Origin of the sequence: Pantoea sp. DY-17 (genome assembly GCF_019795975.1) — a bacterium.
Taxonomy (GTDB): domain Bacteria; phylum Pseudomonadota; class Gammaproteobacteria; order Enterobacterales; family Enterobacteriaceae; genus Pantoea; species Pantoea leporis.
In genome coordinates this window covers 856,892-970,804 of the sequence record NZ_JAIMIG010000001.1, presented here as the reverse complement: position 1 = coordinate 970,804, position 113,913 = coordinate 856,892, and the positions used below count along the sequence as shown (strand labels likewise).

Annotated in this window: 108 protein-coding genes (1 of these 108 running past the window's edge); 51 read left to right on the top strand and 57 right to left on the bottom strand. The window is 56.1% G+C overall.

The genetic code is table 11. The features are described from left to right. Both tsaB and K5Y33_RS04650 read right to left on the bottom strand, forming a co-directional pair. Positions 1-361, bottom strand: the 5' portion of a protein-coding gene (gene tsaB / locus K5Y33_RS04655) for a tRNA (adenosine(37)-N6)-threonylcarbamoyltransferase complex dimerization subunit type 1 TsaB (RefSeq protein ID WP_101764196.1). The gene continues 338 nt to the left of window position 1, outside the view; only the first 361 of its 699 coding nucleotides appear in the window; the start codon lies at positions 359-361; the stop codon falls past the left edge of the window. A 51-nt stretch (positions 362-412) separates the two neighbouring features. After that, positions 413-2,323: an ATP-dependent DNA helicase gene (locus K5Y33_RS04650; RefSeq protein ID WP_176970030.1), complete on the bottom strand. Its 1,911-nt coding sequence runs from the start codon at positions 2,321-2,323 to the stop codon at positions 413-415. 124 nt (positions 2,324-2,447) lie between these two features. On the opposite strand from K5Y33_RS04650, the gene K5Y33_RS04645 reads away from it, so the two are divergent. Continuing rightward, positions 2,448-2,792, top strand: coding sequence for a RidA family protein (locus K5Y33_RS04645; RefSeq protein ID WP_101764194.1), 345 nt, complete (start codon positions 2,448-2,450; stop codon positions 2,790-2,792). 14 nt (positions 2,793-2,806) lie between these two features. Here the strand turns inward: K5Y33_RS04645 and K5Y33_RS04640 are convergent, their stop codons facing one another. Continuing rightward, positions 2,807-3,004, bottom strand: a complete 198-nt coding sequence (locus K5Y33_RS04640; protein WP_008110398.1) for a YoaH family protein — start codon at positions 3,002-3,004, stop codon at positions 2,807-2,809. Between the two features lie 110 nt (positions 3,005-3,114). On the opposite strand from K5Y33_RS04640, the gene pabB reads away from it, so the two are divergent. The 4 genes from pabB (at position 3,115) to K5Y33_RS04620 (ending at position 8,927) form a co-directional block, all read left to right on the top strand. Further along, entirely contained in the window at positions 3,115-4,473 is a 1,359-nt protein-coding gene (pabB, locus tag K5Y33_RS04635) for an aminodeoxychorismate synthase component 1 (RefSeq protein ID WP_222233339.1), read from the top strand. Position 4,474: 1 nt separating this feature from the next. Beyond that, positions 4,475-5,044: a CoA pyrophosphatase gene (locus K5Y33_RS04630; RefSeq protein WP_222233338.1), complete on the top strand. Its 570-nt coding sequence runs from the start codon at positions 4,475-4,477 to the stop codon at positions 5,042-5,044. Between the two features lie 736 nt (positions 5,045-5,780). Further along, positions 5,781-7,145 (top strand): L-serine ammonia-lyase, encoded by a 1,365-nt coding sequence (locus K5Y33_RS04625; protein ID WP_101764191.1) that lies wholly within the window; start codon positions 5,781-5,783, stop codon positions 7,143-7,145. 219 nt (positions 7,146-7,364) lie between these two features. Continuing rightward, positions 7,365-8,927 (top strand): EAL domain-containing protein, encoded by a 1,563-nt coding sequence (locus K5Y33_RS04620; RefSeq protein WP_192234061.1) that lies wholly within the window; start codon positions 7,365-7,367, stop codon positions 8,925-8,927. A gap of 54 nt (positions 8,928-8,981) precedes the next feature. Here the strand turns inward: K5Y33_RS04620 and K5Y33_RS04615 are convergent, their stop codons facing one another. Then, positions 8,982-10,547 (bottom strand): TerC family protein, encoded by a 1,566-nt coding sequence (locus K5Y33_RS04615; protein ID WP_101764189.1) that lies wholly within the window; start codon positions 10,545-10,547, stop codon positions 8,982-8,984. A 511-nt stretch (positions 10,548-11,058) separates the two neighbouring features. Between K5Y33_RS04615 and manX the strand changes: the two genes are divergently transcribed. The 4 genes from manX (at position 11,059) to K5Y33_RS04595 (ending at position 14,300) form a co-directional block, all read left to right on the top strand. After that, a complete protein-coding gene (gene manX / locus K5Y33_RS04610; RefSeq protein WP_192234065.1) occupies positions 11,059-12,030 on the top strand; it encodes a PTS mannose transporter subunit IIAB in 972 nt (323 codons plus the stop codon). Positions 12,031-12,088: 58 nt separating this feature from the next. Continuing rightward, positions 12,089-12,889, top strand: a complete 801-nt coding sequence (locus K5Y33_RS04605) for a PTS mannose/fructose/sorbose transporter subunit IIC (protein WP_064738889.1) — start codon at positions 12,089-12,091, stop codon at positions 12,887-12,889. Positions 12,890-12,903: 14 nt separating this feature from the next. Then, complete coding sequence (locus K5Y33_RS04600) at positions 12,904-13,749, top strand: PTS mannose transporter subunit IID (protein WP_008110411.1); 846 nt, start codon at positions 12,904-12,906, stop codon at positions 13,747-13,749. A gap of 92 nt (positions 13,750-13,841) precedes the next feature. Then, positions 13,842-14,300: a DUF986 family protein gene (locus K5Y33_RS04595; RefSeq protein WP_222233337.1), complete on the top strand. Its 459-nt coding sequence runs from the start codon at positions 13,842-13,844 to the stop codon at positions 14,298-14,300. On the opposite strand, the gene rlmA is transcribed toward K5Y33_RS04595, so the two are convergent. The 4 genes from rlmA to K5Y33_RS04575 all read right to left on the bottom strand — a co-directional run bounded on the left by rlmA (position 14,297) and on the right by K5Y33_RS04575 (position 16,571). After that, positions 14,297-15,103, bottom strand: coding sequence for a 23S rRNA (guanine(745)-N(1))-methyltransferase (gene rlmA / locus K5Y33_RS04590; RefSeq protein ID WP_222233336.1), 807 nt, complete (start codon positions 15,101-15,103; stop codon positions 14,297-14,299). The genes K5Y33_RS04595 and rlmA overlap by 4 nt on opposite strands. A gap of 141 nt (positions 15,104-15,244) precedes the next feature. Further along, complete coding sequence (cspE, locus tag K5Y33_RS04585) at positions 15,245-15,454, bottom strand: transcription antiterminator/RNA stability regulator CspE (protein ID WP_008110414.1); 210 nt, start codon at positions 15,452-15,454, stop codon at positions 15,245-15,247. Positions 15,455-15,537: 83 nt separating this feature from the next. Further along, positions 15,538-15,612 carry a DUF2627 domain-containing protein gene (locus tag K5Y33_RS04580; RefSeq protein WP_110866451.1) on the bottom strand — a complete coding sequence of 25 codons (75 nt, stop codon included), beginning with the start codon at positions 15,610-15,612 and terminating at the stop codon, positions 15,538-15,540. 683 nt (positions 15,613-16,295) lie between these two features. Next, the gene (locus tag K5Y33_RS04575; RefSeq protein ID WP_008110415.1) at positions 16,296-16,571 is read right to left on the bottom strand and encodes a YebO family protein; all 276 of its coding nucleotides are present in this window, start codon (positions 16,569-16,571) and stop codon (positions 16,296-16,298) included. Between the two features lie 216 nt (positions 16,572-16,787). On the opposite strand from K5Y33_RS04575, the gene K5Y33_RS04570 reads away from it, so the two are divergent. Beyond that, positions 16,788-17,024 (top strand): YobH family protein, encoded by a 237-nt coding sequence (locus tag K5Y33_RS04570; RefSeq protein WP_008110416.1) that lies wholly within the window; start codon positions 16,788-16,790, stop codon positions 17,022-17,024. A gap of 36 nt (positions 17,025-17,060) precedes the next feature. On the opposite strand, the gene kdgR is transcribed toward K5Y33_RS04570, so the two are convergent. Beyond that, a complete protein-coding gene (kdgR, locus tag K5Y33_RS04565; protein ID WP_101764185.1) occupies positions 17,061-17,852 on the bottom strand; it encodes a DNA-binding transcriptional regulator KdgR in 792 nt (263 codons plus the stop codon). Positions 17,853-18,044: 192 nt separating this feature from the next. On the opposite strand from kdgR, the gene K5Y33_RS04560 reads away from it, so the two are divergent. Further along, a complete protein-coding gene (locus K5Y33_RS04560; RefSeq protein ID WP_222233335.1) occupies positions 18,045-19,427 on the top strand; it encodes an MFS transporter in 1,383 nt (460 codons plus the stop codon). Between the two features lie 47 nt (positions 19,428-19,474). Here K5Y33_RS04560 and htpX read toward each other — a convergent pair whose 3' ends face one another. The 4 genes from htpX to K5Y33_RS04540 form a co-directional block, all read right to left on the bottom strand. Then, positions 19,475-20,356: a protease HtpX gene (htpX, locus tag K5Y33_RS04555; protein WP_101764183.1), complete on the bottom strand. Its 882-nt coding sequence runs from the start codon at positions 20,354-20,356 to the stop codon at positions 19,475-19,477. 220 nt (positions 20,357-20,576) lie between these two features. Then, on the bottom strand, positions 20,577-22,616 hold the full coding sequence (gene prc, locus K5Y33_RS04550) for a carboxy terminal-processing peptidase (protein ID WP_110866293.1): 2,040 nt from the start codon (positions 22,614-22,616) through the stop codon (positions 20,577-20,579). A 19-nt stretch (positions 22,617-22,635) separates the two neighbouring features. After that, positions 22,636-23,316 carry an RNA chaperone ProQ gene (gene proQ, locus K5Y33_RS04545; RefSeq protein ID WP_110866294.1) on the bottom strand — a complete coding sequence of 227 codons (681 nt, stop codon included), beginning with the start codon at positions 23,314-23,316 and terminating at the stop codon, positions 22,636-22,638. Positions 23,317-23,412: 96 nt separating this feature from the next. After that, the gene (locus K5Y33_RS04540) at positions 23,413-23,913 is read right to left on the bottom strand and encodes a GAF domain-containing protein (RefSeq protein WP_101764180.1); all 501 of its coding nucleotides are present in this window, start codon (positions 23,911-23,913) and stop codon (positions 23,413-23,415) included. A gap of 217 nt (positions 23,914-24,130) precedes the next feature. Between K5Y33_RS04540 and yebS the strand changes: the two genes are divergently transcribed. From yebS to rsmF, 3 genes are all read left to right on the top strand, one after another. Beyond that, complete coding sequence (gene yebS, locus K5Y33_RS04535) at positions 24,131-25,375, top strand: membrane integrity lipid transport subunit YebS (RefSeq protein ID WP_222233334.1); 1,245 nt, start codon at positions 24,131-24,133, stop codon at positions 25,373-25,375. Then, entirely contained in the window at positions 25,344-27,977 is a 2,634-nt protein-coding gene (locus tag K5Y33_RS04530) for a PqiB family protein (protein WP_110866296.1), read from the top strand. The genes yebS and K5Y33_RS04530 overlap by 32 nt, the downstream gene beginning before the upstream one ends. Before the next feature lie 78 nt (positions 27,978-28,055). After that, complete coding sequence (gene rsmF, locus K5Y33_RS04525; protein WP_222233333.1) at positions 28,056-29,480, top strand: 16S rRNA (cytosine(1407)-C(5))-methyltransferase RsmF; 1,425 nt, start codon at positions 28,056-28,058, stop codon at positions 29,478-29,480. A 3-nt stretch (positions 29,481-29,483) separates the two neighbouring features. On the opposite strand, the gene K5Y33_RS04520 is transcribed toward rsmF, so the two are convergent. Beyond that, a complete protein-coding gene (locus K5Y33_RS04520; protein WP_222233332.1) occupies positions 29,484-30,131 on the bottom strand; it encodes a metallophosphoesterase in 648 nt (215 codons plus the stop codon). A 255-nt stretch (positions 30,132-30,386) separates the two neighbouring features. Here K5Y33_RS04520 and K5Y33_RS04515 point away from each other — a divergent pair, with 255 nt between their 5' ends. Together K5Y33_RS04515 and K5Y33_RS04510 are read left to right on the top strand one after the other, a co-directional pair. After that, positions 30,387-31,118, top strand: coding sequence for a trans-aconitate 2-methyltransferase (locus K5Y33_RS04515; RefSeq protein ID WP_222233331.1), 732 nt, complete (start codon positions 30,387-30,389; stop codon positions 31,116-31,118). A gap of 114 nt (positions 31,119-31,232) precedes the next feature. After that, complete coding sequence (locus K5Y33_RS04510) at positions 31,233-32,006, top strand: hypothetical protein (protein ID WP_222233330.1); 774 nt, start codon at positions 31,233-31,235, stop codon at positions 32,004-32,006. Between the two features lie 36 nt (positions 32,007-32,042). Here K5Y33_RS04510 and K5Y33_RS04505 read toward each other — a convergent pair whose 3' ends face one another. The 7 genes from K5Y33_RS04505 to copC all read right to left on the bottom strand — a co-directional run bounded on the left by K5Y33_RS04505 (position 32,043) and on the right by copC (position 35,572). Further along, entirely contained in the window at positions 32,043-32,210 is a 168-nt protein-coding gene (locus tag K5Y33_RS04505; RefSeq protein ID WP_167391209.1) for a hypothetical protein, read from the bottom strand. 120 nt (positions 32,211-32,330) lie between these two features. Next, complete coding sequence (locus K5Y33_RS04500) at positions 32,331-32,651, bottom strand: hypothetical protein (protein ID WP_222233329.1); 321 nt, start codon at positions 32,649-32,651, stop codon at positions 32,331-32,333. Positions 32,652-32,853: 202 nt separating this feature from the next. Beyond that, a complete protein-coding gene (locus K5Y33_RS23630) occupies positions 32,854-32,997 on the bottom strand; it encodes a cold-shock protein (RefSeq protein WP_101764610.1) in 144 nt (47 codons plus the stop codon). Between the two features lie 2 nt (positions 32,998-32,999). Next, complete coding sequence (locus K5Y33_RS04495; RefSeq protein WP_007889586.1) at positions 33,000-33,212, bottom strand: cold-shock protein; 213 nt, start codon at positions 33,210-33,212, stop codon at positions 33,000-33,002. A 719-nt stretch (positions 33,213-33,931) separates the two neighbouring features. After that, a complete protein-coding gene (locus K5Y33_RS04490) occupies positions 33,932-34,279 on the bottom strand; it encodes a YebY family protein (protein WP_061718597.1) in 348 nt (115 codons plus the stop codon). A 33-nt stretch (positions 34,280-34,312) separates the two neighbouring features. Next, positions 34,313-35,191, bottom strand: coding sequence for a copper homeostasis membrane protein CopD (gene copD / locus K5Y33_RS04485; RefSeq protein ID WP_222233328.1), 879 nt, complete (start codon positions 35,189-35,191; stop codon positions 34,313-34,315). A gap of 3 nt (positions 35,192-35,194) precedes the next feature. After that, entirely contained in the window at positions 35,195-35,572 is a 378-nt protein-coding gene (gene copC, locus K5Y33_RS04480) for a copper homeostasis periplasmic binding protein CopC (RefSeq protein ID WP_222233327.1), read from the bottom strand. Positions 35,573-35,725: 153 nt separating this feature from the next. Between copC and K5Y33_RS04475 the strand changes: the two genes are divergently transcribed. Together K5Y33_RS04475 and exoX are read left to right on the top strand one after the other, a co-directional pair. Then, positions 35,726-35,956, top strand: coding sequence for a DNA polymerase III subunit theta (locus K5Y33_RS04475; RefSeq protein WP_008110458.1), 231 nt, complete (start codon positions 35,726-35,728; stop codon positions 35,954-35,956). A gap of 3 nt (positions 35,957-35,959) precedes the next feature. Beyond that, positions 35,960-36,628 (top strand): exodeoxyribonuclease X, encoded by a 669-nt coding sequence (exoX, locus tag K5Y33_RS04470; protein WP_101764169.1) that lies wholly within the window; start codon positions 35,960-35,962, stop codon positions 36,626-36,628. Here exoX and K5Y33_RS04465 read toward each other — a convergent pair. Then, entirely contained in the window at positions 36,622-38,685 is a 2,064-nt protein-coding gene (locus tag K5Y33_RS04465) for a prolyl oligopeptidase family serine peptidase (protein ID WP_101764168.1), read from the bottom strand. The genes exoX and K5Y33_RS04465 overlap by 7 nt on opposite strands. Positions 38,686-38,824: 139 nt before the next feature. After that, the gene (locus K5Y33_RS04460; protein WP_137385935.1) at positions 38,825-39,466 is read right to left on the bottom strand and encodes a tellurite resistance TerB family protein; all 642 of its coding nucleotides are present in this window, start codon (positions 39,464-39,466) and stop codon (positions 38,825-38,827) included. Positions 39,467-39,627: 161 nt separating this feature from the next. On the opposite strand from K5Y33_RS04460, the gene purT reads away from it, so the two are divergent. Next, complete coding sequence (purT, locus tag K5Y33_RS04455; RefSeq protein ID WP_222233326.1) at positions 39,628-40,806, top strand: formate-dependent phosphoribosylglycinamide formyltransferase; 1,179 nt, start codon at positions 39,628-39,630, stop codon at positions 40,804-40,806. A gap of 43 nt (positions 40,807-40,849) precedes the next feature. Here the strand turns inward: purT and K5Y33_RS04450 are convergent, their stop codons facing one another. Together K5Y33_RS04450 and zwf are read right to left on the bottom strand one after the other, a co-directional pair. Further along, positions 40,850-41,491: a bifunctional 4-hydroxy-2-oxoglutarate aldolase/2-dehydro-3-deoxy-phosphogluconate aldolase gene (locus K5Y33_RS04450; RefSeq protein WP_008110463.1), complete on the bottom strand. Its 642-nt coding sequence runs from the start codon at positions 41,489-41,491 to the stop codon at positions 40,850-40,852. A 187-nt stretch (positions 41,492-41,678) separates the two neighbouring features. Beyond that, positions 41,679-43,154, bottom strand: a complete 1,476-nt coding sequence (gene zwf / locus K5Y33_RS04445; protein WP_222233325.1) for a glucose-6-phosphate dehydrogenase — start codon at positions 43,152-43,154, stop codon at positions 41,679-41,681. Between the two features lie 372 nt (positions 43,155-43,526). Between zwf and K5Y33_RS04440 the strand changes: the two genes are divergently transcribed. From K5Y33_RS04440 to K5Y33_RS04430, 3 genes are all read left to right on the top strand, one after another. After that, a complete protein-coding gene (locus tag K5Y33_RS04440) occupies positions 43,527-44,381 on the top strand; it encodes a MurR/RpiR family transcriptional regulator (protein WP_222233324.1) in 855 nt (284 codons plus the stop codon). Between the two features lie 107 nt (positions 44,382-44,488). After that, positions 44,489-45,931, top strand: coding sequence for a pyruvate kinase (gene pyk, locus K5Y33_RS04435; protein ID WP_101764163.1), 1,443 nt, complete (start codon positions 44,489-44,491; stop codon positions 45,929-45,931). Between the two features lie 86 nt (positions 45,932-46,017). Further along, the gene (locus K5Y33_RS04430) at positions 46,018-47,253 is read left to right on the top strand and encodes an MFS transporter (RefSeq protein ID WP_192234108.1); all 1,236 of its coding nucleotides are present in this window, start codon (positions 46,018-46,020) and stop codon (positions 47,251-47,253) included. A gap of 24 nt (positions 47,254-47,277) precedes the next feature. Here K5Y33_RS04430 and lpxM read toward each other — a convergent pair whose 3' ends face one another. The 3 genes from lpxM to znuA all read right to left on the bottom strand — a co-directional run bounded on the left by lpxM (position 47,278) and on the right by znuA (position 50,695). Next, positions 47,278-48,255 carry a lauroyl-Kdo(2)-lipid IV(A) myristoyltransferase gene (gene lpxM, locus K5Y33_RS04425; RefSeq protein WP_101764161.1) on the bottom strand — a complete coding sequence of 326 codons (978 nt, stop codon included), beginning with the start codon at positions 48,253-48,255 and terminating at the stop codon, positions 47,278-47,280. 126 nt (positions 48,256-48,381) lie between these two features. Then, positions 48,382-49,710, bottom strand: coding sequence for a murein DD-endopeptidase MepM (mepM, locus tag K5Y33_RS04420; RefSeq protein ID WP_101764160.1), 1,329 nt, complete (start codon positions 49,708-49,710; stop codon positions 48,382-48,384). Positions 49,711-49,723: 13 nt separating this feature from the next. Beyond that, positions 49,724-50,695, bottom strand: a complete 972-nt coding sequence (znuA, locus tag K5Y33_RS04415) for a zinc ABC transporter substrate-binding protein ZnuA (protein ID WP_101764159.1) — start codon at positions 50,693-50,695, stop codon at positions 49,724-49,726. A gap of 77 nt (positions 50,696-50,772) precedes the next feature. Here znuA and znuC point away from each other — a divergent pair, with 77 nt between their 5' ends. Beyond that, on the top strand, positions 50,773-51,528 hold the full coding sequence (gene znuC, locus K5Y33_RS04410; protein ID WP_101764609.1) for a zinc ABC transporter ATP-binding protein ZnuC: 756 nt from the start codon (positions 50,773-50,775) through the stop codon (positions 51,526-51,528). Further along, positions 51,525-52,310, top strand: coding sequence for a zinc ABC transporter permease subunit ZnuB (gene znuB / locus K5Y33_RS04405; RefSeq protein WP_101764158.1), 786 nt, complete (start codon positions 51,525-51,527; stop codon positions 52,308-52,310). The genes znuC and znuB overlap by 4 nt, the downstream gene beginning before the upstream one ends. A 7-nt stretch (positions 52,311-52,317) precedes the next feature. Here the strand turns inward: znuB and ruvB are convergent, their stop codons facing one another. From ruvB to aspS, 6 genes are all read right to left on the bottom strand, one after another. Next, positions 52,318-53,322 carry a Holliday junction branch migration DNA helicase RuvB gene (gene ruvB / locus K5Y33_RS04400; RefSeq protein WP_007889560.1) on the bottom strand — a complete coding sequence of 335 codons (1,005 nt, stop codon included), beginning with the start codon at positions 53,320-53,322 and terminating at the stop codon, positions 52,318-52,320. Between the two features lie 8 nt (positions 53,323-53,330). Then, a complete protein-coding gene (gene ruvA, locus K5Y33_RS04395) occupies positions 53,331-53,945 on the bottom strand; it encodes a Holliday junction branch migration protein RuvA (protein WP_007889559.1) in 615 nt (204 codons plus the stop codon). A gap of 92 nt (positions 53,946-54,037) precedes the next feature. Next, positions 54,038-54,565, bottom strand: coding sequence for a crossover junction endodeoxyribonuclease RuvC (ruvC, locus tag K5Y33_RS04390; protein ID WP_008110486.1), 528 nt, complete (start codon positions 54,563-54,565; stop codon positions 54,038-54,040). Between the two features lie 37 nt (positions 54,566-54,602). Next, the gene (locus K5Y33_RS04385; RefSeq protein WP_222182537.1) at positions 54,603-55,346 is read right to left on the bottom strand and encodes a YebC/PmpR family DNA-binding transcriptional regulator; all 744 of its coding nucleotides are present in this window, start codon (positions 55,344-55,346) and stop codon (positions 54,603-54,605) included. Between the two features lie 241 nt (positions 55,347-55,587). Beyond that, complete coding sequence (nudB, locus tag K5Y33_RS04380; protein ID WP_008110490.1) at positions 55,588-56,019, bottom strand: dihydroneopterin triphosphate diphosphatase; 432 nt, start codon at positions 56,017-56,019, stop codon at positions 55,588-55,590. Next, positions 56,019-57,800 carry an aspartate--tRNA ligase gene (gene aspS / locus K5Y33_RS04375; RefSeq protein WP_101764156.1) on the bottom strand — a complete coding sequence of 594 codons (1,782 nt, stop codon included), beginning with the start codon at positions 57,798-57,800 and terminating at the stop codon, positions 56,019-56,021. The genes nudB and aspS overlap by 1 nt, the downstream gene beginning before the upstream one ends. A gap of 231 nt (positions 57,801-58,031) precedes the next feature. Between aspS and K5Y33_RS04370 the strand changes: the two genes are divergently transcribed. The 3 genes from K5Y33_RS04370 (at position 58,032) to cmoB (ending at position 60,626) form a co-directional block, all read left to right on the top strand. Further along, a complete protein-coding gene (locus K5Y33_RS04370) occupies positions 58,032-58,853 on the top strand; it encodes a DUF72 domain-containing protein (RefSeq protein WP_222233323.1) in 822 nt (273 codons plus the stop codon). A 79-nt stretch (positions 58,854-58,932) separates the two neighbouring features. Beyond that, positions 58,933-59,661, top strand: coding sequence for a carboxy-S-adenosyl-L-methionine synthase CmoA (cmoA, locus tag K5Y33_RS04365; RefSeq protein WP_097097065.1), 729 nt, complete (start codon positions 58,933-58,935; stop codon positions 59,659-59,661). Beyond that, on the top strand, positions 59,658-60,626 hold the full coding sequence (gene cmoB / locus K5Y33_RS04360) for a tRNA 5-methoxyuridine(34)/uridine 5-oxyacetic acid(34) synthase CmoB (protein WP_110866314.1): 969 nt from the start codon (positions 59,658-59,660) through the stop codon (positions 60,624-60,626). The genes cmoA and cmoB overlap by 4 nt, the downstream gene beginning before the upstream one ends. A gap of 3 nt (positions 60,627-60,629) precedes the next feature. Here the strand turns inward: cmoB and K5Y33_RS04355 are convergent, their stop codons facing one another. The 3 genes from K5Y33_RS04355 to cutC all read right to left on the bottom strand — a co-directional run bounded on the left by K5Y33_RS04355 (position 60,630) and on the right by cutC (position 63,204). After that, a complete protein-coding gene (locus K5Y33_RS04355) occupies positions 60,630-61,250 on the bottom strand; it encodes a LysE family translocator (protein WP_192234118.1) in 621 nt (206 codons plus the stop codon). A gap of 174 nt (positions 61,251-61,424) precedes the next feature. Then, a complete protein-coding gene (locus tag K5Y33_RS04350; protein ID WP_255610265.1) occupies positions 61,425-62,255 on the bottom strand; it encodes a hypothetical protein in 831 nt (276 codons plus the stop codon). Between the two features lie 196 nt (positions 62,256-62,451). Next, positions 62,452-63,204, bottom strand: a complete 753-nt coding sequence (gene cutC, locus K5Y33_RS04345) for a copper homeostasis protein CutC (protein WP_101764150.1) — start codon at positions 63,202-63,204, stop codon at positions 62,452-62,454. 85 nt (positions 63,205-63,289) lie between these two features. Between cutC and K5Y33_RS04340 the strand changes: the two genes are divergently transcribed. Continuing rightward, the gene (locus K5Y33_RS04340; RefSeq protein ID WP_210080786.1) at positions 63,290-64,429 is read left to right on the top strand and encodes a MalY/PatB family protein; all 1,140 of its coding nucleotides are present in this window, start codon (positions 63,290-63,292) and stop codon (positions 64,427-64,429) included. On the opposite strand, the gene K5Y33_RS04335 is transcribed toward K5Y33_RS04340, so the two are convergent. Further along, a complete protein-coding gene (locus K5Y33_RS04335; RefSeq protein ID WP_222233321.1) occupies positions 64,426-64,986 on the bottom strand; it encodes a VOC family protein in 561 nt (186 codons plus the stop codon). The genes K5Y33_RS04340 and K5Y33_RS04335 overlap by 4 nt on opposite strands. 311 nt (positions 64,987-65,297) lie before the next feature. Here K5Y33_RS04335 and K5Y33_RS23625 point away from each other — a divergent pair, with 311 nt between their 5' ends. The 6 genes from K5Y33_RS23625 to aroQ all read left to right on the top strand — a co-directional run bounded on the left by K5Y33_RS23625 (position 65,298) and on the right by aroQ (position 71,648). Further along, on the top strand, positions 65,298-65,420 hold the full coding sequence (locus K5Y33_RS23625) for a hypothetical protein (protein ID WP_007889544.1): 123 nt from the start codon (positions 65,298-65,300) through the stop codon (positions 65,418-65,420). A gap of 170 nt (positions 65,421-65,590) precedes the next feature. Continuing rightward, complete coding sequence (argS, locus tag K5Y33_RS04330) at positions 65,591-67,321, top strand: arginine--tRNA ligase (RefSeq protein ID WP_101764148.1); 1,731 nt, start codon at positions 65,591-65,593, stop codon at positions 67,319-67,321. A gap of 402 nt (positions 67,322-67,723) precedes the next feature. Continuing rightward, entirely contained in the window at positions 67,724-69,103 is a 1,380-nt protein-coding gene (locus K5Y33_RS04325) for an aromatic acid/H+ symport family MFS transporter (RefSeq protein WP_110866319.1), read from the top strand. Positions 69,104-69,121: 18 nt separating this feature from the next. Next, the gene (locus K5Y33_RS04320; protein WP_137385951.1) at positions 69,122-70,381 is read left to right on the top strand and encodes a gallate dioxygenase; all 1,260 of its coding nucleotides are present in this window, start codon (positions 69,122-69,124) and stop codon (positions 70,379-70,381) included. Continuing rightward, positions 70,381-71,220 carry an amidohydrolase gene (locus K5Y33_RS04315; RefSeq protein WP_222233320.1) on the top strand — a complete coding sequence of 280 codons (840 nt, stop codon included), beginning with the start codon at positions 70,381-70,383 and terminating at the stop codon, positions 71,218-71,220. The genes K5Y33_RS04320 and K5Y33_RS04315 overlap by 1 nt, the downstream gene beginning before the upstream one ends. Further along, complete coding sequence (gene aroQ, locus K5Y33_RS04310; protein ID WP_137385953.1) at positions 71,217-71,648, top strand: type II 3-dehydroquinate dehydratase; 432 nt, start codon at positions 71,217-71,219, stop codon at positions 71,646-71,648. The genes K5Y33_RS04315 and aroQ overlap by 4 nt, the downstream gene beginning before the upstream one ends. Here the strand turns inward: aroQ and K5Y33_RS04305 are convergent, their stop codons facing one another. Continuing rightward, a complete protein-coding gene (locus K5Y33_RS04305) occupies positions 71,649-72,875 on the bottom strand; it encodes a LysR family transcriptional regulator (protein ID WP_222233319.1) in 1,227 nt (408 codons plus the stop codon). A 130-nt stretch (positions 72,876-73,005) separates the two neighbouring features. Between K5Y33_RS04305 and galB the strand changes: the two genes are divergently transcribed. From galB to K5Y33_RS04265, 8 genes are all read left to right on the top strand, one after another. Then, complete coding sequence (galB, locus tag K5Y33_RS04300; RefSeq protein ID WP_222233318.1) at positions 73,006-73,746, top strand: 4-oxalmesaconate hydratase; 741 nt, start codon at positions 73,006-73,008, stop codon at positions 73,744-73,746. Next, positions 73,743-74,456, top strand: coding sequence for a 4-carboxy-4-hydroxy-2-oxoadipate aldolase/oxaloacetate decarboxylase (locus K5Y33_RS04295; RefSeq protein ID WP_222233317.1), 714 nt, complete (start codon positions 73,743-73,745; stop codon positions 74,454-74,456). The genes galB and K5Y33_RS04295 overlap by 4 nt, the downstream gene beginning before the upstream one ends. A gap of 3 nt (positions 74,457-74,459) precedes the next feature. Next, positions 74,460-75,548: a 4-oxalomesaconate tautomerase gene (locus K5Y33_RS04290; RefSeq protein WP_222233316.1), complete on the top strand. Its 1,089-nt coding sequence runs from the start codon at positions 74,460-74,462 to the stop codon at positions 75,546-75,548. Between the two features lie 3 nt (positions 75,549-75,551). Further along, positions 75,552-76,436: an NAD(P)-dependent oxidoreductase gene (locus K5Y33_RS04285; protein WP_222233315.1), complete on the top strand. Its 885-nt coding sequence runs from the start codon at positions 75,552-75,554 to the stop codon at positions 76,434-76,436. Positions 76,437-76,552: 116 nt separating this feature from the next. Next, the gene (locus K5Y33_RS04280) at positions 76,553-77,008 is read left to right on the top strand and encodes a heme-binding protein (RefSeq protein WP_101764138.1); all 456 of its coding nucleotides are present in this window, start codon (positions 76,553-76,555) and stop codon (positions 77,006-77,008) included. A 15-nt stretch (positions 77,009-77,023) separates the two neighbouring features. Beyond that, positions 77,024-77,551 (top strand): sugar dehydrogenase complex small subunit, encoded by a 528-nt coding sequence (locus K5Y33_RS04275; protein WP_110866329.1) that lies wholly within the window; start codon positions 77,024-77,026, stop codon positions 77,549-77,551. Then, positions 77,544-79,145 (top strand): GMC family oxidoreductase, encoded by a 1,602-nt coding sequence (locus tag K5Y33_RS04270; protein ID WP_222233314.1) that lies wholly within the window; start codon positions 77,544-77,546, stop codon positions 79,143-79,145. The genes K5Y33_RS04275 and K5Y33_RS04270 overlap by 8 nt, the downstream gene beginning before the upstream one ends. Before the next feature lie 10 nt (positions 79,146-79,155). Then, entirely contained in the window at positions 79,156-80,469 is a 1,314-nt protein-coding gene (locus K5Y33_RS04265) for a cytochrome c (RefSeq protein ID WP_222233313.1), read from the top strand. A 45-nt stretch (positions 80,470-80,514) separates the two neighbouring features. On the opposite strand, the gene K5Y33_RS04260 is transcribed toward K5Y33_RS04265, so the two are convergent. From K5Y33_RS04260 to K5Y33_RS04215, 10 genes are all read right to left on the bottom strand, one after another. After that, on the bottom strand, positions 80,515-80,922 hold the full coding sequence (locus K5Y33_RS04260; protein WP_101764134.1) for a flagellar protein FlhE: 408 nt from the start codon (positions 80,920-80,922) through the stop codon (positions 80,515-80,517). Next, on the bottom strand, positions 80,922-83,009 hold the full coding sequence (flhA, locus tag K5Y33_RS04255) for a flagellar biosynthesis protein FlhA (RefSeq protein ID WP_101764133.1): 2,088 nt from the start codon (positions 83,007-83,009) through the stop codon (positions 80,922-80,924). Before flhA ends, K5Y33_RS04260 begins: the two co-directional genes overlap by 1 nt. Beyond that, a complete protein-coding gene (flhB, locus tag K5Y33_RS04250) occupies positions 83,002-84,153 on the bottom strand; it encodes a flagellar biosynthesis protein FlhB (RefSeq protein WP_101764132.1) in 1,152 nt (383 codons plus the stop codon). The genes flhA and flhB overlap by 8 nt, the downstream gene beginning before the upstream one ends. 87 nt (positions 84,154-84,240) lie before the next feature. Next, positions 84,241-85,104 (bottom strand): uroporphyrinogen-III C-methyltransferase, encoded by an 864-nt coding sequence (gene cobA, locus K5Y33_RS04245; RefSeq protein ID WP_137385963.1) that lies wholly within the window; start codon positions 85,102-85,104, stop codon positions 84,241-84,243. Between the two features lie 11 nt (positions 85,105-85,115). Next, entirely contained in the window at positions 85,116-87,719 is a 2,604-nt protein-coding gene (locus K5Y33_RS04240; RefSeq protein WP_222233312.1) for a nitrate reductase, read from the bottom strand. Continuing rightward, complete coding sequence (nirB, locus tag K5Y33_RS04235; protein ID WP_222233311.1) at positions 87,716-91,783, bottom strand: nitrite reductase large subunit NirB; 4,068 nt, start codon at positions 91,781-91,783, stop codon at positions 87,716-87,718. Before nirB ends, K5Y33_RS04240 begins: the two co-directional genes overlap by 4 nt. A gap of 10 nt (positions 91,784-91,793) precedes the next feature. Beyond that, positions 91,794-92,582, bottom strand: a complete 789-nt coding sequence (locus K5Y33_RS04230; protein ID WP_217547516.1) for an ABC transporter ATP-binding protein — start codon at positions 92,580-92,582, stop codon at positions 91,794-91,796. Between the two features lie 10 nt (positions 92,583-92,592). Further along, positions 92,593-93,465, bottom strand: a complete 873-nt coding sequence (gene ntrB / locus K5Y33_RS04225) for a nitrate ABC transporter permease (protein WP_222233853.1) — start codon at positions 93,463-93,465, stop codon at positions 92,593-92,595. Between the two features lie 11 nt (positions 93,466-93,476). After that, positions 93,477-94,730, bottom strand: a complete 1,254-nt coding sequence (locus K5Y33_RS04220; protein WP_110866338.1) for a CmpA/NrtA family ABC transporter substrate-binding protein — start codon at positions 94,728-94,730, stop codon at positions 93,477-93,479. A gap of 264 nt (positions 94,731-94,994) precedes the next feature. Beyond that, positions 94,995-96,215 carry a nitrate regulatory protein gene (locus K5Y33_RS04215; RefSeq protein ID WP_101764125.1) on the bottom strand — a complete coding sequence of 407 codons (1,221 nt, stop codon included), beginning with the start codon at positions 96,213-96,215 and terminating at the stop codon, positions 94,995-94,997. A 484-nt stretch (positions 96,216-96,699) separates the two neighbouring features. Here K5Y33_RS04215 and K5Y33_RS04210 point away from each other — a divergent pair, with 484 nt between their 5' ends. From K5Y33_RS04210 to K5Y33_RS04175, 8 genes are all read left to right on the top strand, one after another. Beyond that, positions 96,700-97,194, top strand: a complete 495-nt coding sequence (locus K5Y33_RS04210) for an SH3 domain-containing protein (RefSeq protein WP_222233310.1) — start codon at positions 96,700-96,702, stop codon at positions 97,192-97,194. 84 nt (positions 97,195-97,278) lie between these two features. Next, positions 97,279-98,493 (top strand): type IVB secretion system protein IcmH/DotU, encoded by a 1,215-nt coding sequence (icmH, locus tag K5Y33_RS04205; RefSeq protein WP_101764124.1) that lies wholly within the window; start codon positions 97,279-97,281, stop codon positions 98,491-98,493. Beyond that, positions 98,493-100,607 (top strand): type VI secretion system membrane subunit TssM, encoded by a 2,115-nt coding sequence (tssM, locus tag K5Y33_RS04200; protein WP_101764123.1) that lies wholly within the window; start codon positions 98,493-98,495, stop codon positions 100,605-100,607. The genes icmH and tssM overlap by 1 nt, the downstream gene beginning before the upstream one ends. Positions 100,608-100,620: 13 nt before the next feature. After that, on the top strand, positions 100,621-101,319 hold the full coding sequence (tagF, locus tag K5Y33_RS04195) for a type VI secretion system-associated protein TagF (RefSeq protein WP_110866339.1): 699 nt from the start codon (positions 100,621-100,623) through the stop codon (positions 101,317-101,319). 33 nt (positions 101,320-101,352) lie between these two features. Continuing rightward, complete coding sequence (gene tagH, locus K5Y33_RS04190; RefSeq protein ID WP_217546375.1) at positions 101,353-102,465, top strand: type VI secretion system-associated FHA domain protein TagH; 1,113 nt, start codon at positions 101,353-101,355, stop codon at positions 102,463-102,465. Then, a complete protein-coding gene (locus tag K5Y33_RS04185; protein ID WP_137385968.1) occupies positions 102,462-103,238 on the top strand; it encodes a PP2C family serine/threonine-protein phosphatase in 777 nt (258 codons plus the stop codon). The genes tagH and K5Y33_RS04185 overlap by 4 nt, the downstream gene beginning before the upstream one ends. Before the next feature lie 13 nt (positions 103,239-103,251). Beyond that, positions 103,252-104,202 carry a hypothetical protein gene (locus K5Y33_RS04180; RefSeq protein WP_110866342.1) on the top strand — a complete coding sequence of 317 codons (951 nt, stop codon included), beginning with the start codon at positions 103,252-103,254 and terminating at the stop codon, positions 104,200-104,202. Between the two features lie 66 nt (positions 104,203-104,268). Then, complete coding sequence (locus K5Y33_RS04175) at positions 104,269-105,687, top strand: serine/threonine-protein kinase (protein ID WP_222233309.1); 1,419 nt, start codon at positions 104,269-104,271, stop codon at positions 105,685-105,687. 6 nt (positions 105,688-105,693) lie between these two features. On the opposite strand, the gene K5Y33_RS04170 is transcribed toward K5Y33_RS04175, so the two are convergent. Beyond that, positions 105,694-106,365 carry a gamma-glutamylcyclotransferase gene (locus tag K5Y33_RS04170; protein ID WP_168197458.1) on the bottom strand — a complete coding sequence of 224 codons (672 nt, stop codon included), beginning with the start codon at positions 106,363-106,365 and terminating at the stop codon, positions 105,694-105,696. Between the two features lie 237 nt (positions 106,366-106,602). Then, entirely contained in the window at positions 106,603-106,833 is a 231-nt protein-coding gene (gene chaB, locus K5Y33_RS04165) for a putative cation transport regulator ChaB (RefSeq protein WP_101764116.1), read from the bottom strand. Between the two features lie 367 nt (positions 106,834-107,200). Here chaB and chaA point away from each other — a divergent pair, with 367 nt between their 5' ends. Further along, complete coding sequence (gene chaA, locus K5Y33_RS04160) at positions 107,201-108,286, top strand: sodium-potassium/proton antiporter ChaA (RefSeq protein WP_110866345.1); 1,086 nt, start codon at positions 107,201-107,203, stop codon at positions 108,284-108,286. A gap of 119 nt (positions 108,287-108,405) precedes the next feature. Here the strand turns inward: chaA and kdsA are convergent, their stop codons facing one another. From kdsA to hemA, 6 genes are read right to left on the bottom strand one after another with little or no spacing between them, the layout of a single operon-like run. Then, complete coding sequence (gene kdsA, locus K5Y33_RS04155; protein WP_101764114.1) at positions 108,406-109,260, bottom strand: 3-deoxy-8-phosphooctulonate synthase; 855 nt, start codon at positions 109,258-109,260, stop codon at positions 108,406-108,408. A gap of 30 nt (positions 109,261-109,290) precedes the next feature. After that, positions 109,291-110,100 carry an invasion regulator SirB1 gene (gene sirB1, locus K5Y33_RS04150; protein ID WP_101764113.1) on the bottom strand — a complete coding sequence of 270 codons (810 nt, stop codon included), beginning with the start codon at positions 110,098-110,100 and terminating at the stop codon, positions 109,291-109,293. Then, positions 110,097-110,495 carry a SirB2 family protein gene (locus K5Y33_RS04145; protein WP_222233308.1) on the bottom strand — a complete coding sequence of 133 codons (399 nt, stop codon included), beginning with the start codon at positions 110,493-110,495 and terminating at the stop codon, positions 110,097-110,099. Before K5Y33_RS04145 ends, sirB1 begins: the two co-directional genes overlap by 4 nt. Positions 110,496-110,497: 2 nt before the next feature. Next, complete coding sequence (prmC, locus tag K5Y33_RS04140) at positions 110,498-111,337, bottom strand: peptide chain release factor N(5)-glutamine methyltransferase (protein WP_222233307.1); 840 nt, start codon at positions 111,335-111,337, stop codon at positions 110,498-110,500. Next, positions 111,337-112,419: a peptide chain release factor 1 gene (gene prfA, locus K5Y33_RS04135; RefSeq protein ID WP_210080803.1), complete on the bottom strand. Its 1,083-nt coding sequence runs from the start codon at positions 112,417-112,419 to the stop codon at positions 111,337-111,339. Before prfA ends, prmC begins: the two co-directional genes overlap by 1 nt. Positions 112,420-112,460: 41 nt before the next feature. Further along, positions 112,461-113,717 carry a glutamyl-tRNA reductase gene (hemA, locus tag K5Y33_RS04130; protein ID WP_061718543.1) on the bottom strand — a complete coding sequence of 419 codons (1,257 nt, stop codon included), beginning with the start codon at positions 113,715-113,717 and terminating at the stop codon, positions 112,461-112,463. Positions 113,718-113,913 lie beyond the last annotated feature (196 nt).

The window sequence follows — 113,913 nt, the reverse complement described above, 5'->3', positions numbered from 1 at the left end:
TGCGCGCGTCGATTGCGGCCAGCACGCGCGTCGCGCCGGTCAAACGCCACGCGCCCTGCGCCATGGTCGCTAACGAGGAGACGCCAATCATCGGCAGATTCGCGCCAAGCGCCAGCCCTTGAGCAATGCCAATGCCGATACGCACACCGGTAAAACTGCCCGGTCCACGGCCAAACGCCAGCACGTCAAGCGCGGTCAGCTCCAGCTGCTGCGCCTGCAACAGCTCCTGAACCAGCGGCAGAATACGTTGGGTGTGATCGCGCGGGGCGATTTCAAAGCGGGCATCAATCTGCTGCAGATTTTGCAGCGCGGCAGAACAGGCTTCTGTCGCCGTGTCCAGGGCTAAAATTCGGGCGGACATAACAACCTCAGAGAGTCAAAATGGCGCGCATCTTATCACAGCCTGGCACAATTAGTGATCCACTGGCTGACGGACAAATTCGATGGCACGCGCAATATCGCGGGTGCGCGGCGTGGGTGGCAAACTGTTCAGGAACAGGCCGCCGTAGGGGCGAGAAACCAGGCGCTGATCGCAAATCACCAGTACGCCGCGATCTTCGGTATCACGAATTAAACGCCCCACGCCCTGTTTCAGGGTGATTACCGCATCAGGCAGTTGCACATCATTGAAGGGATCGCCGCCGCGCAGGCGACAATCTTCCATGCGGGCTTTGAGCAGCGGATCTTCCGGCGAGGTAAATGGCAGCTTGTCGATGATTACCAGCGACAGCGCATCGCCGCGTACGTCAACACCTTCCCAGAAGCTGCTGGTGGCGACCAACAGTGCGTTACCGGCTTCCAGGAACTGCTTTAGCAGCTGTCCTTTACTGGTTTCACCTTGCAGCAATACCGGCAACGTCATGGAAGCACGAAACTCAATGGCTAACTCGCGCATCATCTTGTGCGAGGTGCAGAGGAAGAAGCAGCGCCCTTTGTTGGCATCAATCAGCGGCTTCATCATGCGCGCCAGCTGGCGCGCGCCGCCGGGATGATTGGGTTCCGGCATGTTGCGTGGCACACACAGCAGCGCTTGCTGGGTGTAATCGAACGGGCTGTCGAGGATCATCGTAGTAGCGTTATCCACGCCAAGGCGGCTGGAGAAATGGCTCATCTGCTCATTCACCGCCAGCGTGGCTGACGTGAAAATCCACGCAGCTTTGCGGTTATCCATCACTTCCCGGAAGCGTTCCGCCACCGACAGCGGCGTCAGCGCCAGCGTGAAATGGCGGCTATTGCACTCATACCAATAGCTGAAGCCGGGCTCGTCAATGGCGCGCAGCCGTTTCAGGCGCGTGCGATACAACGCCGCGCGCTCAAAGGCGGCGTCCAGCAGCGCAGAGCGCCCCAGCGACAGTTTGATCACGTCGTAACAGAGTTCGAGCGCATCATCCAGCAAGGTAAACATGCGCATGATGTTGTTATCGCTCAGCAGATCGCGCAGGTTGCCGCGAAAACCCGGTTCGCCGAGCGTCAAACGAAAATCCTGCGCGCACTGCGCCAGACGATCGGCAGATTTCTGCAGCTGCTGCACATCCCGCACTTCGGTGCGATAGGCGATGATGATGTCTTTGGCGAGGTCCTGCAGTTGACGGCTCGACAGCTGCTGACCGAAATACTGGCTGGCGATATCGGGGAGCTGATGCGCTTCATCGAAGATCATCACATCGGCCTCCGGGATCAGTTCGCCAAAGCCGCCCTCTTTCACCACCAGATCGGCAAGAAACAGATGATGGTTCACCACCACCACATCGGCGTCCATGGCTTTTTTGCGCGCTTTGACCACGAAGCAATCTTTATACAGCGGGCAATCGCTGCCGAGGCAGTTATCGTTGGTGCTGGTGACGAACGGCCAGATCGGGCTGTCTTCGGCCACGCCGTTGCAGTTGCTGACGTCGCCATCGGTGGTTTCTGACGACCAGCCGCGCACGCTGATCAAATCGCCCAGCGCCTGAACGCTGAGATCGCCGCCGGTTTGATTCTGCTGCTCAAGACGTTCGAGGCATAAATAGTTGGAGCGTCCTTTAAGCAGCGCAGTTTTGCCGCTGAACTTAAGGGCACGCGCGATGGTAGGCAGATCGCGATTATAGAGCTGATCCTGCAACGCTTTGGATCCGGTGGAAACAATGACTTTTTTCTTTGCCCGCAATGCCGGCGCCAGATAGGCATAGGTTTTACCGGTTCCGGTGCCCGCTTCTACTACCAGCTCGCCGCCTGTTTTCACCGCCTCGGTTACCGCTTTGGCCATTTGGCGCTGTGCTTCACGCGGTTTAAAGCCCGGAATTGCCTGCGCCAGTGCGCCATCAGCTGCAAAATCGTCTGCCACACTTCCTCACATCAAAAATTATAACCACTGTAATTATGTCAGGATTCCCGGCGAGCAACCACAACAGATGACATGCGCCCCTGGGATATGGCAGGCTAGCGCAGCAAAATTAAAGGAGAACAGCATGACCATTACGCGTATTGATCCAGAGCACCGTATGTCCGAAGCCGTGGTGCATAACCAAACCGTCTATTACACCAGCGTACCGGAAAACCTGGATGAAGATGCGGAAGCGCAAACCGCCAATGCGTTGGCGGTGATTGACGCCCTTCTGACGCGCGTGGGATCGGATAAGAGCAAGATCCTCGACGCCACCATTTTTCTGGTGGAGAAAAGCGATTTTCCGGCGATGAATCGCGCCTGGGATGCGTGGGTTTCGCCAGGCAATGCGCCGGTGCGTTGCACCGTGCAGGCCGGTTTGATGAACCCAAAGTATAAAGTCGAAATTAAAATCATCGCCGCGCTGTAAAATCCGTTCGGGCGTTATTCGTTGTCGTCTTCTTCATCCTCGTCGTCTTCGAACATCGCCCGAATGGCTTCACCTTTATAGGTTTGACGAATCTCCTGCGCCACCTGCGCAATCGCCTGTCCGCTCGACATACCGCCCGCCATCAATTCCTGGATGCGTTCAACCGCTTGCTGCTGTTGCTCATGGGATAACGCTGGAAGACCTGTAAACATAATTCACTCCTGGTGCATGGGGGACGCATTATTACCACGTGGAACAAACGGGTGCCAGCAACAAAAAAATATGTCAGGCTAGCGACCTGCTTGCTGAAGTGATTTGTCCCATGATGGTAAAAAGCCTCGTTCTGAAGTATACGCCCGAAACGCTGTTACACCTTTTTGCTCCGCTAGCCCACCAACGCTGGGCGATGTTGCTGACCTCCGGCCAGGCCGATCATGCGGATAACCGCTTTGATATCCTCACCGCCGATCCGCGCGCGACGCTGACTACACGCGGTGCCAGCACTGAAATTATCTGCGGTGATGACGTCATTCACTCCGCCGCCGACCCGCTGTTGCTGGTGCAACAACAATGTGCCGCGCTGGGTGTCACGCCGGCTTTTGATGCCGGGTTACCGTTTCAGGGCGGCGCCCTTGGCCTGTTCGGTTACGATTTAGGACGACGCTTTGAAGACCTGCCGCAGCGCGCGCTGCAGGATCTCACCACGCCGGATATGGCGGTGGGCATTTATGACTGGGCGCTAATCGCCGATCACCATCTGCAACAACTGACGCTGGTTTCGCTCACCGATGCCGAGCAGCGTTGGCACTGGCTGCAAACACAAACCGCGCCGCCTGCCGAGCCTTTCGCCTTGACCAGCGAGTGGCAATCCAACCTCAGTTATGACCAGTATGCGCAGCGGTTCCACGCGGTGCAGGCCTATATTCAAGCCGGTGATTGCTATCAGGTGAATCTGGCGCAGCGTTTTCAGGCGGGCTATCGCGGTGATGAGTGGCAGGCATTTTTGCGTCTGACGCAGGCGAATCGCGCGCCGTTCAGCGCCTTCCTGCGTTTGCCGGACAGCGCGCTGCTGAGTTTATCGCCAGAGCGCTTCCTCGCTTTACAGCAGCAGGAGATTGAAACGCGTCCGATTAAAGGCACTTTGCCGCGTCTTGCTGATGCCGAGGCCGACCGTTTGCAGGCAGAGAAGCTCGCCAACTCGCAGAAAGATCGCGCTGAGAACCTGATGATTGTCGATCTGCTGCGCAATGATATTGGCCGCGTGGCCGTGCCCGGCAGCGTCAGCGTACCGGAACTGTTCGTGGTTGAACCTTTCCCGGCGGTGCATCATCTGGTCAGCACCGTGCGTGCACGTTTGCCTGAGGCGCTGAGCGCAACCGATTTGCTGCGTGCTTGCTTCCCCGGCGGTTCTATCACCGGCGCACCGAAGATCCGCGCGATGGAGATCATCGAAGAGTTAGAGCCGCATCGCCGCAATGCGTGGTGTGGCAGCATCGGCTACATCAGCCTGTGTGGCCGTATGGATACCAGCATCACCATTCGCACGCTGATTGCGGAAAACCATCAGCTTTACTGCGCCGCCGGTGGCGGATTAGTGGCAGACAGCGATCTTGATGCCGAATATCAGGAAACCTTCCATAAGGTGAACCGTATTTTGCCCAGCCTGCGTGATGGGACCTGAAATGAATTTAACCCTTGAGCAGTTCCTCAGCCGCTTTGTCCTGCAACCGCCGCTGCATGCGCCGAAAAGTGCCATCAGCGGACGCCGTGCGGCGGTACTGGTGCCGGTGATCGACGGCGCAGAACCTGGCTTGCTGCTCACGCGTCGCTCATCGCACCTGCGTAAACACGCCGGGCAAGTCGCCTTTCCCGGCGGCATGCAGGATGCCACAGACACCTCGCTGATCCACACCGCACTGCGTGAAGCGCAGGAAGAAGTGGGAATTCAGCCGGAACAGGTGCTGGTCATCGGCGTTCTGCCGCCGGTGACCAGCAGCACCGGTTTCGCTGTGACGCCGGTAGTGGGCATTATTCCGGCTGATTTTGCTTTGCAGCTCAACCCGGACGAAGTGGAAAGCGCCTTTGCCATGCCGCTGTCGGAAGCATTGCGTTTGAGCCGCTACAGCGATCTCACCTTGCGCCGTGGTCATCGCCAACATCAGGTTTGGTTATCCTGGTATGAGGATTATTTTATCTGGGGCATGACCGCCGGGATTATTCGTGCGCTCGGTCAACAAATCGCCCTGCCGTAAATCACCTAATGCTTGCCAGTTAAACTGTCTTTTTGCTTCAGATCTGGTGCGGGCTCTGACACATCTGCTGCGTCACGGGCCGTCCTCGCGCCGCTAGCGCGGTGCCTTCGGCTTCCACGTCGTGCCGACGGACCGTTCGCGGATCGGCCATCCTGGCCGGCCCCGAACTGCCTCACGCATCCATGCGTGAGGCTCCTGGCCCAACGTAAAAGCCTCAGCGCTGCGAATGGCCCTTTTGCCACAGCAGACGCGCCAGCGCCTTTAGCAAATGAGCCCCTTTCATCAACATACACTGAAGCTTCAGAGCAGGCCGGGGCCGCTTTTGGGCAGGCATTCCGCAGCGCTGAACGAAGCGAGGAAGCCAGGAGAGCCCGCAGGACGCGGGCGAAAGGTGGAACCGGGACAAGGAAGTCCCGTCTCCGCCGGTCCGTCAGGCAGACGAGCGAAGTGAAGGTACCGCGTTAGCGGCGCGAGGACCGCCGGACCAAAAGTGGCCCCGGCCAGCTCACTCTTCGTTTGCTGACCAAACAAACAATGTGCCGTAAAACCCCGTTTCGTTAGCCTTTCGCCGGGAAAACAGATCCGCTTCACAACTGTACAAACGGATAACTATTTCTGTGGTTTATAATTAGTTTATTTCATGCGAAAAGCTGCTCGTTATACGGCATGGGCGATTACTATTAGCCGCATAAACGGCTTATGCCGTGCAGAATAAGATTTGTGAGGAGTGTCACCGGTGATTAGTGTTTTTGACATGTTTAAAGTGGGCATCGGCCCATCCAGTTCACATACCGTCGGCCCGATGAAAGCGGGCAAGCAGTTTGTTGATCTGCTGGCCGAACAAGGCAAATTGCAGGACGTGACGCGCGTGGCGGTTGACGTCTATGGTTCGCTGTCGCTCACGGGCAAAGGTCACCACACTGATATCGCGATTATCATGGGCCTGGCGGGCTTCGAACCGGCCACCGTCGATATCGATGGCATTCCCGCGTTCATCAAAGATGTGGAGCAGCGCGAACGCTTGCTGTTAGCCAACGGCGCGCGCGAAGTGGATTTCCCGCGTGAAGGCGGCATGGTGTTCCGCAGCGAAAACCTGTCGCTGCATGAAAACGGCATGACGGTATTTGCCTTCGCGGGCGATCTGCTGATTCTGAGTAAAACCTACTACTCCATCGGCGGCGGTTTCATCGTCGATGAAGAGCATTTCGGCCAACCGGTGTTGAACGAAGTTTCCGTGCCGTGGCCTTTCCACTCTGCTAAAGAGCTGCTCAGCCACTGTCGCGAAAGTGGGCTGTCGCTGTCCGGTTTGGTGATGAAAAACGAACTGGCGCTGCATACTCGCGACGAGATTTACGCCTATTTTGGCAACGTGTGGCAAACCATGCAGGCCTGTATCGACCGTGGTCTGAATACCGAAGGCGTACTGCCGGGACCGTTGCGCGTACCTCGTCGTGCGGCTTCACTGCGCCGTTTGCTGGTGTCATCCTCAAAGCACTCGAAAGATCCGATGGATGTGATCGACTGGGTGAATATGTTTGCGCTGGCAGTGAATGAAGAGAACGCGGCCGGCGGTCGTGTGGTGACGGCACCTACTAACGGTGCCTGCGGCATCGTGCCAGCGGTGCTGGCCTATTACGATCACTTTATCGAACCCGTTACGCCCGATATCTTCATCCGCTACTTCCTCTCTTCTGGTGCGATTGGCGTGCTGTATAAAATGAACGCCTCTATTTCGGGTGCCGAAGTGGGCTGTCAGGGCGAGGTGGGCGTGGCGTGTTCCATGGCAGCCGCCGGTCTGGCGGAACTGCTGGGCGGCAGCCCGGAACAGGTGTGCGTGGCGGCGGAAATCGGCATGGAACACAATCTGGGATTAACCTGCGATCCAGTCGCCGGCCAGGTTCAGGTGCCGTGCATTGAGCGTAACGCCATCGCTTCCGTAAAGGCCATTAACTCCGCGCGCATGGCGCTGCGCCGTACCAGCGAACCACGTGTGTCGCTGGATAAAGTGATTGAGACCATGTACGAAACCGGTAAGGACATGAACGCTAAATACCGTGAAACCTCTCGCGGCGGATTAGCGATTAAGGTCCAGTGCGATTAACGCTTCGCTGGTGATTTAAACAACAGTTGGCTATTTTTATTCATCTGTAGCTACCTCCAACTGAGTAAAACAGATACATTGATTTCGAGCGCGGCCCTTTGTGGCCGCGCTTTTTTTAGTGCCGTATTTTTTATTCAGCCGCGCTAAACCTGGCCGCCTCAATGCCGATAACCTACACGTTAATTTGGCTTCAATCTTTGTTTTGCAAGGTGGTTACTGATGCTCATTCCCCAGCAATTTGTGGGTCAATTTCGCCGTAAGCGACTGCTTATTGCGTTAGTGATCGCCTCGCTGGTTCTGGTCCTGACGCTAACTTTTCGTTATATCGAAGAGAAATCGCGCATTGAGCAGCAGTCGCTGAATTTCGCCACCCGCGCGATTGAACGCTTTGATCGTATGTTCTCGCCGCTGGATGTTTCCGCCAACAACACGCTCGGTTTGGTTGGCGTACCTTGTGCGCAAGTGCGTTATCCGCTGATTGAGAAAATTGCCGCGCTGCAAACCGTGCGCACCGTGCTGCTGGTTAAGGACGACGCGCTCTACTGCTCCAGCATTTTCGGCCCGCAAAACCTCTCCTTCAGCCAAACCTATCCTGAATTAGCTATCAATAATCAGCGCATGATGTTGGCCACGGACAGTGATCTGTTGAAAGGATCGCCGGTGCTGCTGCTGTGGACGCCAAAATCGCTGGATAATCGCGAAGGTCTGCTGCAAGTCATTAATATTGAATTGATGACCAATTATCTGCTGGAGCCGCAGTTGCCGTGGGTTGAGCGCGCCATTTTCAACGTGGGTGGTCAGAGCCTTGAATACGGTAATCCGCTGATTGAACAAACTGAACCGTCTGAAGATGAAGTGGCGTACGATCAGGCATCACTGCGTTATCCGTTTAGCATCACCTTGTACGGCCCTTCTCCCGCCCGGCTGGCGCTTAACACGCTGCCTTCACAGCTGCCGCTGGCGCTAATGCTCAGCCTGCTAATGGGGTACATCGTCTGGCTGGCGACCGCCAATCGCATGAGCCTCAGTTGGCAGATCAGTTATGGCATCACCGCTAACGAATTTATGGTTTATTGCCAGCCGCTGATTAACGCCAAAAGCGGCGAGTGTGACGGCATGGAGCTGCTGCTGCGCTGGCATAACCAGCGTCAGGGCTGGATTGCGCCGGATGTGTTTATTCCGTTGGCCGAGCGGCAAAACCTGATCGCGCCGTTGACCCGCTTCGTGCTGGCGAAAGTGGTGGCTGAGCTGCCCAATCTGCCGCAATGTCCGTCGTTCCACATTGCGATTAACGTTGCCGCCAGCCATTTTCGCGATCGCGCCATTGTGGAAGATCTGCAAAATATCTGGTGGCCGGCCAATCCCATGCCAAAACTGGTGGTTGAGCTGACGGAGCGTGATGCCCTGCCAATCATCGATCAATCGGTGGTGTCGCAACTGCATGAAATTGGTGTGCGTCTGGCGATTGATGATTTCGGCACCGGCCACAGTTCGCTGGCTTATCTGAAAGACCTCCAACCGGATGTGCTTAAAATCGACAAGATTTTCACCGCCGCCATTGGCACCGATGCGATTAACGCGACCGTTACCGATATGGTGATCTCGCTGGCGCAGCGCCTGAATATTTCACTGGTGGCGGAAGGTGTGGAAACTGCCGAGCAGGCACACTATCTGCGTGAGCGCGGCGTCGACCATCTGCAAGGCTATTTCTACGCGCGACCTATGCCGATTGAGGATTTCCCGCAATGGCTGGAGCAGCATCAGGCGCAGCTAAGCGCATAAAAAAACGGCCACTCCTTTTGGCGTGGCCGTTATTGTTTACTTCAGTCCGATGATTTACCCGGCGTGTTCTTCGTGGTCGAATGGCTTATCTTTGGTGACGCGCACCAGATCGATACGATAATCGGTCGCCTCAATCACCTGGAAGTGCAGCGGCGGCAAATCAATCACTTCGCCGGGCAGCGGCAACTGGCCTTTCTGTGCAATCAACAAACCGGCTAGCGAAGCGTGATCTTCATCGGCTTTCACCAACTCGTGATGATCCAGCAGCTGTTGCAGCGAGTGTAAATCGGTCCCGCCCTTCACTAACCAACCGTCACCATCGGCAATGATATCTGGCGTTTCGTCTTCATCCGGGAACTCACCGGCAATCGCTTCCAGCACGTCCAGCGGCGTGATTAAGCCCTGCACCACACCAAATTCGTTGGTGACAATTACAAAGCTACCTTTAGCACGGCGCAGCACGCCCAGCAGATTGATTGGGTCCAGGGTTTCCGGAACCACTATCGCCGGCGTGTTAGCCGCAAAGGTCGCCACATCCATGCCGTGTTCCAGCGCCACCAGCAGCTCTTTGGCACGCACCACGCCGATGATTTCATCCAGCTCACCGCGACATACCGGGAACAAACTGTGTGGCGTATCCAGCAGCTGAATACGAATTTCATCCAGCGGACGCGAAACATCCACCCACGAAATGTTACCGCGCGGCGTCATGATGCTACGGATTGAACGCTGCGATAACGTCAATACGCCGTTGATCATGTAGCGCTCTTCATCCTTAAACGCTTCCTGCGGCATCGCTTCGGTCAATGAGGTTTCTTCAGTTGTCGTCGCTTGCTTACGCTGGCGTCCACCCATCAAACGCAGAATCGCTTCGGCGGTGCGTTCACGCATCGGGCGATGTTCCTGATGCTTAATAAAGTTACGGCGCGCAATCTGGTTAAATAGCTCGATGATGATCGAGAAGCCGATCGCAGCGTACAGGTAACCTTTGGGAATGTGGAAACCAAAGCCTTCGGCCACCAGCGACAAACCAATCATCAGCAGGAAGCTCAGACACAGCACCACCACCGTTGGGTGTTCATTCACAAAACGCGTCAGCGGTTTCGAGGCCAGCAGCATGACGCCCATGGCGATCACCACGGCGGTCATCATCACCGGCAGATGGTTTACCATACCGACCGCAGTAATCACCGCGTCGAGTGAGAACACCGCATCCAGCACCACAATCTGAATCACCACCGCCCAGAAACTGGCGTAGCTCTTATTGCCCTGATGTTCGAGCCCGCGGTTCTCGAGCCGCTCATGCAGTTCCATGGTTCCCTTGAATAACAGGAACAAACCACCGAACAACAGAATTAAATCTCGTCCGGAAAAGCTGAAATCGCCTACGCTGAATAAGGGCCGCGTCAGCGTCACGATCCAGGAGATCAGCGACAGCAAGCCAAGACGCATGACCAGAGCGAGCGACAAACCAATTAGACGGGCTTTATCGCGCTGCTTCGGCGGCAATTTGTCCGCGAGGATGGCGATAAACACCAGGTTATCAATGCCGAGAACAATTTCCAGCACGATCAGCGTGAGCAAACCCGCCCAAATTGAGGGGTCGAAGAGAAATTCCATCAATGACTCCTTACCGGACGTGAAGGCGCACGAAATTGAGTCTGCACCAGAGGGCGAGACGAGAGATCGTTACAGGCGGTGATAACGCTGAAGAGCGTGGAAGCGGGCGCGGAAAAGCGCTGAGAACATGTTGAGCGACGTCGGTGACGGTCCATAAAGGTGAGCTGAAGCCCGGTACTCCTGAATAAAAAACAGAACGCTAATGTATCAGTTACATCAACGACGTCAAAAAAATTTATTACATTTACAAATATCTACGTTAACGCAGGAATATCGAACAAAAGTGCACATTAGCGCCGTTACGCGCGAAATAGCTGACAAACATCACATAATTTATTTTTTCGATCACTAAAATAAATCGCGACCTTATCGCTGTGCAGCGGATTGTTGCGTTTTATTTATTGATGCTTTTTCTCTATCACATCATCAACGATCCACCTGAAACACTAACGGTAATATTCAATGATTCCCGGCAATGCCAGAGAATCTCTCACGCGAACGGAGGTAGCAAGTGACCATTGCTATTGTAATTGGTACACATGGCTGGGCGGCAGAACAGTTGCTTAAAACAGCAGAGATGCTGTTGGGTGAGCAGGAAAATGTCGGATGGATTGATTTCGTTCCCGGCGAAAATGCAGAAACGCTAATCGAAAAGTATCAGGCACGGCTGGCCGATCTCGACACGTCAAAGGGCGTGTTGTTCCTGGTCGATACCTGGGGTGGCAGTCCATTTAATGCGGCCAGCCGCATTGTGGTGGATAAGGATGACTATGATGTCATCGCTGGCGTCAACATTCCGATGCTGGTTGAAACCTTGATGGGACGTGATGACAACCCATCGCTGGAAGAACTGATTCACATCGCGGTAGAGGCCGGTCGTGAAGGCGTTAAAGCCCTCAAAACTGAAACGCCAGCGCAAGCCGCAGCTGCGCCTGCTCCGGTTGCAGCGAAAGCACCCGCTCAGCCGCAAAAACCAATGGCTGCAGGCGATCACATGAAAATCGGCCTGGCGCGTATTGATGACCGCTTGATTCACGGGCAAGTGGCCACGCGCTGGACCAAAGAGACCAACGTTACCCGCATCATCGTGGTATCTGATGAAGTGGCGAACGACCATGTGCGCAAAACGCTGCTGACGCAGGTGGCCCCGCCAGGCGTTACCGCGCACGTGGTGGATATCGATAAGATGGTTCGCGTGTGGAACAACCCGAAATATGGCAACGACAAGGTGATGCTGCTGTTCACCAATCCTACCGATGTGGTGAGGATTGTCGAGCAAGGCGTGGACATTAAGTCGGTCAATATTGGCGGCATGGCGTTCCGTCAGGGCAAAACGCAGGTGAACAACGCGGTATCGGTGGATGAAAAAGATATCACGGCGTTCCGCAAACTTAATGAGCGCGGTATCGAACTGGAAGTACGTAAAGTGTCCAGCGATCAGCGACTGAAAATGATGGACCTGATCGCCAAGGTCAATCCGTAGTTCGCCCTTTGCCTGCATACGTGGGCGAATTTTAGAGACCTTGCAGAGGAGAAATGCAATGGAGATAACCACGCTACAAATCATTTTGATATTTATTGTGGCCTGTATTGCCGGGATGGGATCGATTCTTGATGAGTTTCAGTTCCACCGTCCGCTGGTGGCTTGTACCTTAATCGGTGCGGTCCTCGGTGATATGAAAACCGGTATCATCATCGGCGGTACGCTGGAGATGATTGCACTGGGCTGGATGAACATCGGTGCGGCCGTTGCACCGGATGCGGCGCTGGCTTCGATTATCTCAACCATTCTGGTTATTGCCGGTGGTCAAAGCGTGGGCGCCGGTATCGCACTGGCGATTCCGCTGGCTGCAGCCGGTCAGGTTCTGACCATCATCGTGCGTACCATCACCGTGGCCTTCCAACACGCCGCCGATAAGGCAGCCGAGAAGGGTAACCTGACGGCGATCAGCTGGATCCACGTATCCGCGCTGGTACTGCAGGCGATGCGTATTGCCATCCCAGCACTGATCGTGGCGATTTCTGTCGGTACTCACGTGGTTCAGGAACTGCTGAACTCAATTCCAGACGTGGTCACCAACGGCCTGAACATCGCCGGCGGCATGATCGTGGTGGTGGGTTACGCGATGGTCATCAACATGATGCGCGCGGGCTACCTGATGCCGTTCTTCTACCTTGGCTTCGTTACTGCAGCCTTCACCAACTTCAACCTGGTTGCGCTTGGCGTGATTGGCGTGGTGATGGCGGTGCTGTATATCCAGCTGGCACCGAAATATAACCGCGTTGCAGGTGCTGCAACCAGCGGTCCTGCAAACAATGACCTCGATAACGAACTCGACTAGGAACAGGTGAAATCATGGTTGATACAACTAACACTCCAAAGAAACTCACCCCCGGCGATGTCCGCGGTGTGTTCCTGCGCTCTAACCTGTTTCAGGGTTCGTGGAACTTTGAACGTATGCAGGCGCTGGGTTTTTGCTACTCAATGGTGCCGGTGATTCGTCGCCTCTATCCAGAAAACAACGACGAACGTAAACAGGCGATTAAACGTCATCTTGAGTTCTTCAACACCCATCCTTACGTAGCGGCGCCTGTGCTGGGCGTCACCATGGCGATGGAAGAGCAGCGTGCCAACGGTGCGCCGATTGATGATGCGGCGATTAACGGCATCAAAGTGGGTCTGATGGGTCCGCTGGCGGGTGTGGGTGACCCGATCTTCTGGGGTACCGTGCGTCCGGTGTTTGCTGCGCTGGGTGCCGGTATCGCGATGAGCGGTAGCCTGCTGGGTCCATTGCTGTTCTTCATCCTGTTTAACGCCGTGCGTCTGTTGACGCGTTATTACGGTGTGGCGTACGGCTACCGTAAAGGCGTTGATATCGTCAGCGATATGGGCGGCGGTTTCCTGCAGAAACTGACGGAGGGCGCGTCGATTCTCGGCCTCTTTGTCATGGGGGCCCTGGTTAACAAGTGGACGCATGTGAATGTGCCGCTGGTAGTGTCGCGCATTACCGACCAGACCGGTAAAACCACGGTTACCACGGTGCAATCTATCCTCGATCAGCTGATGCCAGGCCTGATTCCACTGCTGCTAACCTTTGGCTGTATGTGGCTGCTGCGTCGTAAGGTGAATGCGTTGTGGATTATCGTCGGCTTCTTTGCCCTCGGTATCTTCGGTTACTGGATCGGCCTGCTCGGTCTGTAATCATCCCGCCGGGAGCCCTGCTCCCGGCTATTATTGAGCGGCATTATCTGAGCGCCCACGTTGAGATAATTTCGATTGAGGAAGAACATCTTATGTCACTGACTGACGCCCTGATCGCCCTGCTGATTGCAGGCTTCATTTTGTTCGCCATCTATGATGAAGCGATCCTGCCGCGCCGTAATGGCCCTACAAAACTGCGCGTCGCACTGCGCCGTCGCCATAAAATCGATAGCGCCATTTTCGTGGTGCTGCTGCTGATTCTGCTGTGGAACAACATGGATAAACATGGCACACAACTCACCACCAATTTGCTGATGGTGCTGTGCTTTATGGCGATTTGGTTATTCTGGGTGCGCAGCCCGAAGCTGTTGATGAAGGAAAATGGACTGTTTTTTGGCAGCGTGTGGATCGACTACGATCGCATTCAGAGTATGAATCTGTCAGAGGATGGCATTCTGGTGATGCAGCTGGAGCAGCGCCGCCTGCTGATTGCTGTCAAACAGCTTGATGACCTGGAACGGATCTACAATACGCTGGTGGAGGCGCGTTAATCGCGCTGCCATAACGTCAGCATAAAGTCGGCATCACAGTTAAACTCGCTGGATGCCGCCAGGTTCTGCCACACTTCTTCGCGTGCACGCCAGGCAAATGGCGTCATCTGCAATAAGCTCACCGCCTCACTTCCGCTCAACGTCATGCTGTAATGCAGATTTTGTTGATCGACCTGCCTGAAGCCGGCATACACCTTCTCTTCCGCCGCGTGCAGCTGCACTTCGCGATAAATCAGCGCCTTGAATTGCTGCAAGTGATGCGGTCCCGGCGTCACCGTTAGCAGGTAGCCACCTGCTTTAATTACGCGGCTCAGCTCATCTTCATTGCAGGGCGCATAGATGCGCACCACGCCATCCAGAGAAGCATCGGCAAAAGGTAAACGCTGGCTGGACGCCACGCAAAATTTCACCTCGCGATAACCTTTTGCTGCCATGCGAATCGCCGCTTTCGCTACATCCAGCCCAAAGAGTTGCGCCTGCGGTAACGCATCTGCCATCGCCGCAGTGTAATAACCTTCTCCACATCCGATATCTAACAGCTGCGCACCTTGCTCACTCAGATGCTGCGCGAGGATCCCGGCGACACCCTCTTGCAACGGCTGATAGTGTCCGGCATCGAGAAAGGCGCGTCGTGCCTGCAGCATCTCGGCGCTATCGCCCGGTTCGCGCGAACCTTTGTGCTGCACCGGCAGTAAATTGACGTACCCTTCTTTCGCCTGATCAAACTGATGACCTGCATCACAGCGGAAGCTATTCGCCTGCTGCAATAAAGGCTGATGACAAAGTGGGCAAATCAAAGACATAGACAACTCCGGGTTAGCAATTCGCGGCGCAGTTTACCCTGATCATCTGGCTACAGAAAGAATAAAAGAAAAAGCCCCGTTCAGTGAACGGGGCTTTAGGATTCGTTTCAGTGGTGCATGGCACCGAGCCTGAGGGCGAAATCAGATTGGGGTAACGTTGACCGCAGCAGGACCTTTCTGGCCATCCTGGATTTCGAACTCAACGCTTTGGCCTTCGGCCAGAGTTTTAAAACCATTGCCCTGGATTGCAGAGAAGTGTACGAACACATCTTTGCTACCATCAGCAGGAGTAATAAAACCAAAACCTTTAGACTCGTTGAACCACTTAACCTGACCTTTAATCTTTGCCATTTCGCAAATTTCCTTTCAATGATTATATTGCCCGCAGGCAGACTTACAGATAAACCAGAGACATTACTGAATGAGGCACTAATTTAAGGTTCGGCAAGGAAGCGGTATTCAACGTCAACGTCTTTACTCGTAACTTCTTTACTGAAGATGCCATACATAAACAGAACTGTACCTCGTTTGACCTACGATTTGTTATCACATATCCGTAAATTAATGGCAAGCCATTTTTAAACGGTGATCGACGTGACGCACATAATTAGTTAATTGGCGCTGCACTTCATCAATCAACATATTGACACCCAACGCGGAAGGTGCGCAAAAAAGGGTTATCAGTCAGTATAGTTAGCGCCAAATTGCCGCTTAGTCAAGCGCAGCGGTAATGTCTATATTGGTACAATTTTAGGGGTTAACAGTACGACAAAAATATTGCACTAATATGGCATCAATAAAATATTCCACTGAAAACTTCGCTCGCTACACAACAACTGCGCGCCGTTCAAATCTTGTACAAATAATTTTCTCAGGTATAAGTTATTAATTGCTTTGCACCAAAATCAGGAGAAACCAATAATATGCGCCCCATATAAACGCATTAACATTAAGTGGCATTTATCTCAATTTTAACTATCTACCCAACAATTAAATGTTAAAAAGAACATTGAAGAGCTTGATTTAACAAAAACTCCTTAGGATAAATCTTAGTTGAAATTCTTTCTGGCAGGTATGGTTGCTATTCACACCTGGCTTAAAAGGGAAATTATTAGAAGCCTTTATCCCGCCACGCACCATTTCAGTGCGCAGCGGTTGCCATAACGACGATTATTTTCCCCCTTTTAACGGCTTAACGTTCCGGGATCATCCGAATAAAATCGCGTTTTTCATCCGCGTCTTCATCCGCTGGTGGTTTTGCTGTGGATGGCTGTGCGTCAACCAGACGGCGCAGGAGCGCATTCTGTTTCTTTTGCTCTTCGATAACGGCTTCCAGCAAACGGATCTGCTCACTGGCACGCACGCTTGCCCGGTTGACAAAGAACCAGACAATAAAGGCCACAAGAATGATGATGGCCAGAACGCCATAGTTAAACAGCGGGCTGGTGTTTGCGGCTAATTCGTTCATAACTGCCTCTATAGTCAAAAATCAAACATCTACTCCGCCGCTGATTCTACTCGCTGCCGACGCAAAAGATAATGGGTAGCGACGGAAAGCAGATTATCCCGCCTGCCCTCTCTTTCAGTTATCTCTGATCGATTCGATGGCTAAAGCGCGGCATGCTGTTACAGTAGATTCGCAGCAAGGTTGGATGCGCTGCGTTGTGTATCACAAGGAGATAAGATGAAACTACTTATTCGGACGATTATGCTGGTGGCATTAATTTGGTTAGCGATGCTGCTGACCGGCTATGGCGTACTCACCGGCAGCAATAAGAATGCGGCGGGATTGGGGCTGCAATGCAGCTATCTGACCGCACGCGGTATGATTACGGCACAGTATCTGCACACAGACAGCGGTATCGTCGGCGTAACGGATTGTCCACTGCTGAAGAAAAGTGGCGAAGTGGTCGACAATTAAGCGTTGAAACGGGCTGGCAACAGCCCGTTTTTCATTTCAGAAAGGATAGTTGTGGTAGCCCATTTGTTCAGACAGATTGCGCGCCGCACGATGCAGCATCGCCACATACTCATTTTTGGCTTCTTCGGAAAAACGAATGGTGGGGAACGAGATGCTTAGCCCCGCAATCACCACGCCAAAACGGTCAAATACCGGCACCGCGATGCAACGTAAGCCCTCTTCCTGCTCTTCATTATCTTCGCCAAATCCCTGTACTTTTACCTGATCCAACACCGCTAGCAACGCTTCTGCAGTGACAATGGTTTTCGCGGTACTGCGGCGGAATTCCACTTCGCTCAGGATCTCCTGTACTTCAGCGCGATCGCGCCATGCCAGCAGCACTTTACCAATCGCGGTGGTGTGCAGTGGATTGCGGCGGCCGATGCGCGAATACATACGCAGGTTATAAAGAGAATCGATTTTATGGATGTAGACGATGCTGTCTTCTTCCAGCGCGCCGAGGTGAATGGTTTCTTTAGTCAGACGCGACAGCTCACGCATCTCAATATCGGCGCTACGAATCAGATCAACGTTCTGCAACGCTTTGGCGCCGAGTTCGAACAGCTTGAGCGTCAGCGAGTATTTCTCACTTTCTCCTTCCTGCGCCACATAGCCAAGCGATTTCATGGTCTGTAAAAAGCGATAAACGGTACTTTTTGACATCATCACGCGTTGGGACAGTTCGGTGATGCCGTGATCGCGCTCTTCGCCCAGCGCCTGCAGAATGCCAAACACTTTCATCACTGATGAAACCGAGTCTGGCTGTTTATCATTATCACTGCTCGCCATGGCGCGTATCCTTTTTGACAGTGTTTCAAAAAAAACGGAACAGAAGCGCCAGTATATGCGTTTCAGCATGATGGCGGCAACGACTGACGCTAAGTGACACATCCACACGTAATTTTATGTCAATGAATGCGGTGCTTTTCGGCAGCGAATTGATTAGCATGATGATATTCACTCTCTTTACTTACTTTACTTATGCCTTCTATTGTTGCCCAGGATGGATTACCCCTTCCACAGCGCTATGGCGCGATCATCACCATTGCACTCGGTATTATGATGGCGGTGCTGGATGGAGCTATCGCCAACGTGGCCTTACCAACCATTGCGCGTGAATTGAATGCCAGCCCAGCCGAATCGATCTGGATTGTTAACGCCTACCAAATCGCCATCGTTATTTCGCTGCTGTCGCTGTCGTTTCTCGGCGATATGCTCGGCTACCGCCGCGTCTATCAGGTTGGACTCGCGCTGTTTATCGCTACCTCACTGTTTTGCGCCCTCTCCTCATCGTTGAATACGCTGACCGTGGCGCGTGTGCTGCAAGGCTTTGGTGGTGCCGCATTGATGAGCGTGAACACGGCGCTTATCCGTATCATCTATCCACAGCGCTTCCTCGGGCGCGGTATGGCGATCAATTCGCTGATTGTTGCGGTCTCCAGCGCGGCCGGTCCAACCGTAGCAGCGGCGATCCTGTCTGTTGCCAGCTGGAAATGGCTGTTTCTGATCAACATTCCACTCGGCATCGTTGCGCTGTGGTTGGCGTTGCGTTTCCTGCCGGATAACACCCAGAAAGCCAAACAACAGAAATTCGACGTGCCAAGCGCGGTGATGAATGCGCTGTTCTTTGGCCTGCTCATATCGGCACTGAGCGGTTTCTCGCAGGGACAAAACGGCTGGCTGATTGTGGCCGAATTGGTAGCATTGGTGTTGGTGGGCATTGTTTTCGTTCGTCGCCAGTTAGCGATGCCGGTGCCATTGCTACCGGTGGACTTGCTGCGCATTCCGATCTTTTCGCTGTCGATCGGCACCTCAATTTGCTCGTTCTGCGCGCAGATGCTGGCGATGGTGGCGTTGCCGTTCTTCCTGCAAAACGTGCTGGGCCGGGATGAAGTGGCAACCGGCTTGCTGCTCACGCCGTGGCCGCTGGCAACCATGGTGATGGCACCCATTGCAGGTCGCCTGATCGAGAAGTTCCATGCCGGATTATTAGGCGGAATGGGATTAGCGATGTTCGCTGCCGGGCTATTCCTGCTGGCGCTTTTACCGACGCAGCCAACTGACGTGGATATCATCTGGCGCATGATGCTGTGCGGTGCCGGTTTCGGCCTGTTCCAGTCGCCTAACAATCACACCATCATCACCGCAGCACCGCGTAACCGCAGCGGTGGTGCCAGCGGAATGCTGGGTACCGCGCGTCTGGTGGGACAAAGCAGCGGCGCGGCGCTAGTGGCGCTAATGTTTAATCTGTTCAACGACAGCGGCACACACGCCTCACTGCTGTTAGCGGGTAGCTTTGCCAGCGTCGCTGCCTTGGTGAGCCTGGCGCGCATGACGCAGTCGCGGCAGGCTGCTGAGTCATAGAAACAGCAAGGGCGCCATCTGGCGCCCTTTTTTCTGTCTATTACCGACTACTTCAGGTATTCGCCGCTACGCAGCGCTTCGATACGTTTATCGAGCGGCGGATGCGACATGAACAGCTCGCTCAACGATTTGTTTTTACCGTTGATGCAGAATGCCATCATGCTGCTTGGCTCCTGCGGCTCGTAACTGGTTTTCAGACGCTGCAGTGCGGCAATCATCTTCTCGCGTCCAACCAGTTTGGCAGAACCCGCATCGGCGTGGAATTCACGGTGACGTGAGAACCACATGGTGATGATGCTGGCGAGGAAGCCGAACAGCAGTTCTAACACCATCGAGACCGCGAAATACACCATCGGATTTCCGTTGCTGCTCTCTTCACCGTCGCGGTTACCCGACAGGAAGCCGGAAGCGATCTGCGCCAAAATTCGCGAGATGAAGATCACAAAGGTGTTCACCACACCCTGAATCAGCGTCATGGTGATCATGTCACCGTTGGCGATATGGGCGATTTCGTGCGCCAGCACCGCTTCAGCTTCATCACGGCTCATGTTTTGCAACAGGCCGGTGGAAACAGCGACCAGCGACGCGTCTCGGCGTGCGCCTGTCGCAAAGGCGTTAATGTCGGGCGCGTGATAAATCGCCACCTGCGGCATCGCAATGCCAGCCTGTTGTGCCTGGCGGCCGACGGTATCCATCAGCCAGCGTTCCGTCTCATTACGCGGTTGTTCAATGACTTCACCGCCAACGGAACGTAGCGCCATCCATTTAGACATCAGCAGTGAAACAAACGCACCGCCGAAGCCAAACAGACCTGCCATAATCATCAGACCCATAACACTGCTTGACTGGATTCCTGTCAGACTCAAAATCAGTCCGAATACCAACATCACCGCCAGGTTGGTGAGCAGGAAAAGAGCAATACGCATCATAAACGTTAATCTTCCTCAGTTGTGCACGCGCATATGCGCGGATATCTATCCTATGGTCATCGCCGCGCATTTCAAGCAACCTTAATCTTTAAGTGCCTAAAAAGACATAACTTTACATTAGGCAGTGAAGTGCGAAGTTCGCTGCGTTAGTAAGGCTTAACAACGATTTTAGCGTAAAAAAAAGCACCGCCGAAGCGGTGCTATTTCACAAACCAGACGGTTACTTCGCGCTTGCGGCAGCAGGCTGAGATTTCTCCAGCTGCGCCATATCGTTAGCGATTTTCACCGTTTCATCCAGATACGGATCCGGCTCTTTATAGTCTTTCGGCAGATCTTCGATGCTCTTCAGCGGCGCTTTACCTTCCGCCTGATAGCGCGCGTTAATGCGCTCCAGACGCAGTGCATCATCTTCGCGGTTCTCTTTCTCACGTTGGGCAAGATTGAGCGACACGATATTACGCTTGTCTTTCATCGCATCGAAACGCGCAATATCTTTCATGATGTACTGGAACTCGCGATCTTTAGCGATGCGATCGGCGTGCTCTTTGGTCAGCTGCGGTACCAGCGGCGCGATATCGCCGGTTTTGGTGTAGCTTGCCGCATTCACACTGTCCCAAGGCAGCGCGTTGTCCTCGAACTTCTCGCCGGTTTCTGCCGCTTCAACGCCGGTTGGCATCAGCAGATCTGGCGTTACGCCTTTACGCTGCGTGCTGCCACCGTTAATGCGGTAGAACTTCTGAATGGTGTATTGTACAGAACCCAGCGCTGGCCACTCTGGACGCAGCATCTGATCGTAAATACGGTTCAGTGAACGATACTGCTGCACGGTGCCTTTACCAAAGGTCGGTTCACCAACAATCAGCGCACGACCGTAATCCTGCATCGCCGCAGCGAAGATCTCAGAAGCCGAAGCACTGAAGCGATCAACCAGCACCACCAGCGGACCTTTGTAATAGACGATGCCGTCGTTATCGCTGTCTTCACGCACGCGGCCATTGTTATCACGCACCTGCACCACCGGACCGCTTGGAATAAACAGGCCCGAAAGTGAAACGGCTTCGGTCAAAGCGCCACCGCCGTTGGTACGCAGATCGATCACCACGCTGTCGACGTTTTGCTTCTGCAGCTTCTGCAGCTGCACCTTCACATCGTCAGTCAGACCAACGTAGAAGCCAGGAATGTCGAGCACGCCAACTTTCTGTTTGCCGACGTTATGCACGGTGCCTTTTACAGCGCGATCTTCCAGACGGATTTTTTCACGCGTCAGCGTCACGGTACGGGTTTTGGTGCCCTTGCCAGCAGGCAGGATTTCCAGGCGTACTTTGCTGCCTTTCGGTCCTTTGATTTTTGAAACCACATCATCCAGACGCCAGCCAATCACATCTTCCATGGGTTTGCCCGGCTGAGCGACACCGACAATGCGGTCGCCCACACTGATCGCTTTGCTCTTCGCCGCCGGACCACCTGCGACCATCGAGTTGATCACCGTGTAATCGTCATCCATCTGCAGCACTGCGCCGATACCTTCCAGCGACAGGCTCATTTCAGTGTTGAATTGCTCGGTGTTGCGCGGCGAAAGATAGTTAGTGTGCGGGTCGATTTCATGCGCGAACGCGGTCATCGCCAGCTGGAACACATCTTCACTGTTGCTTTGCGCCAGACGACGGATGGCAAAGTTGTAACGCTTGGTCAGCGTTTCGCGGATCTCTTTCTCATCTTTACCGGCCAGTTTCAGGCTCAGTTCGTCATATTTAACTTTGGCATCCCACAGCGCGTTGAGCTCATCGACGCTCTTTGGCCATGGCGATTTTGCCCGGTCAATGTCAATGGTGTCATTGCCGGTGAAATTCATTGGGCGATTCAGCACGCTCAGCGCATATTGATAGCGCTCAAAGCGGCGTTTCTGCGCCAGATTGTAGAGATCGTAAAACACATCCAGCTTACCGCTGCGGAACTCATCACCCACGGTAGTTTTCTTATCGGCGAACTGCGCGATATCCGATGCCAGCAACACGTTATGGCTGTAGTCGAGCAGATTCAGGTAGCGATCAAAAATTTTCGCGGAGAAGTCCTGATTCAAATCGAACTGACGATAGTGAGAGCGGGTGAAACGCGAGGTAACGCGTTCGCTGACGGTGGGATGCTGTGGCTCTTCGTGTAGCTGGGGAATCTGGTCGGCGCGGGTAATATTATCTGCACCAAAGGTGGGGCCTGCTAAAAGCAGGCCCGCGATCATACCGATCTTTAAAATGTTGTTCATGCCAGGGTCAGCCTCCGTTTCAGAACTGCAAATGTTCTGCGCGCACAATCATAGCCATGCCGGAAGCGAGCTGAACCCGAACGCCATCTTTAGTAATTTCAAGAATGGTAGCGTCCATTGCACCTTTGCCTGCAGTCACTTTGATGTTCTGGCCGGGCTGCAACGTTGAGGTATCAGTGACAGGTTTGGCCCGCGGTGGCTGCGGTGCGGCTGCACGCTCAGTCGCGGCCGCACGCGGCGCCTGAGGACGTGGCTTACGCGCTGCATCACCTTCGGCAGCTTTACGCGGAGCAGGCTTGCGCGGACGACGTTCAGCGGTCTCTTCACCGGCTTCACGCTTCTTCGCTTTCTGCTGATCGCGCTGCGCCTGAACGCGGGCTTTCGCTTCTTCCAGTTGCTTGCGCGCATGTTCTACGTGTTGCTCATCCAGCACGCCACAGGCGTTGCCATCGAGATCGACACGAATGGCACCCGCTTTGATGCCATAAAGATAACGCCAGCTAGAGGTATAAAGACGTAAGGCAGAACGCAGTTGCGTCTTGCTCAGGCTCAGTTCGCCTTGAACACGCTCGACCAGATCTTGAAAAATGCCGATTTTGAGCGGACGCGCCTCGCCTTCGGCGCTAAAGCATTGCGGAAAACGTTCCGCCAAAAAGGCGATGACTTCTTTACTGCTATTCAACTTAGGTTGATTTTCCATGAAATTTCCTGATTACAACGGATTTGCCGACCAGAGCAGGCATGAACAGGCGACATTATAATGACAACATCGCCAAATGCTATGTGATCCAGTCGATTAGCTGTGCGTCAGCTGAATAAATTTTACGATGTCGCTGCCCGCCAGCACTTCACAAAGCCCGTCGGTAAGGGCCATCAGCCCCGCTTCGTCCTCGCTATCGAAGCGAGAATAAACCGTACTATCAATATCTAAAACACCCACGAGGGTGCCATTTACTTTCAGAGGAATCACGATTTCAGCATTACTGGCGGCGTCACACGCGATATGGCCAGGGAACGCGTGCACGTCTTCCACCAATTGCACTTTGTCCTCGGCTACCGCGGTTCCACACACGCCTTTGCCAACCGGAATACGTACGCAGGCGATTTTGCCCTGGAACGGGCCCAGCACCAGCGTGTTCGGTTCCGTCAGTAAATAGAATCCAGCCCAGTTCACGCCTTCAAGGCGTTCGAAAAGCAGTGCACTGCAATTGCCGAGCGCGGCCAGGAACGAGGTTTCACCCGCCAACAGAGCGCGGACATCGCGATTCAAATCCTCGTAAAAAGCTTTTTTGTTCATTGTTCAACCATAACTCGTCACTGGGGTGACCTTGTTGTCACTCAGTTGTTAAAATAAGCACTAATAATCCAGGCGCAGAAGGTGAATCATTCTGTTAGTTACTATACCCTTAGCAGTCGGTGGATAAGCGTATTCTGGTACCACCGAATATTGCAGGCAACTTTGCGCTACTCAGCATGCCGGTAACCGTAACGAACGATGGGCACTTGCGTCACCTATGAAAATTCACGCTATCAGCCAGACGTTGCCCCACGCACGTTATCAGCGTTGTCCGCAATGCGATACCCTTTTTTCCTTACCGGATGTGAAATCGCATCAGACAGCCTATTGCCCGAGCTGCCATGCACAAATTCAGAGCGGTCGTGACTGGTCGATGACGCGACTCACCGCCATGGCGGTGGTCATGATCGTGTTGATGCCGTTCGCCTTTAGCTTGCCGTTAGTTGATATTCGTTTGCTTGGCATGCGCATTAACGCCAGCCTGCTGGAGGGCGTGATCCAAATGACGCAGCAAGGCAACATCCTTACCGCTTCAATGGTGGCGTTTTGCACCATTGGCGCGCCGGTTACGCTGGTCATCGGCATTCTCTATTTGTGGGTGGGCAACGCGCTCGGAATGAACCTGCGCCCGGTCCTGCTGATGATGGACAAGCTCAAAGAGTGGGTGATGCTGGATATCTATCTGGTCGGCGTGGCGGTGGCATCGATCAAAGTGCAGGATTACGCCTCACTGGAAGTGGGCTACGGTTTAGTGGCCTATATTGCGCTGACGGTGCTGAGCCTGCTGACGCTGATCCACCTGAACGTCGAGCAACTGTGGGAACACTATTATCCGCAAGCGATGCCCACCTCCCCGCCTGAAGAGTGGCAAGTGTGCCTGAATTGCCATCAAACCGGTGTAGCCGATGAGCGTGGGCGCTGCACGCGTTGCCACACGCCGCTTGACTACCGCCGACGCCACAGTTTGCAGAAATCCTGGGCGGCGCTCATCGCCTCGATTGTGCTGCTGATCCCCGCCAATTTGCTGCCGATTTCGGTGGTCTACGTTAATGGCGCACGCCGTGAAGACACCATCTTCTCCGGCATTCTGGGATTGGCATCGGGCAATATACCGGTGGCCGCGGTGGTATTTATCGCCAGCATTCTGGTGCCCTTTACCAAAGTGTTAGTGATGTTGACTCTGTTACTCAGCATTCACTTTAAATGCGAACAGGGCTTAAAAACCCGCATTCGCCTGCTGCGCGCCGTCACCTGGGTGGGCCGCTGGTCGATGCTGGATCTGTTCGTCATTGCTGTAACCATGTCGCTGGTCAATCGTGATCAGCTGCTGGCTTTCACCATGGGACCGGCCGCCTTCTATTTTGGTGCCGCCGTTGTCCTGACCATTATGGCTGTAGAGTGGCTTGATAGCCGCCTGATCTGGGATGCACATGCAACAGGAAACGCCGACTACACCGACTAGCGCCAATCTGCGCAACAAGCGCAAGATTTCGCCATTCTGGTTATTGCCCATCATCGCCCTGCTGATTGCTGGCTGGCTGCTATGGACCAACTATCAGGAACGCGGTACGACGATCACCATTAACTTCCAGACTGCCGACGGGATTGTGCCAGGCCGCACGCCGATTCGTTATCAGGGCGTGGAAGTGGGTACGGTGCAAGGCATTGTGCTGAGTGATGACTATCGCAGCATCCAGATTAAAGCCAGCATCAAAAGCGACATGCGCGATGCACTGCGTGAAGACACTCAGTTCTGGCTGGTGACGCCAAAAGCCTCATTGGCGGGCGTCTCCGGGCTTGATGCGCTGGTCGGCGGTAACTACATCGGCATGATGCCGGGTAAAGGTAAAGAGAGCGATCACTTCACCGCGCTCGATACCCAACCGAAGTATCGCGTTAATACCGGCGAACTGCTTATCCACCTGCGCGCGCCCGACCTCGGCTCGCTCAACACCGGTTCGCTGGTTTATTACCGCAAAATTCCGGTGGGTCGCGTTTACGATTACAGCCTCAACAACAGCACCGACGGCGTCACCATTGATGTGCTGATTGAGCGCCGCTTTATCAATCTGGTGAAAAAGCAGAGCCGCTTCTGGAATGTTTCCGGCGTTGATGCGGATGTCAGCCTGAGCGGTGCCAAAGTGAAGCTGGAAAGCCTCGCCGCGTTAGTGAATGGCGCGATTGCCTTCGATTCACCCAATGACGGCGAGCAAGCTCAGGTGGATGCCAACTACCAGCTCTATCCGGATTTGGCGCGCAGTCAGCGCGGCGTGCAAGTGAAACTGAACCTGCCGAGCGGCGATAACCTGAAAGCCGATAGCACGCCACTGATGTATCAGGGACTGGAAGTCGGCACCTTGACCAAACTCAACCTGCTGGATGGCGGCAAAGTCACCGGCGAGCTGACGGTTGATCCTTCAGTAACCGGTTTGATGCGCAGCGGGACGCGCATTGAAATGCGCACGCCGAAGATCAGCCTGACCGACACCAATCTCAGCAGCCTGTTAACCGGTAATACTTTTGAACTGGTGCCAGGCGAAGGCGAGCCGCAGGATCAGTTTACCGTGTTGCCAGCCAGCGAAACATTGCTGCAGAAACCTGACGTGCTGACGGTAAAACTCAGCGCGCCGGAAACCTACGGTATCGATGCCGGCCAGCCGGTGATGTTGTATGGCATGAAAATCGGTCAGGTGATTTCACGCACGCTGGATGAAAATGGCATCAGCTTTGTGGCGGCCATCAATCCGGAGCACCGTAATCTGGTGCACGCTGACAGCAAGTTTGTGGTGAATAGCCGCCTTGATGTCAAGTTTGGACTTGACGGGATGAAAGTGCTGGGCGCCAGCGCGCGCGAGTGGGTAGATGGCGGCATTCGCCTGATTCCTGGCGCGAAAGGCAATCCTTCCAGTCGTTATCCTTTATATGCGGATGCGGAACGTGCCGAAGAAGGCATCGTGGGTGAACAGCCGCCAACCACGCTGAAACTTACCGCCAAAAGCTTGCCGGATGTACAGGCCGGTTCAGTGCTGCTGTACCGCAAATTCCAGGTCGGTGAAGTGGTGGATGTAGTGCCGCGCGCGGATGCGTTTGAAATCTCGATTCATATCCAGCCGCAGTATCGTAAGTTGCTGACCAGCGAGAGTGTGTTTTGGGCCGAAGGCGGCGCCAAAGTGCAACTTAACGGCAGCGGTTTGACCGTGCAAGCGTCCCCGCTCAACCGCGCGCTCAAAGGCGCGATCAGTTTCGATAATCTCACCGGCGCGCAGGCGGCGAAAGGCGTGAAACGCGTGCTCTACTCGTCAGAAACCGCGGCGCGTGCAGTTGGCAGCCAGATTACGCTGCACACCTTCGATGCCAGCAAACTGGCGGCGGGCATGCCGATTCGCTATCTCGGCATCAATATTGGCCAGGTTGAATCACTGGCGCTGAGTTCTGATAACAATCAGGTTGTCGCCAAAGCGGTGCTTTATCCGGAATACGTGCAGGACTTTGCGCGCATCGGCAGCCGCTTCTCGGTGGTGTCGCCGGAGATTTCTGCGGCGGGCGTTAACCATATCGAAACGCTGCTGCAGCCTTATCTCAACGTCGATCCGGGCAAAGGTTCGCCGGCGCGCACCTTTGAACTGCAGGAAAGCACCATCACCGATTCACGCTACCTGAACGGCTTGACAATATATGTCGATGCCGCTGACGCGGGATCGCTGTCGGTGGGCACGCCAGTGCTGTTCCGGGGCGTTGAAGTCGGCACCGTCACCGGAACGTCGCTGGGCAATATGGCGGATCGCGTGCAGATTGCGCTGCGTATCAGCAAAAAGTACCAACATCTGGTGCGCAACAACTCGGTGTTCTGGCTGGCTTCCGGCTATAACTTCGATTTTGGTCTGATCGGCGGCGTGTTGAAAACCGGCACCTTCCAGCAGTTCATTCGCGGCGGCGTACAGTTTGCCACGCCGCCGACGGTGCCATTAGCACCGCAGGCCGGCGCCAACAAACATTTCCTGCTACAGGATGAAGCGCCGAAAGCGTGGCGCGACTGGGGCACGGCGATTCCGGACCCTCATTAACCTTAAGCAAATCGGGCAGCCTGGCTGCCCGATTCTTTTTCGCGTGTTACACTTCGCGCTCATTTCGTTTCCCGGTAGATGCCCGTGTCCGATCGCTTTCCCGAAGATTTCCTCGCGCTGATGCGCGCCAGCCTTGCTGACGACGCCGAACTGCAGCGCTTTCTCGCCATTAGCCAGCAACCGCTGCGTCGCAGCTTACGCGTCAACACCTTAAAAATTAGCGTGGATGATTTCCTCGCCCGCACCGCCGACTATGGCTGGCGCTTATCGCCCATTCCGTGGTGCGCCGAAGGGTTTTGGATCGAGCGTGACGACGAATCGCTGCCGCTGGGTAGCGTGGCGGAGCATCTGAGCGGACTGTTCTACATTCAGGAAGCCAGCTCGATGCTGCCGGTTACCGCGCTGTTTGACGTCGCACCCGATGCGCGTCAGGTGATGGATGTGGCTTCCGCGCCCGGTTCTAAAACCACTCAGATGGCCGCGCTGATGCGCAATGAAGGCGCCATTCTGGCGAACGAATACTCGGCCAGCCGTGTCAAAGTGCTGCACGCTAACATCAGCCGCTGTGGCGTCAGCAATGTTGCGCTGACCCATTTTGATGGTCGTGTATTTGGCGCCGCGCTGCCGGAGCGTTTCGATGCCATTCTGCTCGATGCGCCCTGCTCTGGCGAAGGCGTGGTGCGCAAAGATGCTGATGCGTTGCGTAACTGGACGCTGGCCAGCACTGAAGCGATTGCGGAAACCCAACGCGATCTGCTCGACAGCGCTTTCCATGCCTTACAGCCAGGCGGCACGCTGATTTACTCTACCTGCACACTGAATCAAATCGAGAATCAGCAGGTGATTAATTGGTTGCAGCAGCGTTATCCCGACGCGGTTGAAATCGTGCCGCTGAACGGTTTATTCGACGGAGCCGATCAGGCGTTAACCGCCGAAGGTTTCCTGCACGTATTCCCGCAGATTTTCGATAGTGAAGGTTTCTTCGTTGCGCGTCTGCGTAAAACCGCCAGCATTCCCGCGCTGCCAACGCCAACCTACAAAGTCGGCAAACTGCCCTTCTCTCCGGCCAGCCGCAAGCTGAGCGCCGAAGTGCAACAGGCCGCGGCCAAAGTCGGCTTGCAGTGGGATGACAACCACACGCTGTGGCAGCGCGATAAAGAGCTGTGGCTGTTCCCGGCGGCGCTGGAGGGTTGGCTGGGTAAAGTGCGCTTCTCGCGCATCGGCCTCAAGTTGGCCGAAACCTTCCCGAAAGGCTATCGCTGGCAGCATGAAGCGGTCGTGGCGTTGACGCAGCCGGGCAGCGCGCTGGATTTCGAACTCACCGATGCAGAAGCGGAAAGCTGGTATCGCGGTCAGGATATTCATCCGGACACGTTGCCCAGCCGGGATGAGGTGATCGTCACCTACCAGCAGCAGCCGCTGGGATTGGCGAAGAAAGTGGGTAATCGGATTAAAAACAGTTATCCGCGTGAACTGGTGCGCGACGGACGTCTGTTCCGCTAAGCGTTACTGCAACTGCACCAGGGTGAGGCGATTGCCGAAGACCGCGCCGGTATCGATATAATGCTGATTCGCCACATTGAGCGGTTGTTCTAACGGCGTGTGGCCGAAGTAGAAATCACTGGCGCCATCGATGCGGGCTGAACTGCCGCGTTGATGGCGTCCCAGTCGATCGCGACTCCACACCACTTGCTGCCAGTCAACATCTTTCCCTAACGCATAATGACTGGCGGGATAATCGGCGTGGGCAATCACAACTACGCGATCGCCGAAATCCAGATGCAGGATTAACGGTAACTCAGCACAGCGCTTCAACGCATGGCGCGCAGCGATCAACGCTGCGCCTTTGAGTTGCCAGAACCACTCGCCGCCGTTCATCATCCACAAGGTTTGGTCGCGCCCATCCAGCGCAGCGAGCGCCATCTGCTCATGATTGCCGCGCACGCAGCGAAACCAGGGCTCCTGCATCAGCGCTAAACAGCCGGGGCTGTCCGGGCCACGATCGATTAAATCGCCCACAGACAGCAGTAGATCCTGCTGCTTATCGAAATCCCGCTTGAGCAGTTGCGCATCGAGTTGGGCGCGGCAACCGTGCAGATCGCCAACCACCCAAATATTTCGCCACATTTGCGCGTTCACCTTTTGGTAAAGCATGTAATCTTCCCCGGTTGACTGGAAGTTTAGTGAGCCCGGCTTAAAGTATAGTCCGGCAACGTTAGCCAGCGGAGGGAACAGCATGAGCGGACGGAAGCAATTCATTGGTGTATTAATCGTTATTTTCATCGGTAGCTTGCTGCTGCTGGAATCACTCGCTCGTCTGGTACATCTGTTATTTGTGGGATAATTACGCGACTTTACATTCCGCGCTAAACGCCTAAACTCCTTTGCGCATCATATAAAGGAGTCTGTATGAGCCAGAATATTTACGACAACCCCACTTTTTTTGCCGGTTACGCCACCTTGCCACGTTCCGTTAAGGGATTAGACGGCGCGCCAGAATGGCCCGCACTGCGTGCGCTACTACCCGTCCTGCATGATAAACGTATTCTCGATCTCGGCTGCGGTTACGGCTGGTTTTGCCGCTACGCGCAGCAGCAAGGCGCGCGTGAGGTGCTGGGTCTGGACGTTTCCGAGAAGATGTTAGCGCAAGCCGCGACCATGACGCAGGGAACCGGGATTCGCTATCAGCGCGCCGATTTAGAATCGCTGCAACTGAACGAATCCTATGATCTCGCCTACAGCTCGCTGGCGCTGCACTACCTCAGCAATATTGACGCACTCTTCGCAACCGTGTTTGAGGCGCTAACGCCGGGCGGCGCGCTGGTGTTTTCCTGTGAGCATCCGATTTACACTGCACCTACTCAACAGCAGTGGATTGTGGATGAACAGCAGCAGCGCAGCTGGCCAGTTAATCATTACCAGCAGGAAGGGGAACGCATCAGCAACTGGTTTGCCGATGGCGTGAAGAAGCAACATCGCAAGCTGGCAACCTGGATCAATACGTTAATTGGCGCAGGATTTGAGATCGTGCATCTTGATGAATGGGGCCCGAGCGAAGAGATGGTTGCACTCAATCCCGCGCTGGCGGAAGAACGCGATCGCCCGATGATGTTCTTGCTGGCCGCGCGTAAACCGCTCTGAATATTCTCGTGGCGGCAGGATGCTGCCACGTCGTTATTCCATCTATCGCCATTCTTAATTATCAGACAAATTGGTCGCCTGTCTTGGGCGAATTCCTTCTCTGAGCCGCTGACCGTGACTGATTGCATTTTTAATTTTCGTCCTCATCTCGATATACACTATCGCTATAAACCGGCTTCAGTAGACAATCAGCATTTATTGATTGTGATGTCAGGGTTTAACCTTCCTGATCCCACCATCTACGATTTCACCCTTTTGCAGCATACTCAATCGGCGGTGTTGTGGATCAAGGATGATTTCAACGGCTTGCCCGCTTACTATCTGTGCAACAATATGAATTTTGAAATTGAGCATGGGGTAAGCCAGCTTATTCGCTCGGTAATTGAGCTGACAACACCCTCAAACGTTTCCATAGTTGGCGCCTCAAAAGGTGGCAGCGCGGCGCTCTATTTCGGTGTTAGGCATAATATTAAAAATATCATTACTGCCGTACCACAGTTTTATCTCGGGGATTATGCAGCCACAATGTGGCCGAATGTGGGTGACGCAATGATGGGATCGACAACGCCCGCAGCCATCTCGCTATTAAATAAGCTTTTGCCGAACGCTATTCGACGCGATCGCCAAACGGACAAGAATATTTACCTATTTACTGCTCTCGCTGATTATCAGCGTGAACAGGAGATTCTGCCTCACCTGGAGTTGCTTGAAAAATATCAAAACTTCAATTTGATCGAATCAGCATCGCCTTGCATCACTCATCATAATGAAGTCACGCGATATAATCTTAATCTCATCCTTGCTCTGATTTATCAGTTAGAACAGGAGATTATCCCACGCTGGGGGCACATCCGTAACGGTAGTCGCTGGGACACTGTACAGAAATGATCCCAGCAAATATTGCTCGTTACAGCGTTCAATGCTTTAGCGAGTAATTAAAAATATCGCCACTAAGAAGAAGGCTAATAAACCCGCGAAAGTCATTGTTCCAATCCGCGGCGTTTTTGCCCGCCCAACGACCACACCAATAAAGATACAAAGCAGAGTTAACGTGCCAATCATTACCCAAAGAAGATATTGTGTGTTTGCCATGAAGGATCCTTATTAACCGGCAATAAAACAGATGCGCCAACTTTATACCATTTTTCATGCATGCTGGCTGCAGCTATTTGACCGCACAATTGTCGGGGTAAATGCTCAGAAGGCTAATTATTAAGTTGCACCGTGCGCGCAACGCACTGATTGCAGTTTCTGCAACTGCTCCAGGCGCGCCTTCACTTTGCTGTTAGCGCTGGCCTTTGCAATGCCGTTACCGATACCAAAATCCCCGACGAATCCCAATACCGTTAGCGCATCAAACTCGCCGGTTTTATCAATCTGCTGCTTAACGCTTTGGCTTTTAGCGATCTCCTGATTCAGTGCTGCACAGTCATAGGTTTGCGCTTCGGCATCGCTCACTTTGGCAGACTGCGGATACTGTTTCAGTGCGCAACCACTCAGCAGCAAGGCGATCAGGATAACGGGCTTGTGCATCTCGCAAGATTCTCTCTATGACGGTAATTTATTTCGGAATAAGAGAAAAAGTAGCATGTGGGTAAGATGGTAAACGTGGGAATAAGTGAAGATATGCGAGGGTATTTAAAATAAAAAAGCACTGCCTGAGCAGTGCTAATGATTCTGATATCAGGAAATTACCTGATAAGCCCTGATAATTATCAGGGCAGAATGTCCGCTATTACGCCGTTTTCAACACAATCATTGATGATTTGCAGAAAATACATTTAGCGCCATGTGGGTTCATTTTCGTAATATCGAACGCGGAGGTGCGATATTGTGAACTCTGGCAATGCGGACATCTTAAACGATTATAAATGCGAATAATTACAGACCTAATACATTTGTTGCAGACGGACCTTTTGGACCATCTTCAACTGAAAACTCAACACGCTGACCTTCATCAAGTGAGCGATAATCAGTGCCCTGAATGGCTGAGAAGTGGACGAAAACGTCCTTGCTGCCATTTTCAGGAGAAATAAAGCCGAAGCCTTTTTCTGAGTTGAACCATTTTACCGTTCCAAGAATTTTATTAGACATAATTTTTACCTTTTAAATGAGCCTATTGGCGTAAGGGCCGAGTTGCAGATACGAATCAGAACTTAGGATAAGACTCAAAGAGAAAGGGCTTGAAGCGGCACTAACCGGGATGAGAAATACAATGGGAACTAACCTTCTAACTGTCTGCTATTCAGACCGACGACGCATTAACGCATTTATCTTACCAGGTAGCAAGGTAAAAAAATTTTTATTTCATATAAAAAAGAAAAACAGAAAATAGAAAAACCCACCGAAGTGGGTTTAATCATCAATCAGGCTGCTTGTCGCCCGACTCCGGTGCCAGACTCTCATCGTCTTTTTCATGCTCATCCGGCTTCACCTTAGTATCTTCTTCAAGCTCATCCGCTTCGATCGGTCTATCAGACATAAATCCTCCTGAGTTGCTTAGAGAATTAAGTGTAGATGCCAGCATAAAGGTAAGCCTAACGCGTGCAGACAATTCATTATTATGCAGATAAAAAAAGACCCAATACGATTCCTGTATCGGGTCCAGGGAAATGGCTCTTTGGGAGCCGTGCGCTAAAAGTTGGCATTTTTGCAGGCGAGGACGCCTTGCCATTTAAAGGTAGACCAGGATTGCTGGTTTTCCAGCCAATCATGCGGTTTGGTTGCGAAAGGTGACAACTCTGTGATCGTGGTGACAGAACGAGAAAGCAAGCGTAGCGGCAGAATTGTGCGCTACGCCTGAGAATATGGGATTACTTACCGCACAGTTGCTGTGCGCGGTCGATGATCGGTTGCAGACTCATTTTCTGGCCTGGATGGGCTTTATCAACGGCGACAATGGTGTCGATCGATTGCAGTGTGCCCTGCCCGGCTGTTTTGCGCGCAAAGGCTTTATCGTTGAGCGGATACTGCAACAAAGTGCCTGGATTAATCGCGAACAGCGCGCCGTCTTTCTCGCAGGTCAACATCACCTCTTCGCGGGTGAAGGGCCATTTGTCTTTTCCAATCTCAAAACGGCTGACGGTAATAATCTGTGCCGCCATCGCCTGGCTGCACAGCGCCATCAATACGCAAGCTGGAATCAGTTTCTTCAGCAAAATATCGACCTCATTTCATCTTCTTGAATGTTACATTCAGGCCGGTGACAGCGTGGCAAACACGCTCACCAACCCAATTACAATAATGGCCAGCAGCAGCTCAAGCTGAGTCAGGCGAATAAACAGATGCGCTGCGTTACTGGCCGCCAGGCGAAAGCGCGGCACCAGCAGATAGCGATTGGTCAGCGCAATAGCGATCATCAGCATGACCAGCAGCACTTTCACCACCAGCAGTTCGCTCCACAGCGTGGCTTGCCAATGCAACGGCGAACCGGCAATCAGCACGCTATTAATGATGCCCGTCAGCAGCGCGAGCGCCACCGCCAGGTGACCGTAACGCGAGAAGCGCATCATGCAGCGAATCGCATCGGTGCGAAAAGCGATCTGCCGCGCTTCACGCATCAGTAATAACAGCGGCAGTAATCCGCCCGCCCAGAATGCAGCCGCAATCAAATGCAGCGCGTGATTGCCTTGTTGCAGCAATCCGGGCCAGCCATCGCGCATCGCGGCATGCCCAACACCGGCTAACGCCACCAACTGTAACAGGCCGCTGCATAGCAGCAGATTTTGCCGCAGTGTGCCACGCAGCAGCGCTAACGTGCTCAGCAGTGCAAAAGCGATTTCCCAACGCCAAACCCGGCCGAAGCGCGTGCTGAGCACCGCCTGCCAGGTTGCGCTGTCACTGACATTGCGCCAGTCGCCGCTCATCAAGCCGGTTTGCGTTGCCAGCATCAACAGGGCGCTAAACAAACTCAGCAGCGCGCTGGTACGGAGAAGTAAAGCTAAACGCTGTGATAGCATCGGACGATAGCGGCGCGGCGCCAGTAGCGCGGTATAAAAGGCGCTACCGGCGAGCAGCAGCACCGACAAAAAATGCAGCGCTCGCAGGCCAATCCACAGCGTACTCAAACTCATCAATCACTTCACGCTGAAGGTGTAGCTGCCTTTGGTTTTATGTCCATCAACGGACAGCACATGCCAGTTCACATGATAGTTGCCCGACGGCAGCGGCTGGCTGATCGGTACAATCAGCTGATCGTGTTGTTTATCGTTGAGTTTGGCTTTTCCAACCGCCACCGGTTGATGTTGTGCATTGAGCACATCCACGCCACTGAATGCCGCTTCAACATCCTCGGTAAAGGTCAACGTTAAATTCTGCGGGGAGGTTTCTACCACCGCTTTGTCGGCTGGTACCGGGGTTTTCAGGTGAGCGTGTGCCATAGCAACCTGGCTGAAGGCCAGCGTTGATGACGCCAGAAGTAGCGCGACAACAGCGTTGAACGCAGTTTTCTTCATGACTTCTTCCCTATTAAATGCGGCAAACCACCGCAAACGTGGCAGCAGGATACGCCGCCGATCCGCAGGTGTCGAGACTTGCGGTGCGATCCAATCCGCTTGATCCCTGGGTCCGAAACCATTACTTTTGCCCCTGTTTATCAGGAGAAAAGCATGAGCCAAAACCTTGCCCTGCTCTCGCAGGAAGAGAAAGACAAAGTCAATGTCGATCTGGCCGCCGCGGGCGTTGCATTCAAAGAGCGCTACAATATGCCGGTGATTGCCGAAATGGTGGAACGCGAGCAGCCTGAAGCGCTGCGTGACTGGTTTCGTCAGCGCTTAATGAACTATCGCCAGGCTTCGCTTAGCCTGTCGCGCCTGCCCTACGAACCGAAGCAGAAGTAATTTATGTTACGTGTAATTGATACCGAAACCTGCGGCCTGCAGGGTGGCGTGGTGGAAGTGGCGTCGGTGGATGTCATTGATGGTCAGATCGTCAATCCGATGAGCGACTTAATCTGCCCGGATCGCCCAATCAGTCGTCAGGCGATGGCGGTACATCGCATTACGGAAGCGATGGTGATGGGCAAACCTACGATTGAAGAAGCGATTGGCCGCTATCACGGCAGTCCGCATTACGTGGCGCACAACGCCAGTTTTGATCGCCGCATGTTGCCCACTATGCCGGGCGAATGGATTTGCACCATGACGCTGGCGCGTCAGCTGTGGCCAGGCATCAAATATGGCAATCAGGCGCTGCGCCACAGCCTGAAGCTGGATGTCACGCCACCGGCCGAACTGCATGCGCACCGCGCATTGTATGACTGCTACGTCACCGCTGCGCTGCTGATCCGCATTATGGAGACCTCCGGCTGGAACGCCGAGCAGATGGCGAATTTGTGCCAGCCCGCGCCCGTGAGCGGCGATGTGTTCCCGTTCGGCAAATATCGCGGTCAGAGTATTGGCAGTATCGCGCGTAAAGATCCCGGCTATCTGCGCTGGGTGCTGGAAAATGTGCGTGATTTGCGCCCACCGTTACGGCAGGCGCTGCGCAAGTATGTGAAGAGCGATCAGTAATCGACGCGGTCTGGCAAGCTGCCCTGCGCCAGGCCAATCAGGAAAGTGAACTCCTGCGCCACCCCTTCATACGCTTTGAAGCGGCCCGATTTACCGCCGTGGCCAGAATCCATCTCGGTGCAAAGTAACAGCAGCGAATCGTTGGTTTTCAGCTCACGCAGTTTCGCCACCCACTTAGCCGGTTCCCAATACTGCACCTGTGAATCGTGCAGACCGGTGGTGACCAGCAAATGCGGATAGGCTTTGGCCTCGATGTTGTCATACGGACTGTATTGGCGAATGGTGTGATAGAACTCCGCCTGTTCGGGATTGCCCCACTCATCGTACTCGCCGGTGGTCAGCGGAATTGTCGGATCGAGCATCGTCGTCACCACATCGACAAATGGCACCTGCGCCACCACGCCATGGAATAGCTCCGGCGCCATGTTCACCACGCCGCCCATCAGTAATCCGCCGGCGCTGCCGCCCATCGCGTAGAGCTGCTGGCGATGACCATAACCCTTCGCCACCAGCGCTTCGGTGACATCAATAAAGTCGGTGAAGCTGTTGATTTTATTCTTCAGGCGGCCACCGTCGTACCATTGCTGGCCGAGCTCGCCGCCGCCGCGCACGTGAATTATCGCGTAGACGAAGCCGCGCTCCAGCAAGCTGATGCGGCTGGTGCCAAAGCTGGCATCCATGCTACTGCCGTAAGCGCCGTAACCGTACACCAGCAACGGATTATTGCCGCGCTGGAAATGCTTGCGGTGATAGACCAGCGAAACCGGAACTTCGGTCCCATCGCGCACCGTGATCCACAGATGCTCGCTTTTGTAATCCTCAGATTTGAAGCCCGGTACCGGCGTGCGCTTTAGCACGCGACGATCGCCGGTTTCCATGTTCAGTTCAAACAAGGTGGTCGGCGTGGTCATCGAAGAGTAGCCGTAGCGCAAGGTGTCACTTTCCGGCGAAGGATTGTAGGCAAGCCAGGTGACATAGGCGGGATCGTCGAAGGCGATACCAAAGCTTTCGCCGCTCTCCCAGTTTATCTGCCGCAAGGTGTTTACGCCGTGCTGACGCTCTTCGACTACCAGCCAATGGCGGAACAGCTGGAAATCTTCCAGCACCACGTTGTCACGCGCCGGAATCAGCGATTGCCAGCGCGCTTCCGCCAGCCACGCGCTGCGATAAAGCCCGAAATTTTTACCGTCGCGATTTGAGCGAATGTAGAACTGATGATTGTAGTGATCGATGCTGTATTCGTGGTCGCGGCGACGCGGACAAAAGGTTTGTGGCTGCGCATCCGGATATTCGGCATCGATCAGCAAAATCTCGCTGGTGTTGGTGCTGTACAACGCAATCAGAATGAAGTGCTCGGAAGTGGTTTTATGCACGCTGAGGTGAAAAGAGTCATCCTTCTCTTCATACACCAGCTGATCGTCAGATTGCGGATGTCCCAGCTCATGGCGCCACACCTGATATGCCAGCAGCGTTTTCGGATGCTTACGCACGTAATAGAGCGTGCGGGAATCGTTGGCCCAGGCAACGCTGGATGACGCATTGGTCAGCACTTCCGGATACCAGCTACCGCTCTGCAAATTACGGAAGCGAATGCCGTATTGGCGGCGCGACAGGAAGTCTTCCGCTAAGGCCATCACCTGATTGTCCGGTGTAATCGCCAGCGCGCCCATGGTGTAAAAATCACTGTGCGCAGCCCGCTGGTTTCCATCCAGCAACAGCTGCCAGGGCTCATCAGCTGGCGCGTCAACGGGCTGCCGGAAATAAGCCGGATACTCGTTGCCCACTTCATAGCGGCTTTGATAGCGATAACCGTTTTTCACATAGGGCACCGAGTGATCCTGCGGTGGAATGCGGTCAACGATCTCTTTCAGTACCCGTTCCTGCAGCGGATTCTGCGACGCCATCATCGCATGGCCGTAATCATTTTCGGCGTGCAGATGGGCCAGCACCTCTGGATTCTCGCGGTCGTCATCACGTAACCAGTGATAATTATCGATGCGCGTTTCACCGTGCAGCTTCATGACATGGGGAATTTTTTTCGCGTGTGGCTGATTCATTAGGCTCTTCTCCCTGAAGGACAACATTCAGCAAGCGTGGCACTAATCACGCACGATGCCAAGCTACACGCAGCATCGCTTTACGCAGGCCAGGCAAAAGATGAAAAGCGAAGGCTGCGAATGCAACCTTCGTACGTAATTAGGCGGCTTTTTCCGCGTCGATATCGCGCTGGATACCGTCGCGCACATCCTGGGGAATTTTCAGCGCATCGCCGAGCGCGGAGAGATAGCTACGCTCCATAAAGTGGTCGACATCAATGGCTGCACAGCTGAGGAAATAGAGTTCCAGCGCCTCTTCTTCGTTTTTAACGTCAGCGGCCAGCCAGTTAGGATCGAGCGGGCGATTCATCGCCTGCTGAATCAGCGCTTCGGCTTGTGCGCCGTAGCCGGCCTGCTGGATATTTTGCTCAATTGCGGCACGCTCTTGATCGTCAATGTGACCATCACTTTTCGCTGCGAACACCAGCGCCGTGACCAGACGCTCTGCGCGTTGATCCATCGGCGTTTGCAGCTGGCCGAAGCCCGCATCGTCCTGATGGGTTTCACGTATGCGCTGTTTGTATTTGTTCCATAACAGCGCGCCCGCCGCCGCGCCACCGCCCAACAGCAAGGCTTTGCCGCCATATTTGGTCAGCAGCTTACGCGTGGATTTGCTGCCTACCAGCAATCCCGCCAGCCCGCCCAATGCGCCGGGGGCCAGCATGTCACTTAAACCGCCCGATTTTCCGTCTCCGCCCTTTTTCGCTAGCACCGATTGAATTTGCTGCAGCCAATTGCTCATCGTTTAACTCCTGTTTACTTTTCCGTTCTCCATGCTGCCGCAGGCTGTGTCAGTTAACGTCAGAGCGGGAAAAGTATGGCAAACCTGATCGCGGCGAAAGCGTGAGTACGCAAACGTTTTCGTTTATACTGCGCGCGCATTTTGACTGCTAAGGTGAAATTATGACGACTCTCGGAACCGCGCTGCGCCCTGCCGCTACGCGTGTCATGCTGTTAGGTTCAGGCGAATTAGGCAAAGAAGTGGCACTTGAGTGCCAGCGTCTTGGTGTGGAAGTGATCGCGGTGGATCGTTACGCCGATGCTCCGGCGATGCACGTTGCGCATCGCAGCTATGTGATCAACATGCTGGACGGCGACGCGCTGGCCGCGCTGATTGCCGAGGAAAAGCCGCACTTCGTGGTACCAGAAATTGAAGCCATTGCCACCGAAAAACTGCTGGAGCTGGAAGCGCAAGGTCAGAAAGTGGTGCCGACCGCACGCGCCGCACGTCTGACCATGAACCGCGAAGGCATTCGCCGTCTGGCGGCGGAAGAGTTGTCCTTACCGACCTCGACTTACCAGTTTGCTGACAGCAAAGAGAATTTTGTGGCTGCGGCTGAGGCGATTGGATTCCCGTGCATCGTTAAGCCGGTGATGAGCTCATCCGGTAAAGGCCAGAGCTTTATTCGCGAAGCCAGCCAGCTGGAAAAAGCCTGGGATTATGCGCAGCAAGGCGGACGTGCCGGTGCGGGCCGCGTGATCGTTGAAGGCGTGGTGAAGTTTGATTTCGAAATCACCCTGCTGACCATCAGCGCAGTAGATGGCATTCACTTCTGCGCGCCGATTGGTCATCGTCAGGAAGATGGCGATTATCGTGAATCATGGCAGCCGCAGCAGATGAGTGAACTGGCGCTGCAACGCGCGCAGGATATCGCCGCTAACGTGGTAAAAGCGCTCGGTGGATACGGCCTGTTTGGCGTGGAGCTGTTCGTGTGCGGTGATGAAGTGGTGTTCAGCGAAGTGTCACCGCGTCCGCATGATACCGGCATGGTCACGCTGATTTCGCAGGATCTGTCCGAGTTCGCGCTGCATGTGCGCGCTTTCCTCGGCCTGCCGATTGGCGGCATTCGTCAATACGGTCCCGCTGCGTCGGCAGTGATTTTGCCTGAGCTGAACAGCCAGAACGTCGTGTTCGGGAATATCGAAGCCGCGCTGGGCGCCGGATTGCAGCTGCGCCTGTTTGGTAAGCCGGAAATCGCCGGTCAGCGCCGTTTAGGCGTGGCTTTGGCAACCGGTGAAAACACCGATGACGCTATCGCGCACGCCGTGGCGAGTGCGGCCGCGGTACAAGTCGAAGGTTAAGTAAGATTAAGTGGTCGCCATCAATGGCGACCGATTCATGAACTTATGCGCGAGCGCCTTCAACCGCTTCACGCGCCAGACGCGTAATGCGATCCCAGTCACCGCTTTCCAACGCATCATTCGGTACCAGCCACGAACCGCCAATGCACAGCACGCTTTTCAGCGCCAGATAATCCCGATAGTTGGCTGGCGAGATGCCACCGGTTGGACAGAAACGCACCTGCGGGAACGGACCGCCAATCGCGGATAATGCTTTCACGCCACCATTGGCTTCCGCCGGGAAGAATTTGAACTCACGTAGGCCGTAATCCATGCCGGTCATCAGTTCTGAAACCGTGCTGATACCTGGAATCAATGGCACCGGACCTTCAACCGCGGCTTTCAGCAGCGATTCCGTCAATCCTGGGCTGATGACAAACTGCGCACCGGCGTCAGTGACTTCTTTCAGTTGCTGGGTGTTGATCACCGTGCCCGCACCGACAATCGCCTCCGGTACTTCTTTAATCATTGCACGCAGCGCGTCCATCGCCACCGGGGTACGCAGCGTCACTTCCAGCACGCGCACACCGCCAGCCACCAGCGCTTTCGCCATCGGCACCGCGTGTTCCAGCTTGTTCACCACGATGACCGGCACGACCGGGCCAGTTTTCAGGATCTGTTCAGCACTTGTTTTCCAGTTCTTCATCACGTTTCCTTAGTTGCATCAGCCCGGCGTTTAGCCACGCTGTCAATAATTGGGCTCTACCATACAAGATCGTCTGGAGCGGCGTCCATCGGATATCAGAATTTTTTGAAACTCTGGTTCACTTTTCAGAAAAATGAATTCTGGACGTAAAAAAGCCCGCACATTTGGCGGGCTCAACACGAGGTTTCTATTCGAACTCGTTCCAGGAACGGCCATCGCGAGTTATCATCGCGACAGAGGCAACCGGTCCCCATGTTCCCGCCTGATACGGCTTCGGCGCTTCGGCATCGGCGCTCCAGGCATCAATGATCGAATCCACCCAGCCCCACGCTGCTTCAACTTCATCACGACGCACAAACAGCGCCTGAATACCGCGCATGGTTTCCAGCAGCAGACGCTCGTAAGCATCGGCCAGATGCGACTGGTTGAAGGTTTCGGAGTAGCTCAGATCCAGCTTGGTGGTCTGCAGTTTATGCTTGTGGTCAAGTCCCGGCACTTTGTTGAGGATTTCGATATCCACGCCTTCGTCCGGCTGCAGACGAATGGTCAGCTTGTTCTGCGGCAGTTCAGCGTACGAATCCTTAAACAGGTTCATCTCAGGATTCTTGAAATACACCACCACTTCAGAGCATTTGGTTGGCAAGCGCTTGCCGGTACGCAGATAGAACGGCACGCCAGCCCAACGCCAATTATCGATATCCACGCGAATAGCAACAAAGCTTTCCGTGGCGCTCTGCTTGTTAGCGCCCTCTTCTTCCAGATAACCTGGCACTTTCTTGCCCTGCACAAAGCCGGCGGTGTACTGACCGCGTACGGTTTTCTCGCGCACGTTGGTTTGATCAATACGACGCAGTGAGCGCAGCACTTTCACTTTTTCATCACGAATCGCATCCGCGCTCAGATCGGACGGCGGCGACATGGCAATCATGGTGAGGATCTGCAACAGGTGGTTCTGAATCATGTCACGCATCTGGCCGGCTTTGTCGAAGTAACCCCAACGGCCTTCGATGCCCACCTCTTCTGCCACGGTGATCTGCACGTGATCGATAGTGCGGTTATCCCAGTTGTTGACGAAGATGGAGTTGGCAAAACGCAGCGCCAGCAGGTTGAGCACCGTCTCTTTACCGAGATAGTGGTCAATACGGAAAACCTGGCCTTCTTCGAAGTATTTGCCGACGCTGTCATTGATCTCTTGTGAGGTTTCCAATGAGGTGCCGAGCGGCTTTTCCATTACTACGCGTGCCGGTTTGGCGTTCAGCCTGGCGGCGCCCAGACCGTCGCAAATCGCGCCAAAGGTGCTTGGCGGCATGGCGAAGTAGTTAATGGTGACGCGGTTTTTCTGGTCAAGCATTTTGCCCAGTTTGGTGAAATGCGAGGTGTCATTTACGTCGAGGTTACAGAAGTCGAGACGGCTGCTGAGGGTGTCCCACAGCGCTTCATCGATCTTCTCTTTCATGAAGGTTTCCAGCGCTTCACGTACCACTTTGGTATACGCGGCTTTATCCCAATCCGCGCGACCCACGCCAATAATGCGAGTGGTTTCATGAATCTGACCGGCTTTTTCCAGCTGATACAGTGATGGCAACAGTTTACGGCGCGCGAGATCGCCTTTGGCACCGAAAATCACCAGATCGCATGCCTGGGCTGTTTGTGTAACCGCCATTTTCCTCTCCTCGTTGCAGGATATACCCGGCTTGAGCGTTCTCATCACGCCAGGTCCTTATTGTAATTTTCTTACAGCACAATGTACGTTTTTAGCGGGTTTAGGACAACCCGAACGCAGTGTTTTGCTGGCGTTAACTGTGAACGTAATAAAGGTGTTAAGTGTGTTGTAGCGTGCCATTTGAGCACATTTTCTGTTTCGATATTTGTCGTGGCAAAACACGTCAGCGATCAAAGTATCGCAAAAAAATCGCGTTTACATTTGTCCTCCGCTGCGTGCGAGGGGCTATTACACGGTATATTCTTGTGAATTGGCAGCGATTTCATTGATTGATGAACGCGAAAAAGTGATTGACGCTCATTAGGTTAAACCATGCTGGAACAGATTCAGGCGCAACTCGATGCGTTAAGCAAATCAGAACGTAAAGTCGCAGAGCAGATTCTTGCCGCGCCGCAAAAGGCGATGCACTCCAGCATCGCCACGCTGGCTCGCGCCGCTGACGTCAGCGAACCGACGGTGAATCGCTTCTGCCATCGTATGGGCACGCGCGGCTTTCCTGACTTCAAATTGCAACTCGCGCAGAGCCTGGTCAAAAGCCCGAACTGGGTGAGTCGCGATGTGGAAGAAAATGACAGTGTGGAAAGCTATAGCCACAAAATTTTTGATTCCGCGTTAGCGGGCCTCAGCCGCGTCCGTCAGCAACTCGATTCTCAGGTGATTCGTCAGGCGGTTCAGGCGCTGTCAAAGGCGCATAAAATTGCCTTTTTCGGCCTTGGTGCCTCCGCCGTCGTGGCACATGACGCCACCAATAAATTTTTGCGATTTAATCTGCCGGTCATCTGGTCAGAGGATATTGTGATCCAGCGCATGAGTTGCATAAATAGTGGTCCAAACGATGTGTTTGTTCTCATCTCACATACTGGTCGCACCAAAAATATGGTAGAACTGGCTCGCCTGGCGCGTGTAAACGCTTCCACTGTGCTGGCTATCACTTCTCCGGGTTCCCCGCTGGCGGCGGAAGCCACGCTGGCTTTGACGCTCGACGTACCCGAAGATACCGATATCTACCTGCCAATGGTTTCCCGCCTCGCACAATTAACCGTGATTGATGTTCTGGCGACAGGGTTTACCCTTGAGCGCGGCGCTGCTTTCCGTGAAAATTTGAAACGGGTGAAAGAAGCGCTGAAAGATTCACGCCTGGAGAAACAGGCGCAGGAAAATAATTAACATCACATTCACAATGTGAGTCGAATCACAGCCCATCGATCATATAGAATAGATGAACACTACGTGTCACTTGAGAGCGACACGATACTTTGCTAACGGAGTCCTTCATGTCCAGACGTCTCAGAAGAACCAAGATCGTTACAACCCTCGGTCCAGCCACCGATCGCGACAACAACCTCGAAAAAATCATCGCGGCGGGCGCTAACGTTGTACGACTCAACTTCTCCCACGGCACACCGGAAGATCATCAGCAGCGCGCCAATAAAGTCCGTGAAATCGCGGCGAAACTGGGTCGTCACGTAGCGATCCTTGGCGACCTGCAAGGCCCAAAAATTCGCGTATCGACCTTCAAAGAAGGCAAAGTGTTCCTCAACGTCGGCGATCGTTTCCTGCTGGATGCTGATTTAACCAAAGGCGAAGGCGATAAAGAAAAAGTCGGTATCGACTATAAAGGCCTGCCAGAAGATGTAGTGCCCGGCGATATCCTGCTGCTGGACGACGGTCGCGTGCAGCTGAAAGTGCTGGAAGTTCAGGGCGTAAAAGTATTCACCGAAGTCACCGTCGGCGGCCCGCTCTCCAACAATAAAGGCATCAACAAACTCGGCGGAGGTCTCTCTGCCGATGCGCTGACCGAGAAAGACAAAGTTGATATCGTTACCGCCGCGAAAATCGGCGTGGATTATCTGGCGGTCTCCTTCCCGCGTAACGGCGAAGATATGAATTATGCCCGCCGTCTGGCGCGCGACGCCGGCTGCGACGCCAAACTGGTGGCGAAAGTGGAACGTGCTGAAGCCGTTGCCTCACAGGAAGCGATGGATGACATCATCCTCGCCTCTGACGTGGTGATGGTTGCGCGTGGCGATTTGGGTGTGGAGATTGGCGATCCTGAACTGGTGGGTATTCAGAAAGCGTTGATCCGTCGCGCTCGCCAGCTGAACCGTACCATCATCACCGCCACGCAGATGATGGAGTCGATGATTACCAATCCAATGCCAACGCGTGCCGAAGTCATGGACGTGGCGAACGCCGTGCTGGATGGTACCGATGCGGTGATGCTGTCGGCGGAAACCGCTGCTGGCCAGTATCCGGCTGAAACCGTCTCAGCGATGGCGAAAGTGTGCCTCGGCGCAGAGAAAATCCCGAGCGTTAACGTTTCTAAGCACCGCCTGGAAGTACAGTTCGATAACGTCGAAGAAGCGATTGCCATGTCGGCGATGTATGCTGCCAACCATCTGCAAGGGGTTTCAGCGATCATCACCATGACCGAATCGGGCCGTACCGCGCTGATGACCTCACGTATCACGTCCGGTTTGCCGATCTTCGCCATGTCACGTCACGAACGTACGCTGAACCTGACGGCGCTGTACCGTGGTGTTACGCCAGTGTTCTTCGACAGCAACAACGATGGTGTTGCTGCCGCGCACGATGCAGTGAATTTGCTGCGCGAAAAAGGTTTCCTGGTTTCAGGCGACCTGGTGATTGTCACCCAGGGCGACGTGATGTCGACCACCGGCACCACCAATACCAGCCGTGTACTGCGCGTAGATTAATACGCACCACCGACAGCGGCTGTAACAACATGGACAAACGCGACTGCCTGGCAGTCGCGTTTTTATTTTTTTGACAAGGAGGCCAGATGGCCCGCTATCAACCTATTACTCAACTCACCGGGCGCGTGCTGCTGTTCCCGCTCGCGCTGGTACTGTTTGAGTTCGCCACCTATATCGCGCATGACATGATTCAGCCCGGCATGCTGCTGGTGACGTCTGAATTCAGCGTCGGCCCGGAATGGGTTTCGACCTCGCTGACCGCGTATCTGATGGGCGGCGTAGTGCTGCAATGGCTGCTCGGTCCGCTCTCTGACAAATATGGCCGCCGGCCGGTGCTGCTGTTTGGCATCCTGTTCTTTGCCGCCGCCTGTATTCTGACCACGTGGGTGAGCAGCATTGAGGAGTTTGTCGCGCTGCGCTTTGTGCAAGGTATTAGCCTGTGCTTTATTGGCGCCGTCAGCTACGCAGCGGTGCAGGAAGCCTTTGACGAAGCGCTGGCAGTACGCATGATGGCGCTGATGGCCAACGTCGCGCTGCTGGCACCGCTCGCTGGTCCGCTGGCCGGAGCCGCGTGGCTCACCGTTGGCGAGTGGCGCAGCATGTTCTGGCTGTTTGCCATCTGCAGCGTGATTGCGTTTGCCCTGCTGTGGCGCGTCATGCCGGAAACCGCTGGCGATCGCAGTCACTCTATCGCCCTGCCAACGCTGGCGCGCGGCTATGCGCGTTTGGCGCGCGATCGTCAGGTGATGTACGGATCTTTTGCCATTGGTTTGGTGTTTATTCCGATCCTGACGTGGGTAGCGCTGTCGCCAGTGATTCTGATGCACGATGAAGGATTGTCACGCATGCAGTATGCGCTGCTGCAGTTGCCGGTGTTTCTGGCGATGATTGCCGGCAACATCACGCTCGGCAAACTGGCTGGACGCGTGCCGATTGAGCAGCCGGTGAAATTTGCCGCCTGGCCGATTCTGATTGGTTTGAGTATTTCGCTGCTGGCTAATTTGCTCGATAGTCACACCTATCTGCTGCTGACCGCCGGGTTAAGCTTGTACGCTTTCGGCGCAGGCATGGTGAATGCCGGTCTGTACCGTTTGACGCTTTACTCCAGCAACGAAGGAAAAGGCAGCGTGGCGGCGATGCTCGGTATGATCAGTATTCTGACCTTAGCGGTAGGCATTGAGCTGGCGAAAGGTGGCTACTTCAGCGGCGGCACACCGTGGTTTAGCGGAATTAACTTCGCCGCTGGCGTGCTGTGGTTTGGTCTGGTGACACTGTTCCTGCGCGAACGTAAACGTCGCAGTCATGTGGCGGCAATAGAATGATAAAGGGGCCAGACGGCCCCATGTTTATTTCCTACGAGGATAAAGATCTTTGCGCGCATAAGGTTCGATATCCCCTTCCTTACGCGTTTTCAGCAGCTTCAGAATCCAGGTGTACTGTTCTGGATGCGGTCGCACGAACACTTCAACTTCTTCATTCATGCGACGAGCAAGCGTATTGTCATCGGCATCCAGCAGGTCATCCATTGGCGGACGCACATAGATTTCCAGACGATGGGTTTCACTGTTGTACACCGGGAACAGCGGCACAACGCGTGCGCGGCATACTTTCATCAGGCGGCCCACTGCAGGCAATGTGGCTTTGTAAGTAGCAAAGAAATCCACAAATTCGCTGTGTTCCGGACCGTGATCCTGGTCCGGCAGATAATAGCCGTAATAACCCTGACGCACCGACGCGATAAACGGCTTAATGCCGTCATTTCGCGCATGCATACGGCCACCAAAACGGCGTCGCACGGTATTCCACAGATAATCCATTAACGGATCGCTTTGATTGTGGAACATCGCCGCCATCATCTGGCCTTCAGACGCCAGCAGCATCGCTGGAATATCCACGCCCCAGCCATGCGGCACCAGGAAAATGACGTTTTCTTTATTGGCCTGCAGTTGCTCAATGATTTCCCGGCCGTGCCAGTCAACACGCTTGCGCACATGCTCAGGATTACGCATGCCTAATTCGGCCATCATCGCCATCGCCTGCGGTGCGGTGGCAAACATACGATCAGCAATCTCTTCGCGCTGCGCTTCACTCAATTCCGGCAGGCAATAATAGAGATTGATCAGCGCACGGCGGCGCGCACTTTTCGCCAGCTTACCGGCGAACTTGCCCAATCCGCCCAGTATCGGATCGCGCACTTTAGCGGGAAGTAAAGCCATGCCGGCCAGCGCGCCAACCGCCAACCAACTTCCCCAGTATTTCGGCTTTAAAAAAGAACGTTGAAAAACGGGAATAAACTCGCTGTTATTTTTCTTTCGGGTTTCCATGCACTCGCCTCTGACAATGACCGGTCAATAATAGTGACGGTGGTTAATTTTGCAATCTTCATGCGCCAGATAGCAAAAAACCGACGAAGAATCCGTCGGTTTTTAAGTGTTACGCGCAATTATGCGCTATTTCAGCGTCAACTGCGGCAACCAGGTTTTGACTTGCGCCATGTAAGTGCTGCGATCTTTACCCGTCAGACCCTCCATGCGCGGCAGTTTTGCCGTCAATGGATTCACCGCCTGATTGTTGATCCATACTTCATAATGCAGATGCGGACCGGTTGAACGTCCGGTGTTACCCGACAACGCAATACGATCGCCGCGTTTCACTTTTTGCCCCGGTTTCACCAACGCTTTACTCAGGTGCATATAACGCGTCATGTACTGACGACCGTGACGAATTGCCACGTAATTCCCGGCAGCACCGCCGTTTTTCGCCATCACCACTTCACCATCGCCCACGGCTAACACAGGCGTACCAATAGGCAGCGCGAAATCGACACCTTTATGCGGTGCAATACGGCCGGTTACCGGATTAAGGCGACGCGGATTGAAGTTGGAAGAGACACGATACTGCTTAACCGTAGGGAAACGCATAAAGCCACGCGCTAAACCAGACGCGTTGCGATCGTAGAACTTGCCGTCTTCCGCACGGAAGGCGTAATAGTCTTTACCGCCGGTGCGTAAACGCACGCCAAGCAATTGGCTTTGGGCACTTTTGCCATCGAGCATTTCACGTGACATCAGCACACTGAAGTCATCACCGGCGCGTAGTTTGCGGAAATCCATCTGCCACTGCATCGCTTTGATGACGTTACTGGTTTCTGCGCTGGTCAAGCCCGCACGCTGGGCACTGGCAGCAAAACTGCCGCGCACTTCACCTTTCAGTACGTTGTTTTGCCACTCACCCTTTTGCAGCTCCTGCTGCATCTTGAAGCTGCCGTTGTCGGCGCGCTGATAAGTACGGGTTTCACGACGATCAATTTCCCAGCTGAAGGTTTGCAGTTGTCCATCAGCATCCAGCGTCCAGCTCAGTTGCTGACCAACGCGCATGTTACGCAGATCTTTATCGCTACTGACTAATGCGTTGATATCGCCCATCTCAATACCGTACTGATTTAACGCGCTGCTCAGCGTATCACCTGAAGAGACGGTGTACTCATGTACGTTGGGATTGTCCGGAACGTCATTATCAATGTCGTCAGCAGGAATATCGTCGGACGGTTCTTCCGTTGTCTGGTCAATCGGCTCGCTGGCTTCGGGCAACAGCGTGCGCAGTTCATCTTTATCCAACGCAATGGTTTTCACGATGGGGGCAACATCACGCGGATGGTAAACGTAAGGCCGCCATACTGCGACGGCCAATGTGACAACGGTTAATGAACCCAGCATAACGCGGTGGGGGCGCGGCAAATTGTTAAATGCGAGGGCGACAGAGCGGGCTATCTGCTGCACTTTTACCTATTCCTCATGCTCCATTCAGGCAGCTCGCATACTGGCTCGACAGCTGTGAAAGAAATTTCACGTAGCTGTCTTTGGATAAGCTGATGTCCATACCCAACGGATCTAACGTGCCTTTACGTACGGAAGTTCCACGGGACACGGCATCGATGACGGCCGGTCTGAATTGTGGTTCAGCGAAAACGCAAACGGCTTTCTGCTCAACCAACTGTGTTCGTATTTGATGTAAACGCTGGGCGCCCGGCTGGATTTCAGGATTGACGGTAAAATGACCTAAAGGTGACAAACCGTAATGTTTTTCAAAGTAGCTGTAAGCATCGTGAAAAACGAAATAACCCTTGTTCCGCACAGGCGCGAGTTGCGCGCCGATGTGTTTGTCTGCATCGGCTAATTCTGCCTTAAATTCCTGCAGATTAGCGTCAAGTTTGGCTTTGCTTTGCGGCATAAGTTCCAATAATTTTCCATGGATTGCAACCGCAGATTGTAAGGCCATGTCAGGGGACATCCACAGGTGCATATTAAACTGTCCGTGGTGGTGATGCGCATGAGACCCGTCCTGGTCTTCGGAATTTTCTGAGTCATGATCGTGATCGTGACCATGCTCATGTTCCTCATCTTCATCATCGCCGCTAATCAATAGCGGTTTTATGCCCGGCAATGCGGCAATTTCGAGGTTTTTATTGGCGGGTAATTCGGCCGCTGACTTAGTAAGAAAGGCTTCCATCTCTGGGCCTGTCCATACTACTAAGTCTGCGTTTTTAATACGTTTTACATCAGAGGGACGCAAGGCATAATCATGCTCTGAGGCGCCATCAGGCAGCAATACTTCAACCGGCGTAATACCCTCTGCGATAGCCGCTGCGATAAATCCGATAGGTTTGATTGAAGCGACAACTGCGGAGTGCGCGGGTAATGCGCTTGCCGCGCCAATTGCCGCAGCAGTAAGGGTGAAAATCAGGCGCTTTTTATTGTGTAACATAATACGTCATTCCATCGTGACCCGTTGATGGAATGTGATATTATAACATTCGAAATTCAATGCAACCCGTAAATAACATGTCGCCACTTGTTACCCTTGAAAACATTTCTGTGAAGTTCTCCCAGCGTCCGGTGCTTGCAGGTATAAGCCTCGCACTTGAGCCGGGGAAAATTCTCACCCTGCTCGGCCCGAACGGCGCCGGTAAATCCACGCTGGTTCGCGCGGTGTTGGGGCTACTGAAACCCACCAGCGGCAGCGTCAAGCGCGCCGCTGATTTGCGTATCGGCTACGTGCCGCAAAAACTGCACATCGACCCAACGTTGCCGATCACCGTGGAACGCTTTATGCGCCTGTCGCGCGGCACCAAACGCGATGCCATTTTGCCGGCGCTCAAGCGCGTACAGGCCGGGCATCTGCTGCATGCAACGCTGCAAAAACTTTCCGGCGGTGAGACACAACGTGTTTTGCTGGCGCGTGCATTACTCAATGAACCGCAGCTTTTGGTATTGGATGAGCCGACACAAGGCGTTGATGTCAATGGCCAGGTCGCGCTGTACGATTTGATCGATCAGCTGCGCCGCGAACTGAACTGCGGTGTGCTGATGGTTTCACACGACCTGCATCTGGTGATGGCGAAAACCGACGAAGTGCTGTGTCTCAACCATCACATCTGCTGTTCCGGCACGCCGGAAGCGGTGTCACAACATCCCGAGTTTATTGCGATGTTTGGCCCACGCGGCGCGCAGCAGCTAGCGATTTATCGTCATCATCATAATCACCGTCACGATTTACAGGGACGCATTGTTCTGCGCAAAGGAAATGGCCCGTCATGATTGAACTGTTATTACCTGGCTGGCTGGGCGGCGTGTTGCTGGCGCTGGCGGCCGGTCCACTTGGCTCGTTTGTGGTTTGGCGCCGCATGTCTTACTTCGGCGATACACTCGCGCATGCGTCCTTACTGGGCGTGGCGTTTGGTTTGCTGCTCAACGTGAATCCTTACTATGCGGTGATTTTGGTGACCGTGTGTCTGGCGTTGGGATTGGTGTGGCTGGAGCGACGCCCGCATCTGGCTATTGATACGCTGCTCGGCATTATGGCGCACAGTGCGCTGTCGCTGGGTTTAGTGGTCGTCAGTCTGATGCAAGGCGTGCGTGTCGATCTGATGGCTTACCTGTTTGGCGATCTGCTGGCGGTGACGCCCGATGATTTGTGGATGATGGGCGGCGGCGTGGCGATTGTACTGGCGGTGATGGCGTGGCAGTGGAATTCGCTGCTGTCGATGACCATCAGCCCGGAATTGGCACAGGTGGATGGCGTTAACATTCAGCGCACGCGTTTGATGTTGATGCTGGTCACCGCATTAACCATCGGCGTAGCGATGAAGTTTGTCGGTGCTTTGATTATTACGTCGTTACTGATTATCCCGGCGGCGACGGCACGTCGCTTCTCGCGCTCGCCAGAACAGATGGCCGGTTTTGCGGTGATTGCAGGTATTATCGCAGTGACCGGTGGACTGACCTTCTCCGCCAGCTACGATACGCCAGCCGGTCCTTCAGTGGTGTTATGCGCGGCAGTATTGTTCATCATTAGCATGGCAAAAAAACCGGCGGCATAACGCCGGTTTACTCTTCGCGACTGATACCAAAGTGTTTGTAAGCATGCTGCGTGGCCATCCGGCCACGCGGCGTGCGTTGAATGAATCCTTGCTGGATCAGGAAGGGTTCAATCACATCCTCAATAGTTTCCCGCTCTTCGCCAATCGCCGCTGCCAGGTTATCTAAGCCAACCGGACCACCCGAGAACTTATCGATAATCGCCAGCAGCAGTTTGCGATCCATGTAATCGAAACCTTGGCTGTCGACGTTAAGCATATCCAGCGCGCTGGCTGATACTTCGCCGCTCAGATTGCCGTTGGCGCGCACTTCCGCAAAGTCACGCACGCGGCGCAGCAGGCGGTTAGCGATACGCGGCGTTCCGCGTGCACGACGCGCTATCTCCAGCGCGCCCTCTTCGCTCAGCGCCAGGCCAAGACAGGCCGCGCTACGACCCACGATATGCTGCAGATCTGGTACATTATAGAACTCAAGGCGCTGCACGATGCCGAAACGGTCGCGCAGCGGCGAAGTTAAAGAACCGGCACGCGTCGTGGCACCAATCAGGGTAAACGGCGGCAGATCGAGCTTAATCGAACGCGCTGCCGGACCTTCACCAATCATGATATCCAGCTGATAATCTTCCATCGCCGGATACAGCACTTCTTCCACCACCGGCGACAGCCGATGGATCTCATCAATAAACAGCACGTCATGCGGTTCGAGGTTAGTGAGCATCGCCGCCAGATCGCCGGCTTTTTCCAGCACCGGGCCGGACGTGGTACGCAGATTGACGCCCATTTCGTTAGCGACGATGTTAGCCAGCGTAGTTTTACCCAGTCCCGGCGGGCCGAAAATCAGCAGATGATCGAGTGCATCGCCACGCAGTTTCGCAGCCTGGATGAAAATCTCCATTTGCTCGCGCACCTGCGGCTGGCCAACATATTCCGTGAGCAGCTTGGGACGAATGGCACGGTCGAGCGTTTCTTCTTCATTAAAGGAACTGCCCGAGACCAGACGATCGGCTTCAATCATGCTTTACCTCAAATAGCTGCGCGCAGGGCTTCACGAATCAGGGTTTCGCAATCCGCATCCGGTTTACCGACTTTGCTGATCATACGGCTGGCTTCCTGCGGTTTATAGCCCAGAGCCACCAGCGCTGATACCGCTTCGGCTTCAGCATCGTTATTGTCTTGTGCAGCAGATGGCGTGGTCAACGTAAAGGTTGAATCACCACCAAACAGATCGCCGTGCATGCCGATAAAGCGGTCTTTCATCTCCACAATCAAACGCTCGGCGGTTTTTTTACCCACGCCCGGCAGTTTGATCAGCGAGGCAATCTCTTGTCGCTCAACGGCGGTCACGAACTGCTGGGCCGACATGCCAGACAGAATTGCCAGCGCCAGTTTTGGCCCAACGCCATTCACCTTCACCAGCTCGCGGAACAGCGTGCGTTCCTGCTTGTTATTGAAACCGAACAGCAGTTGCGCATCTTCGCGTACCACAAACTGCGTAAAGATAATCGCTTCCTGATTGATCTCCGGCAGCTCGTAAAAGCAGGTCATTGGCATGTGCACTTCATAACCGACACCGTGCGCCTCAATCAACACCAGCGGCGGCTGTTTTTCCAGAATGTTGCCTCTTAAACGACCAATCACCTGAGCAATTCCTTAATCTGATAAGTAAGCCTGTTTATATACCATAAAAAAGGCTGGATGAATATCCAGCCTCATACCGCGTTTCGTTTCCGCTAACCGGATCGCATACGTCCGCGCGTCATCACCAGTTTCGTATCGCTGATACGCGCCGCGTTTTGGCTCATATGGCAATGCGTAATGGCGATGGCCAGCGCATCGGCGGCATCTGCCTGCGGATTGGCTGGCAGTTTTAGCAAGGTCCGAACCATATGCTGCACCTGACTTTTCTCTGCGCCGCCGGTGCCGGTAACGGTTTGCTTCACCTGGCGCGCCGCATATTCAAACACCGGTAAATCATGATTCACCGCCGCGACAATCGCCGCACCGCGCGCCTGGCCCAGTTTCAGCGCTGAGTCCGCATTCTTGGCCATAAACACCTGCTCGATGGCGAAATAGTCGGGTGAGAACTGGGTGATAATTTCGCTGACGCCCGCGTAGATCAGTTTGAGGCGCGTCGGCAGATCGGTGACGCTGGTGCGGATACAGCCGCTGCCCAGATAGGTAAGCTGGCGGCCGGTTTGGCGAATAACACCGTAACCGGTGACGCGCGAGCCGGGATCGATCCCGAGAATTATCGCCACGGCGCGTCTCCGGTGAGTGGGGTTTTAAGCAACGCCATTACAGCGTTTCTGCGATCTCATCAGAGATTTCACCGTTATGGTAAACTTCCTGCACGTCGTCACAGTCTTCCAGCATGTCGATCAGGCGCAGCAGTTTCGGCGCGGTTTCGGCATCCATTTCGGCTTTAGTGGAAGGGATCATCGAGACTTCAGCCGAGTCGGCTTTCAGACCGCCCGCTTCCAGCGCATCACGCACCGTACCCATCTCTTCCCACGCGGTGAAGACATCAATCGCACCGTCGTCATAGGCCACAACGTCTTCAGCACCGGCTTCCAGCGCCGCTTCCATCACCGCATCTTCGTCCTGACCTGGCGCGAAGGAGATCACGCCCTTCTTGCTGAACAGGTAAGAAACCGAACCGTCGGTACCGAGGTTGCCGCCGGTTTTGGTGAAGGCATGACGCACTTCGCCTACGGTACGGTTGCGGTTGTCGCTCAGGCACTCAATCATCACCGCTGAGCCGCCCGGACCGTAACCTTCATAAATGATGGTTTCCATGTTGGAATCATCTTCACCGCCCACGCCGCGTGCGATGGCACGGTTCATGGTGTCGCGCGTCATGTTGTTAGACAGCGCTTTGTCCATCGCTGCGCGCAGACGTGGGTTGGAACCCGCATCGCCACCGCCCAGTTTCGCGGCGGTGACCAGCTCACGAATGATTTTGGTGAAGATTTTACCGCGCTTAGCGTCCTGAGCAGCTTTACGATGCTTAGTATTCGCCCATTTACTGTGTCCAGCCATCTTACATATTCTCCGATCTTTTACTGGGTGCAGGCTATCTTACTTGCGATCTTGTCCCCCGGCAGTGCTCGCAATCCTCACGTACATAAGTACGCTCCGGTTGCTGTGCGCTGGCGGTGAACAACCTCGCGGCGCCGATTACGCCTGACTGTTCGATATTGTTCGGTGCGTTCATTGAAAACTCACCAGATTCATAAAACTTAATGCATTCGCCACCGGAAAAACGCGCGGCGGCAAGCATTCAGATAAATTCTTCAATCGCCTGGCGGTTACTCCAGGACTTGGTGAGGGCTGCGGCAGCGGCGGGTTCGAGCCAGCGCGCGGCAAGATGCTCGGTGAGCAGCAGGTCGCGTTCTGCGGGTATGGCCAACCTGAACCAGTGTTCGCGATTGTGCGTGGTGCCCGGTGCGTAACGATGGCGATAGTGCGGGAAGATCTCAAACTCGATTTGCTTGTGGCAATCGTCCAGCACTAGCTTTTCGTGCGCAATATCGATGGCGAGTTCTTCTAACACTTCGCGCTGAGCTGCCTGGCGCGGGGTTTCGCCCGCTTCCAGGCTGCCAGTGACCGATTGCCAGAAGCTGTCGTCATCACGTCGCTGCAGCATTAACACCCGGCCGGTATCGCGGGCAAAAATCACCACCAGCACCGAAACCGGATGTTTAAAGCCCATTATTTGTTCTCTGTTTTTTCTTTTTTCGGCGCCACCAGAATGCCGAGGTCCAGCAACGCAGCGGGATTCGCTTCGCTTGGGGCTTCGGTCATCATGCACGCGGCGGCGGTCGTTTTCGGGAACGCGATCACATCACGGATGTTATCGGTGCCGGTCAACAGCATGGTCAGACGATCCAGGCCGAACGCCAGGCCGGCGTGCGGCGGCGTACCGTATTTCAGTGCGTCGAGCAGGAAGCCAAACTTCTCACGCTGCTCTTCTTCGGTAATGCCGAGGATGCTGAATACCGTCTGCTGCATTTTACCATTATGAATACGTACGGAACCGCCACCCACTTCGTAGCCGTTAATCACCATATCGTAGGCATTCGCTACCGCTTGTACCGGATCGGTTGCCAGCTGTTCTGCGCTCAGGTCTTTCGGCGACGTGAACGGATGGTGCATCGCTGCCAGGCCGCCCTCATCATCTTCCTCAAACATTGGGAAGTCGATCACCCATAGCGGCGCCCAGGCTTTGTCATCAGTAATCTGCAGATCGCGGCCCACTTTCAGACGCAGCGCGCCCAGCGCATCCGCCACCACTTTGGCGCGGTCCGCACCGAAGAAGATCAGGTCGCCATCTTGGGCGCCAGTACGGTTGAGAATGTCTTCAACGATTTCTGCGCTGAGGAACTTGGCAACCGGGCTCTGTACGCCTTCGAAGCCTTTCGCGCGTTCGTTGATTTTCATCCACGCCAAACCTTTGGCGCCATAGATTTTGACAAATTCGCCGTACTCATCAATTTGCTTACGCGTCAGCGCAGCACCGCCCGGTACGCGCAGAGCCGCCACGCGGCCTTTGGCATCGTTGGCTGGACCGGCAAACACCTGGAATTCAACGTTTTTCAGCAGATCGGCAACGTCGACCAGCTCCATTGGGTTACGCAGGTCTGGCTTATCTGAGCCGTAACGGTTCATCGCTTCCGCAAAAGTCATCTGCGGGAAGTCACCGAGATCCACGCCTTTGATGTCGATCCACAGTTCGCGAATCAGACGTTCCATCTTTTCACGCACCTGCTCTGCGGTCATGAAAGAGGTCTCCACGTCGATCTGGGTAAATTCTGGCTGACGATCGGCACGCAGATCTTCGTCACGGAAACACTTAACGATCTGATAGTAGCGGTCAAAACCCGACATCATCAGCAGCTGTTTGAACAGCTGTGGCGACTGCGGCAGCGCGTAGAACTTGCCTTTATGCACGCGGCTTGGCACCAGATAGTCACGCGCGCCTTCAGGCGTGGCTTTGGTCAGCATCGGCGTTTCGATATCGAGGAAACCCTGGTCGTCCATAAAGCGACGCACGAAGCTGGTAATTTTAGCGCGGGTTTTCAAACGCTGCGCCATTTCCGGACGACGCAGGTCCAGGTAACGATAGGTCAGGCGCGCTTCTTCGCTGTTGACCTGGTTAGAGTCCAGCGGCAGCGGTTCAGCGCGGTTGATGATATTCAGCTCATGGGCGAACACTTCCACTTCGCCGGTCGCCATATCGCTGTTTTTGTTCTTTTCGTCACGTGCACGCACGGTGCCGGTGATCTGGATACAGAATTCGTTACGCAGCTCAGATGCCAGCTGGAAAGCGTCCTGACGATCGGCATCAAAGAACACCTGTGCGATACCTTCACGGTCACGCATATCGATAAAAATCAGGCTACCCAGATCGCGACGGCGATTTACCCAGCCGCAGAGAGTGACTTGCTGACCCACGTGAGACAGATTGAGCTGTCCGCAATATTCTGTACGCATAACGTATCCTTTTAACTTCGCCGCTGCTGCCAGACAGCATCAGGCCGCGTAACCTTCTGAGATGCTGTCGCAAAAAAGGCGGCTATTATAATGGAAAAACCCAGGCAGGATAAGTGGAGCCCGATCAAAGCGGACAAAACATTATGCTTTATCGCGCTGTTTTTCCTGCCGACATCAAAACAGGTTACATTAAGCCGCCCTTTCCCGCCCTAAAGGATTCAGGAGTTCGCGTTGACACTTCGTATTGGATTACCGCAATGGCAGCACGCGCAATGGAAACAGTTCGGTATTGAGACCTTAGCCGATTACGCGCAGCTGTTTGGTTGTGTGGAAGGTAATACCACGTTGTATGCGCTGCCAAAGCCGGAAGTGGTGCTGCGCTGGCGCGACATGACGCACGACGATTTCCGTTTCTGCTTCAAGTTTCCCGAAAGCATCAGCCATAAAGCGGCGCTGCGCGACTGTGATGAGTTGCTGAATGAGTTTTTCCGCCTGCTCGATCCGCTCAGCACGCGCATCGGTCAATACTGGCTGCAGCTGCCGGCGGCGTTTTCACCGGCTCAGCTCGGCGATTTGTGGTCTTTTCTCGATAGTTTGCCGCGCAATTTCCGCTATGGCGTCGAGGTGCGGCATCAGGCATTTTTCGCCAAAGGTGATGCTGAACGCGCGCTGAATCGCGGTTTGCTGGAGCGTCAAATTAATCGGGTGATGCTGGATAGTCGTCCGGTGCATGCCTCCACCTCACAGTCGGCCGCAGCGGTGCACGCCCGATCGCAAAAGCCGCGTGTACCGCTGCATGTGGTGCGTACCGGTTCGCAACCGATGGTGCGTTTCATTGGCAGTGATAGCGTGGCGGAGAGCGTGCCGCTGTTTCAGCCATGGCACAGCAAGCTGCAAGCGTGGCAGCGTGATAGCGATCCGCTGCTGTTTATCCATACGCCGGATATGGGCGAGGTGTTTCCGCTGCTTCAGGCGTTGTGGCCACAGTTGCAGCAGCTGGAACCAACCTTACGCGATCTGCCCGACTGGCCGCAGCAATCGAGCCTGTTCTAGACGCAACGCAAAGGGTGCAGCCTGCCCGCGTTTCTGCCAAAATAGCGCCCTTTCCGTTTTCTCTCCGGACCTTTTCATTATGTCTGATCGCGATACGCTATTTTCCGCGCCCATCGATAAGCTGGGCGACTGGACCTTTGACGAGCGCGTAGCTGAAGTTTTTCCCGATATGATTCAGCGCTCGGTGCCGGGTTATTCCAACATCATTTCGATGATTGGCATGCTGGCGGAACGCTTCGTTCAGCCGAATAGCCAGGTTTACGATCTCGGCTGTTCACTTGGTGCCGCCACGCTGTCGGTGCGCCGCAATATTCATGTGCCGGGCTGCCAGATTATTGCCGTGGATAATTCGCCAGCGATGGTGGAGCGCTGCCGTCGCCATATCGACGCCTTCCGCGCGGATACGCCGGTGCAGGTGATCGAAGCAGATATTCAGGACATTCACATTGAGAACGCCTCATTGGTGGTGCTGAACTTTACCCTGCAATTCCTTGAGCCACCGGCACGTCTCGAGCTGCTGAAGAAGATTGTTAACGGATTGAATCCGGGCGGCGCGCTGGTGTTGTCGGAGAAGTTCAGTTTTGAAGATGCCGATGTCGGCGAGTTGCTGTTTAACATGCATCACGATTTCAAACGCGCTAACGGTTACAGCGAGCTGGAGATCAGCCAGAAACGCAGCATGCTGGAGAACGTGATGCTGACCGATAGCGTTGAAGCGCACAAAGCGCGCCTGAAAACCGCCGGGTTCAAACATGCGGAGTTGTGGTTCCAGTGCTTTAACTTTGGTTCGTTGGTGGCGTTGAAATGATTGAGTTTGGCCGTTTTTATCAGCAGATCGCCACCGGCCCGCTCGCCAGTTGGCTGGAAGTGTTACCGGCGCAAGTCGCCGCATGGCAGCGTGAAAATTTGCACGGTAAATTCCGCGACTGGGAGAAGTCAGTTGATTATCTGCCGCTGCTGACGCCGCAGAAGCTGGATTTGTTGCATAGCGTGAGCGCCGATGTTGAGGATCTGACCGATCGTCAGCGTCTTGGCATTGAGAATCTGCTACGCAATTTGATGCCGTGGCGCAAAGGTCCTTATTCGCTGTACGGTACCGAGATCGATACCGAATGGCGTTCCGACTGGAAATGGGATCGCGTGTTGCCGCACATTTCACCGTTGCAGCATCGTACGGTGCTGGATGTCGGCTGCGGTAGTGGCTATCACATGTGGCGCATGATTGGCGCGGGCGCGAAGCTGGTGGTCGGCATCGATCCAATGCAGCTGTTTTTGTGTCAGTTCGAAGCGGTGCGTAAGCTGTTGGGTGACGATCGTCGTGCGCATTTGCTGCCGCTGGGCATTGAGCAACTGCCGGCGTTACAAGCGTTTGATACCGTGTTTTCCATGGGCGTGCTTTATCACCGCCGTTCGCCGCTCGACCACTTGATGCAGCTGAAAAATCAGTTAGTCAGTGATGGCGAGCTGGTGCTGGAGACGCTGGTGATTGAAGGTGATGAAAACGCGGTGTTGGTGCCGGGTGAGCGTTATGCGCAGATGCGTAACGTCTACTTTATCCCTTCTGCGGCGGCGCTGAAGAGCTGGCTGGAGAAGTGCGGATTTGTCGATGTGCGCATCGCGGATTACGCGGTGACGTCCGTGGAAGAGCAGCGTCGCACCAGTTGGATGACCAGCGAGTCGCTGGCCGAGTTTCTTGATCCGCATGACAGCAGCAAAACCGTGGAAGGTTATCCCGCCCCGCTGCGCGCCGTGCTAGTCGCGCGCAAGCCGTAATGTTTAACGCCGCGATAGCGCCAGCTTCGCGGCGAAGCCAATAAACACGCAGCCCGTCAGGCGATCCATCACTTTCAGCACCGCTGGGCGACGCAGATGCGCCGCAAAATACTGGCTGCTGCCAATTAGCACCGCATTCCATACCAAACCTATCACCATGTGCGTGAGCGCCATCAGCGTACACCACAGCGGCACCGACGCGCCCGCCGGAATAAACTGCGGCAGAAAGGTTACGTAGAATACGCCGACTTTAGGATTTAACAGGTTACCAAAGAGTCCGCGCGTGAAGCAGGCAACATAACTTTGCTCTTTACTCTGCGCGTGCTGCCCTTCTTCCGCTTGGGTGCGTGGGTTGATGAGTAATTTGACACCGAGATAGAGCAGATAGGCCGCACCGATCCATTTCAGCAGGTTATACGCCATTTCCGAGGCCAGCAGCAGCGCGCCCAAGCCTAAACCCACCGCAACGCCCCACACCAGACAACCCAGCGTAACGCCAAATGCCGTAGCCCAGGCACGTTTCCAGCCTTGCGCGGCGGCGGAACGCAGCACTAATGCAGTATCAAAACCGGGCGTGAGTGTGAGGATGGTGATGGCGAAAAGGAAAGATAAAATTAGTGTCATGCGATGTTCTCAATTGCTCCGGTGCGTTTCAGGCTGAAAACAAGGGCCGCTGCGTAAAGGCGTCGTGGACACATCCCTGTGGACTCTGCCGCCGCATCCATGCGGCGGAAGCTTTACTTCGCGGCCCTTGTTTCCAGCCTTTATGTGGGTTTTGTGGGTTTTGTTCGTTTTGCTTTAATCTTGTGCGGCGGTTTCGTTGGGTGCGTTCCAGTATTGGTATTTATAAGCGGAGCTGAGATGGCGTTCAATGGTGCCTTTGGCGAACACTTCGGTTTCATGCAGATAACTGAGCGTGCAGTTGCCCACTTCATCCCACAGCTGACACTCATCCACCGAGCGCAGCGTGCTGACTGGCGTGGTCGCGGTGCTGTTCAAACGCAGTTCCCGCCACTGGTTATCATAGCTATAAGTATCTTTGCTGCGCGCGCTGGTGGATAAGGTTACCAATCCTTGTGGATTCCAGCGCCAGCTGCTTTCGCCGTTGGTCATGCTATCGCTGCCGCGCGCCACGCTTTTTTCCACTCTGAACTGTTTGTCATAGCGATAAGTGGTATCGGTAAAGCCATCTTTGCCCATGCTGGTGAATTTATCGGATGAGCTGACAATGTTGCCATGCTGGCCGATTTGCCAGCTGATGGTGCCCTGACGGTTGTCGACCACTTCCTCTTGCCCTGCTTTGATCACTTTAACCATGTAGGCATATTCCGCCACCCAGCCGCGTTGAACGCGGGCGATATGCTGTTCCATCGTCAATAGAACATTGCCTTCATTTTTGTCGTAGGAGATATCGGCCACCATCAAATCGCCGCACTGATCAAACTGGCCGAGTACGCGCTTTTGCGAGTTCACATCTTTGCCAAATTCGCCTGCCACCACCTGACGCACCGCGCCTTTGGCATCGCCGCCCAGCATGATCCAGTTGTTGCTGCTGGTGATGTTTTTGCTCATCGGCGGACACGCGGTGCTGACCGCCAGCGCGACGCCGCAGTACGGGAGTAGCAGCATTAAAAAGGTATAAGGGATGGATTTCATGAAGGTTATCCGTACGAAGCCATAGAGTAATCAAAGCATCATTTACGCGATCACGCTATCTCCGCGGGAATTGCAGATAAAAAGAACCCCAGTTAGAAGAACTGGGGTTGGTACTTGCAAACATCACGTCATTTGAGCTGGCGTGCTGCGCGGCAAAATCGGGGGGAATTCAGGCTACCCTGACGGCGCTCAACTGCGTCATGCTTTTCATGGCTTCAACCACATCACCATCAACGCAATAGCGACTGAATTCATCGGTTTCCGCTTCGGAGCACATGGAAACACCGGCTTTACGGTAGCGCATCGGCGAAGCGACTAAACGGCTGGCGGAGCTGTGGACTTCCTGCAATCCACTGTCGATGAACTTCTGGATGTTGCTCAAACGTACGCCCGCACCGGCCATAATAATCGGACCTGTGCTGTGTTCATTTAGTTCCCTTAATAATGCAATTCCTGCTTCGGCACTCTGTTGCTGACCAGACGTCAGGATCCGCGCGATGCCTAAATCAGCCAGCACCTCAAGTGAGCGTTTCGGGCTGTGGCATAAATCAAAGGCGCGATGGAAGGTGACGTCCATGCCGTCACACAGCTTCATAATCTGCTGCATACGAGCAATATCGACATGCGCATCTTCATCCAGCATGCCAATCACTAAGCCGGGAAAACCGAGTTCACGCATTAGCGCAACGTCCGATTTCATCGACTCAAACTCAAAGTGGGTGTAGCAAAAATCGCCGCCGCGCGGACGGACGATAGGATGTACCGGGATCGAAATTTCACGTCGTGCCGCTTCCAGCACGCCGGCTGAAGGCGTCAACCCACCTTCGCGCGGTGCACTGCACAGCTCCACGCGATCGGCACCGGACAGCTGCGCAGTCATTGCGCAGTCGATGCCGTAGCAACAAATTTCCAGTTTCGTCATACCATGCTCCTTCTCATGACTTCTGGCTCGGGATGAATGCTTCAGTTAGTCTACTTAATTGGACAGTTTACGTGGAACTCGCACTATGGCATTCGATTTTAATCAATGGATAGACCGTCGTCACAGCGATAGTTTGAAATGGCACAAATATGGTGATCGCGATGTGCTGCCGCTCTGGGTCGCAGACAGCGATTTTCGTTCGCCGCCGAGTGTGATTGAGGCCATTAAACAGCGCGCTGAGCACGGTGTATTTGGCTATGGCGCAACGCCAACCGGATTGATTGATATCACCCTTTCGCGTTTAGCGCAGCGCTACAACTGGCAGATTGAGCCGGACTGGATTGTGTTATTGCCCGGCGTAGTGTGCGGTTTGAATCTTTCGGTCCGCGCATTCACGGAGTCTGGCGAATCCACCGTTTCCCCCACGCCGATCTATCCGCCGTTTCGCGGTGCAGCAAAGCTGGCCGACCGCGCACAGGTAAATTTACCGCTGCGTTTACAAGACGATCGCTGGGTGATGAATCTGGATAATAGCGCGATGCAGGGCAATGAACGCCTGCTGATGCTGTGTAATCCGCAGAATCCGGGCGGTACGGTTTATCGTCGTGACGAGCTGGAAGCGCAGCTGGCGTTTGCGCAGCAGCATGATTTGATCGTCTGCTCCGATGAAATCCACTGCGATTTATTGCTGTCACCCGGCGCACAGCACATTCCCTTTGCGGCGTTAAGTGAAGATGCCGCACAGCGGAGCATCACGCTGCTGTCGCCATCGAAAACCTTCAATATTGCCGGATTGGGCGCGTCGCTGGCGATCATTCCCAATCCGGAGTTGCGTGCGCGGTTCAAACGCGTGCGTGAAGGCATCGTGCCTGGCGTGGATATTCTGGCGTTGGTAGCAGCCGAAGCGGCGTGGCGCGATGGCGATGCATGGCTGGCAGCGCAGCTGGATTATCTGCGCGCCAATCGCGACTGGCTGGTGGCTCAGGTGAATGCACTGCCAGAATTGCAGATGGCCGCGCCGGAAGCGACCTATTTGGGGTGGATCGACGCCAGCAGACTGGATGTTGCCAATCCGATGGCGTATTTCGAGCAGCACGGCCTCGGTTTTTCACCGGGCCACGATTTTGGCGATGATAATTTCGTGCGCTTCAACTTTGGCTGTACGCGCGCCACGCTGGAACAGGCGGTTACGCGTTTGCAAAAAGCGGTCGCGGCGCGGCGTTAAGCCTGCTCACTGGCGACAATCTCTTCCAGTCGCCATGGATGAAACTTAATGGTGGTTTGCCCGTCCGTCACCGCCAGCGTCGGATTGGGCAACCGCTCGTTCTCGCCTTTGGGCGCGCTGGTTTTAAACGAGATGCCCGGCTGTGTCAGCGCATCATCAGAAAGCAGCGCCATCGCCCGCATGCCCAGCGTTTCCGGTTCTCCACGCAGTACAATCTCTACATGTTCCCACCCTTCGTGGCGATACAGCTTTTCGCCTGGCCACGGCAATTCAATCACATCAATTTGCCAGCCCGCCAGGTTCAGTGGCTGATGCAGTTTGAACAGGCAAATCGGGCGACCATTGATCATTGCCTCGGAAAACTGTGTGCCGATCTGCAATAAGCCAGATTTCCAGCGTTCTGCCGTTGCAAACTGGTGGCAGCGCACCGCGACGTGATCGGCTTCATGTTCAGCCAGGTTAATGCCTAAACGTTCAGAAAAATTCATCAGCGACTGTTCAAAACGCGCCATGTCTTGTTTTAAATCATCCAATTCCACAGGAAAGTGGGTCTGCATCTTGCCTTACCTCTAATTCAGTTCAGGTTTACTTATCAATATGAAATTTGCTAACCGTTGATTCCGCTTGACAAAATTGTCGGATTCATCCGATTTAGGCGCCAAAAAGGCTAAAAACCGCATAAATAGACCATTCATTTCAGATTTATCGCTAAATCAGGTCCAGCAGTAACTTTATGAAAGTGACCTAACTATCTGTTATTAATAGCAATAGTTAATACAATGAGATAACTCTTATTTAGGCTGCAAACAATTGCAGCTTGATACCCTTTCTTATAAATTTGGGTTTCACAACTACAAGGAACGGCCTTATGTCTATGCTCATTGTTGTCGCGGTCCTGATTGCATTAATGGGATTTGCAATTTCCCGCCATTGGAAGGTGCGTGAAGACAAAAGCGTTAAAAATCCTCGTCGTCACCCGCGGCGCCGTTAATCGGCGCTGGGGGCCCGATGTTGCCTGTCATCAGATACCGAATAGCTGACTCACTTTAACATTTCACGTATACTTCCCCTCTTATTTTTCCGTCCCGCCGTGTAGTTGCGGGATGACGACATCGGCTCGCCGCCTACAGGCGGGCCTTTTCAGCATATGAAGGTAACGCGGTGAATATTCAGGCTCTTCTTTCCGACAAAGTCAGTCAGGCAATGATTGCGGCGGGTGCGCCTGCCGATTGCGAACCTCAGGTTCGCCAGTCTGCGAAGGTACAGTTCGGTGATTACCAGGCAAACGGTATGATGGCCGTAGCGAAAAAGCTCGGTCAGGCGCCGCGACAACTGGCTGAGCAGGTGATTCAGCATCTGGATCTTAACGGCATCGCCAGCAAAGTCGAAATCGCCGGTCCCGGTTTTATCAATATCTTCCTCGATCGTGCATGGCTGGCGGCGCAAACCGCGCAGGCGCTGCAGCTGCCGCGTCTTGGCGTGAGTGCGGTTGCGCCACAAACTGTCGTGGTGGATTACTCCGCGCCTAACGTAGCGAAGCAGATGCACGTCGGTCACGTCCGTTCCACCATCATTGGTGATGCCGCAGTGCGTACGCTGGAGTTCCTTGGCCATAACGTGATCCGCGCCAACCACGTCGGCGACTGGGGCACGCAGTTCGGTATGCTGATTGCCTATCTGGAAAAGCAGCAGAACGAACATCACGAAGAGATCGCACTGGCTGACCTGGAAGCTTTCTACCGCGAAGCCAAAGTGACCTACGATGCCGACGAAGCCTTCGCCGAGCGCGCGCGTAATTACGTGGTGAAGCTGCAGGGTGGCGACGAATATTGCCGCAGCATGTGGAAGAAGCTGGTTGATATCACCATGAGCCAGAACCAGCAGGTGTATGACCGCCTTAACGTGACGCTGACGCGCAAAGATGTGATGGGTGAAAGCCTGTACAACGACATGCTGCCGGGCATCGTCGCCGATCTGCGCGAAAAAGGCCTGGCGGTGACCAGCGAAGGCGCCACGGTAGTTTTCCTTGATGAGTTCAAAAACAAGGAAGGCGAACCGATGGGCGTGATCATTCAGAAGAAAGATGGCGGCTATCTCTACACCACCACCGACATCGCCTGCGCCAAATACCGTTTCGAAACCCTGCATGCCGATCGCGTGCTCTATTACATCGATTCCCGTCAGCACCAGCATCTGCAGCAGGCGTGGACCATCGTGCGTAAAGCCGGTTACGTGCCGGAATCGGTACCGCTTGAGCATCACGCCTTCGGCATGATGCTGGGTAAAGATGGTCGTCCATTTAAAACCCGCAGCGGCGGCACTATTCGCCTCGCCGATTTGCTGGATGAAGCGGTTGAACGCGCGCATGCGTTGGTCAGCGAAAAGAATCCAGAGATGTCAGCGCAAGAGTTGAAGGATCTGTCGGAAGTGGTCGGCATCGGCGCAGTGAAATACGCTGACCTGTCAAAAAGCCGTACCACCGATTACATCTTCGACTGGGACAACATGCTGGCCTTCGAAGGCAACACGGCGCCTTACATGCAATACGCCTACACGCGCGTGCTGTCGGTGTTCCGTAAAGCCGGCATTGATGCCGATAGCCTGAGCGGTGACATCGTGCTGACTGAAGAGCGTGAAGCGCAGTTGGCTACGCGTCTGCTGCAGTTCGAAGAAGTGATAACGCAGGTCGCGCGCGACGGTACGCCACATGTGATGTGTGCTTATCTGTACGATCTGGCCGGTCAGTTCTCTGGCTTCTACGAACACTGCCCAATTCTCTCCGCCGAGGACGAGAACATCCGTCAGAGCCGCCTGCAGCTGGCCGCGTTAACCGCGAAAACGCTGAAGCAAGGTCTGGATACGCTGGGCATTAAAACCGTCGAACGTATGTAATACCTCTGGCGGAGAGCGCCGCAAACGGCTCTCCGCTTGCTTTCCCCCTTTTTCCCCCTCTGACAAAATTCTGCTCTTCAGCCCGCTCTGAATAGCGCTGCTGCCGTGCCCAATACCCGCCATTCCTCAGCCTCGATACGCCTTCTCATTTTTCCGACACAGCTCACCAAATAAACAAAACTCATACCTTCATAACCATTTTATGGCAGACAAACTCGCACGCCATCCCTAATTTGGTTATGGAAGCAAGAACACAAAAACATGCAACAAGCTGTTTTAACAGCTAAAAACTATAAAACTTATCCCCTGCAATCGGGTTAAAGTGATGCCCCCGGCCAATGTCAGGGCAGAATAAAATCTCAACCCGATAACGTTATTAATAAAAAAATCAGAGCGTATCCTATGAGCAATCACGACATTATCGATGTAAAAGGCTGGATCGACGCCCGCCCGATCACCGGATACCAGTGGCTGACCCTCAGCCTGTGTTTCATCATCATCATGTTTGATGGCTACGACGCGGCAGCGATGGGTTTCATTGCGCCCGCGCTGATTGAAGACTGGGGCATCAGCCATGCGGAAATGGGGCCGATTCTCGGTGCCGCGATGTTTGGCGTGGCGATTGGCGCGCTGATTGCCGGTCCGTGGTCCGACAAATTTGGCCGCAAACGCGTGCTGCTGCTGTCGATTGCCGTCTTCGCCTGCTTCAGCCTGATGAGCGCCTTCGCGCGCACGCCGCTGGAAATGGGTGTGTTACGTTTTCTCACCGGTCTCGGTCTCGGTGCGGTGATGCCCAACTGCGTCACGCTGGTGTCGGAATATATGCCGGAACGCCGTCGCAGCCTGATGATCACCGTGATGTACAGCGGGTTTAATATCGGTTCCGGACTGGGCGGATTCATCGCCGCCGGTATGCTGCCACACTTTGGCTGGCAAGCGGTGCTGGGTTTAGGGGGCTTGCTGCCGCTGCTGATGTTGCCGCTGCTGCTGTGGCTGCTGCCGGAATCAGCGATGTATATGGTGGTGCGCAAAGTCAGTCGCGACAAGATTGCCGCCGTGCTCAAACGTCTGGGCGGCGAATTCTCTGCTGGCACCGCCTTTGTGCTCAATGCGCCAATCATCCCGAAAAAGGCGCAGGTGCTGCAGCTGTTCAGCCGCGGCTATGCAGGCGGCACGGTGGTGTTATGGCTCACCTACTTCATGGGGCTATTCGTCATCTACCTGCTTAACGGCTGGCTGCCAACCATCCTGCGTTCTGGCGGCGTAACGCTGGAGCGCGCGGCGATTGTGGCGGGCTTATTCCAGCTGGGCGGCACCTTTGGCGGCCTGATGGTTGGTGGGCTGATGGACCGTTTCAAAGCGAAATATGTTATCGCCCTGTTCTATCTGCTGGGCAGCTTCTGCCTGGTGTCGCAGGGCATCTGGAGCTTTGGCCCGAATGTGCTGGCGCTGCTGGTGTTCTTCGCTGGCGTCTGCATCAACGGTGCGCAAACCGGATTGCAGGCCTTCTCCCCGGCCTTTTATCCCACCGAAATGCGCGCCACCGGCGTGTGCTGGATGCACGGCATTGGTCGTAGCGGCGCCATTATCAGCTCGTCGCTGGGCGGCGTGCTGCTCGGCGTGTTCCCTGGGCAAACAGCCATTTTTATCGTTTTGTCGCTCCCGGCAGTTTTGGCGGCACTTTCCATCACCCGACATCACCCTGCACAGGTGGCCCGTCAGGTTAAAGGCATCGACCTTAACGACCTGCCGTCCCTGTCGCGTACCCTCAATAATCGATGAAGTAGAGGTCAAAAAATTATGGCTAAAATCATAGGCGGTTTAGCGGTTTCCCATACTCCCACCATTGGCTTTGCGGTTGATCACAATAAGCAGCAGGAAGGCGCATGGGCCCCGATTTTCGATGGCTTTGCGCCGATGCAGCGCTGGCTAGAGGAGAAAAAACCGGATGTGCTGCTGTATGTGTTTAACGATCACGTCACCTCCTTCTTTTTTGATCACTACTCGGCGTTTGTGCTGGGCATTGATGACGAATATGCCGTTGCGGATGAAGGCGGCGGCCCGCGCGATCTGCCGCCGGTAAAAGGCCATGCAGCGCTGTCACAGCACATTGGTGCCAGCCTGATGGCGGATGAGTTCGATATGTCATTCTTCCAGGACAAAGCGCTGGATCACGGCCTGTTTTCGCCGCTGTCGGCGCTGGCACCCTGGCAAGGCGGCTGGCCGATGCAGGTGGTTCCGCTGGCGGTCGGCGTGTTGCAGTTCCCGATCCCGACGGCGCGTCGCTGCTATAAGCTCGGCCAGGCGCTGAAGCGCGCGGTAGAAAGTTTCCCGGAGGATCTTAAAGTCGCGGTGGTCGCGACCGGCGGCGTTTCACATCAGGTACACGGCGAGCGCTGCGGCTTCAACAATCCCGAATGGGATGCGCAGTTTATCGATCTGTTGATCAACGATCCTGAGCGCCTGACCGAAATAACGCTGGCTGAATACGCCACGCTCGGCGGCCTGGAAGGTGCGGAAGTGATTATGTGGCTGATCATGCGCGGTGCGCTGTCGGCCAACGTCGAGAAACTGCATCAGGATTACTATCTGCCTTCGATGACCGGGATCGCCACGCTGATCCTCGAAAATCAGTCACGCGAAGCGCCGGTCGATGTGCACCAGCGCCAGCGCGATAAGATCAATCTGCAACTCAGCGGCGTGGAAAAACTGCCCGGCACCTATCCGTTCACCCAGGCGCGCAGCCTGAAAGCGCTGCGCATCAACCGCTTCCTGCACCGCATGATTCAGCCAGAATGGCGTAAGCGATTCCGCGAAGCTCCACAGGCATTGTATCAGGAAGCCGGACTGAGCGCTGAAGAGCAAACGCTGATTACCCAGCTCGACTGGCGCGGCATGATCCATTACGGCGTCAGCTTCTTCCTGCTGGAAAAACTGGGTGCGGTGGTGGGCGTCTCTAACCTGCATATCTACTCAGCGATGCGCGGTGAAACGCTGGAACAGTTCCAGCAGACGCGCAATCAGCAGGTACTTTACTCGGTGGCGGGGAAAGCAGACTGATGTTTACGCAACCGGTCATCGACTGCCATCACCACGTTTTTGATCCAGTACACTTTCCCTGGGCGCCCGAGAGCGCCTATAACCCGGACGGACACGAGCTGGCGACGCCGGATTACTATCGTGCCGTGATGCAGGCCTACAACATCCGCCACTCGCTGATTGTCGGTCCGACGTCGGGATATAACACCGATAACCGCTGCCTGCTGGATACCATCAAGCGCGGTGCAGGACGTTTTAAAGGGATTGCCGTCACGCCGCGTGACGTGGAGAGCGACACGCTCGCCAGCCTGAAAGATCAAGGCATCGTCGGCATTGCGCTTAACGTGGCGATGCTGGGCACCGAGCCATTTATTCAACTTGATGCCCTAATGGGCAGGCTGGCGGAGTTGGATCTCTTTGCCCAGATTCAGGTGCAAAACGATCAGCTACTGGCGCTGATGCCGCTGCTGTCACGCACCCGCACGCGTTTGCTGATCGATCACTCCGGTCGGCCTGACGTCAGCGCGGGCGTAGCACAACCAGCCTTTCAGGCGCTGCTGTCGCTGGCCGGCCAGCAGCGCACCAGCGTCAAGCTCTCCGGGCTGGCGAAATTCTCCCGGCAGCCCTATCCCTTCAGCGATGGACATCCCTATTTGCTGGCATTGCTGGACGCTTTCGGCGCGGAAAACTGCATGTGGGGTTCGGACTGGCCCTTCCTGCGCGCCACTGAACGCATGGATATGGGCACGCAGCTGCTGCTGATCGAACAGCTGATCCCCGATGAAAAGAGCCGCCGTCAGGTGCTTTGGCACACGCCACAGCGGCTGTTTGGTTTTACTGAATTACAGGAGTCACGATGAGAACCATCTATGTATTGAACGGCCCGAACCTCAATCTGCTGGGCACCCGCGAGCCAGAAACCTACGGTTCCGACACGCTGCAAAGCGTGGAAGCGCTGTGCCGCGCAACGGCGGAAGAGCTTGGCGTGGCGATTGAGTTTCGCCAGACCAATCACGAAGGGGAAATGATTGAGTGGATTCAGCAGGCGCGTCTCGAAGCGCAGGCGCTGGTGATCAACCCGGCAGCGTGGACGCACACCTCGGTGGCGATCCGCGATGCGGTCACCGGCGTGGGGTTGCCGCTGTGGGAAGTGCACATCACCAACGTGCACAAGCGTGAGCCGTTCCGTCATCACTCCTATCTTTCCGACGTCGCACAAGGCGTGATCTGCGGCTACGGCATTCGCGGTTACCGCTATGCGTTGATGGAAGCGGCGCGCGCAGGTTGATTATTGGTCCTGCCCGCACACTTCACGCAGGCAGCGGATCAACGCATCCGCTGCCGGTGAGTGCAGACAGCCCGCACGCACCGTCAGCCCGATAGCGCGATCGGTATCCGGCAAAGGCACCGGCAACGCCACCAGCGCGCCGGACGCCAGTTCCACTTCCAGCTGGTGCGCGGAGACCGCCGCCAGCATATCCGACTGCATCAGCAAGCCGCGCACCAACGCCAGATCACCGGTCTCCACCACCGGATCGGGTGCCGGAATGCCCATCGCCTGAAAACTGTTATTCAGCAGATAACGTGCCGGCGTGGCCGAACGCGGCAGCACCCAACGCGCCGCGCGCAGATCATCGGTAGAGAGCTCACGTCCCACCAGCGGATGATCGTGACGCGCCAGCAGCACCATGCGTTCGGAGAACAGCGTCTCGCGCGTGACGTCCAGCGCATCTTCATCGCGGCGCAGCGCGCCAAAAATAAAATCGATATCGCCCGCGCGCATTTCCGAGGCCAGCACGCCAAAGGCGCTTTCACTGGTTACCACGCGCACGCCCGGATAGCGCGCCGTCAGCATCACGATCGCCTGCGGCAGGATACGCGTGCGTCCCAGCGGCAATGCGCCCACGCGCACCGTTCCCTCGAGTATCCCGCTGCGGGCAGCGATATCGGCCGGAATGTGCCGCAATTCATTCAGCGCACGCCGCACGTTGGCTTCAATTTCACGTCCGGCCAGCGAAGGCATCATGCCGTGCGGCGTGCGCTCCAGCAGCGCGATGCCCGCGCCGTTTTCCAGCACGCGCAGCGCGGCGCTCACCGCCGGCTGGCTCAGTCCGAGACGTGCCGCCACCGTCTGCATATGCCGCGTCTGACACAGGGTGATAAAAATTTGCAGCCGACGCACGTTAAACAGCCACAGCGGTTCCGCATCGCTACGCTGCGCACCGCGTCCCTGCAATTTAGCCAGCCGCTGCGGCACCTGATGCAGTTCCTCAATCGCCCGCAGCGCACGCGGCAGCACACATTTACCGAAGTCAGTCAGCTTCATGCCGCCGGCGTGACGTTCAAATAGCGTGACGCCTAACGTGAGTTCCAGGTCGCGAATAGCGCGGGTAATGGCCGACTGGGTGCGAAATAATTCATCCGCTGCCCGTGAGACACTGCCTTGTGCTACCACCTGACTAAATGCCCTGATTTGCATCAGATTTGTCAGCTCCTGCGTGCCCTTTTCCGCCATTTTCCCCTGCCTATTTTCACCACCGATCGATGTCGCAATATAAATAAAACGCATACCCGCTGCAATGAAATGAATTATCGCCGCCAGGTGGGCAGTGACAGCATGGAAAAAAACAGCGGAGGAGTATGCCATGACTAACAACACCCCAAAAAAAACCGCGCTGGTGGTCAGCGCTCACTCAGCGGATTTTGTCTGGCGCGCCGGCGGTGCCATCGCGCTGCACCATGCGCAGGGCTATGACGTTCACGTTGTCTGCCTCTCATTTGGTGAGCGCGGCGAATCGGCCAAGCTGTGGCGCAAGGGGGAGATGAGCGAGGCGAAAGTCAAAGCCGCCCGCCGCAGCGAGGCGCAGGCCGCCGCCGAGATCCTCGGTGCCAGCATTGAATTTTTTGATCTCGGCGATTATCCGCTGCGTGCCGATAAAGAAACCCTGTTCCGCCTCGCGGACGTCTATCGCCGGGTGCAACCGCACTTTGTTCTGACCCATTCCTTGCAGGATCCCTACAACTACGATCACCCAATGGCCACGCATCTGGCGCAGGAGGCGCGCATTATCGCCCAGGCCGAAGGCTACCGTCCGGGCGAAAAAATCGTCGGTGCACCGCCGGTTTACTGCTTCGAGCCGCACCAGCCTGAGCAGTGCAACTGGAAGCCGGATGTGCTGCTGGATGTCACCTCGGTGTGGGACAAAAAATATCAGGCGATTCAGTGCATGGCCGGGCAGGAACATCTGTGGGAATACTACACGCGCGTGGCGCAGCAGCGCGGTGTGCAGGCCAAGCGTAACGTCGGCATTACCACCAGCCGCGACATCATTTATGGCGAAGGTTATCAGAGCATCTTCCCGCGCGTGACGGAGGATCTGGCATGAGCATCATCGCGAAAAAAGGCGTCGCGGTGCGCCACATCCCGCGTGCGGCAGCCACGGATATCGACGCGCTGGCGCGCTTTGGCGTCGCCACTGTGCATGAAGCGCAGGGGCGTAAAGGCTTGCTCGATCCCGCCATTCGCCCGATTCAACAGGATTGTGCCATCGCGGGCAGCGCGGTCACCGTGCTGGTCGCACCCGGCGATAACTGGATGTTTCACGTCGCGGTGGAGCTCTGTCAGCCGGGCGATGTGCTGGTGGTTGCGCCAACCTCGCCGTGCAGCGACGGCTTCTTCGGCGATCTACTGGCGACCTCGCTGCAGGCGCGCGGCGTGCGCGGGCTGGTGGCGGATGTCGGTGTGCGCGATAGCCGCACGTTACGCGAAATGGGTTTTGCCGTCTGGTCGCGTGCGGTGTATGCGCAGGGCACGGTGAAAGAGACGCTCGGCTCGGTGAATGTGCCGCTGGTGTGTGCCGGGCAGCTGATCTGGCCGGGTGACGTTATCGTCGCCGATGACGACGGCGTGGTGGTGGTGGCACGCGATGAAGCTGCCAGCGTGGCGGCCAAAGCGCGTCAGCGTGAAGAGCTGGAAGAGAGCAAACGCCTGCATTTAGCGGCCGGTGAGCTGGGCCTGGATATCTATCAGATGCGCCCGCGCCTGGCGGAAAAAGGACTGCGCTATCTCGACACGCTCGATCAACTGGAGGAATAAACCATGCGCCAGCGTCGCATTCCCTGCTTACTGATGCGCGGCGGTACCTCCAAAGCCGCCTGCTTTCTGGCACAGGATCTGCCAGCCGAACCGGCGGCCCGCGATCGGGTACTGCTGGCGGTGATGGGATCGCCCGATATTCGTCAAATTGACGGCCTCGGCGGGGCCGATCCGCTCACCAGCAAAGTGGCGATCGTCAGCGCTTCACACCGTGACGATGCCGATGTCGATTACCTGTTTGCCCAGGTCAACGTCGATCAAGCCCGCGTCGATTACGGGCAAAACTGCGGCAATATCCTCGCCGCCGTCGGGCCTTTCGCCGTGGAACGCGGGCTGGTAAAAGCAGGCAATCAACGCACCCGTGTGCGCATTTTCATGCAGAACACCGGGCAGATTGCCGAGGCGGCGTTCGCCACGCCCGACGGTGAAGTCGACTATGACGGCGACTTACGCATTGATGGCGTACCGGGCAGCGCAGGCGAAATCGCCCTCACCTTCAAAGACATTGCCGGTTCGAGCTGTGGCTCGCTGCTGCCAACCGGTCAGCCGCGCGACCGCTTTGATGGTATTGATGTCACCTGTATCGACAACGGCATGCCGGTGGTGCTGGTGCGTGCGGCGGATGTCAATCGCAGCGGCTATGAAAGCCGCGACGCGTTAGATAACGACAGCGAGCTCAAGCAGCGGCTGGAGTCGATCCGCCTGCAGGCCGGGCCGCGGATGAATTTAGGGGATGTCAGCCAGCGTACGGTGCCCAAAGTCACGCTGCTGGCCGAAGCGCGTCACGGCGGCGCCATCAGCTCACGCACCTTTATTCCACACCGCTGCCACGCCTCGATTGGCGTGCTTGGCGCGGTGAGTGTCGCCAGCGCCTGCCTGATCCCCGGCAGCGTCGCCGACGGACTGGCACGCACCAGCCAGCAACCTCAACAGCGCCTGAGCGTGGAACATCCCAGCGGTGAATTTAGCGTGCTGCTACAGCGCGAAGGCGATAACCCGCTGGCGGGCTGCGGTCTGTTGCGCACCGCGCGTGCCATTTTCGCCGGTGAAGTCATGATTCCGGCGGCGGTCTGGCCATTCAGCAAGGAGTAATTGATGAACATCACCTTTATCGGTTTTGGCGAAGCGGGCGGCATTCTCGCCCATGATTTACAGGCGCGGGGCAATGCGGTGACGGTATGGGATCGCAAAGCCCTCGCGGCAGAAACCCTGCCCGCGCTGCAGCAAAAAGCGCAGCAGAGCGGCGTGCGGCTGGCCGCTTCGCTGGCGGATGCATTGCAGGACGCCGCGCTGGTGTTCTCCACCGTTACCGCGTCGCAGGCCCTCAACGTGGCGCAGCAGGCGGCAGCGCGGTTACAGGCCGGGCAGCACTTTCTCGATCTCAACTCGGTGGCACCGCACACCAAACGCGCCGCGGCTGAAGTGATTCACGCTGCGGGTGCCAGCTATATCGACGTGGCGGTGATGGCGCCGGTGCCGCCCAAGCGGCTGGCGACACCGCTGCTGATTGGCGGCGCTCAGGCTGAACAGGTGCAGCCGCTGCTGCAACAGCTGAGCCTCAACAGCCGCCTGCTGGGTGACGAAGTGGGTGAAGCGTCGGCGATTAAGATGTGCCGCAGCGTAATGATCAAAGGCCTCGAAGCGCTGACCACCGAATGCCTGAGCGCGGCGCGCCAGTATGGCGTAGAGCAAGCGGTGCTCGACTCGCTGCACGCCAGTTTCCCGTCGCTGGGCTGGAACGATCAGCTGCCGCACTACCTGATTAGCCGCGTGGCGGAGCACGGCCAGCGACGCGCCGAAGAGATGCAGGAAGTGGTGAAAACGCTGCAGGACGTCAAGGTACCAGCCGCCATGAGCGCAGCGATTGTTGCCACGCAGCAAGGGCTGATTGATGCGTTAAACGCCCGCTCTCTGCGCTATCAACAACTGACGCCGTTCGTCTGGCAACAGACGCTGGATAAGATCTATCCACCTCAATGAGTTATACGCATAGAGGTATGCGTTTTGTTTATCGGCAATTGTTTACATTTTTGCAACAGCGTAGCGTAAGCGAGACGAGAAGCAGGTTTTAAAACAATAACTATCGGAAGCAAAACATGAAGATTAGAGCATCTGTCGCCCTTTCCCTGCTGCTGGCAGCGGGTATTGGCCAAGCCAGCGCCGCCGCGCTGGACGCCAGCCACACCAACCAGGTAATGACCAGTGTCAAAAACAGCATCAGCGCGCAGCACAGCACCGGCTGTGTAGCGGTGGTTGATGCCAGCGGTACGCTGCTGGCCTTCCAGCGCCTTGACGGCGCATCGCCGGGCTGCGTCGATGCCGCCATTGGTAAAGCGCGCACCTCGGCGCTGTATCACGCCCCTTCCCTGAAATTTATGCAGCGTCTGCAGAGCGGCGAAACCACGGTACTCGCCATCCCGCACGCGGTGGCGCTCGGCGGCGGTTTCCCGCTCACGCTGCAGAATGAAGTGGTCGGCGCGGTTGGCGTCAGCACCCCCAAACAGGATCTGGATAATCAGGCTTCAGAGGCTGCCGCTCAGGCGCTGAAATAACTTTCGGGAATTTCCATGATGACTCTTTCACGCCGCCGGTTGCTGACCGGCACGGCGGGCCTGTTGGTGGCTGGCGTCCTGACGCAGGCGCTCCCCGGCAGCCTGGCTTTCGCCTCGCCACCGCTGGCCGCCGCAGTGGCACCGTCCGCCAGTTTTACTGCGATTTCCGTCCGATTAACCGGACTGGACCAGCCGGACGCCTTGCTGGCGCAGCGCCTCTACAGCTGGCTGCACGCGCATTTCCCGCAGCTGGACAGCCAGCTCGATACGCTCAGCGCGCTACTGCAGCAGCAACCTGCCGCCAACGGCAGCAGCCTGCTGGCGCTGCTGAGTACCCAACCCAAAGCCCTCGACGATCTTTATCAGGCGCTGGTTTCCGGCTGGTATCTCGGTGTTGTCGGGCCGCTGCCGCGTCCGCAATGTATCGCTTTTGAGAATATCGTCAGCTACCAACTGGTGCGTGATTCCCTGTTACCACCGAGCTACGCGCCGGGGCAACCTAACTTCTGGACGCAGCCGCCTGCAAGGAGAGCACATGTCTGATTCATTAAGCGCCGATGTGGTGGTGATTGGCGCCGGCATTGCCGGTTCACTGGCGGCGCTGAAGATGGCCAAAGCAGGCGCTTCGGTATTGATGCTGGAGTCCGGCCCGGAGATTAAGCGCGATCAGGCGGTGGAGTATTTCCGCAACTCGCCGTTTAAGGGCGACTTCACCGAACCGTATCCGCCGCAGCCGTGGGCACCGCAGCCTAAATTCATTCCCAGCGATAACAATTACCTGATTCAAAAAGGCCCGGATCCCTATCGCGCCCAATATCTGCGCGGCACCGGCGGCACCACATGGCACTGGGCTGGACAAGCGTTCCGCCTGTTGCCGAACGATATGCGCATTCAGTCGCTGTACGGCATTGGCCGCGACTGGCCGATCAGCTATGACGAGCTGGAACCCTATTACTGCGACGCCGAATACCAGATGGGCGTGTCCGGTGACAGCGATCTGGCTTCGCCGCGTTCGCGCCCTTATCCGTTGCCGGGCATTCCGCTGCCGTATGGCTTCGATCGTCTGAAGCAGCGACTCGGTCCGCTGGGTTATGAGGTGGGCATTGGTCCGCAGGCGCGTAACAGTATCGCCTATGACGGTCGCCCGGCCTGCTGCGGCAACAACAACTGCATGCCGGTTTGCCCGATCGATGCGCAGTACCACGGCGGCATCGCCGCGCGTAAGGCGCTGGATGCCGGTGTCAAAATCGTCACCAATGCGGTGGTGTTCCGCATTGAGGCTGACGACAAAGGCACCATTCAGGCGGTGCACTATCTCGATCAGAACAAAGCGCGCCATCGCGTTACTGGCAAACAGTTTGTCCTGACCGCCAACGGCATCGAAAGCCCGAAAATCCTGCTGCTCTCCACCAGCGATCGCTACCCGGACGGCATCGCCAACAGTTCCGGCATGGTGGGCCGCAACCTGATGGATCATCCAGGATCGTCGGTAGAGTTCTACGCCGATGAGCCGGTGTGGTTTGGCCGTGGGCCGATGCGTCCTGGCAGCATCAACAATATGCGCGACGGCGATTTCCGTGGTGAGCGCTCGGCGCTGCGTATCGACCTCGCCAACACCTCGCCGGTGCGTTATCTCACCGAACGTCTGGTGCGTCAGGGCTATTACGGCAAGGCGCTCAACGACAAGCTGGCCTTCCAGGCCGAGCGTTTTGTTCAGTTGAAGTGTCTGCTGGAGATGCTGCCGGAGCCGCAGAACCGCGTCAAGCTGAGCAAAACCGAGAAGGATGCCTGGGGTATTCCCCGCCTCGAGGTTTACTACCGCTTCCCGGACTACGTGCATCGCGGCTATGACCAGTCGATGATCGACTTCCAGCGCATGGTGAAAGAGATGGGCGGCACCGAGGCGGTCTACAGCAAACGCGGCGTCTACGACAACAACCAACATATCACCGGTACCATGATCATGGGCAGCAATCCGCAGGATTCGGTTGTGGATGGTCACTGTCGCACCCACGATCACCCGAACCTGTTTATCGCCGGTACCGGTATTATGCCGTCGGCCTCGACGGTCAACTCTACGCTGACTGGAACCGCGCTGGCGCTGCGTATGGCCGATAGCGTTCTGGCAAGCTTGTAAGGAGCACCCGATGAAACCTGTATTGATTCAGGCCGCTATCGCGGTGGTCCTGATGCAGTGCGCCGTGGCGCAGGCGGCAGACAATGCCGCTCAGATTAAGCACGGCGAATATCTGGCGCGCGCCGGTGACTGTACCGCCTGTCATACCGCCACCAACGGCCCGCTGTTTGGCGGCGGCTTTGCGGTCAGTACGCCTTTCGGCCAGATCTGGGGCAGCAATATCTCCTCCGATAAGCAGTATGGTATCGGCAGCTGGAGTGACGATCAGTTCGTTGCTGCGGTGCGCGACGGCATTGGCAAAAACGGCGAGCAGCTCTATCCGGCGATGCCGTATGACTCCTTTACCAAAATGAAGCGCGACGATGTGTTGGCAATCAAAGCCTATCTCATGTCGATGCCGCCGGTGCATCAGGCTTCACCGCAAACCGACCTGCCGTTCCCATTCAACCAACGCTGGGGCATGCGCTTCTGGAAGTGGTTTAACTTCGATAAAGGCGAATTGCAGAATGATACGCAGCAGAGCGCGCAGTGGAATAACGGCCGCTATCTGGTTGAAGCGCTGGCGCACTGCGGCACCTGCCATACGCCGCGTAATCTGACCATGGGCATGGACAACGATAAAGCATTGGCTGGCGGCGATCTCGGCGGCTGGATGGCTTACAACATCACACCCGATAAGCAGGCAGGCATCGGTGACTGGAGCCAGCAGCAGCTGGTGACCTACCTGAAAACCGGCTTTGTCGCCAACAAAGCCAGCGCCTCCGGACCGATGGCCGAAGCGATTGAGCACAGCCTGCAATATCTGCCCGAGAGTGATCTGCAGGACATCGCCACCTATCTGCGCAGCGTTAAGCCGCAGCCGGACGCGCAGCAAACCCGTGCGCGCGACAGCTGGGGACAACCTTCCACCGCGCTGATTGCACTGCGCGGTGCCGATGAGGCGACCCGCCATGCTCAGCCCGGTGCGGTGGTATTTGCCGGTAACTGTGCCAGCTGTCACGGCGCGGAAGGTGCGGGATCGGGCAGCGGTTTCCATGCCTATCCATCGCTATTCCACCACACCAGCACCGGCGCGGCAGATGCGCTGAACGTGGTATCGGTGGTCCTCAACGGTGTGCATCGCCATATGCGCGAGGGAGAAGTCTTTATGCCGCCTTTTGCGCCTGAGCTGAGTGACCAGCAGGTGGCTGACGTCAGTAACTTTGTTACCCAGCAGTTTGGTAATCCGGCGGCGGCCAAAGTGGATGCGAAGCAGGTAAAAGGGTTAAGAGAGGATGCAAAACTGGCTTCACCGCCAATTTACGGTCAGGGAGATAAGCCTTAATTACTGCACTCGGCGGCGCAGGGCGCGTCGCCGAGGTAACACGCGTTACTGATAATTCACCGTCACTTCACTGCTCACCACGCGTAAGCCGGGCGGCAAGGCGCCCTTCCCCTGAAAGCCAAATGCCAGATGCAGCGTCTCTTCCGCCGCCACGTTGGCTAAGCCGCGCGTACTGCCGCTGGCGCCTTCAATCTCGACACAACGATCGCCCGCACACAAGCGCACCACCAAACCCGAGGGCGCAGGACGGCTCAGCTGATAACGCCAGTACACCAGCGAAATGTTGCCCGGCGCGCTGGAGGGCGCACGCAGCGCAGGCGTCAACAGCCAGTTACCGCGCACGCCAAGGCTTGGGCCGCTGGCGTTGGCTGTCCAGGCACCGCTGGACGCATCAACAGCCAGCGGCAGCGCCATCAACGGCATCAGCATTACTGCCCAGCACCAGCGACGCATTACTTGCCTCCAATGGTGGCGGTCATGCGGATTTGACGGTTGTCGGTCAGCTCCATATTCGACAGCACAATCAGCTGCGGCAGATTGCGCCGCAGGAAGCGTGCCAGCAACGCACGCAGCGGATGATTGACCAGCAGCACCGGCGGCGCGCCTGCCATCTCTTGCTGCTGCAGTGCGCCTTGCGCCTGCACCAGTAAGCGATCTGCCAGACCTGGCTCGAGTCCACCGCCGCCTTGCAGCGCCTGCAGCAGCAGGCGTTCCAGCGTGGCATCGAGGCCGATCACCTGCACTTCGCCGTTGCCCGGGAACCACTGTTGGGTAATCGCCCGTCCCAGCGCCACACGCACAACGCTGGTGAGCTCTTGCGGATCGTTCTGCACCGGCGCATGTTCCGCCAGCGTTTCAATAATGGTGCGCATATCGCGAATCGAGACGCGCTCGGTCAGCAGGTTTTGCAGCACTTTGTGCAGCGTCGTCAGCGTGATGACGCCCGGCACCAGATCTTCGGTCAGCTTCGGCATCTCTTGCGTGACGCGATCCAACAGCTGCTGCGCTTCCTGACGGCCAAACAGCTCGCTGGCGTATTGGCCAATCAGGTGATTGAGGTGCGTCGCCACCACGGTGCTGGCTTCCACCACGGTAAAGCCCTGAATCTGCGCCTGCTCTTTCAGGGCGCTGTCGATCCAGATCGCCGCCAGACCAAAGGCCGGATCGACGGTTGGCTCGCCCGGCAGCGAACCAGCAGCCGTGCCAGGGTTGATCGCCATCCAGCGGCCAGGATAAGCGTCGCCGCTGCCAATTTCTACGCCTTTCATCAGGATGCGGTAACGCGCGGGTGGCAGTTCCATGTTGTCACGGATATGCACCACCGGCGGCAGGAAGCCCACCTCTTGTGCCACCTTCTTACGAATACTGCGGATACGCCCCAAAAGTTCGCCGTTTTGCAGGTGATCGACCATCGGAATCAGGCGATAACCCACTTCCATACCGAGCGAATCTTCCAGCTGCACATCGGTCCACGATGCTTCCACCGTGGCCGGCGTTTCCTGGGTTTTCACCAGACTGGAAGCTTCCGCCGGTTTCTTCGGCTGCATTTCGCGACCGCGTAACCACCAGGCAAGTCCTAATAGCGCAGCGGTAAACAGCAGGAACACCAGGTTTGGCATGCCCGGCACCAGGCCGAGCAAACCAATCACGCCGCCGCTCAGCATCAGCACGCGCGGGTTCTTGAATAGCTGCGTTACCATCTGCTCGCCGACGTCCTGATCGGTGCCCACGCGCGTTACGATGACACCGGCGGCGGTGGAGATCACCAGCGCCGGAATCTGTGCTACCAGGCCGTCACCGATGGTCAACAGCGTGTAGGTTTCACCGGCGTGACCGAGATCCATGCCGTGCTGCACCACGCCGACCAACAGGCCGCCGATGATGTTGATCACCATGATCAGGATGCCGGCGATGGCGTCACCACGAACGAACTTACTCGCACCGTCCATTGAGCCGTAGAAATCGGCTTCCTGCGTCACTTCGGTACGGCGTTGCTTGGCTTCCTGTTCGCCAATCAAGCCGGCGTTTAGATCAGCATCAATCGCCATCTGCTTACCGGGCATCCCATCCAGCACAAAACGCGCGCCGACTTCGGCGATACGTCCCGCACCCTTGGTGATAACCATGAAGTTGATGATAACGAGGATGATGAACACCACGATACCGATGGCGAAGTTACCGCCAACGAGGAAGTGACCGAAGGCTTCCACCACGCGTCCGGCCGCATCGGCGCCAGTGTGGCCCTCCAGCAGAATGATACGGGTTGACGCAACGTTCAGCGCCAGACGCAGCAGCGTCGAGAACAGCAGAATGGTCGGGAAGGCGGCGAACTCTAGCGTGCGCTGGGTGAACATCGCCACCAGCAGCACCATGATCGACAGCGCAATGTTAAAGGTGAACAGCAGGTCAAGAATGAATGCGGGTAACGGCAGCACCATCATCGACAAGATCAACATGATCAGTACCGGGCCCGCCAGCACCTGCCATTGCGTGTCTTTAAAGTTGCCCGGTAAACGCAGCTTCTCGGCTAAATTAGCCATCGTTAGTGTTCTCTCCTGCAAAGTCCATGTCTGCCGGAACCGGCAGGTTTTTTGGTTTGTTTGGAATCAGGCCGCCTTCGCGCTTCCAGCGTCGCAGCTGCCAAACCCAGGCCAGCACTTCCGCTACCGCGCCATACAGCGCGCCGGGGATGAACTGACCAATTTCGGTGTGTCGATACAACGCACGCGCCAGCGGCGGTGCTTCGAGAATCGGGATGCGGTGCTCTTTGGCGAGCTCACGAATCTTCAAGGCGATATCGCCCGCGCCTTTGGCCACCACTTTGGGCGCGCTCATCTTGCCTTCCTGATACTTCAGCGCCACCGAGTAGTGCGTCGGGTTAGTGACGATAACGTCGGCTTTCGGTACATCGGCCATCATGCGACGGCGTGCCGCCGCGCGCATCGCCTGGCGAATACGCCCTTTAACGTGCGGGTCGCCTTCGTTTTGTTTATGTTCGTCGCGGATCTCCTGGCGTGTCATCTTCAGCTTTTTGAAGTAGCTGTAGAGCTGCCAGAACACATCAAAACCCACCATCGGGAACAGGCCCAGCATGATCAGCCCACAGCAGGCGGCGATCATCGACAAACCATGATGTAGCGCGTTGATCGGCGATTCGCTCATCAAACGCAGCATCTCTTCCCAATGGCTCCAGATGTACCAGCCAGCCACCAGCCCAACCAGCACCGCTTTCATGATCGATTTCACCAGCTCTGCAGCGGTTTGGCCGGAGAACATGCGGCCAATACCGGTAAGCGGGTTGAGCTTTTTGAGATCGAACTTAATGGATTTGCCGCTGAAGTTAAGGCCGCCCAGCGCCATCGGCCCGGCAATCGCCACCACCACTAAGCCGCCCATCAGCGGCAGCAGCGCGATCACCGCCTGCTTAATCAGGCTGCCGATATGACCAATGATCACTTTGTCATCGTTTACCATGCCGTGATCAAAACGAAATCCGGTGGCGACCATGCTGGCCAGACGCTCCGCCATGCTGTTGCCGCCGACCCACAGGATCAGCAATCCAATCAACAGCATCATCACTGAAGTCAGCTCGCGCGAACGCGGAATCTGCCCCTCCTCACGCGCTTTTTCAAGTCGGTGGGGCGTGGGCGATTCTGTTTTGTCCTCGTTACTCTCTTCAGCCACGACTTACCTCAGCTGGCAGGAATTCTGAGCATAGAATGCCAAAACCCTGACAGGCTAAAGCGCGGATTAAAGGGGGGAAATGTGAGCTTATTTAGCCATAAGTGAAATTGCGGGCTGATTGGTCGCCATAAATGGCGCCGCTACATTGCTCGAATGTGCATTAATCCTGACCGGTTGGCGATAAAAGTGCACCACGTCACCCACCAACAATAACGCCGGCGATTGGGCTTGTTGCACCTCAACAGTGTGTGCCAGCTCAGCCAGCGTAGTGATCATCACCCGCTGATCGGCACGCGTGCCATTCTCAATGATTGCCACCGGCGTCTGCGCGTTGCGGCCCTGCGCCTGCAGCTGTGCGCTGATGCTGGCGCTCCACTTCAGCCCCATATAAAACACCAGCGTCTGGTTATTGGCGGCGAGGCTGGCATCATCCAGCTGCGGTTCACCGCTTTTGCCGTGACCGGTAATTAACCGCAGCGACTGTGCGCAATCACGGTGCGTTAGCGGAATGCCGCTGGCTGCCGCGCATCCGGCGGCGGCGGTAATACCCGGCACGATCTGGCAGGCTATTCCCGCCTGTTGCAGATAGAGCATCTCTTCACCGCCGCGCCCGAAAATAAAGGGATCGCCGCCTTTGAGCCGCACCACTTGCCGCCCGCTGCGGGCTAAATCCACCAGCAGCTGATTAGTTTGCGCCTGCTTTAACCCGTGGCTGCCGGGCTTCTTGCCGACATCAATCGCCAGCGTCTCCGGCGGCACTTCCGCCATGATCGCCTCGCTCACCAACCGGTCATACACCACAACGTCGGCGCTGTTGATCAGCCTCCATGCTTTTAAGGTGAGCAGTTCTACGTCTCCCGGCCCAGCCCCAACCAGCCAGACGCCACCTTGCGCGTGTTCGCCGTCACGCGGATTAAACAGCTTGTCGAGGGATTCACTGGCTTGCGTCATGATGTTTTCCGTTACTGCGCCACGCGCAGAGATGAGAGCAGTTGTTTGAGCTCCGGGATACAGGAGCCACAGTTGGTGCCGCATTTCAACACCGCGCCGAGCGCTGCCGGGGAATCACAGCCCTCAGCGATGGCCCGGCGAATCGCCACTTCACCGACGCCAAAGCAGCTGCAAAGGGTACGTCCGTGGCTGCCGCCCTGCGCCGGTCGCCCGCCCAACAGCGCATGTCGCTGCTGCGGCAAATCGGGCGGCTGGCTGAAGGCCCGCGCGATAAATGGGTGATCGATGTCTGGTAGCCAGGGCGCGGCATAAAAGGCGCATGCCAACTTGCCCTCGCGCCAGCCAAGCCAGTGCAATTGCTGTCCCGCCTGCGCCTGCTGCCATTGCAATGCGGACATGCCCGGCAGTTGCATCAGCCATTCGCCAGCATGAGCGCTGCCCGCCAGCACATAGCGCTGCACGCCGGGCTGTGGGGCTCGCGACCAGTAGAGTAGTGCAGGCGGCGTGATGATGTCCGGCAGCCACAGCCAGCCTTGCCACGCTGGACGCAGTAGTTGCAAGCGCACCGCCGTTTGTTTTAACGCTGGCTGAGCGGAATCGGGACAACAGCTGGCCGCGACTAATCCATCGACGTTGGCCTGCCCGCTGAACTGTCTTGTCCAGTGCATCGGCACAAAGATTTGCCCACGCTGCAGGCCGCTGTCGAGGGTGACGCGTCCGCTGCACCAGCCCAGCGCCGACTGCACGCGCGTCACATCGCCGTGGCTCAAGCCGTACGCCGCCGCATCCAGCGGATTTAGCGCGACAAAGGGTTCATCGTAATGCTGCATCAGTCGCGGCACGTTGCCGGTGCGCGTCATGGTGTGCCACTGATCGCGGATGCGGCCGGTATTCATCAGCAGCGGATAATCAGTGGTCATGAGGGTTTTAACCGGTATCGCGGGCGGCAGCAGACGCGCTTTTCCATCGGCATGGTAAAAGCGGCGATCGGCAAACAGCCGCGCGGTGCCGTTGGGTGACGCGGCAGTGATCGGCCACTGCACCGGGGCTAACTGGTCATATTGCTCACGCGTGATGGTTGCCAGCGCGCTGATATCAAAGGCGCGCGTGCCGCGATTCTCAAAACCAGACAGCGCGGCATGCTCGGCGAAAATCTCGCCTGGATGCTGCCAGGCAAAGGCCGCGCCAAAACCGAGTCGCTGCGCCACCTGCGCCAGCAGCCACCAATCCGCTTTGGCCTCACCGGCTGGCGCAATAAAACTGCGCTGGCGTGAGATACGCCGCTCCGAATTGGTCACGGTGCCGTTTTTCTCGCCCCATGCCTGCGCCGGCAGTAGCACATCAGCAAATTGTGCCGTGTCGCTGTGGGCGCTGACTTCCGACACCACCACCAGCTCGCATTTCGCCAGCGCGTGCGCCACGCGGTTACCTTCCGGCATCGAAACGGCAGGATTGGTACCCATGATCCACACTGCCTTGACGTCGCCGCGTTCGATGGCATTGAACAGATAAACTGCCGTCAGTCCCGGCTGCTGCGCAACACGATCGCTCCGCCAAAAGCGCGCAACACGATCAACCTCTGCTGCGCTAAAGCCCATGTGCGCCGCCAGCTGATTGGCTAAGCCGCCCACTTCACGGCCGCCCATGGCGTTGGGCTGTCCGGTCAGCGAAAACGGTCCGCAGCCCGCACGGCCGATTTTGCCGCTGAGCAGATGCGCATTGAGGATGGCGTTGTTGTTATCGCTGCCGGTTTGTGACTGATTGATGCCCATGCACCACAGCGTCAGCACGCGCGGCTGCGCTGCGAACAGCTGCCAAAATGCCACAATGTCATGCTCACTCAGCTGGCAGGCAGCGGCGACCGTCGCCACATCCCACGCCTCACAGGCGGCTAAGGTCGCTTCCACATTGGCCAGATGCGGCAACATACTGGCATCGATACCCGCATGGTGCGCCAGCCAGTTCAGCAGCCCGGCAAACAGCGCGCTATCAGATCCCGGTTGCAGCGCCAGATGAACATCAGCAAGGTCACAGCTGGCAGTACGACGCGGATCGATCACCACCAGCTGCATCTCAGGGCGTTCGGCTTTGGCCTGCACCAGCCGCTGCCACGCCACTGGATGCGCCCATGCCGCGTTGGAGCCGACTAACACCACAACATCGGCTTGTTCAAGATCGTCATAGCAGCACGGCACCGCATCGGCACCGAAAGCGCGTTTGTAACCCACCACCGCCGAAGCCATACACAGCCGTGAATTGGTATCGATGTTGGCAGAGCCAATAAAGCCCTTCATCAGCTTATTGGCGGTGTAATAATCCTCCGTTAGCAGTTGACCGGAGCCGTAAAAGGCCACCGCCTGCGGGCCATGTTGATCGATGATGCGCCGGAAACCCGCCGCCACATGGTCCAGTGCGGCATCGATACTGACGCGCTGACCACCAATCTGCGGCCAGAGCAAACGACCGTCATGCATCAGGGTCTCGCCCAGCGCTGAACCTTTGACGCACAGCCGACCGAAATTAGCCGGATGCTGGCGGTCGCCGCTCACCGGCGCATCGAGGGCTTTCACCTCCACGCCACAGCCCACGCCGCAGTACGGACAGGTGGTTTTCATGAGGCCGCCGCCAGCGCAATAATCGGCTGATGCCCGAGCCACACTTTGCCGCCCTCCACGCGCACCGGCCAGCAGCGCAGCTGATGCTCGGCGTTATCGAGACTTTGTCCGTCGCGCAGCCGCACGCGCTGCTTGTAGAGCGGTGATATCACCACCGGCTCGCCCGCTACGTCGCCGAGAATGCCACGCGACAGCACGCTGGCTTGCGTGCCGGGCTCAATATCTTCCAGCGCATAAATCGCCTCGCCCAAGCGGAACAAGGCCACACGCTGACCGCCTAACCGCGCACCCATGCCCGCAGACGGCGGGATAGCGTCGACAAGGCAAATGGCACTCCAGGGTTCTGCCGGCAACGTGGTAACGGGAATGCTGTCCGCCGTCGCGGGCTGACGCTGACCGCGCACCTGCACATAGTTGAGCGTCTCGTCAGGCTGCTCGCTGTTGACGGTGGCGGTAAACAAGGCGCGACGCGAAGGATCCTGCAGCGTGCTGTGCCATTCGCACTGATAGCGCTCCACCACGCGCTGCATCTCCTGCTCCAGTTGCACGGCTATACCGAGTGAATCTTCGATCACCACCTGACGCAGGTAGTCGAGTCCGCCTTCCATGTTATCCATCCACACGCTGGTGCGCTGCAGACGATCGGCGGTGCGCACATAGAACATCAAGATGCGGTCAACGTAGCGCAGCAGCGTTTCATCATCGAGATCGCTGGCGAACAAATCGGCATGTCGCGGTTTCATCCCGCCGTTGCCGCAGACATACAGGTTCCAGCCTTTTTCCGTGGCGATTACGCCAATGTCCTTGCTCTGCGCTTCAGCGCATTCACGCGTGCAGCCGGAAACCGCCATTTTAATTTTGTGCGGGGCGCGCAGCCCTTTGTAGCGATTCTCTAATGCGATGGCGAAGGCGGTAGAATCCTGCACGCCGTAACGGCACCAGGTTGACCCCACGCAGGATTTTACCGTGCGCAGCGATTTGCCATAAGCGTGACCGGTTTCAAAACCCGCCGCGATTAAGTGTTCCCAGATATCCGGTAACTGATCGAGCCGCGCACCGAACAGATCGATGCGCTGACCGCCGGTGATTTTGGTGTAGAGATCGTAACGAGCGGCTACTTCACCAATCGCAATTAGCCCTTGCGGCGTAATTTCACCGGCTGGCACACGCGGTACCACCGAATAGGTGCCATCTTTCTGGATGTTGGCGAAGTAGCGATCGTTGGTATCCTGCAGCGGCAGATGTTCGGGCTTCAGTAAGTAGTCATTCCAGCATGATGCCAGCAATGATCCCACCAGCGGCTTGCACACTTCACAGCCCTGTCCGCGTCCGTTGAGCTGCAATAGCTGCTCAAAGGTGGTGATGTTGCCGACGCGGATCAGGTGATATAGCTCTTGACGCGAGTAGGCAAAGTGTTCACAGATATCCTTCTTCACTTCCACGCCCTGACTGGCGAGCTGGAACTCCATCACCTGTTTGACTAATGCGCTACACCCACCGCAGCCGGTTGCCGCTTTGGTGCAGCTTTTGATCGCCGCCATGTCACCGCAGCCGCCCTGCACTGCCCCGCAAATGTCCGCCTTGCTGACGTTATGGCACGAGCAGATTTGCGCGCTGTCTGGCAACGCCGCGACACCCAGCGCTTTAGCCGGCGCACTCGCTAACTGGGGCAAAATCAGGCTTTCCGGCTCTTCTGGTAACGGTAACTGATTCAGCATCATCTGCAGCAGGCTGGCGTAATCTGCGCTGTCGCCCACCAGCACGCCGCCAAGCAGCGTTTTGCGATCTTTGCACACCACCAGTTTTTTGTAGATGCCCTTTGGATTATCGATCCACTGATAACTTTGGCTGTCAGCGGTGCGCCCGTGCGCATCGCCAAATGACGCCACTTCCACGCCGAGCAGTTTCAGTTTCGTGCTCATGTCGGCACCGCTGAACGCCAGTTCTTCCTGCGCCAGCTGCGCCGCCAGTACGCGCGCCATTTGATATCCCGGCGCAACCAAACCGAAAATTTGCCCTTGCCACAGCGCGCATTCACCAATCGCATAGACATCTGCGGCGCTGGTGGCGCAAGCGTCGTTGATCAGAATGCCGCCGCGTTCACCCAGTTGCAGACCGGCGGCGCGCGCCAGTGCATCACGCGGACGAATACCCGCTGAAAATACCAGCAGGTCCGTTGCCAGCAGGCTGCCATCGGCAAAACGCAGCTGCAGGCTGCCATCCGGCAGACTCTCAATCGCTTCAGTTTGCTTGCTGGTATGAACTTGAACGCCCAGCGCGCTGATTTTGCCGCGCAGCATCTGCGCGCCGCCGTCATCCAATTGCACCGCCATCAGACGCGGCGCGAACTCCACCACATGGGTTTCCAGACCGAGCTGTTTCAATGCGTTGGCGGCTTCCAGTCCGAGCAGCCCGCCTCCAATCACCACCCCGCGCGTCGCATTACGGGCACAGTCAGCAATCGCATCCAGATCGGCCAGTGTGCGGTATACAAAACAACGCGCGTGATCGTGGCCGGGAACCGGCGGTACAAACGGCACCGAGCCGGTCGCCAGCACCAGTTTATCCCAGGTCAATTCCGCGCCGCTGGCATCACGCAGGCTGCGTTTTGCACTGTCAATCGCCACCACTTCACAACCGCTGCGCAGTTCGACGCCGTGTTGCTGAAAGAAGTTATCGCTGACCAGTGACAAATCGTCCGCGCTTTTGCCGTTGAAGTATTCGGTAAGGTGCACGCGATCGTAGGCCATCTGCGGCTCGTCGCCGTATACCACGATGTGATAGTGCTGATGCAGTTCACGACTCACCAGCTGTTCGAGAAAATGGTGGCTGACCATGCCATGTCCAACCACGGCGAGAAGAGGTTTGCTCATCATCTGGCTTCCTGCAGCGCTTGGCTGCGTTGTGTTGTCGTCAAGACCGAACAGCGCGTTAATGCCCACCTGCGCGGCCTGTTGAAGTTGTGGTAGCAGCGTGCCTGCCGCCTGGCTGTCGCCAAACAGCAGCACGCCGCGCAGTGCGCCATTGCGCAAAAACAGTCGGCGATAGTGCTGGTGCAGCGGGTCAAAGCTGCTGATGGCGTCGCCTTCGCTGATATCGCCCGCACTGAACATCTCAATGCCGCTGACTTTCAGCCGCGTACCGTTTTCCTGATAGTGAAAGTCGGCCACGGGTTCACCCGCCAGTTGTGCTGCCAGCACGGCGGCCTGCGCCAGACAAGGCGCAATCAAGCCAAAGGTTTCGCCGCTGATTTCACAGCACTCACCCAGCGCATACACATGCGGAAGCGCGGTTTGCAGTTGACGGTTAACCAGAATGCCGCGCTGGCAAGGCACGCCCGCCGCCTGCGCCAGCGCGATCTCCGGCAGCACGCCGATGGCGATCACCACCTGTTCCGCTGCGATAACCGCCCCATCGCCGAGCGTGACGCTTTCGGCGTCAATGGCCTGCAAAGTGACGCCGAGCCGACAGCGAATACCGCGCTGTGCCAGATGCTGCTGCAACAGCGCACCCGCTTTGGCATCCAGCTGGCGATCAAGCAGCCACGGACGATGATGCAGCAGCGTGACGTCACGTCCACGCTGACGCAGCGCCGCTGCGGCTTCCACGCCAATCAATCCGCCGCCCAGCAGCACCACCGGACCTTGCTGCGCGAGCATGGCCTCCACGTCTCGTACCGTGCGGAAACCCTGCACCTGTGGGCGATGGATGCCGGGCAGATCCGGCATGCGCGGCCTCGAACCGCAGGCGAACACCAGCTTGTCCCAGTGCAGTGTGCGCTGGTCGGTTTGTACTGTGCGCGTAGGGATATCTACCTGCAGCGCCTCTTCCCCCATCAGCAACTGCACCTGATGTGCCGCATACCATTCGGGTTCGTGGAGCACCGTGTCAGCAAAGGCTTTTTCGCCCGCCAGCACCGGCGACAGCAGCACCCGGTTGTAATTGCCGTGCGGCTCACGGCCAATCACCGTGATGGCGTAGCGACCCGGTGCACGTTGCAGCAAGATTTCCACCATGCGCATCGCCGCCATGCCGTTCCCGATCACTACCAGTCGCTGCAACATGGTTGTCCCCTTACGCCACAGCCGTTTGCTTTTCATACAGGAAATGCAGAATCCGCTGACGCAGCTGGTGATAGCGCGGCTCGTCGGCCAGCGCTACCCGTGAACGTGGACGCGGCAGGTCGATGTTGAGAATGTCACCGACCTGCGCGGCGGGGCCGTTGGTCATCATCAGCACGCGATCTGACAGCAACACCGCCTCATCGACATCGTGCGTAATCAGCACAATGGTGGTATTGAGCTCCTGCTGGATGCGCATCACGCTGTCTTGCAGATGGGCGCGCGTTAGCGCATCAAGCGCACCGAACGGTTCATCCAGCAGCAGCACTCGCGGCTGCATGGCCAGCGCACGCGCAATCCCGACACGCTGCTTCATGCCGCCGGAGATCTCCGACGGACGCTTATGCAGCGCGTGACTCATCTGCACGCGATTGAGGTTGTGTTCGATCCACTCGCTCATCTCGCTTTTGCTCATTTTTCCTTTGAACACTTGCTGTACCGCCAGCTCCACGTTTTGGTAGGCGGTCAGCCACGGCAGCAACGAATGGTTCTGGAACACCACCGCACGCTCCGGACCGGGACCGCTGATTTCGCGGTTGTCACACAGCAACACGCCGCTACTCGGCTGCGTCAGCCCGGCTATCAAATTGAGAAGCGTGGACTTTCCGCAGCCGGAGTGACCAATCAGGCTGAGAGTTTCACCTTCGTGGATATCAAAACTGACGTTATCGAGGGCGAGGAATTCGCCGCCTGCGGTATTGAAGCGCTGGCTGACCTGCTGTACGCGAATAATTGGATTCATCATCGGCTCCTTATTTTTCCCAGCTAAAGCGGCGTGCCAGTAAAATCAGCGCCTGTTCGAGCAGTAACCCGACCACGCCAATCACCACGATGGCAATCAGGATGTTTTCCACATTGAGGTTGTTCCACTCGTTCCAAATCCAGAAACCGATACCGAGCCCACCGGTTAGCATTTCCGCAGCGACAATCACCAGCCATGCGATGCCCATCGATAAACGCATACCGGTTAACACTGCAGGCAGCACCGCCGGGAACAGAATGCGGCGCATCACTGTCCACTCATTGAGCCGCAGCACGCGCGCCACATTGAGATAATCCTGCGGAATTCGCTGTACGCCTTCGGCGGTGTTGATCACCATCGGCCAGATGGAGCAGATGAAAATGGTCCAGCTTGATGCCGGTTCAGCGCGCTGGAACAGCAGCAGGCCAATCGGCAACCAGGCAAGTGGACTGACCGGACGCAGCAACGCGATGATCGGGTTGAGCATGTGCGCGATAAAGGTAAAACGGCCAATCAGGAATCCGGCGGGAACGCCCACCAGCGCCGCCAGACCAAAGCCGATTGCCACCCGCTGCAGCGAGGCGACCACGTTCCAGCCGATGCCCTGATCGTTGGGCCCGTTGTTGTAAAACGGATCGGCAAACAGCGTGACGGCGGCTTGCCAGGTGGCATATGGCGTGGGGAAGCCTTTACTGGACATTGAAGCCAGTTGCCAGACAAACAGCAGCAGAATCAGGCCGCAACTGGCGGGGATTAGCCGCTGCAGCAGGGGACGGAGCCAGCGTTGACCCCGACGCGGTGCGGGCGTTACCTTGAGTGCAATCACCTGCGCCGGTGGCGCGGCGATCGGCACGGTATTGAGCGAGCGTGCTTCAGATTTCATCATGACCTCACTTAACGGCGTTTAAGGGCAAAACTGTCGGCATAAGCGGCGGGATTGCTGCCGTCCCATACTTTGCCGTCGAACAGTGTGCTGCTGCGCATCTCGCCGGCTGGGACGCTAATGCCGCCCACCGCGCTGGCGGCCTGTTTGTAGATATCAATACGGTTGATCTGACGCGCCACTGCTGCATAATCAGGCGCGGTTTGCACCATGCCCCAGCGCTTCATCTGCGTCAGGAACCACATGCCGTCGGAAATCCACGGGAAGCTCACTTCACCGTCGCGGAAGAAGCGCATACCGTGCGCGTCCTGCCAGCGCTGACCGAGGCCATTTTCGTACTGACCGAGCATGCGCCCTTCCAGCGTTTCCACTTTGGTGTTGATCCACGCGCGTCCGGCCAGCACCTGCGCGGTCTCTTTGCGGTTAGCGTCGGAGGCATCGATCCAGCGCGCGGCTTCCAGCACTGCGGCGGTCAGCGCACGGGCGGTATTGGGGTTCTCTTGCACCCAGGCGGCGCGCGTGGCGAGAATTTTTTCCGGATGATCCGGCCAAATTTGCTGTGTGGTGGTGGCGGTAAAACCGATGTTGTCGCTGATAGCACGCTGGTTCCACGGCTCGCCAACGCAGAAGCCACTCATGTTGCCCATCTTCATGTTCATCACCATTTGCGGTGGCGGGACCACCACGGTGCGCACATCCTCAAACGGGTCGATACCGGCGTTGGCCAGCCAGTAATAGAGCCACATGGCGTGTGTACTGGTTGGGAAGGTATGCGCGAAGGTAAAGCTGCCTTTGGCTTGGCTGGCGATTAATTTTTGCAGGCTGGCCGCATCAGTAACTTTCTGATCTTTAAGCTGATTCGCCAGGGTGATGGCCTGCCCGTTGTTGTTGAGCGTCATCAGGTTAGCCATCTCATGCTGAGGCCCGGCAATGCCCAACTGCAGACCATAAATCATGCCGTACAACGCGTGCGCGGCATCCAATTCGCCAGCGGTGAGCTTGTCGCGCACCGCCGCCCAGCTGGCTTCTTTACTCGGTTGCAGCGTCAGACCGTATTTTTTATCGAAGCCTTTTACTGACGCCATCACCACCGGCGCGCAGTCGGTGAGCGGAATAAAGCCGACGCGAATGTTGCTCTTTTCGGGCGCATCGGAACCGGCAGCCCATACCGCATTGCGTAATCCCGGCAGTAGATAGCTGCCACCGACCGCCGCGCTACCCAGGAGAAATTGACGTCGTGACAATGTGAACCGCGTTTTGCTCATCATGCGCATCCTGAAAAAAAGAATAAAAAAAGGCGTCCTCCCGCATGTCGCAAAAACATGGGGCCGGACGCCTTTATCCAAAGCACTCGCTTCACCGCCGTTGGCGAAACAAATGCGCAATGTCTGTAAGGTATTGCAAAACCTGTGCCAAAAATATCAGGCCGTTTTATCAAGGCTGGCGCTATAAATGCGCTGATGATGCGTCGTTTTTGCACTGCGCTGACGCACTCTACGCACAGGGTTTGTGCAGCTACCTCCTTCGAGTTATGCCTTGAGCGTGGCGGCAACCGCCAGCACCGCCAGGGCTATTTCCAGCACCCGTTTGTTCTGGTTCATGGCGCTCTTACGCAGCGCCTGCCACGCATCCTGCTCGCTGAAACCGTGCTGCTGCATCAACCAGCTTTTCGCCTGATCGATAATTTTGCGTTCATCCAGTGACGCGCGCATCGAGGCGAGTTCATCGGCCTGCGTCTGCAGACGCTGCGACTGCTCACGGATCAACGCCAGCACCGAACGCCCGAGCTGGGGCGCGAGGCCATTGCTGTCCAGCGTGGTTTCAACGCCTGACAGCCAGCTGGCACCCGCGATATAAAGCGAGAAACTGGCCTCTTCTCCGATGGCTATCGGCGGAGATTCACTGTGCTGGGCAGCCGCAATCGCACACTGACAGCGATTCATCAGCGTGGCGCACAGCGTATCTTCAATCTGTTTCATCTGATCGAGACGCGAACTGAGCAGACTAAACCACTGCAACACGCCATTTTCACCGCACTGTGCGCCGGTGCAGGCGATGCGTCTTAGCCGCTCAATTTGGCTGCCGGCATCGGCTATCGCCTGCCAGCGTTGTAGATTTTCCGCATCAGAAAATTGGCTGAAAGTCGCAAAGCTTTGCTCCTGCGCAGCGATCAACACCTGAATGCGCTGCCGTTGCGTCTCGGTAAATTCACCGGCAGCGAATCCCGCCGAACCGGTGGCGCGCTCCTGTCCGGCCAGCTCTTTGCCTTGCATAAAGCTAAATAGCGCGATTAACGCACGCGAGATGTCCGGCTCACTGGCGGTATCCGCCGCTTCAAATACCAGATTGAGTAAGGTGCAGATGATGTGATTAAACGCATCCATCGCCTGCGCCTGCGTCACGGTGCGGCTGTGTACTTGCTGACGCAGCGCCGGCAGACTGTCCAGCGCCTGAAGCGCAGTCGCGATCAGCATGCAAAATCGGCTATAGCCGGGCTGCGCCTCTGCTTCCGGCAGCACCGCCATTGCACGCTGTTCGCGCAGTTCTACCTCCGCAGCGCGCTGTGCTAGCTCTTCACCAAACAGTCGACCAGCCGAGCACAGCCAGATATTGCTGGCTCCACGTTCACGCTGCAGCACATGGATCAATTCACTGATGGCGGTAATCTGTTCGCCGGTCCGCAGCAACCGTTGCAGGCTCGCAATCTCGCTGGCGCGGCTAGCACGTAGATAGTTCAAAGCCCGATTCATTGCTTTCTCCAGCGGTTTAGCGGTGTAAACAGAGGGTCAAGCAAAAGCCATGCCGTGCTGCGTTTAAACGTGGCAGAATTGGGCCCGGAAATTCCGAAATTGAGAAAATTGTTTCGCAAGGCAATCTTTTTTGCTTCATACAAATAGATTAATCTTATTTACCATTTTCGTTTGGTACTAACAGCGACCAAATGCCGTTGCGCTGCCTCGCATCGTTAACTGCAGCGAATAAATTAACTCAGCTTATCTATCACCGTGACTATGTGTTTTATATCATCGGCCTGCGCTGCTTTTTCGCCCGCTAGCACGGGATTTCTCATGGTGCAATGGTTTGAATTCTCAAAAGTCTTAGGTAGACTTAGTTCAGCACTATCTTTCTGTAATCTGTCTGTTTTTTTGATGGCTTTCTCGCTGCTTAATCTGCCTGCCTTAACGGCCCGTGCCGCAGATTACTCTGCAGCTAATCTGATGGAATTTGAGGATCATGGTGAATAAGAGTCTCGTGCTTGTGTTGCTGGCGGTATTAAGTCTGGCTGCTTGCAAAGCGCCACCGCCACCCGTTACAGATGACACGCTGGTAACCAGTGAAGTGAATGGCGTCCAACTGGTCCATCGTCATGCGGTGGCAGCACCTGGCGAATTCACGCCGGTCAATGAGAGTTATCGCGCGCTGTATGCTGCCTCGGTAATGACCACGCCTGATTATGGTGGCAAAGTAGTGCGCTATCTTGATAACGCCAAACCGTTTGAAGTGCTCGGCCGTGTTGAACACAGCTGGCTGGCAGTGGCTGATGAGCCTAACGGCCAGTTAATTGGCTATATTCCGCCGAAAGCGGGCGTGGAGAGCAGCCGTTACGACGCGACCGTTCGAAGCGATCGTCCGCGCCCCCGCCGCAACAGCAAACAGGTTTGTGTGGCCGTTGGCGGCGCCAGCAAGGCTTGTCGCACTAACGATACCGCGACCTGGATTTTAGACTGATAATGCAATCCGGCGCACAATGCCCGCAGAAGCGCTTGCTCTGCGGGCTGTGATTTTCGCCCTTGCCTGGATAACCAAGATTTAATGACTCAGGATTCCCTTGCTCGCGATGGCATTGTCGCGGGCAATGATAACCTTTTGCTTAATGCCGCAGCACCCATCCTGAATGCCGTGGTACGTATACGGCAGGCCGCGACACATGACGATCCTGCCGGATTGCGCCAGTTACTGATCGAAGAGATCCGCCAATTCGAACAACGCTGTAAACAAGCGGGCTTACCTTTTGAGATGATTATCGGCGCGCGCTACTGCCTGTGCAGCGTGCTGGATGAAGCCGCAGCGCAAACGCCGTGGGGCACGCGCGGCGTGTGGTCCGGCAACGGCATGCTGGTCACCTTTCACAATGAAAGCTGGGGCGGAGAGAAAGTTTTCCAGCTGTTGTCGCGCGTATCGCAAAGCCCGCAGCAGCATCTGTGGCTGCTGGAACTGATCCACTATTGCCTGCTGCTCGGTTATGAAGGCCGTTATCGCGGCAGTGACAGCGGCCGCGCGCAGTGTGAAGCCATCCGCAAACGCCTGGCACAACTCATTACGGAACATCGCCCGGCAAGCGCCAATCCGGCGGTGCCGCTGGTGGAAGTGCATCCGCTGGTCAGCACCCTGACGCGTCCGATGGTGCCGCTTTGGGCCTGCGTTACCCTGGCCACTCTGGTGGCGAGCCTGATTTACAGCGGGCTGAACTGGCGACTCGGCAACGCCGCCGAACCGCTGCTGCGCACCATCTATCAAACCCCGCTGCCACAAATCACGCCAGGACGTCGCCCTACTTCCCCTCAAGCGCTGCTCGATCTCCATCAACGTCTGAATGATGTGATTGCCGCCGGACAGCTGGAAGTAAGCGACGGCGCGTTCGGCAGCAAAGTGATCATCCCCGCTGACAAACTGTTCTCCAGCGACGGCACGGTGGTGAATCAGGTGGGACGGGCGCTGCTGGCGCATGTCGCCAGCGCAATGAAAACCGTTAAAGGCACGGTGTTGGTGTCGGTGTACACCGATAACAGCCCGGTCGATGGCCGTTTCGCCTCCAGCTACGAATTCTCCTCTGCGCGCGCACGCGCCATCATGCAGCTGCTTAATCCGCAGCTCGCGGAAGGTCACAGCGTGAAAGCGGAAGGTCGCGGCGACAGCAATCCGCTGCTGCCGAACGACAGTAATGAAAACCGCGCCCGCAATCGTCGGGTGGAAATCACCCTGTTTGTGACACCGGAAACCCTCGGCAATCATCAGGGAGGCCAATGATGCGCGCATCACTGCAACATCTGTTAACCCATCGCCTGCTGTGGAGCCTGATTGGCGTCACGGCATTGAGCTGCGTGCTGTGGATGCTCGGACCGCTGTGGAGCTGGGGCGATACGCGCCCGCTCGAGCCGGTATTGCCGCGCCAGTTAGCGGTGGGTCTGCTCTATCTGCTCTGGCTGCTGTTCCAGTTTATTCCTGCACTGTGGCGCGGCTGGTTTAATAGCAAGTTGCTCAACCGTCTGCAGCAGATGAGCCAGGAAGAGTTATCCGATCGTCAGGCCACCGAAACCCTGCTGGCGCAGCGCTTCAGTGAAGCAGCGCTGCGTTTAAAGCGCACCCAGTTTGGTCGTCGTCATCAGCAGAGCTGGCTGGCACGTTTTCAAAGTCACTACCTTTATCAGCTGCCGTGGTACGTGATGATTGGCGCGCCGGGCGCCGGTAAAACTACCGCGCTACTTAACGCTGGCCTGCAATTCCCGCTCACCGACAGCCTCGGCAAAGCGGCAATTCGCGGCGTGGGCGGCACGCGCCACTGCGATTGGTGGTTCACCGACAGTGCAGTGCTGATCGATACCGCCGGACGTTACGCGCTGCAGGAGAGCCAACGCGCGCGCGATGGCGCGGAGTGGCACAGTTTTATCAATCTGCTAAAGCGCTATCGCACCCGTCAGCCGATCAACGGCGTGATCATGACCATCAGCGTCTCCGATCTGCTGACCGATTCAGCCGAAGCGCGCCATGCGCAGGCCAGCGCGCTACGTGAACGCATGGCGGAGCTGCATCAGCACACCGGCATTCACTTCCCGGTGTATGTGATGGTGACCAAAACCGACCTGCTGAAAGGGTTTATGAGTTTTTACGGCACGCTCAGCAAGCCGCAGCGCGATGCGATTTGGGGCTTCACTTTCCCGTGGGAACCGGGCAAACCGCATAAAGACGACTGGCACCGCAGCTTCAGCCAGCAATATCAGCACTTAGAGCAGCGTTTACAGCAGCAGTTGGCCGACGTCATGGCCGGCGAGCGCGATCTCACCCAGCGCGCCGACAGCTTCCTGTTCCCGCAAGAGTTCAGTTCGCTGCGTCCGCTGCTGAATGAGTATCTCGATGTGGTGTTTTCCAGCCATCAGGAGCCGATCGCCTGGTCGGCGCGCGGCCTGTTCTTCACCAGCGGCACGCAGGAAGGTTTACCGTTTGACCGCATCATGGGCGAGCTGAACCGCAAACTGCAGCTGCCGCACACCGGTGAAAGCAGCCTCGCGGCGTGGAATAGCGTCGATCGCAGCAGTCCGATCCCCGGCAACAAAGGACAGAGTTTCTTTATCCGCGATTTGCTGAGCGATTTAGTGTTCCGCGAGAGCGGCCTGGCGGGCAGCAATCGCCATTGGGAATACCGCAACCGCCTGTTCCACTGGATCGGTTATGGCGTGCTGACCGGCGCACTGCTGCTGCTCTCCTGTTTGTGGCTCACCAGCTATATTCAGAATCAGCGTTATCTGGACCAGGTTGCCGAACGCCTCGCGCCGATCACCACGCAGAGTCAGCAGGTGATCCATCAGCCCGCCGATAATATTTTTGATCTGCTACCCTTCTTAAATAACCTGGTGAAACTGCCGCTCTCCGAGCGTTTTTCCCTCGACAATCCACCGCTTACCATGCGCGTTGGTCTGTATCGCGGCAACCAGGTCAGCGATGCGGCGTGGGCGCTTTATCAAAATGCGCTTAAGTCTTTACTGCTGCCGCGCGTGGCGCAGCAGATCACCAATTTGCTGCGTGACGATCCGGGCACCGATAACGAGTACAGTCGCAATGCGCTGCGGGCCTATCAGATGCTCTATCAGCCGCGCAATTATGACGGCGAGTTTCTGCGTGGCTGGCTGATGCAAAACCTGCAGCGCACGCTGCCGGATGATGTCAGCGCGCGCGATTTGCAGCAGCTCGACTGGCATCTGAGCCAGCTGCTGGATCAGCAAATTCAGTCTTCGCCGTATGCGCGTGACAATGCGTTGATGATGCGCAAGCTTGCGGAGAATCTGAAAAATGCCGGTGACAGCAGCAACACGCTGGCGATTGCGCCGCACGTTGTTTCGCAGCGATTGACCAGACACAGTGAGTAATGGTGAGGTAATCATGCCGACACACACTGCGCCGGGCTGGTACGGCAAGTTACCGGCCACCGGCGATTTTTTGCGCCAGCGTCTGAGCGAAAATACCGTGACGCCGTGGAGCCACTGGTTTCAGCAAGGATTACTGCACTGGCATCAGCAAGCCGATGCCAGCACCGCACAGTTTTTACGTGCGCCGGTGTGGAATTTTGTGTTACCGCTTTCGCCGCTGCGTCAGCAGGTGCAGATGGGCTGCCTGCTGCCGTCATGCGATCGCGTGGGCCGCAGCTGGCCGCTCCTGGCGCTGCGCAGCTTCCCGCTGAGCCACTGGCACAGCGCGCAGCTGGCGATGTCCGGTGACTGGTTCCAGGAACTGGGCGCGCTGCTGCTGCACGCGGTGCGCGATCGACTCAATCCCGATGCGCTGGAGCAGCAGATGCAGCGCCTGTCGCCGCTGCTGGTGCCGGATACGCAGCGCAGCGACATCATGGATGTGATTGGTTTTGATGATTTACCCTGCACGCTGAGCTGGCGTGAAGTGGCTGACAGATTCGATCCGCAGCAGCACATGAGCTACTGGTGGAGTAATCGCAGTGACGGTTTTAGCCATGCCACCCATAAACACAGTGGCCCGCTGACTGCGCAACTTTTTTCATTATTGTTTAACCCGGCGTCTGGTGCACAGCCGGGCCGCAACGGCCTCTATCCACCGATGTTTGAATAGGCCGTGGCGTTTGCCTTGTTAACGGGATGACTCATGCAATTTACCATTGTGCAGTGCAATACGGATGTGCCCGCCAAGACGGTAGCCTTTAAACCGCCCGGCGGCACCATCGGCCGCAGTCAGGATAACGATCTGGTGCTGCCTGACGAATCGCGCGCCATATCGCGTCTGCAGGCGCTGGTGCATCTTTCGCCGGAGGGCGAGTGCCGCCTGACCAATCAGGGCAGCGTCACGTCGGTGGTATTGAACGGCGTCGCGTTGCAACGCGGCTCGCAAGTGGCGTTGCAGGATGGCGACACGCTGCAAATCGGTGAGTATGGGCTCGAAGTCCGCGACCCTAACAACCTGAAAGCCCGCCAGGACGATCCGCTGGCGTTCTTTGCCGACAGCAGCGACGACCCGCTCGGTATGATGCAGGAATCGGAGGTGATTCCCGAGCCGGTTGCGCGTCAGGAGCGCCGCAACGATCCGCGTCTGGCGATTGATCCGCAAAGCGATGCGCCGACGCTGCCAGCCATGTTGCCGGGCGTCTCTCAGGACAAACTAATTGCCGCGCTGCTGGAAGGGATGGGGCTGAACAACGGCCATCAAACCACCATCACCGAAGAGCAGATGCGCGTAACCGGTCGCATGCTGAGCCTGTTTTCGCAAGGCACCGTCGCCCTGCTCTCCTCGCGCTCGATCCTCAAGCGCGGCGTGAAAGCCGACATGACGATGATCCTCAATGAGGCGAATAACCCGTTCAAGATTCTGCCGTCCGGTAAAACCGTATTGATGCAGATGTATCAAAGCCAGATGCCGGGCTTTATGCCGCCGGAACCGGCGGTGCGCGATGCGCTGGTGGATTTGCAGGCGCATCAGCTCGGCATGATTGCCGGTATCCGCGCCATTATTGCCGCCATGCTGCAATCGTTTAACCCGCAGCGCTTAGAAGAAGAAGCACGCAAAGATGGCGTGCTGCCCAAAATGGCGTTCAGTACCGGACGCAAAGCGGCGCTGTGGGATTACTTCTCACGCCACTATCAACGTACCGCTGGCGAAATTGAGGATGACTTCCATACGCTGTTCGGCGAAGCCTTCCTGCATGCCTATGATATGGAAGTGAATCAATATAAAGATTCTCAAACGCGGACCGAAGACGCATGAAGATGATGTTTGCCAGCCGCTGCCAGCAAGGCATGCGCGACGAAAATCAGGATCGTACCGGCGCCGAGCTGGACGATCATAAAGCCTGTTTTCTGGTGTGTGACGGCGTCGCCGGTTTGCCTGGCGGTGATATCGCCGCGCAGCTGGTGCGCGATACGCTGCTAACGCAGCTGCAGCACAGTGCGACGTTCACCCCTGAAAGCACGCGCGCCGCCATCGAACACTGCCAGCAGGTGCTGATTGAGGCACAGGGAAACAATCCGAATTTTTCACGTATGAGCACCACGCTCGCCGCGCTGTTTATCGACCGCGAAAAACAGCGCGCATGGTGGGCGCACGCTGGCGACAGCCGGGTTTATCACTTCCGTCATGGGGTGCTAAATCAGGTGACGCGTGACCACAGTCTGGCCCAGCAGTTACGCGAGGCGGGCTATGAAAATACCGGCATTAACAGTAATTTACTCTATAATGCGCTCGGTGTTGAGCCTGCCCGTCCGGCTACTTTTAGCGAGGTGATTACGCTGGCCGATGGCGATGCGTTTCTGGTTTGCAGCGATGGATTCTGGCTCAATCTCACCACCCACGAAATGGAACTGGCCCTGCGCATGGTGAATGCCTGCGAAGAGTGGCTGACTTTGATGGAACAAGCCGTTAACCGCAGTGTTAAAAGCGACAATCTCAGCGCTCTGGCCGTCTGGATTGGCGAACCGCAGGAAGCGACGCTGCTTTATTCCCAGGCTGATGCGGCACGTTTTCTGCCGTCACGTTATTGATCCAAGGATGCTTATGAAAGTGTGGTTGACGGGCTTCGCAACCCTGTTGCTGGCCGTAAATGCGCAGGCAGAAGATTATCGCGTGGTGTATTCCCCGAGCCTGTCATTAGAAGTCTACATTGATGACGTGGCGAGCAAAGCGCCCAACGACTGGTGCAAAGAGACGCTGCCGCTGCGCATCGTCTCGGGCAAAAGCACCGACTCCAGCATCCTGACCAGCTTCCTGCCGCGCGTCGGTACGCTGCTGGCGAATCAGTGCGGCCTGCTGGATGAACTGCCGTGGCAGATGACCAATAAAGAGGGCAGCGTGCTGGCTAACGGCAGCGCGGCCAAATTACAGAACTGGCGCCCGATCGTGCTGAACGATGCCACCGCCAGCGCCACCACCAGCAACGCCGCGCCGCTCGATTTGTCACGCCCGGCGGATAGCACGCCGCTGCAGCACTTTGCCTTGCCGGGCGGCTGCCATTTCCGTACCTGGTGGGATGACAAAGGCGAATCGCTGTTTATCCCGGATAACCCGAATCAGCACTGCTCCACCGAAGGCTGGCTGGAAGGCCCGAGCGAAATGACGCTGATGAGCGCTGGCAAAACCCATAATCTGGCGCTGAACTTCTATCAGGGCTACCCGATTGCAGATTTAAAAATGAGCGGTCCGCCGCTGGAAGTGGTCTCGGTGAATAACCAGCGCATGATTGTTACGCGTCCGGATGCCGATGATAGCTGGTTAGTGCTGCCGTTTGATGCACAACAGCATGTGTGGCGTTTTAGCGGCACACTACTGGTGAAGATGGACAAAACCGCCGATCAGGGCAGCGATGTGCTGAAAAAGCGGGTTGAGACGTTACGCGGCGTTTGGTCGCCGCAATTTATGCCACAGCAAAAAGTGACTGTGTTACTGATTGACACCCTGCATGCGGATCTCGCCGATCCGGCGATTGGTGCCTGGCGTAACATTAATTAATTAGCGGTCGTTGCCTGCCGTCATCGTGATGACGGGGCGCTACAGGACGTGTTCAGAGAGTTCACTATGTCGGCAAACGAAAACCATACACCTAACGCCCTCACTGCGGGCTACCGGTTTAATGAATTTGAAATCAAGGAAGTGATTGGCGGCGGCGGCTTCGGCATTGTTTATCGTGCCTGGGATCATCAGCTGGAACGCACCATCGCGATCAAAGAGTACATGCCCGTCTCGTTGGCGGTGCGTGCTGCAGATATGTCGCTGGAACTGCGCGGAGAGCGTTTCCATAAGCTGTTTACCGCCGGTCGTAATAGCTTTATTCAGGAGGCGCGCCTGCTGGCACGCTTCAATCATCCCGGCTTGCTGCACGTGCTGCGCTTCTGGGAAGAGAACGGCACCGCCTACATGGGCACGCTTTATTACAGCGGCATGACGCTGAAAGAGTGGCAGATCACCAGTCCGGACAGCATTGACGAGAACTGGATCCGTCGTCTGCTACCGCCGCTGTTTGGCGCCATTGATACTATCCACGCCGCCGGTTATCTGCATCGCGATATCTCGCTGGATAACATCCAGATTCAGGAAAACCAGCTGCCGGTGCTGCTTGATTTTGGCTCGGCGCGCAAAGAGATCGGCAACCTCTCGGATGAAACCGAGATCATGCTGAAGCCCGGCTTTGCGCCGATTGAGCAGTACAGCGAAGAAGGCGAAATAGAGCAAGGTCCGTGGACCGATATCTATGCGCTAGGCGCGGTGCTGCACAACCTGATCACCGGCCATGCACCGCCGGTGAGCGTGGTGCGCTGCATTGAGGATAACTATCAGCCGCTGGTGGAGCGCAAGCCGGAAGGCTATTCGCTGCCGCTGCTGCACGCCATTGACTGCGCGTTAGCCATGAAGCCAGCAGATCGTCCGCAAAGCATTGATGCCTTTGCCAGCTTGATCGATCTGCCGGTCAGCGATGTCGAAGCGCTCTCCACCACTATTCCGCTCGTGGCTGAGCCGGTTGTGCCGGTGGAGCCGAGTGTTGCAACGCCGGAACCGCAAGTGTTGGCCGTCAATCATGCTGCTGCTGCCGTGGAACCTTTGACGCCGCGCAACGTGCGTCGTTTGTCGCCAGGTTTAGTGGTGGCCGCTGCGATTGCGGTGCTGGCGGTTGTGGTGGTGGTTTGGAAAGCGAATCATCACAGCGAAGCACCGCCGGTTGCCGCCAGCACCGCGCCCGCTGCGCCTGCTGCCGCAGCAGGCAACAGTGTAGCGAGCAGCGCACCGACGGTGGCGACGGTTTATCTGCGTTTGCAGGCGGGTGAGAATGTGATGCTGAATGGCGAAGCCCGCGATGTGAAGCCCTCCTCCAGCGGATTCGCTTCACTGAATCTGGCGGCGGGGAACTATCGCATTGAGGTGCGTAACGGCAACCAGGTGCATAGCCAATCGCTGACCATCGATAAGCCGGGAACCTGGCTGATTAATCCGGCGCAGTAATCCGTATCAGCGCGCTGCCGAATGACTCTGCAGCGCTCTGACATCTGCTGCCAGGCGCGTCAATGCCGCTTCCTGCATGCCACGTTTGCCTAGCTCCTGCTCCAGCGCGTAGAGGTATTGTGCGTTGGTGCCGAGCGGACCGCTGGCCTGGGCAATCAACGGCGCAATGGTGCTGCGGCAGGAATCGGTTTCATACAGCGGATGACGCGGATCCATGATAAACACCAGCGCGGTGACGTTGCGTCCATCCTCCAGCTCCAGTTCACACCAGGTTGGCAGATAGCAGCCGGTGATCATTTCACGCTTCCACAGCAGCTCCAGCTCATCATGCAAACGCGATTCCGGTAAACGGAACGCCAGTCCGCTGGTGGAACCGCCCTCTTTCAGCGCCAGCATACGGCCAGGCGCGGTTACGGTGCCGCGACCGGCAATCAGACGCAGGCAAAACGCACGGTGCCAGCCCTCTAAACGACCCGGCGCCACTTCGGCCGCTTCAAAAATGGGATTCCACATCAGCGAGCCGTAGCCAAAAATCCACACCGGGCTTTGGTCAGGACGACAGGCCAGCGTCGCGGACAGCGATGCCGCACGCTTTTCACAGCTCCAGAACAACGCTTCATCAATATCGCCAAACGATGTTTTACAATCTGCTTTTAACAAAAATTCCCGCGTTAACACTGTGGTCTCCTCTACTACGCTGACATCTTGCCGGTGTGGTTCCTCAAAACTGATGTCTACAGGCGACGCTCATTGCATCGTCTTAAGAGAAGACATTAATTCATTTTTAACAAAACATTCAAGATTGACCCCGATCACAAAAGGGAAATTCTGTGTAAATAGCATCGGCTGCCTGGTGAGGAACTTGAATGGCGAAGGGAAAAGTGCGAGGCGGGCCGCACCGGCCCGCAAGACAAACTAGTTTTTAGGGTGCCACTTGTCATCGTCACCTTTTGAGTACTCATGCTTGACTGCTGCCCAGGCGACTTTGTGTGCCACCTCTTCGCGCGACTCATCGCCACGCCGGTCGTCGGGATCTTTGTATTGGTCCCAGGCGCTGTTAAAGGCCTTTTGATAGATGGTTTGCGCGTGAGCCGGCAGGACATGACGCACGCTGTCTGGCAGCTCTTTGTTTGATGAATAAGGCATATTTCCTCCGGTTTCATACCCAGGGTTTAAGTCTGGATCATCTGGGTCAAAACGCAAACTGATACTTTCACTGGCAGATAGCGTAAAAAAGGTTTAAACCTCTATAAACTTCACCCTATACGACGATTAACCAGACCAATCTCATCTTTAATTGGTTGAGTGACTCATGCAACATAATGAATACAGGCGTTAATCCAGCGATAACACACTCTTTTGGCGTGTTATGCATAATAAACGCTTTTGGTAAAATCGCGTAAAGTCACAGCAGCACAGCTGATGAAAAGTTACACTGCGTTACGTCAGAAAACTCATTATATTTATCAGGCAATGATTGCCTGCTTTGTACTTTTTCCGGAGAGGATGGTAAATGCCTGGACATGAGAAAACCCGCCATACCGAGTACTCACTGATTTTCCCCGTTGCTGCGCTGGCGGTGCTGAGCTTCTTCGGCAACCAGACAGCGCTTCTGCCGGTTATCGGCATCAACCTGTTGGCATTAGTTGCCATTCTGTTTAGCGCCTTCAGCGTGGTGCGTCACGCCGACGTGCTGGCACACCGTTTAGGCGAACCTTATGGCTCGCTGATTCTTAGTCTTTCCGTCGTCATACTTGAAGTGAGTCTGATCTCCGCGCTGATGGCCACCGGCGATGCCGCGCCCGCGCTAATGCGCGACACGCTCTACTCGATCATCATGATTGTGACCGCCGGTTTAGTCGGCTTTGCCCTGCTGCTGGGCGGACGCAAGTTTGCCACGCAGTACGTTAATCTGGCGGGCGTAAAACAGTACATGATCGCCATTTTCCCGCTGGCGATTCTGGTGCTGGTGTTCCCCAATGCGTTACCTGGCGGTAACTTCACGACCACGCAGGCGCTGATCATCGCGGCGATTTCTGCGGCCATGTACGGCGTGTTCCTGCTGATTCAAACCAAAACCCACCAAAGCCTGTTCGTTTATGAGCATGAAGATGATGGCGACGATCCGCACCACGGTAAGCCTTCTGCACACAGCTCGTTGTGGCACACCGCATGGCTGATCGTGCATCTGATTGCGGTGATTACCGTGACCAAGATGAACGCCAATCCGCTGGAAAGTCTGCTGACAGAACTGAACGCCCCGGCGCAGTTCACCGGCTTCCTGGTGGCGCTGTTGATCCTGTCGCCGGAAGGTTTAGGTGCAATCAAAGCGGTACTGATGAATCAAGTCCAGCGTGCTATGAATCTGTTCTTCGGTTCGGTGCTGGCGACCATTTCACTGACGGTGCCTGCAGTGACCATCATCGCTACCCTGACCGACCAGCAATTGGTGTTCGGCCTTGAGCCACCGCAGATGGTGATCATGAGCGCCGTGCTGATCCTGTGCCACATCTCGTTCTCAACGGGCCGCACCAACGTGTTGAACGGTGCCGCGCATCTGGCGCTGTTTGCCGGGTATTTGTTGACGATTATGCTGTGAGACTAGCGGTCGGCATAAATGCCAACCTTACGGAAATCGTGCATGTTGTAGGATCGCCATTAATGGCGACCAGCCAATAAAAAAGGCGCCATCGGCGCCTTTTTCATATTTAAAAACAATCAGTTGCTGGTATCCAGCTCTGGGAAGCTCTTCACCAGATCGTCGATTGCTTTCATCTGCACCAGGAAGGGTTCCAGCTTATCCAGCGGCAGCGCGGATGGACCGTCGCATTTGGCGCTGTTTGGCTCTGGGTGCGCTTCGATGAACAGGCCAGCAATGCCAACCGCCATGCCGGCACGCGCCAGCTCGGCGACCTGCGCACGACGACCGCCTGACGCAGCGCCGAACGGATCGCGCGTTTGCAGCGCGTGGGTAACGTCGAAGATCACTGGGCTATTTTGGGTGACGTTCTTCATCACGTTGAAGCCGAGCATATCGACAACCAGGTTGTCATAGCCGAAGTTGCTGCCGCGATCGCACAAGATAACCTGATCGTTGCCGCCTTCGACGAATTTGTCGTAGATGTTACCCATCTGGCCTGGGCTAACAAACTGGGGCTTCTTGACGTTGATTACCGCGCCGGTTTTCGCCATCGCTTCCACCAAATCGGTCTGACGCGCGAGGAAGGCCGGCAGCTGAATCACATCAACCACGTCAGCCACCGGCTGCGCCTGCGATGCTTCATGCACATCGGTGATGATTTTCACGCCGAAAGCCTGCTTCAGCTCCTGGAAAATCTTCATGCCCTCTTCCAGGCCAGGACCACGATAAGATTTGATTGAAGAGCGGTTCGCTTTATCAAAAGAGGCTTTGAATACGTAAGGGATCCCGAGTTTGTCGGTGACCTCAACGTAGTGTTCGCAGATGCGCATGGCGAGATCGCGCGATTCCAGCACGTTCATGCCGCCGAAGAGAACGAATGGCAGATCGTTTGCGACCTTGATATCGCCGATATTCACTACTTTCTGTGTCATGCCCTTTCCTTTCCTTTTATCGGGTAACGCTTAGTGCAGCGTTACCTGTTTCTGTTCAATTGCGTGAATCTGCACTTTAATCATCTCGCTGACCGGATCTTCAGGACACTGTTCAACGAAATAGGTCAAATCATTCAGCGCGATGTGTTCACACTCTAATTGCGCGTAAATCAAACCACGGTCGCGAATCTCGTAAGGATCGTCAGGATCGATCTGCAGCAGCACTTTGCTGACGTTCAGCGCCAGCTCCATCTGCTTCTCTTCCATCAGCGCGGATTTCAAGGTGTCGAGCATCTTGCGCATCACGTTGATGGTCTTGGCTTCGTCGAGATCGTCGTTATACAGCTTGGCGGTTGGGCTGATGTTGCCTTTCAGCCACACTTCCAGCGTATGCGTATCCAGCGTTTCGCCGTTGAACGGGTTGATCAGCCACATTTCGCCATCTAACCAGTCGGCACGCAGAATCAGCTGTGTCGGGAAAATCACCGGCATCAGCGGCAATTCCAGCTCATCGGCGATGTGCAGCAGGATCACGCCCAGCGACACCGCCGTGCCCTGACGGCTCTTCAAGACTTTGTCGATCCACAGCGCGTCGGAGAGATTGTAGACGCCGCTGGCGCCGCCAAATCCCCACTGACGATAGAACAGCTCCAGCAGCTTACCCAGCTGCAAATCGGCGTCCTGCTCGCTGCTGACAAACTCACGGGCTTCATCTACCAGCGCCGCCAACTGTTGTTGCACAGAAGGCGCGGAAAAATCATTGCGTATGGCGCATGTGGCACCAATCACCGCTTCACTCAACGGTGTTTTACTGTAATCGAGTTGCTCTGGCGAGGTCATACAATCCCCAATAACGGCATTTTGGTCATCGCCAGCTTAATCACAAACAGCAACGCTACGATTGCAATCAGGAAGGCGATCCAACGTGTCCCCATTTTACGTGGGCGACGGCTCAATGCCACGGAACCTAAGGCGATGTAGATAATAACCGCTAACAGCTTCTCCGTCAGCCAGCTTCCTTGCGGTGTGAACGGATAAAAATGCGTAATCATCACCAGCAGCGCACCGCTTAACAGCAAAAAGGTGTCGTTCACGTGCGGCGCAATGCGCTCCCAGCGGCGTTGCAGCATCGCTGAGCCGGTGGTTTGCCAGTAGAAGCGCAGCAAAAACAGACAAATCGTCAGCGCAACGGTCAGCAAGTGAAAATGTTTAATCAGGGGATACCAGCTCGCCATCGTTATTCCTTATTAAAAAATTGTCCTAGTGTGACGCGCGGATTACCGCCGTAATCGTCAACGGTACTCACCGCCTGATAACCGTGCTGCGTCATGATGGCGCGCACGGCTGCACCTTGCTGCCAGCCATGTTCCAGCAGCAGCCAGCCGCCAGCGTGCAGCCAGTGCGGTGCGGTATGAATGATAAAACGTAAATCGGCCAAACCCTGATCGTCCGCCACTAACGCGCTGCGCGGTTCAAAGCGCACGTCGCCCTGCTGCAGATGTTCATCGGCGGCATCAATATAGGGCGGATTGCTGACAATCAGATCAAAACGTTGGGCGGGAAGATCGTTAAACCAGTTGCTGAGGATGAAGCGGGCGTTATCAATGTGCAGACGCTGCGCATTGTCCTGCGCCAGTTCCACCGCCGCCGCGATGCGATCGCAGCCGATAACCTGGCAGCCTGGCCGTTCGCTGGCCAGCGCCAGCGCAATCGCGCCGGTGCCGGTGCCTAAATCCAGCAGTGAAGTCGCGGCGGCAGGCAGATGCGCCAGCGCTTGCTCCACCAGCACTTCGGTGTCCGGACGCGGGATCAGCGTGGCATCACTGACGCGCAACGGCAGCGACCAGAATTCACGCTCGCCGACCAGATGCGCAATCGGCTCGCCGTTGACGCGGCGCGCCAGCAGCGCATTCAGTTGTTCCAGCTGCTGCGCGTCCAGTTCCGCATCGTCAAAGGCAATCAGCCAACTGCGCGCTTTGCCCGTCACAAAACCCAGCAATATTTCCGCATCGCGCTTCGGGCTGTCGCCGCCACAGAGCGCTACCACAGCCTGCTGTAGCCAGCGACGGATGATCATTAGTCCTGTCCAGCCAGCGCGGCCAGCTGATCGGCTTGATACTCCTGCACAATCGGCTCAATCAGCGCATCCAGCTTGCCTTCCATCACCTCATCGAGACGGTAAACCGTGAGGTTGATGCGGTGATCGGTGACGCGGCCCTGCGGGAAGTTGTAGGTGCGGTTACGATCCGAACGGTCGCCGCTGCCGAGCAGGTTACGACGCGTCGAAGCTTCAGCGGCATTACGCTTCGCCATTTCCGCCGCGTGAATACGCGCACCTAACACCGCCAACGCTTTGGCTTTGTTTTTGTGCTGTGAACGTTCGTCCTGACACTCCACCACAATGCCAGTTGGCAAGTGGGTGATACGAATCGCGGAATCGGTGGTGTTAACGTGCTGACCACCGGCACCGGAAGAACGGAAGGTGTCGATTTTCAAATCGCCGGCGTTGATTTCCGGCATTTCCGCTTCGGGCAGTTCCGGCATGACCGCAACGGTACAAGCCGAGGTGTGAATACGGCCCTGCGATTCGGTTTCTGGCACGCGCTGTACGCGATGGCCGCCCGATTCAAACTTAAAGCGGCCATACGCGCCATCGCCGATGATGCGGGCGATCACTTCTTTATAGCCGCCGTGCTCACCTTCGTTGGCGCTGATGATCTCAACCTGCCAGCGACGCGCTTCGGCGTAACGGCTGTACATACGGAACAGATCGCCGGCAAAAATCGCCGCTTCATCACCGCCGGTTCCGGCGCGCACTTCGACAAAGCACGAACGTTCATCGTCGGGATCTTTCGGCAGCAGCAGCACTTGCAGCTGTTGTTCCAGCGCTTCACGCTTCTCGCGTGACAGCTTTAATTCTTCCTGCGCCATCTCGCGCATTTCCGGGTCTTCCAGCATCATTTCGGCAGTTTCAACGTCTTCCTGCACCTGCTGCCATTCGCGGAAACAACGGGTGACGTCGCTAAGCTGGGCATATTCGCGTGATAACGCACGGAAACGATCCTGATCGGCAATCACGCCGGCATCGCCCAGCAACGCTTCCACTTCCTCGTGGCGTTCCTGGAGCGCTTCCAGCTTGGCAACAATAGAGCTCTTCATGTAATAGCGGGTATCCCAGTGATAGGTCGTGACTGACCAGATTACTCTAAACCGAGGCTGTCACGTAAGATCTGCAGGCGTTCGCTGTCGCCGTCGCGCGCGGCCTGCTGCAGTGATTTGGTTGGTGCATGAATTAAACGGTTGGTCAGCTTGTGTGCCAGTTCCTGTAGCACTTTTTCGGCGTCAGCGCCCTGCTGCAGCGCGGCCAGCGCGCGTTCCTGTAACTCGGCGCGCACCTGATCGGCCTGCGAACGGTATTCACGGATGGTCTCAACCGCGCTTTGCGCGCGCAGCCAGGCCATAAATTCGCCGCTCTCCTGCACCACAATGCTTTCAGCCTGCACGGCGGCGGCTTTGCGCTGCGCCATGTTCTGCTCGATGATCGCTTGCAGATCATCAACGCTGTAGAGATAGGCGTTCGCCAGCTTGCCCACTTCCGGCTCGACATCGCGCGGTACGGCGATATCCACCAGCAGCATCGGCTGATTGCGACGCGCTTTCAGCGCGCGCTCCACCATCCCTTTACCGATAATCGGCAGCGGGCTGGCGGTGGAAGAGATAATGATGTCGGCATCGGCCAGACGGGTTTCGATATCGCCGAGGCCAATCACTTCTGCCCCCACTTCATCGGCCAGCAGCTGTGCGCGTTCGCGGGTGCGGTTGGCGATCATCAGCTTCTTGACGGAGTGTTCGCGCAGATGACGCGCCACTAACTCGATGGTTTCACCAGCGCCGACCAGCAGCACGTTAACGGTGCTGAGCGATTCAAAAATTTGACGCGCCAGTGAACAGGCAGCGAAGGCGACCGATACGGCGCTGGCGCCAATCTCGGTTTCGGTGCGCACACGCTTGGCCACCGAGAAGGTTTTCTGGAACATGCGCTCCAGTTCACTGCTCAGCGCGTGGTCGCGTGACGAATCAACAAAAGCTTTTTTAACCTGACCTAAAATCTGTGGTTCACCCAACACCAGTGAATCCAGCCCGCTGGCCACGCGCATCAGATGGCTGACCGCCGCGTTGTCCTGATGCCAGTAGAGGCTGTTGCGCACATCCTCTTCACGCAGATCGTGATAGTCACACAGCCAACGCACCAGCTTCTCCTGCAGGTCGGCTTGCTGCTCTACACTGAGGTAGAGTTCTGTACGGTTGCAGGTCGAAAGGACCACACCGCTCTGCACCATCGGCTGGGACAGCAGGCTATTCAGCGCCAGTTCCAGCGTGTCTGGTGTAAACGCAACGCGTTCGCGTAGCGCAACAGGTGCAGTTTTGTGGTTGATTCCGAGTGCAAGCAGCGTCATGTGATTCGGGTTGGGATATCCCAAGTGTTGTCAGGGTTTTGTGCAGCGCATTCTACAAGATGCCACAGGTCAAGAAAAGCCATACAAAGCCTATGACAGTAATAAGATTAAACTGATCGTGCGCAATTATTGCCATAACAGCATTGACGGCTTACATGCGGATGGTTAGCGTTACCGGTTACGAAGTAAAAACGTG

What these genes read in the sequence shown, in the direction of transcription:
- K5Y33_RS04475 (WP_008110458.1), top strand. Translation starts at nt 35,726, where the DNA reads ATGAGCCAAAACCTTGCCCTGCTCTCGCAGGAAGAGAAAGACAAAGTC.
- cmoA (WP_097097065.1), top strand. Translation starts at nt 58,933, where the DNA reads ATGTCTGATCGCGATACGCTATTTTCCGCGCCCATCGATAAGCTGGGC.
- znuC (WP_101764609.1), top strand. Translation starts at nt 50,773, where the DNA reads ATGTCGCCACTTGTTACCCTTGAAAACATTTCTGTGAAGTTCTCCCAG.
- nudB (WP_008110490.1), bottom strand. Translation starts at nt 56,019, where the DNA reads ATGGGCTTTAAACATCCGGTTTCGGTGCTGGTGGTGATTTTTGCCCGC.
- aspS (WP_101764156.1), bottom strand. Translation starts at nt 57,800, where the DNA reads ATGCGTACAGAATATTGCGGACAGCTCAATCTGTCTCACGTGGGTCAG.
- K5Y33_RS04260 (WP_101764134.1), bottom strand. Translation starts at nt 80,922, where the DNA reads ATGCGTCGCTGGTGCTGGGCAGTAATGCTGATGCCGTTGATGGCGCTG.
- sirB1 (WP_101764113.1), bottom strand. Translation starts at nt 110,100, where the DNA reads ATGACCTCGCCAGAGCAACTCGATTACAGTAAAACACCGTTGAGTGAA.
- chaB (WP_101764116.1), bottom strand. Translation starts at nt 106,833, where the DNA reads ATGCCTTATTCATCAAACAAAGAGCTGCCAGACAGCGTGCGTCATGTC.
- K5Y33_RS04285 (WP_222233315.1), top strand. Translation starts at nt 75,552, where the DNA reads ATGAACATCACCTTTATCGGTTTTGGCGAAGCGGGCGGCATTCTCGCC.
- kdgR (WP_101764185.1), bottom strand. Translation starts at nt 17,852, where the DNA reads ATGGCGAGCAGTGATAATGATAAACAGCCAGACTCGGTTTCATCAGTG.
- K5Y33_RS04210 (WP_222233310.1), top strand. Translation starts at nt 96,700, where the DNA reads ATGGTGAATAAGAGTCTCGTGCTTGTGTTGCTGGCGGTATTAAGTCTG.
- K5Y33_RS04305 (WP_222233319.1), bottom strand. Translation starts at nt 72,875, where the DNA reads ATGGCGGAAAAGGGCACGCAGGAGCTGACAAATCTGATGCAAATCAGG.
- K5Y33_RS04645 (WP_101764194.1), top strand. Translation starts at nt 2,448, where the DNA reads ATGACCATTACGCGTATTGATCCAGAGCACCGTATGTCCGAAGCCGTG.
- K5Y33_RS04355 (WP_192234118.1), bottom strand. Translation starts at nt 61,250, where the DNA reads ATGACACTAATTTTATCTTTCCTTTTCGCCATCACCATCCTCACACTC.
- cutC (WP_101764150.1), bottom strand. Translation starts at nt 63,204, where the DNA reads ATGACGAAACTGGAAATTTGTTGCTACGGCATCGACTGCGCAATGACT.
- K5Y33_RS04145 (WP_222233308.1), bottom strand. Translation starts at nt 110,495, where the DNA reads ATGGCGAGCTGGTATCCCCTGATTAAACATTTTCACTTGCTGACCGTT.
- cmoB (WP_110866314.1), top strand. Translation starts at nt 59,658, where the DNA reads ATGATTGAGTTTGGCCGTTTTTATCAGCAGATCGCCACCGGCCCGCTC.
- K5Y33_RS04605 (WP_064738889.1), top strand. Translation starts at nt 12,089, where the DNA reads ATGGAGATAACCACGCTACAAATCATTTTGATATTTATTGTGGCCTGT.
- tssM (WP_101764123.1), top strand. Translation starts at nt 98,493, where the DNA reads ATGCGCGCATCACTGCAACATCTGTTAACCCATCGCCTGCTGTGGAGC.
- K5Y33_RS04630 (WP_222233338.1), top strand. Translation starts at nt 4,475, where the DNA reads ATGAATTTAACCCTTGAGCAGTTCCTCAGCCGCTTTGTCCTGCAACCG.
- K5Y33_RS04295 (WP_222233317.1), top strand. Translation starts at nt 73,743, where the DNA reads ATGAGCATCATCGCGAAAAAAGGCGTCGCGGTGCGCCACATCCCGCGT.
- K5Y33_RS04180 (WP_110866342.1), top strand. Translation starts at nt 103,252, where the DNA reads ATGAAAGTGTGGTTGACGGGCTTCGCAACCCTGTTGCTGGCCGTAAAT.
- galB (WP_222233318.1), top strand. Translation starts at nt 73,006, where the DNA reads ATGACTAACAACACCCCAAAAAAAACCGCGCTGGTGGTCAGCGCTCAC.
- K5Y33_RS04640 (WP_008110398.1), bottom strand. Translation starts at nt 3,004, where the DNA reads ATGTTTACAGGTCTTCCAGCGTTATCCCATGAGCAACAGCAGCAAGCG.
- K5Y33_RS04530 (WP_110866296.1), top strand. Translation starts at nt 25,344, where the DNA reads ATGCAACAGGAAACGCCGACTACACCGACTAGCGCCAATCTGCGCAAC.
- K5Y33_RS04220 (WP_110866338.1), bottom strand. Translation starts at nt 94,730, where the DNA reads ATGAGCAAAACGCGGTTCACATTGTCACGACGTCAATTTCTCCTGGGT.
- K5Y33_RS04505 (WP_167391209.1), bottom strand. Translation starts at nt 32,210, where the DNA reads ATGGCAAACACACAATATCTTCTTTGGGTAATGATTGGCACGTTAACT.
- aroQ (WP_137385953.1), top strand. Translation starts at nt 71,217, where the DNA reads ATGAGAACCATCTATGTATTGAACGGCCCGAACCTCAATCTGCTGGGC.
- K5Y33_RS04320 (WP_137385951.1), top strand. Translation starts at nt 69,122, where the DNA reads ATGGCTAAAATCATAGGCGGTTTAGCGGTTTCCCATACTCCCACCATT.
- K5Y33_RS04350 (WP_255610265.1), bottom strand. Translation starts at nt 62,255, where the DNA reads ATGCTGCTACTCCCGTACTGCGGCGTCGCGCTGGCGGTCAGCACCGCG.
- K5Y33_RS04185 (WP_137385968.1), top strand. Translation starts at nt 102,462, where the DNA reads ATGAAGATGATGTTTGCCAGCCGCTGCCAGCAAGGCATGCGCGACGAA.
- K5Y33_RS04315 (WP_222233320.1), top strand. Translation starts at nt 70,381, where the DNA reads ATGTTTACGCAACCGGTCATCGACTGCCATCACCACGTTTTTGATCCA.
- copD (WP_222233328.1), bottom strand. Translation starts at nt 35,191, where the DNA reads ATGAGTTTGAGTACGCTGTGGATTGGCCTGCGAGCGCTGCATTTTTTG.
- prfA (WP_210080803.1), bottom strand. Translation starts at nt 112,419, where the DNA reads ATGAAGAGCTCTATTGTTGCCAAGCTGGAAGCGCTCCAGGAACGCCAC.
- pyk (WP_101764163.1), top strand. Translation starts at nt 44,489, where the DNA reads ATGTCCAGACGTCTCAGAAGAACCAAGATCGTTACAACCCTCGGTCCA.
- K5Y33_RS04560 (WP_222233335.1), top strand. Translation starts at nt 18,045, where the DNA reads ATGCCTTCTATTGTTGCCCAGGATGGATTACCCCTTCCACAGCGCTAT.
- K5Y33_RS04465 (WP_101764168.1), bottom strand. Translation starts at nt 38,685, where the DNA reads ATGAATCAGCCACACGCGAAAAAAATTCCCCATGTCATGAAGCTGCAC.
- tagH (WP_217546375.1), top strand. Translation starts at nt 101,353, where the DNA reads ATGCAATTTACCATTGTGCAGTGCAATACGGATGTGCCCGCCAAGACG.
- znuA (WP_101764159.1), bottom strand. Translation starts at nt 50,695, where the DNA reads ATGTTACACAATAAAAAGCGCCTGATTTTCACCCTTACTGCTGCGGCA.
- K5Y33_RS04270 (WP_222233314.1), top strand. Translation starts at nt 77,544, where the DNA reads ATGTCTGATTCATTAAGCGCCGATGTGGTGGTGATTGGCGCCGGCATT.
- K5Y33_RS04280 (WP_101764138.1), top strand. Translation starts at nt 76,553, where the DNA reads ATGAAGATTAGAGCATCTGTCGCCCTTTCCCTGCTGCTGGCAGCGGGT.
- K5Y33_RS04520 (WP_222233332.1), bottom strand. Translation starts at nt 30,131, where the DNA reads ATGCTTTACCAAAAGGTGAACGCGCAAATGTGGCGAAATATTTGGGTG.
- K5Y33_RS04570 (WP_008110416.1), top strand. Translation starts at nt 16,788, where the DNA reads ATGAAACTACTTATTCGGACGATTATGCTGGTGGCATTAATTTGGTTA.
- hemA (WP_061718543.1), bottom strand. Translation starts at nt 113,717, where the DNA reads ATGACGCTGCTTGCACTCGGAATCAACCACAAAACTGCACCTGTTGCG.
- zwf (WP_222233325.1), bottom strand. Translation starts at nt 43,154, where the DNA reads ATGGCGGTTACACAAACAGCCCAGGCATGCGATCTGGTGATTTTCGGT.
- K5Y33_RS04600 (WP_008110411.1), top strand. Translation starts at nt 12,904, where the DNA reads ATGGTTGATACAACTAACACTCCAAAGAAACTCACCCCCGGCGATGTC.
- tagF (WP_110866339.1), top strand. Translation starts at nt 100,621, where the DNA reads ATGCCGACACACACTGCGCCGGGCTGGTACGGCAAGTTACCGGCCACC.
- ruvB (WP_007889560.1), bottom strand. Translation starts at nt 53,322, where the DNA reads ATGATTGAAGCCGATCGTCTGGTCTCGGGCAGTTCCTTTAATGAAGAA.
- kdsA (WP_101764114.1), bottom strand. Translation starts at nt 109,260, where the DNA reads ATGACACAGAAAGTAGTGAATATCGGCGATATCAAGGTCGCAAACGAT.
- prc (WP_110866293.1), bottom strand. Translation starts at nt 22,616, where the DNA reads ATGAACAACATTTTAAAGATCGGTATGATCGCGGGCCTGCTTTTAGCA.
- lpxM (WP_101764161.1), bottom strand. Translation starts at nt 48,255, where the DNA reads ATGGAAACCCGAAAGAAAAATAACAGCGAGTTTATTCCCGTTTTTCAA.
- cobA (WP_137385963.1), bottom strand. Translation starts at nt 85,104, where the DNA reads ATGACGCAAGCCAGTGAATCCCTCGACAAGCTGTTTAATCCGCGTGAC.
- K5Y33_RS04335 (WP_222233321.1), bottom strand. Translation starts at nt 64,986, where the DNA reads ATGCAGACCCACTTTCCTGTGGAATTGGATGATTTAAAACAAGACATG.
- K5Y33_RS04265 (WP_222233313.1), top strand. Translation starts at nt 79,156, where the DNA reads ATGAAACCTGTATTGATTCAGGCCGCTATCGCGGTGGTCCTGATGCAG.
- K5Y33_RS04385 (WP_222182537.1), bottom strand. Translation starts at nt 55,346, where the DNA reads ATGGCTGGACACAGTAAATGGGCGAATACTAAGCATCGTAAAGCTGCT.
- purT (WP_222233326.1), top strand. Translation starts at nt 39,628, where the DNA reads ATGACGACTCTCGGAACCGCGCTGCGCCCTGCCGCTACGCGTGTCATG.
- htpX (WP_101764183.1), bottom strand. Translation starts at nt 20,356, where the DNA reads ATGATGCGTATTGCTCTTTTCCTGCTCACCAACCTGGCGGTGATGTTG.
- K5Y33_RS04290 (WP_222233316.1), top strand. Translation starts at nt 74,460, where the DNA reads ATGCGCCAGCGTCGCATTCCCTGCTTACTGATGCGCGGCGGTACCTCC.
- K5Y33_RS04615 (WP_101764189.1), bottom strand. Translation starts at nt 10,547, where the DNA reads ATGGAATTTCTCTTCGACCCCTCAATTTGGGCGGGTTTGCTCACGCTG.
- yebS (WP_222233334.1), top strand. Translation starts at nt 24,131, where the DNA reads ATGAAAATTCACGCTATCAGCCAGACGTTGCCCCACGCACGTTATCAG.
- K5Y33_RS04620 (WP_192234061.1), top strand. Translation starts at nt 7,365, where the DNA reads ATGCTCATTCCCCAGCAATTTGTGGGTCAATTTCGCCGTAAGCGACTG.
- proQ (WP_110866294.1), bottom strand. Translation starts at nt 23,316, where the DNA reads ATGGAAAATCAACCTAAGTTGAATAGCAGTAAAGAAGTCATCGCCTTT.
- K5Y33_RS04325 (WP_110866319.1), top strand. Translation starts at nt 67,724, where the DNA reads ATGAGCAATCACGACATTATCGATGTAAAAGGCTGGATCGACGCCCGC.
- K5Y33_RS23625 (WP_007889544.1), top strand. Translation starts at nt 65,298, where the DNA reads ATGTCTATGCTCATTGTTGTCGCGGTCCTGATTGCATTAATGGGATTT.
- ntrB (WP_222233853.1), bottom strand. Translation starts at nt 93,465, where the DNA reads ATGAAATCTGAAGCACGCTCGCTCAATACCGTGCCGATCGCCGCGCCA.
- prmC (WP_222233307.1), bottom strand. Translation starts at nt 111,337, where the DNA reads ATGATCATCCGTCGCTGGCTACAGCAGGCTGTGGTAGCGCTCTGTGGC.
- K5Y33_RS04230 (WP_217547516.1), bottom strand. Translation starts at nt 92,582, where the DNA reads ATGAATCCAATTATTCGCGTACAGCAGGTCAGCCAGCGCTTCAATACC.
- rsmF (WP_222233333.1), top strand. Translation starts at nt 28,056, where the DNA reads ATGCCCGTGTCCGATCGCTTTCCCGAAGATTTCCTCGCGCTGATGCGC.
- K5Y33_RS04460 (WP_137385935.1), bottom strand. Translation starts at nt 39,466, where the DNA reads ATGAGCAATTGGCTGCAGCAAATTCAATCGGTGCTAGCGAAAAAGGGC.
- K5Y33_RS04515 (WP_222233331.1), top strand. Translation starts at nt 30,387, where the DNA reads ATGAGCCAGAATATTTACGACAACCCCACTTTTTTTGCCGGTTACGCC.
- K5Y33_RS04175 (WP_222233309.1), top strand. Translation starts at nt 104,269, where the DNA reads ATGTCGGCAAACGAAAACCATACACCTAACGCCCTCACTGCGGGCTAC.
- znuB (WP_101764158.1), top strand. Translation starts at nt 51,525, where the DNA reads ATGATTGAACTGTTATTACCTGGCTGGCTGGGCGGCGTGTTGCTGGCG.
- K5Y33_RS04500 (WP_222233329.1), bottom strand. Translation starts at nt 32,651, where the DNA reads ATGCACAAGCCCGTTATCCTGATCGCCTTGCTGCTGAGTGGTTGCGCA.
- K5Y33_RS04540 (WP_101764180.1), bottom strand. Translation starts at nt 23,913, where the DNA reads ATGAACAAAAAAGCTTTTTACGAGGATTTGAATCGCGATGTCCGCGCT.
- K5Y33_RS04430 (WP_192234108.1), top strand. Translation starts at nt 46,018, where the DNA reads ATGGCCCGCTATCAACCTATTACTCAACTCACCGGGCGCGTGCTGCTG.
- K5Y33_RS04595 (WP_222233337.1), top strand. Translation starts at nt 13,842, where the DNA reads ATGTCACTGACTGACGCCCTGATCGCCCTGCTGATTGCAGGCTTCATT.
- K5Y33_RS04440 (WP_222233324.1), top strand. Translation starts at nt 43,527, where the DNA reads ATGCTGGAACAGATTCAGGCGCAACTCGATGCGTTAAGCAAATCAGAA.
- K5Y33_RS04495 (WP_007889586.1), bottom strand. Translation starts at nt 33,212, where the DNA reads ATGTCTAATAAAATTCTTGGAACGGTAAAATGGTTCAACTCAGAAAAA.
- K5Y33_RS04450 (WP_008110463.1), bottom strand. Translation starts at nt 41,491, where the DNA reads ATGAAGAACTGGAAAACAAGTGCTGAACAGATCCTGAAAACTGGCCCG.
- pabB (WP_222233339.1), top strand. Translation starts at nt 3,115, where the DNA reads ATGATGGTAAAAAGCCTCGTTCTGAAGTATACGCCCGAAACGCTGTTA.
- rlmA (WP_222233336.1), bottom strand. Translation starts at nt 15,103, where the DNA reads ATGTCTTTGATTTGCCCACTTTGTCATCAGCCTTTATTGCAGCAGGCG.
- K5Y33_RS04575 (WP_008110415.1), bottom strand. Translation starts at nt 16,571, where the DNA reads ATGAACGAATTAGCCGCAAACACCAGCCCGCTGTTTAACTATGGCGTT.
- K5Y33_RS04215 (WP_101764125.1), bottom strand. Translation starts at nt 96,215, where the DNA reads ATGAATCGGGCTTTGAACTATCTACGTGCTAGCCGCGCCAGCGAGATT.
- nirB (WP_222233311.1), bottom strand. Translation starts at nt 91,783, where the DNA reads ATGTTGCAGCGACTGGTAGTGATCGGGAACGGCATGGCGGCGATGCGC.
- K5Y33_RS04240 (WP_222233312.1), bottom strand. Translation starts at nt 87,719, where the DNA reads ATGAAAACCACCTGTCCGTACTGCGGCGTGGGCTGTGGCGTGGAGGTG.
- cspE (WP_008110414.1), bottom strand. Translation starts at nt 15,454, where the DNA reads ATGGCAAAGATTAAAGGTCAGGTTAAGTGGTTCAACGAGTCTAAAGGT.
- exoX (WP_101764169.1), top strand. Translation starts at nt 35,960, where the DNA reads ATGTTACGTGTAATTGATACCGAAACCTGCGGCCTGCAGGGTGGCGTG.
- K5Y33_RS04275 (WP_110866329.1), top strand. Translation starts at nt 77,024, where the DNA reads ATGATGACTCTTTCACGCCGCCGGTTGCTGACCGGCACGGCGGGCCTG.
- chaA (WP_110866345.1), top strand. Translation starts at nt 107,201, where the DNA reads ATGCCTGGACATGAGAAAACCCGCCATACCGAGTACTCACTGATTTTC.
- icmH (WP_101764124.1), top strand. Translation starts at nt 97,279, where the DNA reads ATGACTCAGGATTCCCTTGCTCGCGATGGCATTGTCGCGGGCAATGAT.
- copC (WP_222233327.1), bottom strand. Translation starts at nt 35,572, where the DNA reads ATGAAGAAAACTGCGTTCAACGCTGTTGTCGCGCTACTTCTGGCGTCA.
- flhA (WP_101764133.1), bottom strand. Translation starts at nt 83,009, where the DNA reads ATGGCTAATTTAGCCGAGAAGCTGCGTTTACCGGGCAACTTTAAAGAC.
- K5Y33_RS04340 (WP_210080786.1), top strand. Translation starts at nt 63,290, where the DNA reads ATGGCATTCGATTTTAATCAATGGATAGACCGTCGTCACAGCGATAGT.